The sequence below is a fragment of the Phormidium tenue FACHB-1050 genome (genome assembly GCF_014696925.1).
Lineage (GTDB): Bacteria > Cyanobacteriota > Cyanobacteriia > Pseudanabaenales > Pseudanabaenaceae > Pseudanabaena.
In genome coordinates this window covers 1-95,218 of the sequence record NZ_JACJQY010000017.1, presented here as the reverse complement: position 1 = coordinate 95,218, position 95,218 = coordinate 1, and the positions used below count along the sequence as shown (strand labels likewise).

Here is a 95,218-nt window from a genome sequence, read left to right as displayed (position 1 = left end):
GAAAATCTACCTATCATTTTTGATGAATATCTTCCTAAATGGAATTATAGAGCTATTCCTCAAAATAACTGAAATGCATAAGTTATTTATTTTTCATTCCTTAGGGCAAGAATCTCTAGGGGGGTTGCTATGAAAAGAGGTAGTGATCAAGAGGGAATGGTATAAAAAAGGAAGCAATTGAGCAGGGAAAACCGATGGAAACTGAGAGCATTATCGGGACGCACCCAAGAACTTTGATTTCCTCTTGATGAAGTGAATACCGTCCGACCTTCCCCTTGCTTCAGCGCTTCAACCACACCCTTCGGCAAAGCCGTAGCTAAAAAATCTGCTGGCAGATCGCCTTTAGCACTAGCCATCCCCTCCGCATGACAACTATCAACGATTACCCAGAGCCTCTTCGTCTCGATCTGTTTTAATCTCTCACTCAAATTTTGAGCAGAAAGCGCTGTCTTGGGAATATCTTCGCGATCGAAGTCATGCTGGAGCAAATAATAAGCACTGCTGGAAAGGTCAAACATTCCATGCCCAGAATACTAAATGATGATCGTCTATGCCCAAAAATTCACATCAGTCAGCACAGCTTTAAGCGCTTGAGCATCCTTAACCGTTACTGGAAGCGCCCAACGCGGATTAGCAGTATTATCAACTCCAATCAATAAGCGATCGCAATTATGTTAGCTGGCTCCATATTTACATCTCACGATTTAACCTGATTTTCTCATGATTATGGCTAATCGATTAAGCCGAAAGCCGATAATATAGCAAAACTTGCTTTGCTATAAGCCAAAGAAAGCAAAAGGCAAGGAAAAACTCGTATTGCCCCTGCCCCAATAATTCAGATTTTGTAGGGACTGCGCCACAGGGCAATCCCTAGACTTAGATGATTGCAGGAATTCCATCCACATAACATCAGTTCTTATTTTGAAGTAAGGATAAAATCTTGCGTGTTTCTTTAATCGGAAGAAACATCACGAATTCACCAAGGAAGATGAAGACAATAGCAACAAGATCGCTCATGCTCTTACAAACTTAGACAGACTCAAGTATGTAGGGTTTTCCAAGCAAGCGAGGTACAAAGGTTTGTTTCCCTGCCGAAGGCAGGGAAACAAACCTTCACTAGACTGATAAACGCTATACAGCAATGCAAAACTTGCATTGCTGATGTTACATAGAACGCGGATATACTTTATCTAGACTGAGTTAATCTTTGCAATAAATTTAACTAACGCACAGAAAACACATATGAATCTAAATCGCCGTAAGTTACTTTCTTGGGTTGGGTTAGGATGGCTAGCTAGCCTTCTGCCTTCGTCATTAGTTGGATGTAGTGAAGCTACTCCTCCTACAGCATCAACACCTGCATCAACATCTACAACTGTCGCTGCTGCACCTAGCGGTACTTTTCAGTTGATCGGTACAGTTGCTCAACTGAGTACAGATGGTTCTTTGATGTCCTCAGACAAGAAAATTGCTGTGGTACGCGATCCTAAAGATGAAACTAAGCTATTGGCTGTTAATCCAACCTGTCCACACAAAAGCTGCACTGTAAAATGGGAGAAGGCGAATAAAGAATTTGTTTGTCCTTGTCATGATGCCAAATTTGCGCCTGATGGTGCAGTTCGCCAAGGTCCCGCTGATAAACCACTACAACGTTATGCTTCTAAAATTGAGAACGGAGAAGTATTTGTTAGTGCATAACTAGTTAATAATATTGCTTTGCAAAACTTTTAACTAAAGGCGGCGTGAAGCGCCGCCTTTAGTTATTGCTATAGCTTTAATCACTTGCATTAAGACATAAAACCCACAAAGCGAGTGGCGGTGCTTTACACTGCCACTCGCTTTGTGGGTTTTATGTCTTAACAAGACTGACGATCGCTATAAATGCTTGAGGATTGCTATATATTGGTTAATGTGGCGATCGCAGAATAAAAGCATAATTGAAGGGAAACTATGTCAGGACATATCCTGCTTGTGGATGATGAACCAGGGCTGAGAGAGGCGGTACAGGCTTATCTTGAGGATAGTGGCTTTGCTGTGCAAGTTGCCAACAATGCAAGGGATGCATGGCAATTGCTTGAGCAGACCACACCCGATCTCGTGATTTCGGACATCATGATGCCGCAGGTGAGTGGGTATGAATTTCTGAAGCAAATGCGCGAAGATGTGCGGTTTTTAAATTTGCCTGTGGTGTTTTTGACGGCAAAGGGCATGACCAAGGATCGCATCGAGGGCTATAACGCGGGTTGTGATGCCTATTTGTCGAAGCCTTTTGATCCTGATGAGTTAGTGGCGATCGCCGAAAATTTGATTGCCCGTCGAGCGATCCAAGCGGTGACAGCAAATAGCAACACCTCAGAAATCACCGATCTAGCAGGTCAGCTTGCGGAAATTAAGGCGCTACTGAAACAAAAACCAGCGATCAATGTGACACCACCACCGATCAAGCTTGAGTTTACGCCAAGGGAGCAGAGCGTTTTGGAGCTTGTGGTTGAGGGCTTGATGAATAAAGAAATTGCTAAGCGGCTTGGCACAACCATTCGGAATGTGGAGAAATATGTCAGTCGGCTATTTAGTAAAACTGGTACAAGTAGCCGTACCGAACTGGTACGGTATGCATTGCAACATGGATTGATTGATGCCTATTCATAAAAGTAAAGCTAATTTAATATTTGTTGATAAATTTTTTATGTGTATGATTTAATTGGCAATAAACTTACGAGATTTAGCAATTATGAGGGCTAGAGTCAATGCAAAAGTTTACGCCAAAAAAAACTAATTCACTAGTTCCAATACCCTGCACTATTTTCTTAGAACTAGTATTAGCTGCTACTATCCTGAACTGCCCTCAATTTTTGCAATCAGTCCAAGCTCAACACTCTTCTCAGGCAAGTTCTACTCTGTTGTCTCAAGCAGGAAATGATACTTCTGTTTGGAATAAAAATGACCGTGAAAGCTTTAAGTTTGAGCAGTATCGACAAGCTTTTGAAGAACATGACAAAGCATCTCGAATTAAGCCTAATGATCCTGTTGTTTGGAAGAAACGTGGGGATGCTCTTCGCAATCTAGGGCGATATTTAGAGGCTGCTAATTCCTATGATAAAGCTACTCAACTTAAGCCTAACGATCCGATTATTTGGCAAAATTTAGGTCTTGCACTCTATAGACGTGGATATTATCAAGATGCGATTGATGCTTATAAAAAAGCAGTTGAGCTGAATCCTGATGCTGCTGATGCTTTGAATTGGCTTGGTAATTCTTTGCGAGAAGCAGGAAATTACCAGAAGGATTTAGGACGTAATCAAGAAGCATTAAAACTATATCAAGAGGCTGATTCTGCCTATAGCAAAGCAATTAAGTTACCTCGACAGTTTGGCAATTCTGAATATCTATACAACCGTAGTTTGGCTCTGCGGCAGCAAGGACTAGTCTTTGATAGGATGGGACAAAAAGAGGATGCGAAAAAGCTCTATACACAGGCTCTTGATTCTCTTAACAAGTCTATTCTTCGTCAACCAAATCCATTACGTTTATATCAGAGAGCGCGATTTCTAATTGATCTTGAAAGATATACAGAAGTTTTGTTAATCCTTGATAATGCTCTGAAACTGGCTTCTGGAGATATTCAGCTAAGAGTTAGTCCTTTTGATTTAAGTGAAGCAGATATTTCAACTGTTAGAATCTCTAGGGTTTGGCATCTTAAAGGTGTGACTCTTTTTAGGGATAGGAGATATTTAGAAGCTTTTGAGGCGTTTAACCAAGCAGTAAAACTCAATGCTTATTCTTTAGTAACTAGGGTTGATTTTGATTGGGTTAAGATCGACAAAGATTTGGATGCTCAGAACTCTTGGTTTGGGATAGGTGCGTCATTGGCAGAGTTAGGAAGAGATAAAGAAGCTCTTAATGCTTTGAATAAGGCAATTGAACTACAGTCAGACTATACAGAAGCTATCGAACTCCGAAATGAATTGTTGCGTAGCAAAAAGGAGTAAAAACCCTGTTAATGAAAGCTACTGGTTGCCTGTAGTTAGATCTTTGGGATTGGTTCTAGTTGTTTGATTTGTTTTTGGAGTTTCTATTACAGGTGGCTCTGTTACAGGTGGACTTGTTTTTGGAGTTTCTTTTACAGCTGGCTCTGTTACAGGTGGACTTGTTTTTGGAGTTTCTTTTACAGCTGGCTCTGTTACAGGTGTACTTATAACACCAGCCTGAGTACCAATTTTTTCCCAGTCTATTATTTGCCTCCGAAAAAAAGGTAACGTAACCTTATCTAATTCTGCGCTCGCTTCTTCCCATCGTCCTTGAGATAAAGCTATTTTTGCCAATTCTAAAGCCTTTCTCTCTTTTTCAAATTGCGTCTGCCATTGATTTGTAAGTAAAGGGATTTTTCTGCCTGTTGGAGTGTTCAAAGGAATTTCTTGTAGTAGGGTGATCGACTCTTTTAGCTTACCCTCTTCATACATTGTTGTAGCAATACCTAAAATTTGTTGTGACCATTGCTCAATTAAGTTCTGAGACTCTGGATACACCGAACTAGTGGGATTAATTTTGGTCGCGATCGCGATCGCTTCTTTGAACTTATTGTCTTTTGCAAAATTCTGAGCCTTTAGCAATTGCGCTTTTCCTTCAATCTCGCTTAATCCATTGAAGCATTCTTTTTGTAGTCCTTGTATGGTCAAAGAATCATTCACACTAGCGATCGCCTTGGCGCGATCAATACATTCTTGATATTTACCTTCAGCTTTTAATCTCCGAATTTTTTCTATTGCTTCAAGGCGCTTATTAGTTTCAGCTTGTTGCCAAAATAAATAACCTGAAATTGAGGCGATCGCCGTTATAACAACCACCCCAATTGCAACATAAGGATACTTTTTGCGTTGTGGCGATAGATTAATTGGTTCTACTAGATTTATTGCAGAAACGTCTTCTTCCTTTTCAGTTGGTAATACAACTGTCGAAGGTGTCTCTATAGATATAGGAGATATAGGTACTGAGGGAGAGATAGTGTCTAGATCGGCGCTGACTATAGTTGAATTTGGTTCATTGATAGAGGCGATCGCTTCTTCAGTTAATTGAATTGGAATAATGGTTGAGTCAAAAGCACTTGGTCTTTGCAGATTTTGTAAAGCAGCTAAAGCCTCAGTTCCATTTTGAAAACGCTGTGAAAAATGAGGACGAGTCATCTTATCCAAAAAGTCAGCAAGCTCAGAATTAATATTAGGAACAAGATCGCGCCAGATAATCTCCCCCGTTTTTTGATCTTCGGGCATTTGGCTAGGTGTCACACCAGTAAGTGCATGAATACACATCATTCCCGTTGCATAGATATCACTAGCAAACTTCGGTCTACCATTAGCTTGCTCATCAGGCATATAGCCAGGAGAGCCAATTGTGAGTGTAAAGCTTGTATATCCTTGATGACTAATTGTGTGGATGCTAGTTTCCTTAACTGCTCCAAAGTCAATCAGGACAACTTTTCCATCGGAAGCACGTTTAATCAAATTAGAAGGCTTAATATCGCGATGGATTACATTTTGTTGATGTACAAATTCTAAAGTTTGCAGTACTTCTTCTAATAGCCAAAAAGTGAAAGAGTCGCTTAATTTTTTACCAGGGATTATTTCTTGACTGAGTACAACTCCTTCAATCATTTCTTGTGCTAAATAAAATTCATTTTCTTCCTCAAAATGAGCTAAGAGTGCAGGAATTTGACTATGTTTGCCTAGTTTGTAAAGAGTCTGAGCTTCACGATCAAATAGCTTTCGGGCAGATTCTAAAACAAACGAACGAGTATCCTTAGGCTTGAGTTGCTTGATCACACATTTAGGATGACTAGGTAGGTGTATATCTTCAGCAATAAAGGTTTGCCCAAAACCACCACGTCCCAATTCTTCACAAATTTTGTAACGACTTACAAGAATCTTTCCTAGCATAGTTTTCATGCATAGTTTAACTTGAGAATATATAGCAATCTTAAATGGTTTGCAGAAGCGCACCCCGAAGGGGTGCGCTTCTGCAAACCCAAAAATCTACAAATGATTTAGGACTGCTATATTAAGTTACATAAACATAGCAAATATGGCGTTTCCTAGTCTAGTGAAGTAAAGGTTTGTTTCGATCACGAAGTTGGAGAAACAAACCTTTGTACCTTGATTGATTTCAAAGCGCTATAGCAGTTCTAGGAGAGCAAGCGCAAGACATGTATTTACTAAGTATTCGGTATATTTAGTGCCATATAGCAATAAGAATTAGCGGTACAACATACAGTATTTAATGCTTTGCGTCCTCGGTTTATAAAGATTTTTATATGCAATGGTTTAAATTTAATTGGCTGAGTATTAAGTCGAAACTGATCGTGATGCTGCTAACTGTGAGCAGTAGCTCGATCCTAGTGACAGCATATCTGGGTTATCAAAGCGGTAAGTCCAATTTGACCGATCGCGTGTTTAATCAATTAACCAGTGTGCGGGCTTCCAAGGCTTATCAAATCGAATCCTATTTCAAAACAATTAGTAATCATATTCAAACGCTGAGTATCGATCCTTCAGTGGGAACAGCGCTCTCCGAATTTACGAACGCATACCGACAGCTTGAAAATGTGCCATTACCAGCCGATGCTTTGCCCAAAATTAATGCTTATTATCAGAATGAATTTCTGCCCAAATTAGCGCAAACAGAGCAAGGTTCTCCTGTTCTGAATTCATTTTTACCAGAAGCGATCGCGAGTAATTATCTGCAATATCATTACATCGCCAATAATTCTAATCCCATTGGCAAAAAGCATCTTTTAGATAAAGCCAATGATAGTAGTGAATATAGTCGCCTCCATGGTCGCTATCATCCGATCTTTCGGAATATTATTGAGAAATTTGGTTACTATGATTTGTTCCTAATTGATCCTGATGGTCGAATAGTTTATACAGTTTACAAAGAGACAGATTTTGCTTCTAGTCTCACTGTTGGCGCTTACAACGAGAGTAATCTTGCCCGTCTATTTGCCTCAGTGCGACGTTCTAAAGAAAAAGACTATGCGCGGATTATCGATCTGGAGTCTTATGCTCCTTCCTATGGTGCTCCAGCCGCTTTTATTGCCGCTCCTATTTATAATCAAGATAAATTTATCGGCGTTCTCGCGATTCAAGTACCAGTTGATGAGATTAATAATGTGATGACTGGTAATCGCAAATGGGAAGCTGATGGCTTAGGCAAAAGTGGTGAAACTTATCTAGTTGGTCCAGATTACTTAATGAGATCGGTCTCGCGATTTTTGATTGAAACACCCGAAGAATACTTAAAAACTCTAGTTGCTTTAGGCGTAAATAACGAAACAATTAATCGGATTCGTCAATACAAGACCTCGGTTTTAGCTCAAGCTGTCAAGACTACCGCTGTAGAGGAAGCGATGACGGGTAAGCAAGACATTAAAATTATCCGTGATTATCGTGATATTCCTGTCCTGAGTTCTTACTCACTTTTACAAATAGAAGGATTGAAATGGGCGATTCTCTCAGAAATAGATTTAGCAGAAGCCTATGCTCCAATTTATGATTTTGAACGACAGTTAGTAATTTCGGCAACTTTACTAATGTTGTTAGTAATTTTATTGGCGATGATGATGGCTTCTTTGTTTGTGAAGCCGATTAATCAATTAATTACCAGCGCTCGTAAAGTAGCGGCGGGTCAACTGGATGCGATCGCAGTTTTAGAAACTGAAGATGAATTTGGAGAACTAGCGCAATCTTTTAATTTGATGGTGTCAAGTTTGCGCGATCAAACTGATTTGGTTGAAGAGAAAAATCGTGAGAATGAGCAGTTGTTGCTGAGCATCTTTCCTGCGGCGATCGCTAAACGTTTGAAACAAGGTGAAAAGAATATTGCCGAAAGTGCTTCTAATGTGACGGTGCTATTTTCGGACTTAACGGGCTTCTCAAAGTTGTCAGATTCGCTTACAGCTTATGAAATTGTGAGCATTCTCAATGATCTAGTCACCAGTTTTGATGAAACCGCTGATCGCTATGGTATGGAAAAAATCAAAACCATTGGTGACAGCTATATGGCGGTTTGTGGCTTGTCCGTTCCCTATCTCGACCACGATAAACGGGCGATCGATTTTGCGATAGAGATGCAAGCGATCGTGCGTCGTTTTAGTCAAGAGCGTGGTTTCCAATTAAACATTAGTTTGGGAATTAACTCAGGTGATATCGTGGCAGGCATCGTCGGCAGAAATAAATTTATCTACGATGTTTGGGGTGACACGATTAATATTGCTAGTGCCTTAAAGGCGGCTTGTCCTGAAGGCTCAATTTTAGTTTCCCACGAGATTTACCATCGCCTCTGCGACCTCTATGAGTTTGCGCCACTAGCCACCAAAGTGGAAGATGGCGCAAACTCGTTACAAGCATGGCAACTCAAAAGCACGATCAAAATTAAACCGAGTTAAAAAAATGGCTTCGCCATGTTTTTAACTCATTAGGAAATCCCAATATGCTGCAACCTAGTGCCAATTATCTGTTTATTTGGGCGATCGCTTTAATTGTCGGACTAGCTCTGTCGGTAATTATTCTCGGCGAAGTGATCTATCGCTTACAACATCGCCGCCGCCCCCTCGCCGCCACATTGCAAGTAGTGCGAAACTTGGTGCTGCCAATGCTCGCCTTCATGTTGTTTATCCAGTACGTGTTACAGCGTCCAGCCAGTGATGACATCGTGAAGAGTGTACAGACCCTCTTTTGGATTTGCGTACTCCATGCAGCGCTCTCTTTGCTAAATGCGGTGATTTTTGAGCAAGCAAAGGCTGATACTTGGCGAGCGCGAGTTCCTAAACTCTTAATCGATTTATTTCGCTTGTTTTTAGTACTCCTAGGCACTGCGATCGTCTTAGCTACAGTCTGGAATGCTGATCTGGCGGGATTAGTTACAGCTCTGGGAGTTAGCTCGATTGTGATTGGTTTAGCGTTGCAAGATACTCTCGGCAGTGTCATGTCAGGGATTGCCCTACTATTTGAGCGCCCCTTTTCGGTGGGGGATTGGCTGACAGTGGGCGGAGTGACGGGTCAGGTGATTGATATCAATTGGCGGGCTGTGCGTTTGCAAACCTTTGAGCGCGAGATGGTGATCATTCCCCACAAGCTGATCGGCAATGAAATTATTCGCAACTTTAGCCGCCCGATCGCCATTCATGCAGAACGGATTCGCCACGGATTCTCTTATAATGATCCGCCAAATTTAGCCAAGCATGTCCTGTTAACTACGGCTCTAGAGACTGAAGGTATCTTAAAAGACCCTGAGCCAGAAATTTTTACGATTTCCTATGATGACTTTGCGATTACCTATGAGGTGAAATTTTATATCAGTGATTACTGTGACATTGAAAGCATTCGCGATCGCTTTATGAGTCGGATCTGGTATGCCGCCCAACGCAATAGCCTGACGATTCCTTTCCCCATTCGCACGCTTTACCATTTTCATGGACCCACCTCACAGGCGCAAGGCACATCCAAAAAATTTACCGAAAGCCTCCAATCCTTACCTTCTTTTGTGCCATTACAAAATCCTGATTCTGCCGCTGATGGCATTGATTTACAACATTATGGCGCAGGTGAGAAAGTCATCTGGCAGGGAACTAGTAATAATGCGCTTTACATTGTGATTGCAGGTAAAGCAATGATGACCGTATGCGATCGCGATCATCTCGAACATGAATTGTTAACCATCAAAACTGGCGAATTTTTTGGGGAGATGACCCTTTTTTCTGGTGAACCTAGTCCGATATCGGTAACTGCGATCGCTGATCTAGAAGTAATGATGCTGTCGGCAAATGCTGTTAATCAAATGATCGATCGCCAGCCTAGTTTTGCCCGTGAAATCAGTCAGATCCTAGAAACTCGCCGTCGCGTTGTAAATACCATAGAGTAGCAACGCTTCACGTTGCTACTCTATAATTACCGATTTTAGTGTTTCCAGCGCCTTCGGCGCTGGAAACACTAAAATCGGTTTTTTGAAAGTCCGCCGTTGGCGGGCTTTCAAAAAACCGATTTTTACAATGAGCATTGCTGCTATAGCTCATCACTTGACTACCTCTTTGTATAGGTACAGCCAAATAGTCATCCATACCTTTAGCTAGATTCACATCTTGAAATACTTTGTTATATTTCTTTACATAAGGAATTCAAACAAAGGAAAAAGCAATGTCTAACAGCTATAGAGTCGATGACCGCGGTGTACTTAACAACTTCGCAATTGAGCCCAAGATGTATGTTGAAGAAACCACAAAGGCTGGCTTTACACCTTATGCTGAATTACTAAACGGTAGACTTGCCATGATTGGTTTTGTCTCTCTCCTTATTACAGAAGCTGCTACGGGGCATGGATTGATTTGGTTGCTGGGGAATCTATAAATTTTGATTGATTCTAATCAAAGTATTTAAAACAAATTAAAAAAGAACTTAAACAGAGGAAAAAACAATGACGAATAGCTATAGAGTTGATGATCGCGGTGTACTTAACAACTTCGCAATTGAACCCAAGATGTATGTTGAAGAAACCACAAAGGCTGGCTTTACACCTTACGCAGAGCTACTAAACGGTAGACTTGCCATGATTGGCTTCGTATCTCTCCTCATTACTGAAGCCGCTACAGGACATGGATTGATTTGGTTGCTAGGGAATCTATAAACCTTGACTGTTCCCGATCAAAATGTTTGAGACAAAGTAAAAACGATTATTCGACCCTACCGAAAGGTAGGGTTTTTTATTTAGATTTTCTGCCAAAGCTGGATTTCATAACACAGATGCTTATGAAAAAGATTAGAGGCTTGTAGCCCTTCAGCAATCAATTTTTTGATTGACTTGCCGAAGAAGTAGCGCAGAACTTTATAGATTGGTGGCACGGCGATCGCAATCAGATTACCAACATATTTCATCGTAGAAACCCCAAAAGTTTGGAAGCTCTGGACGCAGATATCTAGAGTTGGGGCAATATGTGCGGAAATGTCATCCGTCTTGATCAACTTAAATCCAGCCTTCTCCATTGACCTATGCAGATCGGCATTAATCAGACAGTTGGAAAACATCCCTTCCTTATATTCAGGATCTTTCCGCAACATATCAGCTAACAGGACATAACTGCCAGATTTCGTCACCGCAGCCGAACCTTCGGCAATCATTTCTGGTGACATATATTGAGTACTTTCGCTAAATAGAACTAGGTCATAGGTAAGCTGCGAAGAATACTTTTCAGGGGCTTTCACAAATTCTTGAAAAATATCAATATGAAATAAAGCTTTCCCTTTGGTGCGTTCTAGGAAGTTAGCTTGTTGCAGTGGATCAGGCGCTAATCCCTCAACTTGCAAACCCTTCTCAATCATCGCCACGGCATTATCACCATTGCCACAGCCGACATCTAAGACTGTATGAATATCGGTTGGCAGAAAAGATAGAAGATGTGTTGCGTAGGCTTCTTGGGCAGCACGCAGTTTGGTGACAGTCAACTCATCTGTGGGTGAAGGAATTGGTTCCCAATAACCATAGTGAAGATAGGAAGAGCCTGTCAGATCTCGGTAGTACTGGAGTGCAGCGTTTTGGTAGCGAATTACATTGTTCATAGATTAGTTAATATAGCAGTTTTCACAATAGGCATCTGGAACTTAATACTTAATAAATAACCCATTTTTGGTGAGGTTGGCTTAGCCAACCTCACCAAAAATGGGTTATTTAATGGCAGCTTTTTATGCTCATTTAATGTATGTTTCTAGGCAGGGCTGAAATTCTTCCCATCGGCGGCTGACTTGCTCGTAACAGTCGGGAGGAAAAATTTTCAGGTTTTGAAAGAGATTGATTTCGAGATGCTGCTCCATTTTCATCAATAGAACAATCTCTTTATTTGGGGCATAATTACCGACAGCTTGCACCAAAACAGTGATCAATTCTTGATCGAGGGAAAAAGCTTGAATTGAAGAGATTAATTCTTGTTCAGCAATAAACTGGGATTTGAATTGGGTGACTTCTAAACCTGTGTTACTGGGAGCGATCGCACTGCGATCGATATCACAAACTACTACTCCGCGACCATGTTGCAAAAAGCCTTGCCATGCCGAATAGCCGATCATCATTAAGTTGTTGTGAATAAAGCTTTTTTGCCAATAGCCAAAATTGCCTTGCCAGTCACTGTCTTTTAACTTCATCTATTACCTCGTAGATGTAGATTTATGGATTTTAAATAAGCTTCGGCGGGCGTTCTGACTTTTTCTGCTTACCAGCAGAAAATCACAGTTGCGGGACAGCGTTGGATTTACACCAATCTTTCCCCATTACTTTCAGTGACTGCTCCTCACTAAAACCGAAAGCTGAAGTCAAAGTATAACATTAGGACTTACATAGCCCTGCACTCAAGTGCGTGCTAAAAGCTCAAACCCGTTGAAACGGGTTAACTTAAATTATTCTGTAGTCCACTGAAGTACAAAATGGCTTTGCCATTTTGTACTTTTAAAACCTTACTGGGTTTGGTTTTTAATTCACAAAAGTGTTAGTCCACTTTCGTGAATTGGTATTACATCCGCTATATTAGGAAAGGCGGCACTTGATATGGCTCATCCTCATCCTAAAATCCGACTATGGATCTTGAACTTTCGCGATTTTATAAGGCTTGTAATCCCACGCATCCCCTTGATTCTAGTAACGAAGAGGATCGCAGCTATTATGTCGATCTCTCAACGGTACGTGGGGCAAGACTAATCGAGAGCATGGTACGCACGATCGCACGGATAGCTCCCGATGAGGCGACTTGCCAACTCTTTACAGGGCATATTGGCTGTGGCAAGTCAACGGAGCTTCTGCGGTTGAAATATTTGCTAGAACAGCAAAAGTTTCATGTAGTTTATTTTGAATGCGATCGCCAATTAGAACTAAGTGATGTTGATGTTAGTGATGTACTACTAGCGATCGCAGGACAAATCAGCAAAAGTCTTGAAGATCAAAACATCAACTTAGCAGTACCAGAATATTTCAAAAAATTATTTGGCGAACTCAAAGATGTGTTTAAAACTAATCTTGATCTGAGTGCCAACTTTAAGCTTTCTGTGGGGATTGCCGAAATTACTGCCCAAGCAAAAAATAGTCAGTCACTGCGGCGGCAAATGCGCGAGAAATTAGAATCACGGACAAGTAGCATTATCAATTCAATTAACAAAGAGATTTTGGCTCCTGCAAAGCAAAAGCTAAAGGCTAAGAATATGGCAGGCTTGGTGGTCATTGTAGACAACCTCGATCGCATCGAAAATCGGATCGATCCTAAGGAACAAGCTAAAGCTGGATATTTGTTTGTAGAGCGTGGCGATCAATTGCGTGGACTAGATTGCCATATGTTATATACAGTTCCATTGTTATTGACCTTTTCTAATGATGTGGCGATTGTTACTAGTCGATTTGGAACCGATATTAGAACTTTGCCGATGGTTCCTGTACTGTTAAAAGATGGGAATGTCTGCGATGTGGGAATAGCATTATTGCGTCAAATTGTGATGTCGAGAGCTTTCCCAACTGTAAATCCAGTGCAGCGTATTAGTTCTGAATATGTAAGCAAAGTATTTGATAAAGCAGAAACCCTCGATCGCCTATGTCAAGTTAGCGGTGGTCATGTTCGCAACTTATTTCGCTTACTCTACGCTTGTTTGCAACAGGATGATCCTCCAATCACAGCAGAGTTGTTAGAGGGTATCATCGCCAAGGAACGGAATGATGTAACCAAAACGATGACTGATGATGAATGGAAATTAATTAACGAGGTACAGCAAGATAAGAAGGTAAGCGGTGAATCGGAATATCAGACATTGATCAAGAGCAGATTTGTGTTTGAGTATGAGTATCAAAATGAAGGTTGGTTTGACATAAATCCCATTCTGATTGCGAAGTAAGTAAAGTAGAGCAATAAGTAGGCGAGAAAACTATGAGTGTTGCTGATGTTAATCAAAAGTCTTTGAGGCAGTTAACGCGCATTGTGCAGCTATCGCAAGGGTTTTCATTGTCGATCGCTTTATGTAACTATCGCGTATTGCAGGAGCGGGTATTGCAGGACTTGCGATCGCAACTTGCCGAGAATGGCTTACCTGAAACTGCGATCGCCATACTTGAACTAAAACCTGATGCAAAGACTTTACTTGCACCGATTCAGGAATTGATGGGCGAGGTGCATCAATTGCCAGCTGAGCAGAAGCCCAAGGTGTTGATGGTTTTGGGCTTGGATGCAGTTACAGAAATCGAAGCGGTTTTGAAATCGGCAAATCGGGTCAGGGAAGAATTTGCCAATTGTTTGGAATTTCCGATGGTGCTTTGGCTGAACGATTACACTCAGGATATTTTGACTCGCGAGGCAAGCGATCTGGCAAACTGGACTACGGCGGGGGCGATCGAGTTTCAGCTTGAGGCGATGGAATTACAGGAACTGGTGCAAGATTCGATTAGAGCGATGTTCGATCGCTATTTGCAGTCTCAAGGTTTGGGGGATTGGGATGCGAGTTTGCAGCAGTTTGAACTAATTACGGCGATCGCGGACTTAGAGGCTCAAGCCATTGAGATTAGTGATGAAATTAGCGCAGGTTTAGATTTTGCGTTTGGCTGTATGGCGATGACTGAGGGGGGAATTGGGAAAGCAAAAGCTTTATTTGAGAGGAGTTTAGCCTTTTGGCGACAATCGGGGAATCAACTTAAACAGGCTGTATGTCTATTGCAATTGGGATTAGGCGATCGCAGTTTGGCGATGCGTGAGCGCTATCAAAAGCAGCCTTTTTATGTAACTTCTCAGCAGTATTTAGCTGAAAGTATAGATATTTTGCGGAACCTGCAACGGGGGGAATTGATGGCTTTGTATATCAATTTCTTGACTGCAACATGGGAGGAGTTATTAGCCCTCAGCCCCACTGGGGCTGAGGGATTAGAATCTCTCGTCAATGAAGCATTATCTCTCCATCAAATCTATCCCAATCTCCTGCGCGAATCCCACGATCGCGGGATTCTTGCGTCAGTGAAATTGATGCAACAGGACTATCGGGCGGCGAAGGAAGCGGCGGAAGCGGCACTGGCGCTATATGTCCAAGGGGAAGCGCTACAATTGTCTAACCTTGCACCTTCGCGGCGCTATGGCTATGCCGAATATGAGCTTTGGTTGGCGAAAGCTTTGGAGGGATTGGGCGATCGCGAAGGGGCGATCGCGAGACTAGAGTGTGTGCGCGATCGCTGGCTTCGTGAGCAGCATCCCTATGACGCGCAGATCTATGTATCGGTTTTAGAGGAGTTGCGATCGCTTTACACTGCGTCGGGGCTATATTTGGAAGCTTTTGAGACTAAGCAACATCAGCGATCAGTGGAGCAGCAGTATGGGCTAAGGGCTTTCATCGGTGCGGGGACTTTGAATCCGAAACGGGAAAGAACTAATTTCGATATGTATGCGAATGTTGCGGAACAGTCCGACAAGATCGCGCAGGAAATTGAGGCTTCTGGTCGGATGCTGGATGTGGAGAAGTTGGTCGATCGCATTGGTCAGGCGCGATATCCTTTGACTGTGATTCATGGTGATTCGGGTGCGGGGAAAAGCTCGATTTTGATTGGTGGTTTGGTTCCCGCCTTACGTGCAAAGGGAACCATTGATGGGCGCAAGGTGTTAGTTTTTGCGATTAAAAATTACAAAGATTGGAGTGCAGAAGTTAAACACAAGTTACAAAAATATTTTGGTGATCGCCGTCCCGATCTCGACCCAATTCATCATTTCAAACGGAATATTGATGAGAATTATTTAACGGTTTTAATATTCGATCAGTTTGAGGATTTCTTTTTTAAGAAAGAAGATTTTCGCGATCGCTTGCCGTTTTACAAGTTCCTGAAGGCTTGTTTGCATACGGATTTTGTGCGGGTGGTGTTGTCGCTGCGGGAGGACTATCTGCATTATTTGTTGGAATGCGATCGGGCTGTGGATTTGGAAAAGGTGGAGAATGATATTCTCGGTAAGCAGGTGCGGTACTATTTGGGGGATTTTACTCAGGATCAGGCGCGACAGGTGATCGAGGCGTTGACTAGGCGATCGCAGTTACGTTTAGAGCCTGAGTTAATTGATCGCCTTGTGACGGATTTGAGTGGTGAGCAGTTGCGGATTTTGCCGATTGAGTTGCAGGTGGTGGGGGCACAGTTGGAGTCGGAGGTTCCGCCGATCGCGAATCTGCGTGAGTATCTTGCCTTGACGGGGGATACGCATCGTAAGCCGAGTGAGGTTTTGGTGGAGCGGTGGTTGGAAAATGTGGTGCGGGATTGTGGGGTGGGGAATCAGGTTTTGGCGGAGAGGGTGTTGTATGCGTTGACGGGGAATGAGGAGAAGCGTCCACAAAAGACGCAAGCGGAGCTTGCTAGTGAGTTGTTGGGGGTGGGATCTGGTGATGGTTTGGGGGTTCGATCCCCCCGCCCCCCCTTGCAAAGGGGGGCTTTGGATTCTTTAGGAAGTATAGATAAATCAGTCCCCCTTTCTAAGGGGGATGCCGAAGGCAGGGGGAGCGAACCTCTGAACGAAGCAGAAAATCTCTCGCTGGTGCTAGCGGTTCTCGTTGGTTCTGGGCTTGCTTTTCGGGTGAGTAGTTCACCTGATGACCGCTTTCAGTTGATTCATGATTATTTAGTTAGCTTTATTCGCAAGAAATATGTCTTCGGGATGGCGGAAGAGTTGCGGATGACCAAAGAATACTTGCGATCGGCTTTGGCTGAAAAAAAGAAGGAACTACAACGCGCCGAAATTGCCGAAATCGAAGCTTTGAGTATTTCCTGTGAGGCTTATTGGCTGGCGAATAAAGAGTTAGAAGCAATGATCGCAGGAGTAAAGGCTGTTAAGCGAATTTTAAAATCGGACATTAGCAACAAACTTTCCTACTATGTAAAAAACAAAGCTTTTGGAAGACTATGGGAAGTAATTTATGACATTCGAGAATTTAATTGTCTTGAAAAGCATAGCAGTGAGGTTAGAAGCTTAGCATTCTCTCCTGATGGTAAAACAATAGTCTCTGGTAGTTTTGATAATACTCTTAGACTATGGAATGTTGAGGGGAAAGAGTTGCTTACTATCAAAGGACACAGCAAGTGGGTAACTAGCGTAGCTTTCTCACCTGATGGCAAAATAATTGCCTCAGGTAGTTTTGATAATATGATAAAACTGTGGAGCTTGGAAGGTAAAGAATTAGCTACTTTTTATGGACATAGTGATGTAGTTTGGAGTGTAGCTTTCTCAAATGATGGTAAAACAATAGCCTCTGGAAGTGCTGACAACACGATCAAATTATGGAATCTAGAAGGTAAAAACCTTCATACTTTATCAAGTCACAGTAGTGTGGTAAGAAGCGTGAGTTTCTCTCCAGATGGCAAAATAATTGCTTCTGGTAGTTTTGACAACACGATCAAGTTATGGAATCTACAAGGAAAAAAGCTACGTACTTTTAAGGTGGATAGTGGTGTTAGAAGTGTGAGTTTTTCACCTGATGGCAAAATAATAGCTTCTGGGAATGCTGACAACACAATCAGATTATGGGATTTAGAAGGAAAAAAGCTGTTAACTTTAGCTGGTCACAGAAATAGAGTTAGAGTCGTGGCTTTTTCTCCCAAAAACGAAATGATTGCCTCTGGCAGTATTGATAACACTATTAAAGTTTGGAATTTAGATGGCAAAGAACTGCTTACTCTTACAGGACACGTTCAAGGTGTTAGTAGTGTGGTATTTTCCCCAGATGGCAAAATGATCGCTTCTGGCAGTGCTGATCACACAATCAAACTATGGAACTTGAAAGACAAAAATTTACGTGTTTTAGTAGAACACCATAACGTTAACAGTGTGGTATTTTCATCCTTGTGTGGAGATTCTCTAAATAATTATGGTACAACGCTTATTTCTGGTAGCGATAATTCAATCAAATTGTGGGATATAAAAGGGATAGAAATACTTGCTTTGACTGGACATAGCGAGGAAGTCAGGAGTGTAGCTTACTCACATAATAGTAAATTGATTGCCTCGGGAAGTGCCGATCAGACGATCAAATTGTGGAATCTTGATGGAGAGTTATCCACTATATCAGGACATAGCGGTGGTATTAGAGGTGTGGCTTTTTCTCCAGATGGAAAAATAATAGCTTCTTGTAGTTCTGACAAGACAATCAAATTGTGGGATCTACAAGGAAGAGAAATAGTAACTCTGTCTGGTCATAGCAAGTGGGTTAGGGGTGTGGCTTTTTCTCCAGATGGAAAAATAGTAGCTTCTTGTAGTTCTGACAAAACAATCAAATTGTGGAGTATAAATGGAGAAGAACTCCTTACAATAACAGGACACAGTAACGAAGTTTGGAGCCTATCATTTTCTCCAGATGGAAAAACAATTGCTTCTGGTAGTGATGACAACACAGTCAAGTTATGGAATCTAAAAGGTTTAGAACTGCGTACCTTAACTGGGCATCTTAAGAGGGTTATGAGTGTGGCTTTTTCCTCAGATGGGAAAATGATTGCCTCTGGCAGTTATGACAAAACAATCAAATTGTGGGATTTGCAAGGTAATGAACTATGTACACTCAAAGGACATAATAACTGGATAAATTGTGTAACATTTTCACCTGATAGCAAAGTTGTAGTCTCTTGTAGTAAGGACAACACAATCAGATTATGGGACATAGATCCAGAGTTAGCCGTTTCTAAAGCCTGTGATTGGCTACGTCCTTATCTCACGAATAACCCCAATGTTTCTGAAAGCGACAGACAGCTTTTGGGAAGTAAAAAGTAGAAAGTAAAAAGGAAAAAGTTTGATTTTGGTTAATTGTGAGGGGCGAGATCTCCGACTTTTTCTGTGTAATTACAGATCGCCTTTCTCCACGACCCAAAAAGTCGGAGATCTGTATCCTTATCAGGCAGACTCAATCCGCAAATGCTACGCCCTCTCCGCTTTCAGCGATCGCTTGTCCCTGCATTTCCCTCCCCACCTTCAGCGATCGCCTGTCCCTACGTTGCGAAGTTCTGAGCAAAGCATTAATGAAGCAAAAAAGGAATAAAAGCAAAGGCAGAAGGGATAATGATAGTCCCAACTAAAAACAGATCATCATCCCCAAATCTATTATGCCAACAATTGTTACAGAGAGTGAATTTCAAAAATTCCGAGGACAGATATACAGACATTTGCGGCGATCGCCATCGCAATGCCGAAAGTCTGGCGACCAAGGGAATCGTAAAATGAGTTCCATTTGCTTGTATCTAATTGCGCCTCAATTGTCATGCAAGATCTTCATATTCAAGAAGTTCTCACCTTCGATCAACACTTTGCCCAAGCAGGATGCCAGATCCTTTAGCGCGATCGCACTGTAGATGTATTGATAGGCGATTTAGAAAATATCCTCATAAATATCTGCCATCGTTAGCGCTAGATTTATCGAGTTTAAGACTAAAGTATCCTCACTTCCTAAAACTTCCATTGTCCAATCCCCTTGCAAATCTTGCCGATAAACTTCTAATTTAATTTTATCTTGAGAAACTAAAACATATTCCTGCAAACTAGCGATCGTTTGATAATTAACCAACTTTTCGCGGCGATCGCTTGCCTCCGTACTAGGTGACAACACCTCAAAAATAACACAAGGATAATTCACAAAATATTTATCTTTATCTTCAGGATTGCAAGTAATCAGCACATCGGGATAATAGAATATCGTCTTATTTTGATTAGCCGCCTTTAACCTGACCTTCATATCCGACATAAAAACATCGCAAGCGTTATACCAAAACACAAAATGGCTACGCCATTTTGTGTTTTTAAAACCCTTACTGGGTTTGGTTTTCAATTCACAAAAGTGTTGTCACACTTTCGTGAATTGGTATTACCCCGCAACAGAGAACGTAAACGACTAGCAATATTTAAAGTAATAATATTGTGAGCCTTACTCCTCCCAGCCATCGCAAACACCTGACCGCCTAAATACTCATGGCGTACTTCACTCTTACTCTCTGCTTCTAAATATTCCGCAACTGAGAAAATATGAATCGGCGATCGCATAATTTTTGCTACCAAATTGCCACAACATTATACAACTTTAGATTTTGTCATCGCGCTCCAAACATTTGAGGCAATTCGCCTACTCAGGCAAAAAGTCTTCATCACGCACTTGCTCAGAAGTAAAAGGGCAGATCTCAGGGAAATGAGCTAAAGGTAATCTTGTTTCAATTTTGGCTTGTTTCCTCGCATCAAGATAACATTCATCAAAAATTTCCTGAAAATAATTCCTTAAACTAGGACTACTCTTGAAAATCTTCCGAATCCGCCGCCGATGCTCAGCGATACTCTTTTCCCAGCTTCTTGTGCGTTTGTTCGGTTGATATTGCCATTTAAGCAAATGTAGTAAAACCACAACTAAATCACTACTTAAAGCATGTTTATCACTATTTCCCATCGATTCCACTTCTTCGATTAAATTCCCCACATCTAGTTCTGCTAATCTGCCCTCACGCAATAACTGGGCTGTCGCCTCAACCCACAGATTAAAGTCACATTCATAGAGCGAAGTAAGTGAATCAAGGGAATTATTAGCGATCGCTGGTTCGTGGATATCTTGTGTCTCTAAGTAAGCCTGTGTCATCAGCTTTTCCTCAAAGTTTTATTCGCTATTAATCCTGAGGGTAACATAAATGGATGAGACAGTCCTCAAAGCCGCCCAAATGAAAGCGATCGCATTTCAGCAAAGCGAGATCCAGTTGGCGGCTTACCAAAAAATAGCTGTCTGAAACCCAAAAAAAGAGAATGGTGGCGCGAAGCGCTGCCATTCTCTTTTTTTGAGGTAGAAAGCACAGCCCTAGGGCTGTGCTTTTTTACTATTTGCTGCTTTGACCTTCTTCACGGCTAGAGGTTTGGATATACAGCGTTAGCAAGAAGACGGTAGGTACAAATACGGCTAAGACAGTAGCGAGAAGACCAAGAAAATTAGTTTCCATAAATTTGAATTTGAGTGCTGATTTTTAAAGATTTTGATGACTGCTAATATTCTAAGTTCAAAATTGATTAGTCTTACGAAAAAATTAAAAAAGCCCAAAAGAAGGTGACGCAAAGCATCACCTTCTTTTGGGGAGATTAGGCTTCCCAGAGCTTACTGATATTCTTTTCGAGGCGTTCTTCGGCTTCCGCAAAGACTTGCGCTGAGTTATCCAGCATTTCACCCGCATGAAGCTCAAGGATCTTGGTGGACAGAGCAATGCGATCGCGTGACTCATCAATATCCACGACTACAGCCTTGATCATGTCATTGATCTGAAATACACGGGTGGGATCACTGACGGGCTTTTGGCTCATTTCCTTGACATGCAACAAGCCTGAAACCCCAGCAAACTCCACAAACGCCCCGAAAGGACGAATATTGGTAACTTTGCCACTGATAAGTTGCCCTTTGGCAAGTTGATTCATCGCTGCAAGTTTGGCAGCTTGACGGTTAGATAGCACCAACTTTTTGCGAGTCTCATCGGCATCTAGCACCATCACAGGAATAGTTTTGCCAACTAGTTTAGCGAGATCTGAGGTGTCAGAAAGGTGCGATCGCGGTACAAACCCACGTAAACCCACAGAATCAACGATCACACCACCGCTATTTGTGCCGATCACCTTAGTTTCAAAAACCTTGGACTCTGCTTGGTAATCACGGAGAGTCTGCCAAGCTTGCTTGAATAATAAACGGCGCACCGAAAGCTTTACTTCACCATCAGCATTCTGACTACTAATAATCAGAAATTCGTACTCATTACCCATGGGGAAAGCATCACTGTTGGAGCGCGAAGAACCACTGAGCGTGGCTTCTTCGATGGGGAGGAAACCTAAAGATTTAGCGCCAATATCGACATAAATGCCACTACTTTCGACTGACACTACCTTGCCCTTCACGGTTTGCCCAACGGCGAATTCGTAGTTATGCTCGGCGAGGGCATTGGCAAAATCATCGGCAGAAAATGGCTGAATATTTGTTGTGGCGTTCATGGATATGAATATGCGTAGCGTTGCTTGCGTGTATTTTAGTGTAATTGTCTCACAGCACCCATAAAGAATGTGAAGTAAATCTATCTTCTCCTAAAATTACTGCATTTTTTTAGAATTAGGAGCGATCGCCAAACTATAGCCGTAAAGTTGCTCCCCGCAGGGGAGCAACTTTACGGGGTTTTTGTAATTTATTTTGCACAAGTACTTAGCGATCGCCAATTAGTGGCGCAAATCGCTTATTCGGTCTTTTGTTGGCGATCGCCTAGCAGATACCCAACAAATAACCCAACTATTACCAAATCAATCGCCACAGCAACTCCTGCTTGCCCAAGATATTGGCGACCGTAAATCAACACTAAACTAACGAAGGTCAGCTTGCTCACAATTGAGATAAACACAATTAATGGACGGTTTGGAGAGTTAAACGCCCCATAGATTTGCATTGCGCCCACAAGAGTTATTAAAGCGCCCCAATTGCGGACTATGATTTCAGAAAGTTGACCTTCTAAAGAATCACCAAACAAAGAATTTAGGGCTGCTTGTGGTGCGATCGCAGCATAAAACAATGTACAAGTCAGTAAACCAGACACGAGCATGATCCACTTGATCTGAGCAGCAATCCAATTCATTGTTTTCTCTTATAGCGCTTTTCAAGCAAGCGGGGAAACAAACCTTTGTACCTCGCTTGCTTGAAAAGCGCTATATCTGAGTAGAAATATTTACCATTCTTGGAAAACAACACAAAGTGTCACCCTTATCTTTATGACAGCTTTTTTGCCAATGCACTAGACTAGTAGATAATTAAAGTCAACTGATTACCGCATCGACAGGGTTATAAGGAGCGACAGGCAGTGATGTCTTCTGGTAAAAAAATCTTTTTGGCAACCTTTTGGCGGCGCGTCAAAACGACGGTCGTAAGTTTAGCAATATTGCAAAGTGTAGCAATGGCAGTGCCAACGGCTGCTCGTGCTGATAGTGAAAATGCAGCAACGATGGGCTATACCGAGCTGCTTTCAAATGTGAAAGAAAATCGTGTTCAAAAAATTGATCTCGAAAGTAACGGCTTAGCTGCGGAAGCGGTTTTAAAAGATGGTCGCAAAGTCAGGGTTGACTTAATTGCCCGTGATGGCAATACCGAGTTGATGAAGGCTCTGAGGGAAAATAATGTCGATATCGCGGTAAAAGCCCCTCAGCAACCAACCTTAATTTGGCAACTTGCTAGTACATTTTTTGTACCGATGCTGTTGATTTTTATATTGTTAATGGTGTTACGTCGCCTTAGCAATGCTCCTGGGGGACCCGGACAAACTCTGAGCTTTGGTAAAACGAAAGCGAGATTCTCCCCCGAAGCCAAAACGGGAATCATGTTTGAAGATGTGGCTGGCATTGATACAGCGAAGGAAGAACTACAGGAAGTTGTTACATTTCTTAAACAGCCCGATCGCTTTACAGCCGTGGGCGCAAAAATCCCCAAGGGCGTGTTGTTGATTGGACCTCCTGGAACGGGGAAAACTCTACTAGCTAAGGCGATCGCAGGAGAGGCAGGGGTTCCTTTCTTCTCGCTTTCAGGCTCAGAATTTGTAGAAATGTTTGTGGGTGTGGGTGCTTCCCGCGTTCGCGATTTATTCCAAAAAGCTAAAGATAATGCTCCTTGTATCATTTTCATTGATGAAATTGATGCAGTCGGTCGACAACGTGGATCGGGCATCGGCGGCGGCAACGATGAACGTGAGCAAACCCTAAACCAGATGCTTACGGAAATGGACGGATTTCAAGGTAATTCGGGCGTGATTGTGGTTGCTGCAACTAATCGTCCTGATGTGTTGGATAGCGCTTTGCTAAGACCAGGTCGTTTTGATCGCCAAATTACAGTTGACTATCCCGACTATAAAGGTCGTCAAGAAATCCTCAAAGTCCATGCGCGTAATAAGAAACTAGAGGAAAGTGTTTCTCTCGAATCGGTGGCGCGTCTGACCCCCGGATTTGCAGGTGCGGATTTGGCAAACTTGCTCAATGAAGCTGCCATCCTAGCGGCACGACGCTATAAAGAAGCGATCGGAGAACTAGAAATTGCCGATGCGATCGATCGCATTACCATTGGGCTAAGTATGAAACCGATGCTCGATAGCTCCAAAAAACGTCTGGTTGCCTATCACGAAGTCGGTCATGCCCTAGTAATGACTTTGCTCAAAAATGCATCTTTGCTCGACAAGATTACGATCGTGCCGAGATCTGGCGGTATCGGTGGCTTTGCCAAGGGCGTTCCTGACGAGGAATATGGACTAGAGTCGCGATCGCAGATTCTCGACACGATTACGATGATGCTGGGTGGTCGTGCTGCCGAAGAAGTGGTCTTTGGTGATGCCGAAATCACTACGGGCGCATCGGGAGATTTCCAACAAGTCGCAAGGCTGACCCGCCTAATGGTGACTCAATTCGGGATGTCAGATTTAGGATTGGGCGCTCTAGAATCCGAAAGTGGCGAAGTATTCTTGGGGCGTAACTTTATGCCTCAGAGTGATTATTCTGTCAAATTAGGCGATCGCATTGATCGTCAAATTCGTCAGATTGCACAAACTTGTTACGACACAGCAAAACGTTTGATCGAAGAAAATCGCGACCTGTGCGATCGCCTAGTTGATATTCTGTTAGACGTGGAAACCCTAGATGGTGAAGAATTCCGCAAAATCGTCGCGGAATACACGCAACTCCCAGAAAAGAAAACTGCTTCAGTCAAATTCTAAGAAAAAAGGAGCGCTGAGCGCTCCTTTTTTCTTAAGGGAGCGCTCAGCGCTCCCTTTTTTATGTGACGGCTAATTTCTGTAGTTTGACCTCAAAGCGTTCCCAAGGTTTAGGCTCGATCACTTGGGTGGAAATATTATTTTCTGTAAATAGCGATCGCAGAGAATCCATCGATCCTTCAGCCTTCAAGATATTTAACAATACCCCACTATAGGTCAAGTCACCACCTGCGGCGGTAGGCAACATTACTTGAGGCTTGAGCCACTTTGCTACCTGTATAGCTCCTTGCTGCCCCTTGATTACCGTACCAACCAGTGGCAATTTCAAATCAATCATGGGTGTTATCACCACATCCACAGGCGCAAATTCTTGAATTGCGGCTGCATGGTAGCCATGAGGTTCGTAATAAATAGAAGTTCCTTCTACGAGATCTCGGAGAATATATCCATTCTCCAGAGTAGTGGGGCCAGTAGGTGAACCCAGCACGGCTCTGATTTCAAATAGGTTAGGAATACTAAATACTTCACCATGGGCAAGAGCCGTAACTTGGGTATAGCCAAGTTCGTTGACTAATTTGGCTGCACTTGGCGAACCAACTACAGGAATTTGGCGATCGAGTTTCTTAAGAGTAGGGGGATGGGCGTGATCTGGTAACCCCTGTGACAGCAAAATCAAATCAATATTTTGGGGGATCTCTCTCTGGGTAAGTCGCTCAGACTTAAAAAACCATGCAGCATTGCCAAACATCAACGCATCAACCAACCAAGGATCGAGCAAAATGCGTTTACCTGCAATCTCGATCAGCCATGAATTACTGTCTAGCCATGTTAAATACATAATTCTTAGAGGTGGTAGCTTTCTACATAGTATTGTAACGAATTGTTTACAAACAAAATCAGGAGATGTGCAAAGTATAGCTACAGTTTCACCCAAGGTAGCGGTGCGGCGCTTCGCGCCGCTAATCCTTGGAATCAAAACCCAAGAATTGTTTGGCGGCGCTTCGCGCCGCCAAACAATTCTTGGGTTTTATACTCCTGATTTTTGATATAAAAAACCCGCAGGAGGCATTCTTGCGGGGAGAAATTATGTAGATACGTCGCTAGTGACTAGAGTATCTTCCTTTTTTCTGGTTTAAGTAGTGACTCAACTCACAGAAAGAAGGCGATCTTGTAACAACTCTCTTGTGATAGTGATCACACGCATTCCTCAAAACCGCAGACTATAGCGTTTATCAGTCTAGTGAAGTACGGGTTTGTTTCCCCGCCGAAGGCGGGGAAACAAACCTTTGTACCTCGCTTGCTTGAAAAGCGCTATATATGTTGCATTTCCTAAAAGCTTGACTGTACTAATCGACACTTTTGTAGATCATCCTTTAAACGTATAAGAAATCAGGGCTAAACTTACGCCAATTTGCAATTTACAGCTTTCCTGCTATCTCTCAAAATAATCAGTGACAACTTACAGCAATTATTAACCAACGGAATCACAAGATATTTTTTAAAAGCGTTGGTTTGCATCACTTTAAAAAATATCTTGGTTTGGGTTTAAGCGCAAAGAATTGTAAACAAGGGGATAAGCGACGGATTAACACCAAAGCATAAAATCGCTTAGCAATTTTATGCTTTTAAAACCCTTGCTGGGTTTGATTTGCAACTCACAAAAGTGTCGTCATATTCTTGTGAGTTGATATAAATGCTCAACAATCCAAATAGCGGTGTATGGATCTAATCATGGCAAAAGTCACAACAAAAAGAAAGAATTATTTTGCGCGTTTTTTGGCGATCGCCATCGGAGCTGCGATATTTGCTGCATTTACACCAGCGATCGCCCATGCGGTTGAGACAGGCACACTAGAGTCTTTAACCAAAAACACAAGTGAGCTAAAGCTATCAGTTGACACAAGTTGGGTACTGATCACGGGGTTTTTAGTATTTTTTATGCAATGTGGATTTGCCATGCTAGAGGCTGGGCTGGTCAGACAGACGGGGGTAGTAAATACGCTTACCGAGAACTTCATTGATGCAGCAGTTACTCTTTTAGCTTGGTGGACTACTGGTTTCGCGATCGCCTTTGGCACAACTAGTAATGGATTTTTTGGAGTAGATGGCTTCTTTTTAAGTAATGCTTTTACTTTCAATAATGGGGCGATCGAGTATGCGATGGGTTCAGGAGGTTCTACTGCACCAGTCAACACATTGACTTTGTTCTTTTTTCAGTTCGCTTTTTCGGCAACAGCAAGTACGATCACTACGGGTGCAATGGCTGAGCGGACGGACTTTAAGGGCGATCTAATTTATGCTTTTATTATGGGTGCTGTTATGTATCCCATTGTTGTGCATTGGGTTTGGAACAATGGGGGCTGGCTCTATAAACTCAACTTTCATGATTTTGCTGGAGATGCTGCTGTACATACGGTTGGCGGATGGACAGCTCTAGTTGGAGCCTACCTACTTGGTCCTCGTCCTGATCGTGTATGGGGGCAGATTCCTCCAGCACATAACCTTGGCTATGCCACGATTGGCACAATGATTTTATGGTTTGGTTGGTATGGCTTTAATGCTGGTTCGACCTTGACTCTGAGTAATCCAGGTTTAGTTGGCTTAATTGTTGTGAATACAACAATAGCTGCTTCGACTGGTGCAATAGCAGCCTTTATCTACATCTACTTTCGCTTTCGTCAGTGGCACTTATTTTGTGGACTTAATGGTTCGCTAGCGGGTTTAGTGGGAGTTACCGCAGGTTGTGCTTATGTCATGCCTTGGGCATCAGCATTAATCGGAGCAGTTGCTGGTGTACTGGTGTTGGTCGTAGTAGACATCATTGAGTGGTTTGAAATTGACGATCCTGTGGGTGCATTTGCAGTACATGGTGCTTGCGGTATGTTGGGGATAATAGCTGTAGGACTATTTGGACATCCAGCCCTAACAACCAATAAAAAAGCTGGATTGTTCTTAGGTGGTGGTTTTGATTTGCTTGGAGTGCAACTCGGCGGTGAAGTTGCGATTATTATTTTTGTAGTTATATTCTCATTTTTGATGTTTGGCTCCATCAAAGCTTTGGGGCTGCTGCGAGTCAATCCTGAAGCCGATCGCATTGGTATTGATGTTTATGAGCATGGGGCATCGGCTTGGCCAGATGTTTATCCCATCGATGATCTGCAATTTGATGAAGAAGAAGAATAGAGTAAATGGCATCGTTTATCACTGCTATTTATCATCAATTCTCATTATAAAGATCAGTTTTTCGAGATTTTGCCAATATCGAAATCTCAAAAAACCGATTTTGGTGTTTCTATCGCCAAAGGTGATAGAAACACCAAAATCGGTTTAATAATGAGAATTGCTACATTTACTTTTTTAGTGTTTTTCTGAGGTGATTTTGCTAGTATTATTCGGATAGCTTGTGCTGCTAAGACTAAATTCCCAAGACTTTGTTTTATTTGTGCTGAGCAGGACATTATAAAGATATTGGCGACATCCATGACTCCTGATTTAGGCTGGCAACCAGACACATCTGAAGATATCTCCCCCTCAAATTGTCAGGTGTTATCCGAGCAATTGCGTTATTACAAATGCTTACTTGATGATCTGGTAACAATATCTTTATATTTGTCTAGCACCAATGACTTAAGAGCTTTTTTAGAATTAGTATTAGCGAAAACTCGGACAATGACAGCAAGTGATGCAGGCAGTATTTATTTAATCGATCGCTCTGCCCCAGTCCATACAGTCTGCTTTGAAGTTTCTCAAAATGATTCTCAACCTGATCGATCGCTAGTCAACTTTGCCGTGCCACTCAATCAAGATAGTATCGTCGGCTATGTTGCCATGACAGGTGAAACGCTCAATTTATCTGATGTGCACGATCTCCCAGATGGTGCTGTATATCGACATCACAAGACTTTTGATTATGATATTGAATATCACACCCGTTCGGTTTTAGCTGTTCCCATGTTTGATTCTCAAAAAAGGACGGTCGGCGTTTTTCAGTTAATAAATCGTAAGGTTAAAGATATTTCAATTACGTTAGATAATGTCAAAGAAATCACCCTTGCCTATTCAGATTTAGATGAGAAATTATTGAAGGCGATCGCTTCTCAAATATCTCTATACATAGAGCGATCGCAACTTTTGGGGCAAGTATTTCCTACTTAAAAGCTTTAGCAAAACTCCAGTTTTTGTGTCACTGCGAAGCCTTGCCACAAAAAAACTTAAACCCAAGAAGAGAAGAGTGGTGCTTCGCGCCACTCTTCTCTTCTTGGAGAATATCAAACCCAGTAAGGGTTTTAAAAGCCCAACATGGCTATATCTCAATTAAAGGCAACTCAAAGTATTATCTTTAATTTTTCCATTTAAGTATTTATACTCAAAAGCAAATAGCCAATCTTAAGGAATTATAAGGAATCCCCATCTTTTCCTATAAGATTTAACATAGGATAAATTCTTAGATATTTATACGGAGATTATTTATTTATGCTCACTTTAAAAATAGTGGTCTATATCACTGTCATATTCTTTATCAGTTTGTTTGTGTTTGGTTTCCTCAATAGCGATCCATCTCGCAACCCAGGTAACAGGGATCTCGAATAGTGATCAACCCCCCCACAGCTAGCTCTGCCAAATCTCAATCTTCAACTCGCAAAAGTAATGACTGGCGGTTGATGTTGAGCTTATTGCCTTACGCAAAGCAAAATTCCAAACAGCTTGTCATATCGCTGCTTTTACTTGTGCCTCTCTCGATCGCTAGTGCTGTCCAGCCAATTTTGGTACAGCAAGGCATTGATGGACCAATTAAAAACGGCGATTTGTTGGGTTTGCGGTGGATTTGCCTAGTCATACTACTGACGATCGCAGTGCGCCTTGCGTTTCAGTCTTGGCAGGGCTACTTGGTGCAAGAGGTCGGACAAAAAATCACCGCAGATATTCGCGCTGATTTATTCCGTCACGTCACCTCTTTATCAACTAGTTTTTTTGATCGCACGCCTGTTGGTAAACTCATCACCCGCTTAACTAGTGATGTCGAAGCCCTAGGTGATGTATTCGCAACTGGTGCTGTAGGCGTATTGAGCGACTTTGCAGCGATCGGGACAATCGCTATTTTCATGTTTTTGCTGCGCTGGGACTTAGCCCTGATGCTAGTGATCATGGTGCTACCCGTGACTGCATTAATCGTCTATTTCCAGCATGAATATCGCAAAGCAAATTTCAAAGCACGCGATCGCCTATCAGAACTTAATTCAATTCTGCAAGAAAATATTATTGGCGCAAATATCGTTCAGTTATTTCGCCGCGAAAAGTTTAACTCCGCCCAACATCTCAAAGTCAATAAGCAGTATGTAGATGAAGTAAATCGCACAGTTTTTCATGATTCTGCGGTTTCGGCGACACTGGAATGGATTGCACTGGTGGCGATCGCTGGCGTACTGTGGCTAGGCGGTGGACAAATTGTTCAAAAAAATCTCACTTTTGGTGAACTGTCAGCTTTTGTGTTATTTTCGCAGCGCCTGTTTGACCCAATTCGCCAACTCGCAGAAAAATTCACCACGATTCAAGCAGGATTTACAGCAGTTGAACGGATCAATGCCATCCTGCAAGAACCCATCGAAATTCGCGATCCTGAATCTCCCAAAACGCTCCCCCTTGATGGCACTGGCGAAATTTGTTTTGATCATGTGTGGTTCGGCTACAAACCCAATGAGTACGTCCTCAAAGATGTGAATTTCACCCTGAAAGCAGGTGAAAAAATTGCCCTTGTCGGCCCCACAGGAGCGGGTAAAAGCTCAATCATCCGACTGTTATCGCGTCTATACGAGCCAACCAAAGGCAGAATCCTTATCGACGGTATCGACATTCGCGAAATTACCCAAGCAGAGTTACGTCGATGTGTTGGCGTAATTTTGCAGGATGCTTTTTTGTTTTCTGGGGATATTAAGGACAACATTACACTCGGTGAAGACTATGCGTTCGAGCAGGTGGTTGAAGCCGCCGAGTTGATGAATGTCGATCGCTTTATTCAAGAACTGCCCGAAGCTTACGCAACTCAAGTCCGTGAGCGCGGTACAAATCTTTCGGGTGGACAAAAGCAGTTACTAGCCTTTGCCAGAGCTGCCATTCGCGATCCGCGAATTTTAATTTTGGATGAAGCAACCGCTAGTCTAGATGTCAGCACCGAGTTTTTGATTCAACAAGCCTTAGATCGATTGTTGATCGATCGCACTACGATCATCATTGCTCACCGCTTATCGACAATTCGCAACGTCGATCGCATTCTCGTTCTCAAACAAGGCGAAGTGATCGAGTCTGGCACTCACGATCAACTCATAACCAAACAAGGTGTGTATGCCAGCCTCTACGAACTAGAAATGATGGCAACCAATTAAAGAAGCACCGTTATACTGGATAAAATTTAGCATCAGCAGCTAGTTCCAGTGCGATCGCCTTCTGCTCTAGTTTATCAAGAGGAAATCCTTGAATATTTGCATGATTGGGATTTTTTGGTGTTGGGTCTTTCACTACCTGCAAAGACTCAACTTTACATTTAATTGCCTGAATGTCAGCCCTGCCGTAAAAAGTTTTATTTAGCTCTCTAGCTGTTTCCTCACCTAAAGCCAGTACTTCTTCAATGGTTGCATCGAGATATCGGGTTAAAGATAATTCCTGATAAGGATGTGGCATAAACAGTTCAGGCTTTGCAGTTTGATCGCTACTGCGAAAGTGGTTACTTTGCATTGCATATCGAGCTAAGATTTCATCCTCACTCACATCAGGTACATGATTAGCATCGATCATGCTCTTTAAACCGTTATTCCCTTAACTTCTTTGATCAATTCCAAGATAGGTTGGGGTATTTCTCCACAAAAATGATCTGATCCCCGCTCAGATCTAGTACCAAAAAGGGCGGCGTAATACAACATGCCTTCGGGACTAATGCTAACTGACAGTATCCAGCGAGGATTACTGTACCACTCTAGAGTTAAATGCCCATCTGGTTCAGCCCCAACAGAGGGCAAGGGGTAGCCTAGAGGTAGTGACTCAATAAACCAGTAAGCATTAAATAAAGTTTTTTCTTGAACTGCAAGGGCGTTATAACCATCCCAATCTGGTAATTGACATTCTTTCCAAAAAGCATATAGCTCGTTATAAGCTGATTGCTTCCCCAAAACAACAGACTGGTCAAAGTAACCTTTTTGCTTTTGGGTAGTTGCATCAATATAAGCAGCAGTTTCTGTATTTCCTCGTATTGCTGTGATCATGACTTAACTCCCAAATTTATTTAAGGCGGTATCAGTTATATTACTGAAAAATATTTTATTCTTAAGCCAACGCATTTCCGCGAGTTGTTGGTTTAAATCATCCCGAATACTAGAAACTTCATTTGTAAAGACATCAATATCTACAATCAACGCTTGCTCACTTGCTGAACCAGTTTGATTGGGTTGGATAGTACGAACTAAGTTAATTTGATAGGGATGGCCAGCAACTTGGTAAGTATCTTGGTAAAAAAACGATTTTGGAGAGATTTCTAATCCAGAAAGCCTATATGGTTCACTTTTGAGATAGGTTGAGATTGATTCATCTTGTTTTATAAGAATTCGGTTAATGAATCGAACCCCTAATCGGCGGATCGTCTTTGGCTCGGCTAATTCTACAAAAACACCCCAGACTCGCAAGGCTTCGTTCTTAAAGTTTTTCCAACTTTCATAGGATTGAACCCTACTAAAAGCAATTCCAGTATGCGTAAATTGGGCTACATAATTTTTTTGGTCATCTTCAAGCCTAAAGCCATTCCATTGTGTGTGCTGTGAGAATTGAGACGTGTCATCAGGCATACCCATTATTTTAGCTTCTGTGACATAGTGAGTCTGAATAGTGGGGTATTCAGGCAAATGTTTGGTTAGCGCTTCCTTTAATGATATTTGCTCTAAAGGTTTACTGGCAGGAGCCTCCCAATGAATTACAGCCTCTAGAATAGGTGAATTCGTTAAATTTTCTGGGAATTTTTCACTAAGATTGATAGCAAATTGAGGTGGAGCAGACATAATAACTTTTTAATTTTTAGAGATGCAATGTATCAATTTGATTTGGGTGAACAAGTCTACAGTATATTTTTTAAACTACCACAGGTTTTGTGAACAATCGCTAATTTACAAATCAGCACAAATAAACGAATATTTTTAAGTTTTAACGATTTTTCATGACCCTTTCAATATCACGTTTATCATCGCGTTTTTTCATATCATCGCGCTTGTCGTGGAGTTTCTTTTGGCGTACTAAGGCTAAATCAACCTTAATCCATCCATCTTTTTGATAGACCTTGAGTGGTACTAGCGTCAAACCCTTTTGCTGCACAGCCACAATCAACTTGCGGATTTCATCTTTATGTAACAGCAAGCGACGGGTGCGGGTTGGCTCATGGTTAAAATACACACTAGTTGTATGGTGTGGGGCAATATACATATTTAGCAGCATGATCTGCCCCTTCCGTACAATGCCATAGGCATCACGTAGATTTGCTTTCCCCCCTTTAATTGATTTAACTTCCGTGCCAAGTAGCTCGATCCCTGTTTCATGGGTTTCGAGAATTTCGTAATTAAATCTAGCTTGCCGATTTTCGGCGAGTACACGATAGTAATTTGCCATTTATTCCCATTAATACTGTCTAATATCCTGAAGTAACTTCTAATAGCTTCCATTCTGGACTGTCACAGAATGCTTTAGAAACACGATCAGAGATTCCATGACAGTAATTATTAATCCGCAGTGGCAGTTCGGCATTTTTGGTAACGCTAGTCAATTTTGCCTGATTGCCCTCAATCTCAGAACGATGGATCAAGACCTCTACCGTAACCATTTTGGCGAATGACGCATTAGTCTCGATTTCTTGGGCAATCACATAGTCATCAGTTTCATAGGTAATTACCAAGCTACAAGACTCCAACGTTTTGATAATCGTTGAATGTAGGTTTTCGGGAGCGATTTCAACTAAGAAATGTTGAGTGTATCTAGCCATAAATCATCAAAACAACTGGTTCGGCTAGCAGTTTACTAGTCCTTGTCTACGAAACTATCTCTAAAAGCTATATGTCCATTCTGCACTATGTCATTTTTTGACATTAGCACTTTAATTTTAGGTATTAGGGCTTACAGCTTATCCATCATAAACCAAGGTGTCGTTAAATCGTTTAATCCTAAAGCATGAGCAGCAACATTATCAAAAACCAAATAAATGAAGGTGGCGCGAAGCGCCGCCTTCATTTATTTAGTAAGTGAAACCTAAATATGGGAAGTGACGCTTTGTGTCACTTCCCATATTTGGGTTTTGTGTTTTACTTGTAAGGCGATCGCTATATATTTGTGACAAAAATGGTGTAATCGGATGATTGGTCAATTACTTGATGGACGCTACCGCATTGCTAGCAAGTTGGGTGAGGGTGGATTTGGTCATACTTATTTAGCCCATGATACGCGCATCCCGAATGAGCCGCTTTGTGTGGTCAAACATCTCAAACCTGCTAGTAGCGATCGCGAATATTTAAAGGTGGCGAGTCGTTTATTCACCAGTGAAGCGCAAACCCTTGCTCAATTAGGTAGTCACGATCGCATACCTCGTTTGCTGGCTTATTTTGAGCAGGCTGGGGAATTTTATTTGGTAGAAGAGTTTATCGAGGGACGATCGCTAGAACTAGAGTTGGTACGCGGCTATCGGCTCAGTGAAACCTTAGTTATGCAGATTCTTGATGATTTATTAAGCATTCTGGAATATACCCATAGTCATGGGGTAATTCATCGTGATATTAAGCCAGACAACATTATTCGCCGTAAATCCGATAGCAAATTAGTATTGATCGATTTTGGGGCGATCAAACAGGTTCAAAATCAGCTAAATCAAGAGGGAGCCACGATCGCCACCGTAGCGATCGGGACTTTGGGATATATGCCTAGTGAGCAAGCTCAAGGTAAACCCCGCCCTAACAGTGATTTGTATGCACTTGGAATGATCGGCATTCAAGCCCTGACAGGTTTACCACCCCGTGAATTGCAAGAAGATTATCAAACAGGAGAGTTAATCTGGCAGCATCTTGTACCCAATAAGTCGGGATTAGTGGATGTATTAACCAAGATGACGCGCTATCACTACAAAGATCGCTATGAATCAGCTTTAGAAATTCGTAAGGTTTTGGCAAACCTAGACGATCACCACTTGCCAACGCAACCAGTAAGTAACTCCGCTAATGGTCTTCAGTCCACGATTGTGGGTCTAAATAACAATCAAAACAACAATCATGATTTGCATACGGAAGTCTTACCCCAAGTAACTCCCACAGTCCCACCGACAGAAGTATATACGCCAGCGATCGCGCCGCCACTGATTCAACAACCACCAATCCAACCATTACCACCAGCTAATCAAACACCTACACCCATAAATCACGCTCCATCTCATGAACCATTGTCTCAGCAGACTGTACAGGTTTACGCCCCAATTCAAGCTGATCATAATGGTGGTAATGGTAGTAATAAAGGTTTATGGATTGCTTTATGGGGCGGAGCCTTTGCCATCGCGATCGCGATCGGCGCTTTGATGGCAACACGTTCATCCAATCCCACCACAAATACCGCCAATAACTCCACTCCTAATAAAGCTGCCGTTACCCAAAGTCCTAGCAAAACTCCCGTAGCTAGTCCTAGTCCATCCGCTTCTATCGAACCTACCGTTATTCCCACCCCAACTTCTGCACCCACGGCAGTCCCTAGTCCGACCCCAACTACTTCTCCCAAAATCCCAATTACACCTTTGTCTGAGACTGATGCTGTAGACATCGTAAATAATTTGGTAGCTAGCAAAAATCAAATGTTTGCCCCACCCTTTGACCGTAAGTTGCTGGCTGAAATAACTACAGGGGAAGCCTATGAGAAACGGAAGGGAGCGATCGACTGGTTAGAGCAGAATAATGCTTTTTATCGCTATGGTGAATTTACGGTGAGTCGGGTTGGTGCATTTGGTATTCAGGATAATCAAGCCAATGTGACCGTAGAGATTTTTGAAAGTCCCACCCTATATGTCAACGGCAAAATCGATCGCACTCAGTCGCAGCCATCAAGGGGGCGATATGTTTGCACCCTGAGTTTTGAAAATGGCAAATGGAAAATCGCCAATCTGACAAAAGTAGATTAAAGATGGGGCGGCTTCGCCGCCCCATCTTTAATCTACGGCGAAGCACTATAAATTAATTTCAGGGCAAATTGTGGGCATAGTAAGAATAGGGTATTAAGGCAAGTCGGCTTTCTGATATTTCTATTTAAATGATTGGGGCTTTGCTATGTTGTACAGATCAAACGTTTTAATGACTGTAAAAAGCGATCAAGAAGGTGGCTTTCTGGGGGCCCTTGAGCAGTCCACACTACCGCTGCAAAATACTGTCGGCGTGAGCCTACTTCTAGTCTTACTGTGGGGAGCGATCGGCGCAACAGCCTACCATTATTGGCAATTGCAAAAAAATCGTCAACAACTAAAGATCGAGAGACTGAAAACCCATGAACTCGCCAAAAAGCTAAAACTAGCTCTGCATACAATTGATGAGCATGAACGCAATCCTGATTTGATTCATTCCCGTGAGTTCAATCTAGATTATCTCAGCATGAGAATGGAAGAACCTCATTTTTGTGAAATTATCTTGGCGCAAATGAAGGTCAACCTCCGCCAAAAAGTTGCACCTGCACTAATGCCAACTGAAGAAGACAGTGGCACGGTTCGCAAGGTCGATGTGATTTTTGATGTGTCTTATCAGCCTGAACATCATGATGACTCACAAATTCGCACCCTATTTCGTATCCATGTCAAGCTAGCGAAAATCCCCACCCATGGTTCGCAGAGCATTCTCAAAGATTTGGCGACTGGGCTAGAAAGTTTTGTGGTTGCCTCAGATGTAAATCGGAATTGGCAACCTACGATTCAGGGACGGCTAGCGGTGATTAGTTGGGATCAAACGGCGAAACCAACACCGTTATTAGTGATCGAGCAAACTAATGAAGGTAAAAATGTGCTGATGCGAAACAAGCGTCTAGCCCAATCTAAAATATAAAAAATGAGGCGCAAAGCGCCTCATTTTTTATATTTTAGATTGCAAAGCGTTTTCTTTAGGTAATCGCATAACTACCAAGAATTTTAAGATTTTCAGTGACGGCTTGTAGTTCTTGTAGAGCTTCACTGAAGTTAGGATCATCGATGGGGGCTTCAATGTCGATGAAGAAAATATATTCACCCAGCGATCGCTTGGTCGGGCGTGACTCAATCCGACTCATGTTAATTTGGCGATCGGCTAATACTAATAAAGGTTTGACTAAAGCTCCAGGCATATTCCGTTTCAGGCTAAAGGCTAGGGAAGAATGTGTGCCTCTAGTGGTGGGTGAAGTGCGTCCTAAAACTAAAAAACGGGTGCAGTTATCAGGTTGATCATTAATTGGATATTGCAGAATTGGTAAATAGTAAATTTCGGCGGCTCGTTGTGAGGCGATCGCTGCCACGGTCACATCTTTAGCCACAATATGCAAACCATAGGTTGTAGAGTCACTGGCTATTTGTTGCACAGTGGGTAAATGATGATCCAGCCATTGCTGACATTGAGCTAAACCTTGAGGATGGGAATAGACAACTTTAATATCGTCAAGATTTTGGGCGCGGGTAATCAAAGCATGGGCGATCGGCATAACGATCGCCTGTTGGATTTGTAATGACTCCGATTGCCAGAGGCTATCGAGGGTCATTGTTACCCCACCTTGAATTGAATTCTCGACAGGGACAACGGCTACATCCACATGCCCCTGCTCGGCAGCATTAATCGCTTGGGGAATTGTAGGATAAGGACACATCCGCGAAGGATCATGCTCTAAGTCTGGATGGCTCAGCTGTAAATATTGCAAAGCTGCCATTTCTGAATATGTACCTGCGGGACCAAGGTAAGCAACCGTTGTCATGATTGGGGTTTTGCGATTGAATAAGGAACCAGATTTTTAGTGGCCCAGCGAAGCTGCGCCATTAAAAATCTGGTTCCTTATTTTACTGTCCCTTAGCACAGATAATCTTTTATGCCGAAGAGGAGAGGCTTTGCATCTCCTCTTGATATGCTTTCGATACCTCCGATGCAGGCAAATGAGGCTCACGATCAAGCAACATATAGGTATCCATTTCACCTCGCCCTTTGATAAATATTTTGCCACGATGCCAGAAAGAATATTTATCTTTGAGTAACTCATAGGTTGCTTGTGTCACCTGAATACCTCCCGCTAAACCGTGGGATTCCATCCGACTAGCGACATTTACCGCATCACCCCAAAGATCATAAATAAATTTGCGGATGCCGATTACACCAGCCACAACTGCTCCAGTATTAATTCCGATTCGTAACCGAAAAGCAGTACCGTCGTCACGTTTAAAATTAGAGATAGATTTTTGCATAGCTAGAGCCATCTCGGCGATCGCTTCAGCATGGTCAGGACGGGCTGTGGGCAATCCACCAACTACCATATAGGCATCCCCAATGGTCTTGATTTTTTCTAATCCCAACTGATCGGCTAGTAGATCAAAAGAAGAGAAAATGCCATTGAGCATGGTCACTAAGTCATTGGGTGAAACTTGGGTCGAGAGGGTCGTAAAGTCCACAATATCCGCAAACAAAATGGAGACATTATCTGACCTTGAGGCGATTACATTATTGTTAATCTTCAGTTGTTTGACGATCTCTTTGGGCAAGATATTCAGCAACAAATTTTCTGACTTTTCTTGCTCCGCTTTGAGGGCTTGTTCGGCAAGTTTCCGTTCCGTAATATCTTGAACCAGTCCCTCATAGGAAATAAAGTTACCTTCATGATCATAATTAGCTCTGGCATTAATCAAAATCCAAATGATCCTGCGATCGCTCTTATAGACCAAAGCTTCAAAACTAGCCACTGAGCCTTCGGTAGCTAGTTGATGCAAGAGTTCTTGATAACGTTTCGGTTCTGTAAATAGACGATATGGCTCTAACGCAACCGCCGTAAGTAGTTCCGTAGGAGTTTCATAGCCATAAATATTCGCAAGGGCAGGATTAGCATTGATATAACATCCATCGGGTTGGGCTTGAAAAATACCTTCGATCGCATGTTCAAAAATGCTGCGATACTTCTCTTCCGCTTGACGTAAAGATTCTTCAATTTGCTTTTGATGACTAATATCAATAATTACCCCATCCCAAACCGTATCGCCTTGGTCATTGCGATGGGGCTGAGAGATAATGCGTACCCACTTAACTTTCTCAAACAGACTAGAAACCCGATATTCATGCTCAAAGGTCATCAGTTCTTCGGCAGATCGGCGTACCATCTCATTGAGTTCCGCACGGTCTTCAGGATGTGCCATATCAAAAACCCATTCCAAATGCTCCGTAAACTCTTCGACAGATATGCCAAAGATTTCCAGAGTGCGGGGACTAATGTAAGGCATAGAGACAGCACCGTCAGGATGTAACACAGCCCGATAAACAACTCCAGGTACGTTATCAGCGATCGCCGAAAATCTCTGTTGACTTTCCCGTAATAGTATTTCTGCTTGCTGACGATCCGCTGCTTCGTTTTGTAAACGTTTAATTGTTTTCTGTAATTGCAGCGTACGTTGTTCAATACGCTGCTCTAATAATTCATTAGCATCCCGTAACGCTCCCTCTACATTTAACAAATCCGCCTGTGTCTTGAGCAACCTCTGGTTTGCTTTAAACATCTTCGACATCACAGCACGGGTGATTTCAGGAGCAAGTTGATTGCGTCCTTTACCTTGTCCTCTTCCTAATAGCTCCGCGATCGTGAATTCTAAGTCCTGAGCATCTTTTTCTAGTTGCCAACTTTGCTGAATACCTTGAGTAATATCCGCAAGTATTTCAATAACTACGGTTGATGTGTCTGGATTTAGTTCCTCTACCCCCAACCAAGGCATCGGTTTAATCGGATCGACTGTATATAGGATTTCAAACTTACCTGCGGAATTAATTTCTGCAACTCGACAAGCTGTCCAAATATGATGGTTGCGATCGCGGAGAATACGACCTGCTGGCGAAACAAAGCTTTGATCATAGGCTGCCCGACGCATGGGAAGCACTTCAAAGGTCTGAGCTGCTTCAACGGCTTGTTTCCATAAAAAAACCTGCGTGTACGCCGCTTGCATCACGACATTAACAGGTGGTGTTGGCGATCGCTCACCACCACACCAAATTGAGTATTTACGTAAAAAATCTTGATTGTGAGCCGTATCTAGGCTTTGGAAATAGTTAGAGCTAGCCAGATGTCCAGCGATCGCCGCAGGATTATCTAGACTTTCCCAGAGATACCTCAGTTCTAGATCAGTTAAGCGCAATGATAGAACGGGGATTTCTTTAGCCTGAATTCCCGCTTCGGCATACTGTTGTAAAAAAGCAACGGAGTTTTGTGGAGATAGGGTGCTAATTACCGCTGTAGGCGCAATATGCTTAATTTTGGCAATATTTTCGTGATAGTTAGATATATCACGGGGAATATAGTCTTCACACAGTAATAAGCCATTTTGTTGCTTAATTTGAGCGCGAATAATCTTATTAACTGTGCGTGAGTAAATACCATCTGTGCCAACTAAGTAAATGCGATCGCCTTTGTGTTGCAGCAACCAATTAATCGCTGGCTGGATGACTTGGTTGGGACAAGCACCTGTATAAAAGATATTGTCTGAGCATTCTAGTCCCTCGTAATAATAGGGATACCAAAGTTGGGCTTGATGCTTTTCAAGGATAGGAATTACCTGTTTCCGCACCGACGATAAACCACACCCAAATAAATTTTTAATATCCAGTTCATTCAATAAAGATCCTGCTTGCGAAGCAATACTGTGATCATTCGCCACAATATCAATCACAATGGGATCAATATTTTTTCCTAAGATGCCTCCTGATTGATTAATTTCCGCGATCGCCATTAAGGTTGCATCTTTAACCAGCACCTCACTATTGACCAAACCAACGCTCGGAAATTGCATCACTCCAACTTGCATGACTTCAGTCCTACTACCTGCAATATTTAAGGACTTAGCCTCTCGATTCATTGGTCGATACTCCTTCTACCTTAAGCTTAGGATCTTTAGCAAGATATGGGGCTTTTCACTTACTAATTTTGGTGTTCTCTAAAAAAGTTAGCGATAGATCTATCATCTTTATTTAAACAACTACTTTTAAACAATTATTAAACAAATTATCAAGAACTAAACAATACATCCTAAATCTAGCTTGATCGCTATCCAAATATGTTCGGCGAAATGGCTCAAAATATTGATATACTCCCTTCCCAGTGTACAACTAGACATTAAAAACCAAGAATTGCTGGATGCGGAACGAAGTGCCGCATCCAGCAATTCTTGTTGGGAAAGGAGTAATATTCTTAAATAGGGGATGAAAGGGAATTTACTATTTATAGCTGTCGCCAAGTGTATGAGGACAAAATCAAAAACCAAGAATCGAGTGGCGGCGCTTCGCGCCGCCACTCGATTCTTGGGTTGCATGTCCTAAGCAAAACTTGCTTTGCTATATAAGAAGCTAGTAAACATGGTTGCTAGTCGCGGTATTCGCAAAAGAGTTTGGCACAACGTAACATATCGCATTAGTAATTGACTGATGCAAAGCCAATAAAACTTCAGCTCTAGCTGTATCTAAATTATCTAAATCTAAACTCAGACAATCATGCAAACTCAGGTTTGCAAATCGATTTTGAAGCCAATTAATTTCGGCGATCGCTGACTTGGTAATGATCAAGATTGGTAAACTTGATAGCGTCTCTAATTCACTGATATCTTCTAGACACTTTAGCAAAACTTGATTATCACCATTCAGCAGAAATAGATCTGGCTGCCAAATTTTGGATAACACATCCGCTTGGGGCAAGTCTTCTGCTTCTAGTAAGCTATGACCAAGGTCGTGCAGTAATTCAATTACACCCTCTTCCAGATTTTGATTTAGGTATAAGAACTTGAGAGATTTGGGAATAGGTACATAGTTAGGCAGAAATGCACTCAATTCGGCAGCTTTGATCGGTTTAAGCAAGATACCGTCAGCTTGATGAAGATTAGTCTTAGGTTCGTCGGCTCGTTTCATCATCACCACACGAATATGCTGGGTTACCGAATCTCCCTTAAGCAAGGCTAACACATCCCAACCCGACAACATCGGCACATCTGGACTCAACAAAATTAGACAAGGTTGCAACCGCCTTGCTTTTTCTAGAGCCTCAGTTCCCGATCGCGCAATTACTACTTGATAATTGAAATCCGCCAGAGTATTTCTCAACCAATCTAAAGCCTCCGTGGAAGTTTCTACCACCAATACTAAGCGCCCATGACTAATATCCATCCGTCGATCAAGCTGCTCAAAGTGAACATGATCATGATTGGATCTAGTTTCAGGCGGCAACAAAATCGTAAACTGACTGCCCACATCGACCTGCGAAACAAAGGTAATATCACCACCGTGCAAACGCGCCAAGTGTCTGGTTAAGAGCAAACTCGATCCCGTACCTTCAAAGCGTCGAGTTAGGACATTTTCCACCTGTTGAAATTTTTGAAATACTAAACTTTGTTTCTCTTCAGGTATTCCAATTCCCTGATCCCAGACCGTAATGGCAAGCCATCCTTCCCACCACTTCACTGTCATCCCTATTTGTGGAGCAATAGATGGTAAATCATCAACCAGTTCCGATGGTGAAAAACTAAATTTAAAAGCATTGGAAAGCAGATTTACTAGCATTTGCTGCAACCTAGTTTCATCGGCATAAATTGTCTGTACCGTTGGATCGATGTCTAGGTGAATATCTAACTCCCAGCCTTCTTCAAAGTTATAGTTGCGAAAAATCGTGGAATCCTGTTGAACTAACTTCTTCGCTTGCTGGATGCTTTTTTGACAAATCTCTTTGACAGAAACAGTCTCCGCATATAGTTCTAATTGCCCCGACTCAGCTTTAGCAAGGTCAAAAATATTATCAATAATCGAAACTAATTGCCGACCACTTTGATGAATCATCTTCACGTAGCGACTCTGACGCTCATTGAGTTCGCCAAAGGTGTTGTTGCTCAATAAACTTGCAATCCCAATTACTGAGGTTAATGGCGTTTTCAGCTCATGATTAATACAGGTCAAAAATTCATCTTTGACCCGACTTAGCCCCGATAGCTCTTGAGCCAGATTTTTTTGGGCTGTAATGTCATAGGCGATCGCCAGATCTAGCCCTTGCAAACTGCCCTGCAAAGCCACACTAATCACTTGCCATGTAAACGATGCACCATCAGTAGTACAAAACTGGTGAGTTACAGGTAGCTTTGGTTCTAGTACGTGGGAACGCTCATTAACCTGTCCCTTTGTTGGAGATGATGTAGATGTATTTGAGATACTGCTACTAATCTCATCGACTGGCAATATATCAGCCACAGTATTGCTAGGTAAGCTTTCATACAGGCTATTGCGCCATGCGGCATTCATACCCACGATCGCTCCATCGCGATCGCTAACCATCACAGGCAGAGGCAACTGATAGATCAATGGCAATAACAATGAGGTGATGGAAGGGCTTTGATTTTTATCTTCTTGTACGAGCGATCGCAGTAAGCTTGAGACCTCCAAGAGAGCTGCAAATCTACCATTGCTATCTACTAAAGCCCAAGTTTCTGCTGAATGCCGATATTGAGAGATTCTTTGCAAAAAATCGGCGATCGTCATAGCGATCGAAATCGTAGGTAATGGCTCAAGATCAATATCTTCTAAAGCGATCGATGGCGCAGAAAATGTACAACCATCTACTGATTTTGATTGCCAATTTAATAAACATCGCGCATTAAACAAACCCTGTGGCAGATCATTTTGATCCACCACCACCACATGAGACCATCCTTTTTGGAGAAGGGCTATTGCTTCAGCAGTATCATTGGGTAGTCGACAAATTGCTACAATCGACTGTCCATATATCTCTAAAGACTGATTTAAGATGAGGGAGTCCATATGCTGAAACCCTTTCGGGTTATGTTTAATAAGTGGTGCTTGTCACTAACAGCCTATAAATTTTTATATATAGTACAATCTCCAATCTCACATAATTTCGCTATTTAAGTGCGAAAATAAAGATTAAGATAAAATTTAAGCCATTATCAACCACCAATAGCCAGTGCCTGTTCTGTCCAATCTACAAGTATGCTGTTTGGTGGCTGAAGCTAATGTCAGCCAAACCAAATCTACTCTTGCAAAATATTTGCCAGAGGATCGATACACCATTACGGTTGTTACCGAATTAGAAGCACTTGTAAGTTTATTAACAAAAACTCAAAATGCCCAAGATTGTCTAGTTATATTTGAAAATGTGATCCCTGATGTCGAGGCTGTCATCGATCATCTTGGTATGTTGAACATTTTCATACCTACCATATTAGTCCTAGAAGATCTTTATGAACAAAGTGACCCTCACTATGAACAAAGCGAATCAAAGGACTTTTATCGAGCCAGTATCAGTATTAATTTTGCTCAGATTCAAGATCTGCCCACAATTATCGATCAGGCGATCAACACTTTTATCAAGATTTCGCCACAAGTTAGACATCAAGTCTATGTCAATATTCCGCACAGTGCGGCTTCTGAGTCTTTAAGTGTCCAACAACAGCGATTAGCCAGAAAGCTTAATGAAAGATTGGGGTATTTGGGGGTGTATTACAAACGCGATTCACGATTATTTCTCCGTAACCTATCACCTGAAGATAGAAAAGAGTATCTTGAGCGCTTAAAAAACATTTATCGGTCGATTATCCTCGAGTACTTTCTCGAAAAAAGTGATGATTTAAATCAAAAAATTGATGAATTCGTTAATCTTTCTTTTTTTGCGGATATTTCTGTATCACAGGTTCTAGAAATTCATATGGAACTGATGGACGAATTTGCTAAGCAATTAAGACTAGAAGGTAGAAATGATGAAATTTTACTAGATTATCGAATTACGCTAATTGATATGATCGCGCATCTATGTGAGCTATATCGTCGATCTATTCCACGCTCCTAACAGGAACTTAAAAAGATCTTAAAGATCTAATCAAGCTTTTTTACAGAAATATCCACTAGATTAAATCCGCTTGGTCTACTTAAAATCTTGAAACTCTGCCTATATTGTGCCTAAACTTTAGTTTATGTCCCCCTCGCTCCATCGCCAATGCAAAGATTTATTTTCTAGAAGTTTAAGAGATACGTTATAAATAGCCGACGCAACCCAAATTAATGAAATGATTCGTAAAACCTACGTCCTAAAACTCTACGTCGCAGGCAACACGCCAAACTCTGTGCGGGCGCTGAAGATGCTCAACGATATCCTTGAGAAAGAGTTTCAAGGAGTTTATACATTGAAGGTCATTGATGTGCTTAAAAACCCACAACTAGCTGAAGAAGATAAAATCCTAGCTACTCCTACCTTAGCAAAGGTTTTACCACCACCAGTTAGAAAAATAATTGGCGATCTGTCTGATCGCGAAAAGGTATTAATCGGACTAGATTTACTATATGAGGAATTAATTGGCAATGACTAGCTCATCAACTGAAAAAAATAACGACAGTAACGATATAAAAAGACAAGAGCTAGGTGTCCAAAAGTTACGCACCATGATTGAGGGGTTGGATGATATCACTCATGGGGGGTTACCTAAAGGGCGCTCAACTCTTGTCAGTGGTACATCAGGTACTGGCAAGACTTTATTAGCAATGCAGTTTCTGTATAACGGCATTACAGGGCTAGACGAGCATGGTGTATTTGTTACCTTTGAAGAGTCCCCCTCTGACATTATCAAAAATGCTCATAGTTTTAATTGGGATCTCCAAGAGTTAATCGATCAAGGTAGATTGTTTATCCTCGACGCTTCTCCCGATCCTGAAGGTCAAGAAGTAGTTGGCGATTTTGATCTATCAGCCCTAATTGAACGCATTCAATACGCAATTATTAAATACAAAGCAAAACGGATCTCCATTGATTCGATGACTGCTATTTTTCAACAATACGACTCTCTAGGCTTAGTTCGCCGCGAAATTTTTCGGATTGTGGCGCGTCTCAAGTCTTTGGGTGTAACTACAGTCATGACCACCGAGCGCGAATTAGAGTATGGTCCCGTAGCAAGGTTTGGGGTAGAAGAATTTGTTTCTGATAATGTAATTATTTTAAGAAATGTCCTTGATGGGGAACGTCGCCATCGTACTGCCGAAATTCTAAAATTGCGTGGCACAACCCACATGAAGGGTGAATTTCCATTCACAATGACCACGAAAGGGATCAATATCTTTCCCTTGGGAGCCATGCGGCTTACCCAAAAATCTTCTAATACTAGAGTTTCGTCGGGCATCACGACTCTTGATGAAATGTGCGGCGGTGGCTATTTCAAAGATTCGATCATCCTTACCACTGGAGCGACGGGTACGGGTAAGACCTTGATGGTAAGTAAGTTTATTGAAAACGGTTGCGAAAACGGCGAACGGGCGATCTTGTTTGCCTATGAGGAGTCTCGCCAACAGCTTACGCGCAATGCTTCATCTTGGGGAACTGATTTCGACAAATGGGAAAGTTCTGGGTTACTAAAAATTATTTGTGTTTACCCTGAGTCATCGGGACTAGAAGATCATCTACAGGTGATTAAGTCTGAAATTGAGTCCTTTAAGCCATCTCGAATTGCGATCGATTCTCTTTCGGCTCTAGCTAGAGGTGTCAGCAACAATACCTTCCGTCAATTCGTGATTGGCTTAACGGGCTATGTTAAGCAAGAAGAAATTACGGGCTTATTTACGAATACAACCGATCAGTTCATGGGTTCTCATTCAATTACTGAGTCACATATTTCGACGATTACAGACACAATTATTCTGTTGCAATATGTTGAAATTCGTGGACAAATGTCGCGTGCGGTCAATGTATTCAAGATGCGGGGATCGCGCCATGACAGCCGTATTCGTGAGTATGTGATTACTGATGAAGGCGCACAAATCAAGGATTCATTCCAAGGATTTGAGCGAATTTTGAGTGGTTCACCAACGCGAGTATCGGTGGATGAAAAATCGGAACTGTCACGGATCATTCGAGGCGTATCCGTGGAACCTTTAGAGTAAGAAAAAGGAGCGCGTTGCGCTCCTTTTTTTATTAACAGCCTAGGGATTCGCGGGTATCTACGCCTGTTTTCGAGTTTGTGCCAGAGGCGTTAAGACAAAGTTTCTTTAATTGCTGCACATCGATCAATGCATTGGTGAAGTCAGTACCTGTGACATTCACCCCATCAAAGGTCGATCGCAACATATTGGTATCAGCTAAGATTGCGTCACTCAGATCAACATTCTTAAATCTAGTGACGTAAGCTATTCCTGAGCTAAAATCACTCCCATGTAAATTCGCACCATCTAATAAAACGCCGTTGAAAAGTGCGCCGCGCAAATCCGCATTAGTAAAATTCGCATTTTTTAAAGTTACACTCGTAAATTCGGCTCTAATTAAGTTTTTACCAGAGAAATCCTCACCTTCAGCTTTATTGAGTATGGAACCAGTAACACTAGAGGAGCTAGCAGCCTGTACTGGCAAAGGGCTTAAAAATAAGACGGTTGCTAGGATGAAGCTGGTGATAAATCGCCAATATTTCATAATTTATTGAGAATAAGTTAGGATAGTTTATTTTTTGTTACTAACTATTAAATCTCAATTATAGTCAGCCTTGTTAACTGTTCCTGCACAAAACGCAAAAGGAGGCGCTTTGCGCCTCCTTTTGCGTTTGAGCGCAATCAAAGCGCTGTAATTCGAGCATTGCTATAGCAACACAAAACCCAATAAGTGAGGTGCGGCGCTTCGCGCCGCACCTCACTTATTGGGTTTTGGTTTGTACTATCTAACTCTTTTTTTGCTATATGAATTAAAAAGGCTTCCAGTCGGGCGATCGCAGCATCTTGAAATGTTCGAGACGATAGTGGAAGTAACTGTCATCGAGTTTGCTGTGATTATGCACGATCGCCGACTTGACACTGATTGCCCATGACCAGATCTGCGCGACTTGCATTAAGGGTTGCATACATTTCAACTCAATGTCCTCAAGGGGCTGGGCTGATTGATAGCCATGTAAAAAAGCTTTGCGGACACTCGGACTGATACCTGCTTGCAAAGTGACTTGTAGAAACTTGGCAATGTCAAACGATCGCCAGCCATAACCACATTGATCGAAATCAAATAGGGTAATCTCATTGGTTTCCGTAAAATGCACATTACCACTGTGCGGATCACCCCAGCAGACGCTCCAAATGGGAAATTCTTTAGGTAAATGGTGGATTTGTTCTTTGATTTGGGCGATCGCATCATTCATATAGGATCTGGCTGAACCACGCAAAAACGGTGACAGATCTCGTAATGAGTCATCTAGTAAATATTCGATCGTCAAATGGGGACGATCAACATGACAATGAAAATTTTGGGCTGTATTGTGCAGCTTTGCTAAAGTTTCCCCTAATCTTTGAGCCTGTACTTTATTTAGATCCCCAACAGCAACTTGACCTGTGGCATAGGTAAATAATGAAGCATAGCGTTTGCCTTCAAGGGCGGGAATTTCGATCGCTAGTTGTCCATCATTGGTGGTGAGAGGATAGGCTACAGGAATATAATTTTTGTGCAGAAACGCTAATAATTCTAGTTCAAATTCGATTTCGGCTTTAGAACGCCAATGGGCATGGGAAACTCGCAATACATAGCGGCGATCGCCTGCTTCCACTAGATAGATATCGCTCAGCCCCCGCATCCAAAATACACAACTGGTAATTTCACCCACAGCATAGCGAGATAAAACACGATCTACCAAGGCTTGCGGTGCAAGGGTGGAATAGGTAATCGGAAAATGCTGGTCAGACATACTAGGGAAATGCTTTAGAGACCAATCCGCGACAGGCATAGCGATCAATAATTAGGAGGATTTTTAGCACTATTCCAGATATATCGCAGAGCTGAGATCAAAAGTGTTTGTCAAAAACCAAAAGTCGTTTTTTGTCGGTTGTTTTGGCATGATTGAAAATGCGGCGCTTCGCGCCACGTTTTCGATCTGCGGTATTCTTAAATACTATGCAAAACTCCTCAACTCCCCAACCCAAAACATCCCCAACCGAAATCATTGTCAACGTTAGCAATGAAAATGTTTCGCGACGGGCGCGTGTGCGTGAACATGTTAATCCATTAGCCAAAAAATACAGCGTGGCGATCGCGCCACCAGTTTGGACAGAAATTTATGCTGATTGGTCAAAGCCGTTAAGTCTAGATATCGGTTCGGCGCGGGGACGTTACATTTTGCAAATGGCGCAACTTAAGCCCGATTGGAATTTTTTGGGTTTAGAAATTCGGGAGCCACTAGTCGATCGCTGTAATGAAGTGCGTGATGAACTAGATTTAAAGAATCTGCATTACATTTTTTGCAATGCCAATGTGTCGCTAGCGGGACTATTAACTAAAGACTCCTTGCATGAAGTCACGATTCAATTTCCCGATCCTTGGTTTAAGCGCCGCCAACAAAAACGCCGCGCCGTTCAACCTGAGTTAGTGGCAACTTTAGCGGAGTTACTTGTACCTAATGCCAATGTATTTTTGCAATCCGATGTGTTGGAAGTAGCTGAAGATATGCGCCAACATTTCGATGCTAATGATAATTTCATTAATCTTGCTGGGGCTGGAAATTTTGCCGATGATTCGATTTTTCCTGAGCATATTCCCACCGAGCGCGAAAGTTCAGTAATTTCGCAAGGTTTGCCCGTTTATCGCGCTTATCTAAAGCGTAGGTAAGTACTGATTTGCTAAATCCAGAAATAAATTTGCTCTTTCTATTTGTTCGGTTGCTTCAAGTTTGCTGGTGTTGAAACTAGCATCGTAATCCGATCTAATTCGTGATTGCTCTGCTTCAATTAAATAGCGATGAAACGGAGGAGGAACTCGGTTTGTTCTGGCAAAGTATTATCCAAATTTACCAATCACTGCTGAATGTTTAGAAAAAGATAAACCCTCACTAATTAAAAATGCTTCTGCGATATAAAACATAGCGTAATAAGCACGAGATACCGAGAAATCATATAGACCTTCGTCAGCTAATAATTGAGCAGCTTTGATGCTGTTTTTAGATTTAGTAATTAACTGTTGCTGCTCAGTTGTCATAGAGCTATGCCCTCACGCTTTATATTTCGTAAAAGGGCTGTGCTTTGTTCGGTAAATTGTTGGGCAGAGACAAATATATTGCTGATAAGAATACTATTTTCTAAACACAATTGAGCAATAAACTCTCCTGTGCGCTTGATTTCCGTCCACGAATCAACATCATCTTTTAGCACAACTAAAACATCAATATCAGAGTCTAAATCAGCATCACCTCTAGCTTGAGAACCAAATAAAATCAAGCTATGCAATCTTTCCGCATAAATTTCTCGCATATAGAAATTTAGCTTTTGTAAAATTTCTAATAATTGCTGATTCATTATAAAAGTACTTGTAGTTATATTTAATTAAATTGAAATTCACTGCAAATTCTAGAATAGACAACTCCAAGATTTGTTTGCAACAAAGTGGTCAGAAAGCACATCTTCAAATGAGTTATTACATTTTTGTAAATAAACACTTTCTAACCATTATTTTTTTCAATAGTTTGACGCTCCCACTTAGTTAGACAGATTCCCGTTAACACTACATATAGTGCCACGCCGACAGGACCTGCGATGAAAACTGAGAATAAGCCAATTGTGGAAGCTAGCACCCACAAGATTTTCTTTTCAAAACTCTGATGAATGCACAGGTATTGCATACATCCAACGGGAAGAGTAGCAAAAATCATAAGAAGGCGATTCTCAGTAGTAAAAATTATCCAACCGAGGATTGCGCCTCCAACAGATGCTACTATCCACCATCTTAATCCAGTAAAAAATCTTCTTAGTACTAGCCACTGAGCAAATGCAACACTTGAAGCTGGCAGTACAGAAACAAATCGAAAGACATTAGAGTAAGGATTACTACTAGAATAAAGCGCCCAAGATACACTTATACTCAATACCGCGAATATCATACCCAAGACAAATCCAAAAGTATTTGTTAGTATCCATAGTCCTAATATATTTCGTTTAGAATTTGACATTATTTTGGTGAGTAAATAAGTTTTCTGATAGTTTCTGAACTCTATATTTAGTCTGGATTTAAAATGATTTTGAATGTGGTTTGGCAAACTTAAAACGGCGGCAAATAACCCATTGCATCTTTGACTGCATTTAGGGTTTTAAAAGCAGTTTCGGCAGCTTTTTCACGACCTTCTTTTAATACGCGATCAAGATAGCCTGACTCTTTGACCACTTCATCATACTTAGTTTGAATCGGCTCAAGATGCGCGATCGCTGCATCAGTCAACACAGTTTTAAAATCACCCCAACCGCGCCATGTTGCCGCCTCAGCTTGAACCTGTTCCTTAGTTTTATTGGCAAAAATCGCGTAGAGTCCGAGTAAATTATTTGCTTCAGGGCGATCGCTATCATCAAAAGCTAACTCGCGTACCGCATCAGTCTTACATTTCTTGATTTTCTTGGTAATTTCATCAGGCTTATCGAGCAAATGAATCCGACTCATTTCTGAAGGATCGGACTTCGACATTTTTTTTGTGCCATCGGTGAGGCTCATCACCCGCGCCCCTTCTTTACGAATTAAGGGATTCGGCACTTTCAAAACTGGCGCAAACTGATCGTTAAATCTTCCCGCAATATCTCGTGTCAGTTCTAAATGCTGCTTCTGATCTTCACCAACAGGAACTAGATCCGCTTGATACAGCAGAATATCTGCTGCCATCAGTACGGGATAGTCCAGCAGACCCACACCCACATTTTCGCCTTGCTTGATTGCTTTTTCTTTAAATTGGATCATTCGCTCTAACCAGTTAAGCGGCGTGATGCAGTTGAGTAGCCATGTGAGTTCGGCATGTGCCGAAACATGGGACTGCACAAAAATTGTAGAAATGCTGGGATCAATGCCACAGGCAATATACAGTGCGGCAATGTCGCGAGTATTACTAGCTAAAGTTTTCGGATCATGGGGAACCGTAATCGCGTGCAGATCGACAACACAAAAGAAATTTTCGTAATCAGCCTGAGTCTCTACCCAGTTGCGAATTGCCCCCAAATAATTGCCGATGTGCAGATTGCCAGTCGGTTGTACACCAGATAGAACTCGTTTTTGCATGGAAAGTGATTTATCAATAAATTTAGCAACAAGGGGCTTAAGTCCCTTGTCTGTTATATATAGAGAGATTTCTATATATTCAGGTTACAGGTCGATAGGGTATTTACAGGAACAGGTGAGGGAAAAACGATCGCTCGACAAAAAGGCAAGCTGACTTTCCCCAGATCCTGTTCAAAAGCTCTTGGTATTGTACCAATTAGCGTTTCGACTATACTCTTGCGCGGATCGGATGGCGCGACTTGATAGATGACACTCAATACATCATCAGGAAACCAAGCCCTAACTAAATTTAACAACTCTGATGTCGTCAGAGGGCGATCGCGATTATCGGGAGTTAATCTAATCCCCACCAAGCGATCGCGCTCAAAATAAATATTTGCCGTAAAGCCTCTGACATAAACGAGTTTGCGATCAGGCAAGGCATATAAGCCCTCGCCTCCTGGTTGCAACTTGTGAACGGTATAGTCATCCCGATGAATCGTCGCGATTGCCGCCCAATTATTATCCTGAGCATATTTAAGAAACTGCGTCTCTAACATGCCTACATGTAAAGTATCAGGCTGTAAAGGTGGACGCGCTCTCGTTTGGAGACTGGGCAAAGTTCTTACTGTGCCTAACTTTTCATTAGCATTAGCTGAATCATCTGATCGCACCGCAGGAGTATAGGCGATCGCACTGAAGAATGTTGCTGCGATCGTCATACCAATACATACACAAGAGTTAACTCTTCTCGCCATACACTCACCTATACGGCATTACTGAAAGGCTTTAATTTTTCTGCTTATACCTTAGCAAAAATTCTTGTTTATTGTGCCGAAAAGCAACAAAATGAATTATGGCTATAGCTAATCAAGAGAGAGTTACGGCGCTTTGCGCCGTAACTCTCTCTTGGGTTTTAGTTCAGGCTGTGTAGCGGTTTCATGCTATAGGTAGTAACTAATAGTTTCTTGGCAATCTTGTTAGCTTATGTCCCTTAACCCAGAGTCAGAGTCCGATCGTGGGAAAAATAAAGCTTCCTCTAAAAGTTTTGAGGCAATGCGAAAGTTTTCCGAAAAATACGCAAAAAATACAGGCACATTTTTTTGTGTTGATCCTAGCGTTACTAACGCCGTTATTGAAGGCTTAGCTAAGCATAAGGAAGAGTTAGGCTCTCCCCTCTGTCCCTGTCGCTATTATGAAGACAAGGAAGCTGAAGTCAAAGACACCTACTGGAACTGTCCTTGTGTACCGATGCGCGAGCGCAAAGAATGTCACTGTATGTTGTTTCTAACTGAGGACAATCCCTTTGTTGGCACAAAACAAGAACTAGAAGTAGTTGAAATTGTCTACGATGCCTAAACAATATGCTTTGGCATAAGCCCTAAATGGGTTTGGGTTTTAATTTCCAAAAGTGTGGCTACACTTTTGGAAATTAATATTCAACACAATAAAGGTGGTGCAAAGCACCACCTTTATTGTTTAAGCGCACCATGAGGCGATCGCTCCCAACAAACTCTTCCAGATTTTGCAAGCTCTAGCGATTTTGAGATGGCTTTACTGAGATTTTGCCACTTTACTTGCTGATTAAGCAGTAATTTACTAACTTTAGCCAGAGACTGCTCTCTTTCATAACGAATTTTAGAGAACATCAAAGGATCAATTCTTTGATAACTCGCATTGCGAACTTCTAACATCGCCTCATGCACCATAATCGCCACTTCTGAACCAATATTCATTTGAGCGTAATGCCGCAAATGAGCAAGCCCCTTTGCGGATGTGGCATACAGTGGTGGTAGCTGATTTAATGTTTTGCTCAACACATCTTCGAGACGAATAAACCGCAGATCAGATTGGGGAAAACTTTGCGCTCGGTTTTGCGCCATTCTAATGATCAATCGCTCCAGAGAATGAATAAGATATCTGGATTCGAGGAGATAAATTTCATATTCTTTTTGCTTAGATTCATGGGCAACACTATATTTTGGCGTAGACTTCCCTAGATACATTTGAGTGTTAACTGTTCTTCTTCCCAAAGCTCCATATTTACTGACACGCGGCGATAGGTTGCCAGAATTATATCTAGCGATCGCACTTTCTAGATTTTCTTCTAAAGCCTTGGGCAAATCGCACCACATAAGATTCTTCCAACCGAGGCTATCTTGAGCTTCTAACAAAGCATAGGGAGCATTAGCCAACTCCACATCTTCCAGTGGTTGAGGCTCTCGTAACGGATCGCGACGCACTCCTAACAATGCTTGACGAGTTACCTTAGTAATATCAGCTTGCAGAGCCATACATTCCTGTCTCTTTATCTGCAAACCAACATCTGTAGAGGCAAACATCGGCGGTAACCGATTTAAGGCGAAGGCAATTACCTCGTCAATATTAAATTTATGCCTAATCCCACTACCTAAACCCTGAATTTGGGTATTGGCTTCTCTATAGACAAATTCAAGTAATACGTTACGGCAAGATTCCATGGGATTGACTGAATATCAATATATCAGAGCGTGTTTGAGAAGCTTTGACCCCCTCTAACTCCCCCTTGCAAAGCGGGAGAATCTGAGTTTCCCCCTTTGCAAGGGGGGATTAAGGGGGGGAAGAGCAGAAATTTACGCTAAATTAAGAGATTTCTCAAACACTCCAAATCATTTCTGGGTTTGTGGAAAATTAGCCCGAAGGGCTAATTTTCCACAAACCATTTAAGAATGTAGAATTGTTGATCTCATAATACTTTCGGCTTTCAATAGATAAGAAATTTCTTCTTTTTCATTAATGTAACCTTTAAAATATGGTCTAAGTGTTGCAGGGACAGAATTAATATTTTGCTCAAGGTGATTGCTATGAATATCTACAACACCCCAGATTTTAGGCACAACTAAGGCGAGAGATAGTTCCTGTGCAGATATCAGAATTACTTCATAAAGTCTAATATTTTGATCGAGCGGTTGCAATCCCAATAACATCGCTAAATCGATCGCCCAATACACACGGCGACGACGGCTTAATATCCCTAAGATACAAGACGGTTTATTTGGCACAGGGATAATGTGAGAAGCTTTAATCGTTAAAACTTCTTGGGTGAATTCACTCTCAAGTAAGCCAATTGTTTGGGGATCGATCACGAATTTCAGATAGGTATTTACATCTGCATCTAGCTTTGCACCTATCTTGGAGTCTGGGAAACGATCGACACTCTCAAAAAGTGTTTGCATGGACATATGTCAACTTTAGTAAACATTAATACCAATTTACAAAGGTGGGAGAACACTTTCGTAAATTAAAAAACAAACCCAGCAGGGGTTTGCCCAACAGAAAACAACGTATGCATTTTCTATTTTGGTATAACCATGTATAGCGAGCATTAAGCCCCTTTGTATACAGCATTATGGCTGCTTACATCCCCATTTTTTTTGCGCCCAGCAATTCGCCTATCAGCACAGCTACAATGCGATCGCTTCAAAGGATTCGGAATCCTGCTTGGGCAAAATGTTGATCGAAGGTGAGAACTTCTTGAATATGACGATCTTGCATGATGATAAATGAGACGCAATCTACTAAACCCCATTCTTTATCTGGGCGGGTTTTGTATAGCTCAAAGGCACGGTCAAATATTTCAGGGGTGAGGCGGATAACTTCTACATCTTCTGAATCAAGAAATTGTTCGATTACTTCTATTGCTTCATTTTTATATCTACGGGCTAGGGAGTTGGCGATTTCGAGAAGGACTGCATCGGTGATGGCTACAGGTTGCTCAATGTAGAGATCGCTTAAATCTAGGGCTTGGGTGTGATATTGATCGCGTTCGTTGATGAGGGCAATGATGAATGAAGTATCAATGAATATTGTCAAGGTTCTTTTCTCCACTCATGTACAGGTCAACGTTAGTGGCAAAGTCAACTGGGGCTTGAATTTTAATGCGTTTGAGTTTGTTTAAGATGCCTGTTTTGGGTTTGGCTGCGGATTTGGTATTTGCAAATTGCTTGACAAATTGGTATAGCTCATCAAGGTTATCTTCTTCGATTTTGTTGATTTCGGCGTAGATTAGTTCTTTAAGAGTCATGATGATTTATGTTATTTGCATTTTTATGAAAGAGATAAATTTTTAATCAGGTTCCATAATTTACTAAACCTAATGCGATTTTAATTGATTATCGCTCATACCAATCGCCTGTCAGTGAATCTACAATGCGATCGCTCAAACAATGTCTTCTACCCAGAATATATCAACGAAAAGTTTATGCTATGTAATTCTCGGCTAATACTGCAAAGTTAATATTTTTTAGTTGAATATAGCCGTCCATAAAGGTTTCTCCCTCTTCTATTAAGTTAGGATCATCGGGTCGGTAGCTGGGCAACCAGAAACTACTGCGAATAGGCAAATCACTAAATTTATCTTTTCTTTGGTCTAAATATTTCTGAAGCAAGTATTCATAAACAAATTGTTTGCGAACGCTTCTACTTTTAATTTCTTCAATTTTAGTAGAATCTTTGAAGTAATCTGAATTCATATATTTAATGTCAATAATGTCAAAATTAAACATGCTGTTGAAACGATTGGATATTAGCTTTATAAAGCTAGTAAATTTTTCTTTTAACTCTTGGGGAGTCAAGTTTCGGAAAAATGAATCAGTAAAAACATTACATTCAAAACTTTTATGAAAGTAGGAAGAATAGTCATCGCAAGAGATATTTAAGGGCTGAAGAATTTCTTGAACGAAATCATCCCATATACTAATATGTTTTTCTAAAGCTATATAGAATAAATGATTAAAGTTATGCATTTTTACAAGATCATAATTACTGATATCATTAGTGATATGCCAGAAAGAGTAAAAGTTTAAAGGCAATCGTCTGTTAATTCTTATTGTTTGCCTTCTCTCATCAAACGGATAAAATTCTCTTAACTTCTCAATACTATAAATACCAGTAGGTTGTCCAATATAGGCGATGTTACAGGCTATATCTCCCTCAATAGAAGTTTTGTAACCATAGTCATCCCATGAGGAACTATTTATTTTATAGTCGATTTTATCAACTCTTATTTGATTGATAACAGATGAAAAAATAACTGCATCGGGATTTAAAAAACTATCATTAACCTTAAATGTGTTGTGTAAGATTATGTTTTTAGTAGATGCCTGAATTATTTCTACTATGATATTACTTACATATTTACAATCTAAATGTAAAACATCTGATGAATCCGTGTTTTGAGCAATGTATATCAAGCACATTGATTCCCAAACACTATGAAAATTTGAAACTCCCCATATCTCACCATCTTCTTCCTTGTTTAGATCGCCATATAGAAATAATTCAATAGCTTCGTAATACTCCCAATAGTCAGCATCTTTAATTGGAGTATTATGATTGATAGTTTCTAAAGCATCTTTAAGAATATCTAAGACATGTTCATAGCTCTGTTCTTCAAAAAGACTATCACTACTTCTTAAATATTTTTCACGAAATCTCTCAGATAATGATGTAATCTCTGTACTTACACTTTCTTTAAGTTGTTGCTTAACTTCACAAAATAGATAGCAATAAATTGAGACAATATCTGTTGATTCAAATTGCAATACCTTTTTAGGCAAAAGCATTTGATCGACATAAGCAGCATTATTTGGTAGATATACAGCTTGATGTAAATACTTATGAATCTGACTAACATCAAATTTGTCACTTCTTCCTAATCGATAAGCAAGAGACAAAATTTTAGGTTCGTCATATACATCTAACAAACTGCCGATAATATCTAACTTAGAGTAAAAAATATTTTCTGAGTCATCACCATCATCTTCAGTTCCAGAACCTCTAATAGATTTGATTACCCCATCACGATCTTTTTTAGCAAATTCATCAACTTTGTCTAAATATCCTTTCTCCGCACAGATTTTTCTGAACACATCGAAAATTTTATAGAATAAAAAAAAGAGATCACGTTTCTTGCTAAATCCACTTAATTCATCAATATTTTCACTAAAACCTTTAGGCAAATAAAAGCAAAGTATTCCTTCTTTTTTTTCAATACCAACAAAAGAATATTTATTGATTGCAGTAAGTTTTATGGATTTAAAATCAATCATAATGATTAAGAAATTACATCAGAAATAATCATCTATATAATTAGCATATCCAATTTTATAGATTTTTTCCATAAAATCATCTATTAAATCTAAAAAATCTGAATATTGAGTTAATTTGATCGATTTACTCTCAGTAGACAAAAGACTTTCCAGAGGTTTTTTATCTCTTGCAAATACACTATCCCAAAGATAAAACATTAACTTATCTCTGACTTGTTGGATTTCTACTTTCCCATCTTCAGGTTTAATAAACCACCAACCAATTTGCTTATCTTCAATTCTTCTAATCGATTGATAATTAGATTTTATAAACTCATTAATACCAATAATATAGTATGCCCATTTCACTTTTTGCTGATCGTTAATTGTCAAATAAACTGATTCAAAATCAGGATGAATAACTTTGAATCCCGATTTCCCTGAATATAAATTAATATATTCCCAATCCCATCGCCTCTTAAAAGCACTATCAAGATAATAAATTGATTCATCTGATGTGTTAATTGTGGCAATGATAGATAAGTTACTTGGGATATTAATTCGGCGATTCTTTAGAAGATTAAAGACTCTGGCTCCATAAAATTTTTCCCTTTTTAACGCATCTGCAGCCTGATTTTCAAAAAAATCTTCTAAAGTACTAGTATTGCTTTTTGTAAGATTAGGCTTGATTAAAAAATTTTCGTCTTGAATAACTGGGTTGAAATGCATTTCTTTAAGTAACCCAAATAATTCCATATCCGAAATATCTACTTCATAGCTCGACCATCCATCACTTTCGCGATCAAGCAATTGAAATACAGTTCCAAAAATAGCAGCAGCATTCCCCCGATTCAACTCATCAATTACCAACAAGAAATTTTCATTACTACCATCGATTAACGCCTTATAAGCCATTCCCAAAATGCGAAGAAAATGCCCTGAATAAAACTTGTAGATAATTGAGCCACTTTGAGTTAACGGCAACAACTTCCCCATAAAATCCGCATAGGTATACTCTGGGTGAAATACAGTCTTAATTGTATTTCTCAGCGTTTTCGTATCTTCATCGAACGGAATAAGCAATTCATTCTTAGCTATTTCACGGACTTGATAGCTTTTACCAGTACCAGGGCTACCAAAAAGAATCTTTTGAATTGGCTTGACTTGTTCAGACATTGAAAAAGACGAAATACTAAACTATTTGCTATTATCTCACGAAATTATTAGGTTGTGTCATGATTTGCGTAAATTAAAGCAGGGATAGTCTGGATAACCTGTAATTTGATGAAAAATAAACTAGCGATCGCCCATCTTCAAACAAAAAGTAAAAACGCTAATATTGCTAAGTCGCTGCTTTTGAATAATCTTAAAATGCAACAACTTAGCGATACACATCTCGACGATGACCAACTTTAACCACAGTAACTATCAACTTACGATCCTGTATTTCGTAAACGACACGATAATTACCAAGGACGCGAATTCTGTATAAATTGATTTCCCCTTTTAGCTTTTTACAACCATCTGGGCGAGGGTTATCTGCAAGTAACTCGATTTCCGAAATAATGCCTTGTCGAGTAGACTCATCCAGTTTACGAATCTCTCTTAAAGCAGATGGCTTAAAGCCAATTTCGTATGACATCTAACTAAGCCCTAACTCCCTTTTAACATCAGCCAAAGGGATAAATCCATCTTCCTGTAAAGCCATTTCAGCATCGGCAACATCTTCAGCATCTTCCATCTCCTCCAAAATCAGCCAATCTCGTCTCAGCGTCAAGACCTTGAGAATATAATCCGACAAAGACACATTAAGCCTTGAAGCTTCTATAGATAGCTCATACTCTAACGGACTTGGCAAATCTAGCTTGATATTCATAGGTAAAAATCTAGCAGTTAGTTAAGACTCAGAATAACCTAAAATCTCTCTGAAATTCAAATTGTCACTCTCAATGCAGCAGGTGACAAAACAGCGATCGCAATTATGTAAGCTGGCTCCATATTCACACCTCACGATTTAACCTGATTTTCTCATGATTATGGCTAATCAATTAAGCCGAAAGCCGATAATATAACCTGTCTGCTAGGTATGGAAATATAGACAGTCATTCTGGATTAGAGCTACTAGTCTTTGAGGAGTTTATAGCAGCATAAGCTCTCACTTTCATCATGGTCATGAGGCTATCAAGTTGCTCGTAAAGATTTAGTTCTGCTACTTCTGACGAAATAAGGTTTAGATCACGATTTTTTTGAAGTAATTCGCGCAACCGTGCTTGCGATCGCTCAGAAACTTTGAAGTTGGCAATCTGTTCTGATGTGGGGCGATTGACTAAAAAATCAATAATCTCTAAATAAGTTGGTAATTCTGTGGGTGAGGGAGTGCCTGATACATCAAGTTTCTCTGTGGACTTTTCGAGGAGTGATGATGTATTGACTAGATTAGCGAAAATTTCTGAGATTTGATTTTTGTATGGGGCTAGCCTTTGGGCTAATTCGTCGGGAATTTCAATGGTTAGCTGAGCCATTTTTTTGTGACATTTTGAACTGCTCTTTTTAAACTATAACAAGAAAAAAAAGGAGCGCGTAACGCGCTCCTTTTTGATTAAGGTGCTAAAGCATTGCCTCTCAGCAAACTACCGAGGGTTTTGAGCGTAATCTTCAACTGAGTGAAAGGATTAGCAGGCACAACGGTTTTGTAGAGATAGCTGTCAAAAGTGAGCTTTTGTACATCCTTATCGGCGCACATTTCTACAAAGGCTTCGCGAGTGGCGTTGGTGGCATAAAACACATTCTGGAGAATGTCGAGAACCTTGTAGGTCAAACCATACTGCTTATCCCAACGCTTAATGTAAACCTTGAGATCAGCTTCAGTAGGAATGCGTTTACCTGCTTCCGCAAACTCCACGATCGCTTCGGCACACATGCGACCCGACTTAGCAGCAAAGTAAATACCTTCGCCACTGGACTTGGTGACATAGCCCGCCGCATCACCTACGAGCGCAATCCGACCAACCACACGACGAGGACGGGGATGCTCAGGAATTGGGTGAGCTTCGACCTTAATCACTTCGCCGCCTTCGATGCGAGGCAACGCACGGGCGCGAATACCAGCTTGCAATTGCTTGATCAGGCGTTGGTTTTTGTGCATTGTGCCAGTACCAACCGCAACGTGATCGTATTTGGGGAATACCCATGCGTAGAAATCAGGCGAAACATCGTCGCCCACATACATTTCTGCAAGATCTTTGTAATATTCCATCTTGTCTGGCGAAATCCTGATGCGCTCTTGGAAGGCGATCGCATAGTTATAGTCACCAGCATCCATCGCCTTAGCAACTACGGAGTTAGCGCCATCAGCACCGACGATTAAGTCAATTTCAAGAGTACGCATTACACCTTCGTTACCACCTTCAGAGAAATCTGAATAGGTAATTACATAGGGCTTTTTACCGTTTTCGGTAATTTTAATATCAAGGACGCGAGCATTAATCAGCTTAGCTCCAAGGCTAGCAGCGCGATCGCGTAAAAATGCATCTAAAACTTCGCGGCGACACATACCGATATATTCATCGGGATTGTCGAGTTTAATGTCTACTTCCACATTGCTGGGAGAGATCATTTTCATGTTGCGGACGCGGCGATCGATGATTTCGTCGGGCAAATCAAATTCGGAAACCATACATAGAGGAATTGCTCCACCGCAGGGTTTGGCGTTGTCCAGTTTACGCTCAAATATATAGGTCTCAATTCCTGCTTTGGCAAGTGTTTCAGCCGCACAAGAACCCGCAGGCCCGCCGCCTACAACAGCAACTCGTAATGTCAAAATACGCTCCTAAAGCTTTATTTAATCGGGGTTTAACTATTTTGGATGTTAGCATTGCCACCAGAGTGATTGGGGCAAAATTGATGAATATTAACATTTGTATTGTTTTATGTATCGTGAAGGTTTTATTTAGGGACTAAAACCCAAAAGGTAAGTGGCGGCGCGAAGCGCCGCCACTTACCTTTTGGGTTTTAATTTGTGAATGTTGTGTTAGCTTCTAGGGGAGATCTCCAGATAAAGCTACATATGATGAAATATCTCACAGCCTCGATCGCCAATATTTCTCGCCGATTGATTAGCCGATCTGCCACTTTAATATTTTTGCTTAGTGCAATTAGTGGAGCGGCGATCGCAAAGCCTAGTGAAGCTGCTGAAACTGTCAATTTCCGATTTAATATTTTTGAAGTTTCAGTATCTGTGGATGACTTGGAAGAGTTTTCTAAAACGGGGGAGCTGCGCGGCGCACTTGATATGGCTTCGCGATATATTTCTGCAACAGATATGGCAACTTTTCGGCGCATTTTGACAGAGCGAGCCGATATTCCTATATCTTTACTATCAAGATTTCTCTACACATCTCAAGGAGAAAGAGCGTTAGATATCTTAGGTGAGTTTATTAAAACTGGCCCGATGCTATCGGGTAATCGCGCTATCCGTGCCTCGGCTGTGTTGGCAACAGCCGACAAGCAGCATGGTTTATCTTTGCTCAATTTCCTCCGAAAATTCCCCACATCAGATATTTATTTTGATATTCAAGAAGGTTTGCAAACCGTTGGCGAATTGAGCGACCTACTGCAAGATACGCAAAAAGTTGTGCAGATGGTCAACGATGAGGCTATCAAACAAGCTGGGCAATCAGGAGCAACACCAACGCCTTCCCCAATACAGTTAGCTGATTTGCGAAATAAAGGTGCATTAACATGGGATCGATATAGTCTCAATGCACCAGCCATAGATAATCGGTATGAAATCCCCTTTTATCTGTTTGTTCCAAAGCTTGCCAGTGCTAAATCTGCGTCCATACCTGCGATCGTCATCTATCCAGGACTGATCTCTAATCGCGAACCATTACTCTATCTTGCTGAACACCTAGCATCCTATGGATTTGCAGTGGTGCTGACCGTCTCCCCCAATAGCAGCGAGGAGCAGTTAGATAAATTAATTATTGGGGCTGCTAGCGAGATTGCACCACCACAGAGCTTCATTGAGCGACCCAATGACATTACGGCGGTGCTGAATTATCTAGAAAAGTCACCACAGACAGGTAATCCTAATAGCGCCAATATCAACTGGCAAAATGTGGGCATGATTGGACATTCCTTTGGTGGTTATGCAGCTTTGGCGTTAGTGAGTGATGCTCAGATCCAGTTTGCGGATTTGACAGAAGCCTGTCAGGGTAAATATAAGTGGAATGCCTCACTGTTATTGCAATGCGTAGCTCTCGGATTGCCAAACCAAACCTATAAATTGGGTGATGCGCGTATTAAATCAGCGATCGCGGTTAATCCTGTAACCAGTCATGTTTTGGGTAAACCTGCACTGAGCAAAATTACTGCGCCGATCGCGATCGTTGGCAGTTCTGATGATACCTTTGCGCCTGCGGTCGCTGAGCAGATTGTGCCATTTACATGGTTGACCTCACCCAATCGCTATTTAGTCCTGCTCAATCGAGCAGGACATACGGCGGTCACAGCAATTACTTCTAGCGATCGCCTTAGTCCTGAGATCAGCAGTGTTCTGGCAGGTTCCAGTGCGATCGCCTCGCAAGAGTATCTCAAGTTGCTAAGTGTGGCTTTTTTCAAAACCCATCTGTTGCAAGAAGCTGGTTATGCTGAATACCTGACTACCGCCTATTTTGCAAATATTTCCACGCCATTGGCTCAGGTGAGTCTGTTGCGATCGCTGAGTATGGAACAAATTGATGCGGCGATACAGTGATGTTGTATAGCAGATAGCTAGAACAACTGAAAACCAAAAAGATGAGTGGCGGCGCTTCGCGCCGCCACTCATCTTTTTGGTTTTCAGATCGCGATAATATCTTATTCGTGCCCTCAAAGCCCTATAAACACAAACTTGTAGGGTTTGAGCATTTGCGCCACTATTTTTATACTCCCCACAATTATCTTGAAATGCAAATGCTCAACCCTTTGTGCTTTCATCGATAACTTGTCCCTGCGTTGCGAGGTTTGGGCAAAGCATTGCCAAATCAAAATTATCTGAAAATTTATAGGTTTTCGTGGCAATGCTTTGCCCCTACAGAAGGATCGCCTGATGGAATGATCGCTCCACGTAACATCAGTTATTCTCCTAAGTCCTCCTGAATTTTTGCTAGGAGTTCTTCGCAGTCTTTGACTAAAGGAATGCCAAACAATCTCAAAATCATTTTGTCAAAAGAACCAGATTTTTGTGGCGCGGCGGAGCCGCGCCACAAAAATCTGGTTCTTTATTTTACTGTGCGTCCCTAGGGCTTCGACAATAAGCTACTTATATGTCTAGTTCACTACTTTTTAAAAATAGAAAGATAGCTAAGTTTGTATATAGCGTTTACCAACATAGTGAAGTACAGGTTTGTTTCCCCGCCGAAGGCGGGGAAACAAACCTATGTACCTCGCTTGCTTGAAAAGCGCTATATAGCTATTTTGTGACTATTCATGCTCACAGCAAATCAGACCTACTACACAGTCGATAACCTAACGTCTGAAGCAGCCTTACAAAAACTGAAGGAAGGCAACGATCGCTATGTTCTCGATCATGTCGAGCATCCTCACGAAGGCTCTCAACGCCGAGTCGATCTATCGATCGCTCAACATCCCTTTGCTATCATCTTAGGCTGTGCAGATTCTCGCGTTGTTCCCGAATTGATTTTCGATCAAGGTGTTGGTGATTTATTTGTGCTGAGAGTTGCAGGAAATATTGCTGATGATGCCGTAATCGCTAGCATTGAGTTTGCTGTCGAACATCTAGGTACAAGGCTGGTTGTAGTAATGGGACATGAAAGATGTGGTGCAGTAATGGCAGCCATCAATCATGCATTTTCGGAGGGAAAGCTAACTTCACTAATCAACTATATTGAACCTGCAATCAAGGCTGGACAGCAAATAAAAGGCGATTGTGTTGTCAGTGATACAGTCAAAGCTCATGCAAATCTGATGGTAGAGATGATTCAATCTACTGCACCAATTTTGTCCCATGAAGTAGAGAATGGAAAACTGAAGGTTGTACCTGCCTATTACAGATTGGCAACTGGCAAAGTGGAATTTCTAGACATGCCTTACAGCGCTTTGCGCTCAAGCCCGAACCAAGAAAATTTTTGAAAGAGTTGCTTCGCAACTCTTTCAAAAATTTTCTTGTGGTTCGTTTGAGTTGCGATCGCACAAGGATTTTTCTGACATAATTTTGAGCCATAAATACCAAAAACGCTCATAGCTGAAGTAGGTTTGGAAAGTTTCCTTTAACCACATTTTTTGTGCTATACAGGAGATGGCTTACAAGGTTTTCACAGCTAAATTGCACGAATGTTTTAGGAAAATCATGGTGGCGAAATACTTTTATTTAGAAGTGAAAAATGTATTTGATACAGCCTTTGAAGAAGGTGAAAAGGTCGGTATTGAGAAGGGTATTGAGAAAGTCGCCAAAGCATTGAAAGAGCAAAATGTAGCAATAGAAATCATTGCCGAATCAACTGGGTTATCATACGAAGTTATTAGTAGGATTTAAGCCAAGCCTTTTTAGGTTCTCTTTCATAGCCATATCTTCATTCGCGATCGCACAAAGATTTTTCTGACATAATTTTGAGGTGTAAAGGGATATAGTATTGACTTTTAGCGAATATTAGGATAGATTAAAAGATGTATCTAGCTAGATAATGATCGTAGTAGAGATCAAAAAAGACGACTTACTCAGCCGTGTGCCTAGTAAGAGTCGTGATTACCCAGAGGGAAAAAGCCCTGGTTGACGGTCACTATAGTCTCTTATTTTATAAAGAATCTTAAGTAAGGGTTGCCAATTGGTAGCCCTTATCTCATTTTATATGAATGCCATAATCCCTCTTTAGTTGTTCGGCATTTAGATCTTTATTAATAATGAATTTACGAGAGTAAGCCACTATATCAGCAATCTGAAGCATCCGTGATGCAGCAGAATCAATTCTAGCAAGGTGATTAACTGGAGAGAATTCTCTATCCTTAGACTTTTCTTTGGATATTTCATTCTCAAAATCAGGGTGACTATTGTGGTGATTGATGTCGGTAATAACTTCTACATTGTTAATATGCGAACTTTTCAGCACTTCTTTTCTAAAAAGCTTTAAACCAACTTTTACTGTCTCGATTAAACCTTGGGCATACATTACTGGGGCAGCGCCCTCTCGAATACTCACACTACGATTAATCAAAATAAAATTCTCTTGAGATACAGTCTGCTTGAAGCGCATCATAAGATCCTTGAGATATTCATCGCTCATAGTAACGGCATGAATTTCTTTAGCGTTTGTTTCTAACTGATCACTAAAACACTTATCTAAACGTCCAGTATCTTTTGCTAAAGCAATAACTCCTCCAAAATATAAATCTCCTACCCCCGCAGTCCCGAATTCATCGATAAAGAACAGGATTTTCTTGTTATAGCCTTTAGCCATAGATAGCAAGTAGAGATTACATTTGATTCAAAAGATATGATACGTCTATTCTCCTAAGTCATCCTGAATTTTTGCTAGGAGTTCTTCGCAGTCTTTGACTAAAGGAATGCCAAGTTCTTGGGAGAGAGTGAGGGCGTTTTGGCAATGGCTGAGGGCGAGTTGGGGTTGATTGGTTTGATGGGCGATCGCTGCAAGGGCTTTGAAACTATGGGCGGTTAAAGGTTTAAAGTTAATCTCTTGGGAAATAACTAAAGATTCTTGAATTTTGGTTTCTGCTTCACTGTAGTTTTCAAGTTTGAGCAATGCCTCCCCCATATTATGTAAAGAAATTGCCACCCCTTGCCGATTGTCGATTTCTTCACTAATGTTGTGAAATTTCTGGTGATAGATGATCGCTTTTTCATACTGCGCCAATAAATAATAACAATTGCCTAAATTTCCTAGAGAAATTGCCACCCCTTGCCGAAAGCCGATTTCTTCACTGATGTCGTGATATCGCTGGTGATAGGTGATCGCTGTTTCATATTGCCCCAAGTTTTTATAACAAACACCTAAATTCCCTAGAGACTTAGCCACCCCTTGTCGCTCGCCGAGTTTTTCACTAATGTCGTGATATTGCTGTTGGTGGGTGATCGCTTTTTCATACTGTCCCAAGGATGCGTAACAATTGCCTAAATTACCTAGAGAATTTGCCATCCCTTGCTGATAGCCGATTTCTCCACTGATTTCGAGACATTGCTGTTGGTGGGTGATCGCTTTTTCATATTGCCCCAAGGATTCATAACAATTGCCTAAACCACCTAGAGAAATTGCCACGCCTTGTTGATCGCCGATTTCTTCACTGATGTCGTGATATTGCTGGCAGTGGGTGATCGCTTTTTCATACTGCCCAAAAGAATAATAACAAAGTCCCAAATGGTTTAACGATTTGCCATAACAATCTTGTTCTCGTTGACTCCCCGCGATTACCTGCTCATATAACTGTGTTTGCTGACGATAAAACCCTTGCAAATTCAAAAATTGATCAACCGATTTATTTTTCCCTTCTCCTCCTCGCTCCTCATTCAAAATATCAAAAGCTAACTGCCATTCTCCCAATTCCCCTGCATGGTAAAACGCCTCCAAATACGCTGTCAAATCCTCCAACGATTCCCAATGTGGCGCGGGTAAATGTGCCAAAAAATAATCCAACGCAGCCTGATGCGCCGATCGCAATAGCTCAGAATCCGCTTGCTGTTGCACCACCATCGAAATTAAAGTCAAAAACTGAAACCGTCGCGGTTTTCCCTTGAGCGGTTCGGGGGGAAACTCCTGCAACAACGACAAACGGGCTAAATACCGTAACTCCGCATCCGTTACCTCGGCAGTTAACCCCTGAGCTAACCCTAGATCGAAAATCCCTCGCAATACCGATAACCGCTTTAAAATATCCCCTAACCTTGCCGATAATCGCGCCAAACTCGCCGCTACCACTTCCTTAACACAGGTTTCCGTATCACGGTGATACCCCTCCACCGTAAACAAATCTAAACCCAAATTTTCCGCCTCTGTCACACCAACCCCTTCCCCCAACTCCTCCCGCATCCAACTCGATACCAGTTGCATCAAGAGGGGATGCCGATCCATGCGGTTCACAAAATTGACTAATTCCTTCTGCGTTCCCGTTAATCCATAGTCTTCCGTCACCAAACGCATCGCATCGGCTTCCGCTAACCCCTTTAGGGCTAACCAATAACAACGCGGTTGCAAATTGTCGCTAAACTTTGGCTTTTCCCGACTGGTGAGCAGTAGCTTACTGTTACTCCCATTCCCTAACCATTGGCTCAAAAACTGACCATAAACCGACTTCCCTTCTGCTGGTATCACCGTTTCCATATTGTCCAACACCAACAAACAAGGCTCAGCGATTAACCCTTCAACGATCTGCCCAATTAACGTCTCCTCATCCCATTTTTCATCATAAACTCGTCCCAACTGCTCCAATAACCATCGCCCAAATTGAGCCAAAGGATAAGGCTGGATAAAACTCACCCACAACACCCGCCAATTAGAGGTTAACTGTTCCTTGAACTTCACCGCTAAAGCCGATTTACCATAACCTCCTGCGGCGGTCATCCCGATTAAACGTATTTTCTCATTGCTTAGGGCAATTTGTAGTTCCTTGATTTCATCCTGTCGTCCCTGCCATTCATCCACAGGCGGCGGTGTCGTATTTAGGGTTGCAGCGATCGCAACGGGTTGAGCAGAAACCACTTGATGAATAGTGACATTTTGATGAATAGTGGCATTAATATTGCCGCCAGCCGTCACGTTTTTTAAGGCAGTTTGCTCAATAGATGGGTTGTCTTGAGATTGCGGAGATGTCATTGTTGTTTCTTATCGCCTTCACGCAACTTTACTCAAAGAACCAGACTCAGGCGCGATCGCCACATTAATATGATGCTCCACTTGCGAACCATCTTCGCGCTCCTGAATTTTGGCATGATAAGAAGGACTCAACACCCCAGATAGGCGATCGCATCGCAACACTTCCCATACTTCAGGCACTTCGCTCACCAACATTTCCAAAATAATTTCTGAATAGGGCTGATCGCCCATATCTTGACGTTCGATTAGACGATTGCGTCCATAATTCCAAAAGCTCTCCGTGATTAGACGCTCTTGCTTAGTTGATTTGTCATATAAATGCAACTTTGTCGCGATCGCCGACTCTTTTTGAATTTCCAAATCTTGAACAAGATACTCAATTGCATGATCGTAAAATGGTATTGAGTCTAAACTCACAAGCTCGTCTGACTCTATATCAAAATAGCTTTCAGGTTCTAAATCAATAGTCTTCCATTCCTTACTATCAACTAACTTATAGCCTAGTTCAATCTGGATCGTTGATGAGTTAATCATTTTCTTTTGCCTCTTTTTCCTAGATCTCGACCTTCAAAAGCCTTCATAATCTGCTTATAAGTTTTTGCCTCAATTTCGCCAAGCCGAAGTAATTTCTCCAGTTGCGTAGGCGTTTGTTGAAGCAAGAAATTAATATCAGCACCCTTTAGATTTGGATTAGTGCGTAAATCTCGTAACTGCCCCAATCCCGCTAGTTGTGTCTGTATGGGTATATTCGGGTCAATCTCCATTTACTTAACACTAAATTTATACTTGAATTATACAATCTCCTCTCATTACGAGTAGCAGGATGCGCCGAAATGATCCGCGATCGCCTAACCCAATAAAGCATTAAGTTCTTGGTCTTTCTCTTCCATCTCCTTTTCAATATTCGCAATTTGCCGCTTCAATCGAACTCGATCTAACTCACTTGAAGTGTAATCCAACTGACTGTAAACAGCTTGATAGTCTTCTTGGAGACTCCGAATATTTTTTTGCAGCATTTCTATCCGTAACTGTTTCACGCTATTCGAGATTGGTTTGTTTTCTCCAAAAGGCTTATCTCGTCTCTCTGCGCGATCGCCTATATTCTGATTGATCTGCACATTGATATTTCCACCAGCCGAAACATTTTCCAATGCTTTCTGAATAATCCTTGGATTATTTTCTTCAGATTTTTTGTTTTTTATGGCATCTTGAGGATCTTGTGTCAAAACTCGTCTCTCCCAAAACTCAATAATTTTATTCGGTGTGCGATAAAACTGTGGCATTTGTGGATATTGTAAACTTTGCAAATTTTCCCGAACCGCATCCTCGATCGCCGCACAAGTAATCCGCCGCGCCGTCGCACTAGATCGCGCCAAAGCTTCTACTAATACCCTTGTAAATACACCCATCTCCCCCGCAATCTCTTGATAAGCAGGATCTTGGCTGCGCGAAGCCGTAATGATAAATCTGGTTTTGCCATCATTGCGATCGCATATTTCCCGAAAATCAGCCAGATCGCAGCCATAACAACAATCCAACCAAACAATCTGCTCCCTCGCAGGACAATCTCGCAATAGCTGCTTGAGTAGATCTATCTCAATGGATTTGCGATAACCATCATCTAAGACTTCACTCTCAGAGGTTGCCAAATATGTCTTGGGGTAAGGCTGTCTGCCCCGCACACCATGCCCCGAAAAATAAAACAACACCGTATCCAGATCCGTCGCCTTAAATAAATCGCTGATTTCATTTTGTAAGCGATCGCAAGGCATACTACCTTTGCCCACACATACGCGATCGCCATCTATAGCTTCAGGCAACCGCTTCACCTTAAAAGTTGGCTCCAAAATATCGGCGATCGCATTGGCATTATTAGCAAAGCTAGCGTAGTTACCCAAAGAAACCTTGTTATATTGACTGACCCCAACCACAAGCGCCCGACGTTGCATAACTTAAAATTTTTGGGAAATGTGTTTGCTATCCTATAGCAATTATCACATAAAATTCATCATGACAAGTTTAACGCCCCTCCAAATTGATGACAATACAATCATCTATATTGAAGCCAGCGAAGCCGTTGACGTTCCTGACACTTCAGGCGATCGAGGGCTTGTTAGTTATGGTGACACCGTAGCCAATGTTGAAAAGATCAAGGAAAACTTTGATCGCCTGAAATCTACTCTTACCCATTACACCCTCAGCACCATTGACGCTTTCAAGAAAGCCAACAATACCGACATCGCCAACATCGACAAAGTAACCCTCAAATTTGGTGTCAAAATTGCAGGCGAAGCAGGTATCCCTTACATCACCAAAGGTACAGCCGAAGCTAATCTTGAAATTACTGTCGAATGCTCTTTTCCTAAGAAATGAACTATTAACACAAATCAAAACCCAAGAATTGGGGTGCAGCGCTCCGCGCTGCACCCCAATTCTTGGGTTTTGATTTTTTTGCTTAACGCTTCTTAACAAGCAAGCCTTATTTCTAGATATAACTACCCATAAACTAGATACTAGTCGTAAAATAGGCAGTCAGATAGGTATTTAAACTGCAATTTATCCCCACCTTTATTCAGCATTTAAGAAACAGAGAATATGGTAGCTACCCCTTCTAAACCCGATGTAAGCCAGTCAAACCAACAAAAGGTTAACGGGACTGGCCGACGCGAATCGATCCTGACCCCACGCTTCTACACTACTGACTTTGAAGCGATGGCAAATATGGATATCTTCGATCTAACGCCAGATTATGAAGCTATTCTCGAAGAATTTAAATTTGACTATAACCGTCGTCACTTTGTCCGCACTGCTGATTTTAATCAAGATTGGAGTCAAATCGACCCCACGGTGAGGGAACATTTCCGTGTCTTTCTTGAAGGATCTTGCACCTCTGAGTTTTCAGGATTTTTGCTGTACAAGGAAATTGCTGTCAAAATTAAGGACAAGAATCCTTTGATGGCTGAAATTTTTAGCTTGATGAGCCGTGATGAAGCCCGTCACGCTGGTTTCTTGAATAAGGCGATGCCCGACTTTGATCTGCAACTTGATCTTTCGACCCTATCCAAAACCAAGAAATACGTTTACTTCGCACCGAAGTTTATTTTCTACGCCACTTATCTATCGGAAAAGATCGGTTACTGGCGCTACATCAAGATTCATCAACATTTCCTTGCTCATCCTGAATATCGCATCTACCCGATCTTCAATTTCTTTGAAAATTGGTGCCAAGATGAGAGCCGTCACGGTGATTTCTGTAGCTTGCTTCTCCGCAGTGAGCAAAATAATATCAAGGGCATCAGAGCTAATCTTTGGAGTAAGTTCTTCTTGCTATCAGTATTTGCCACCATGTATCTAAATGATATTTGTGTTCGCAATGAGTTCTACGAATCTATCGGCATGGATACTAGAAAGTATGTCGATGAAGTTCTTCGCGAAACCAATCGTGATGCTGCGAAGGCTTTCCCTGTAATTATGGATTTAGAAAATCCTAAGTTCTGGGCTTGCCTGAAGAAGTGCGAAGAGAACAATGCCAAGCTGGTAAAGATCGACGAATCTAATGCTCCTGAATGGATGAAGAAGATTCAGAAACTTCCTTACCTTGCGAATAATGGTTTGCAGTTCCTGACCATGTATTTACAACCTTCTATTCCTGCTCCCAAGGGCGTAGTTCTCTAATCACTAAAAGAGGAAGAGCGATCGCTCTTCCTCTTTTTCGACACAGCTAGCAATAAACCCCATAAAGACTTTTGAAAGCCTCACGACGCTTTCAAAAGTCTTTATGCACTACTCATATATCCAAAAAAATTTAGAGGTGCGTCGCTAAGCGACGCACCTCTAAATTTTGATAATGGGTGACCTGGGATTCGAACCCAGGGCCAGCGGATTAAGAGTCCGATGCGCTACCACTGCGCCAGTCACCCTAAATTTGCTCGTTTGCTCAAAGAGAGATTTCTATACTAGCAAATGTTTGCACAAATACATCACAAAAGTCGAAATTAAAACAGGCGATCGCTATAAAAACAGTAAGGAGACGCAAAGCGCCTCCTTACTGTTTTTATATGCGACATATTGCTTAATCCCCTTGTATTCGCTGATCTAAGCCTTATAATGACCTTAAATTTCCGATCGCCATCTAGAAAACAAGTAGATAAAATGTGCTAGACACCATACTTAGAGGACATTACAAAATTATTAGTCACCTTGGTGGTGGAGGCTTCGGGCAGACATATCTGGCTGAAGATATTGATTTGCCAACGCATCCTACCTGTGTGGTGAAGCAGCTTAAGCCTTTATCCCATGAGCCTTTTGTGTTGGAAACTGCTAAGCGTCTCTTCGATCAAGAAGCCGAGATGCTTTATTCTCTAGGCTCACACGATCGCATTCCACGTTTACTTGCCCACTTTCAGGAAGGCGAGGAATTTTATCTAGTCCAAGAATTTGCTGATGGTACAGATCTTACGCAGGAGATTGGTAATGGCAAGCGATCGCCTGAAGCGGTGGCGATCGCCTTGCTCAAAGAGGTTTTAGAAATACTGGTATATGTGCATGAGCGCAATGTTGTCCATCGTGATATCAAGCCAGCCAACTTAATTCGTCGTACCAGCGATCGCAAAATTGTTTTGATCGACTTTGGAGCAGTTAAAGAAATTGGTGGTTTGGCAGTTGATCCGCAAGGGAATACAAATCTGACGATCGCGATCGGTTCCCCTGGGTATATGCCGATTGAGCAACTCAATGGCAAGCCGCGCTTTAGTAGCGACATTTATGCGGTAGGGATGATGGCAATCCAAGCAATTACGGGCGCAGAGCCACGCCTATTCGCTGAACATCCTGAAACTGCGGAACTGGTTTGGCGCGATCGTTTACAGGGTAATTACTCACCGCAATTTCTAGATATTCTCGACAAAATGGTGCGTTACGATTTCCGCCAACGCTATCAGACGGCTTCAGAAGTGTTAATGGCGATCGCCTCTATGCCTAATATTACCGAGCATGATTTGCCTACCGTCGTTAGCGCCAGCAATATGACCAACAATGCCGCAACTATCATCACGTCGTCGCAGGATGCTACGCAAGCAGCAGGTTCTCAAGGGGATTCTTCTTATCGAAACCCTCACACTATCGCCTTCCAAGAGTCATCGTCGCGCAAATCATTTCCTATTTGGGTTTGGGTCACTGGAGGATTTGCTTTGCTGCTGGTAGTAATCATGGCAATCATCAGCAAAACTGCCAAGAATGCACCTGAAGTTGTTAATAACCCTGTAGCTCCCAACTTACCGAGTACAACTGCGAGTCCAACTGTGAGTCCAACGGCTACTCCTCCAAAAGTTACGCCTTCACCGACCACAGCCCCAACGCCCTTATCCGTTGAAGAACTTCTTGCCCAAGCGTTGATCCTTAATCGCAATAACAAACCTCAGGAAGCTTTAGCAAAAGTAGAAGAAGCCATCAAGTTAGATCCCACTAATGCCGATGCTTGGGGAGCAAAGGGATTATTACTAAGAAGTATGGGGCGTGAGAATGAGGCGATCGCATCTTTTTCTAAAGCGCTGGAACTCAGACCTGATGAGCGATTAATTCCACCCTCGAAACGCGAACTTCCTTCAAAAAAAGGTGGTAAGAAAAAGGATGATGATTGATATGGATAGAACTGATGCTATGAGATGTAGGGGTATTTTAGGAACACAAACACGTTCTTTGGCAGACTGGAAAATCTCTATATATTAATTGCTATAGCTATAGCCATCTGTATCACGACAAATCAAAACCCAAATAGTGTGAGGCGGCGCGAAGCGCCGCCTCACACTATTTGGGTTTTATGTCCTAACAAGAATGGTGACAGCTATATATAGCAAAGCAAGTTTTGCTTAGGACATAAAACCCAAGAATCGAGTGGCGGCGCTTCGCGCCGCCACTCGATTCTTGGGTTAGCTAATACCAATTCCCGAAAGTGTGGCTACACTTTTGGGAATTAAAAACCAAGCCCAATAAGGGTTTCAAAATCACAAAATGGCGTAGCCATTTTGTGATTTGGTATAACTCTTTTTTTGCTATAGCTGTCCTAAATCCTTTGTAGATTTTTGGGTTTGTGGAAGAGCGCTCCGAAGGAGCGCTCTTCCACAAACCCTTTAGGATTGCTATATGATTGGAAAGACTTTACAAACAGTGATCATGAGTGATTTGCCGATTATCCAACGTCCCGATGGTAGAGCTTGGGATCAACTGCGCCCAGTGCTTTTGCAGCAGCCATTTACCAAAGCACCTGCGGGTTCAGTGTTGGCAAAATTTGGCGATACCCAATTGATCTGTACAGTTTCCATCGAAGAAGGTGTACCGAAATTCCTGACTGGGAGTAATCAAGGTTGGCTAACAGCCGAATATCGGATGATGCCTGCATCTACAATTCCGCGTCAACAACGGGAATTTATGAAACTATCAGGACGTACTCAAGAAATCCAAAGATTAATTGGGCGTAGTTTGAGAGCTGGGTTAGATATGACCGCGATCGCTAATTACACTTTTACCGTTGATATTGACGTGCTACAAGCCGATGGTGGTACACGCACGGGTGGAATTACAGGGGGATTTGTGGCTCTGAAAGCAGCCTGCGATCGCTTACTCTCTGAAGGCAAAATCACGCGATCGCCAATTCGTAATGCTGTTGCGGCTGTGTCTGTAGGTTTACTGGATGGTGTCCCAATTTTGGACTTAAATTACAAAGAAGATGTCGCTGTAAGTGTTGATCTCAATGTGGTTATGGACAGCAGTGGCAAGCTGATCGAGGTGCAAGGCACTGGCGAATCGGATACATTCTCGCGATCGCAACTTAATCAAATGCTCGATGTTGCGGAAAAAGGAATTGGAGAACTGCTCCAAAGTCAACTATAAAAAGAGCGGCGCATCGCGCCGCTCTTTTTATAGTTGCTTGAGATAACTCAACAAATCTGCCATATCTTGAGGACTTGGTTGAAACTGTGGCATTGGTGGAGTTTCACCACTGACGACTTGTTGGACTAGACGCGCATCGGACTTGCGATCGGATACACCATGCAAGCTGGGTCCAACTTTGCCATTAGCCCATTGCCCATGACAAGCCACACAATTCATCACAAAAATTGAGCGTCCCTGTACAGGATCGCCTGAAAGATTTAAAACCGACTGTGTATATTGATCGAGCGGTGGACTGAATATCCAGAAAAAGATGGAGAGCGCCATGATCGCAAAAGTAACTGCGATCGCCACGATTGGTTTTAGGGGCGAACCTGCCTCAATTTCTTTCAATGCTGGAGATGATGTCGTATCTGCCACCACATCAGTACCCTTTGTCAAATTTGCCCCTTCGTTAGTCACAGTTTTTAAACCTAGCTATTGGTTAGCCAAAACTTTTACTTAGTTTGTACTTCGTAAAGTATTCATAGCTTAAGTATTAATAACATATCTTAAAGAAAGTATAAGTAATCGAATTGTAATTAGCAATTAAATAAAGCCTAAGTTTGATCATTGCCTGATGCCCCATTCTGAGATACGGTGCGGCGATCAACCTTTGTACGATGGCAAACTAACGACTTAGCCAAGCAGGCAAAGCTTTAGCGTCTGGTACTTGACGTTCTATAATTCAAAAGCACAATTATAAAAAAGTTTTAAAACACAGGAAAGAGTTGATTATGGGAGGAAATGATCGCTTGCTAAGGGCAGCAAGAGGTGAAGTACTGGATCGTCCACCAGTATGGATGATGCGTCAAGCAGGAAGATACATGAAGGTGTATCGTGATTTGCGCGACAAATATCCAACATTTAGAGAGCGATCGGAAATCCCTGAACTCGCCGCCGAAATTTCTTTGCAACCATTTCGCGCTTTTCAACCCGATGGCGTGATTATGTTCTCCGATATCCTCACTCCACTTACAGGTATCGGCATTAACTTTGACATCATCGAAAGCCGTGGTCCAATTATCGAGTCGCCAATTCGGACTCAAGCTCAAGTAGACGCTCTCACCGAATTTGAGCCCGACACCGCCGTTCCCTTTATTCGCAAGATTTTAAGTGCGATCAAAGAAGAAGTTAAAGATCAAGCAACTATTCTTGGCTTCGTGGGTGCACCTTGGACATTAGCCGCCTATTCAGTTGAAGGTAAAGGCTCTAAGGATTATTCTGTAATCAAAGCTTTGGCATATAAAGAACCCGCAATCATCCATAGCTTTTTGACTAAAATTGCCGAAATGGTCGGTACTTATGTGATCCACCAGATCGAGTGTGGGACTCAAGTCGTTCAAATGTTCGACTCTTGGGCAGGACATCTTTGCCCAACTGACTATAAAACTTTTGCACTGCCTTACCAAAAGATGGTTGTCGATAAGGTCAAGGCTAAGTATCCTGATACCCCATTGATCCTTTACATTAGTGGTAGTGCGGGTGTCCTAGATCTAATGCCTAAGTCTGGTGTGGATATTGTCAGTGTTGACTGGACAGTTGATATGGCTGACGCACGCGATCGCATTGGTCATCATGTTCCTGTTCAAGGCAACCTCGATCCTTGTGTGCTTTTTGCTGAGCAAAGCTACATTCGTGATCGCATTTTGGAAGTTGTTCAAAAAGCTGGCAACAAGGGTCATATCATGAACCTCGGACATGGCATTTTACCCAACACACCCGAAGATAACGCCAGATTTTTCTTTGAGACAGTTAAAGGGCTTGGCTCTTAAGAAACCTTCTGCAAAAGCTATAAAAAAGCCTCGCATTGCGAGGCTTTTTTATAGCTTTTGATAACCCTAAAACTCATCCTTAAATATATGTTGCAAAATCCTACGATTTTCAACTTGCAAGCCTTTAACTTCAGATTGCATCTCTCTAACATCTGCCTGCATCTGCCTAATGTCAGCTTGTGTACTTGCCATAGTTTCTCCTAACTGCATCATGAATCTTGTCAGATTGGAAATTGCTTCAGTATTAGTTTGTTGCTGTGTAGCTACTTGATCGACCGTACGATCAATGCGTTCATATTGCCTTGCAAGGGTAAACATGATCTCTTTGACTGTATCTAAATCGTTTGCTACACCATCAAGTGTTAAAGGTTGTGTCATTTTGATATTGCTCCTTAATACCAATTCAAAAAATGATAACGCCATTTTTTGAATCTCAACATTTTACTGGGCTTGTTTTTAAGTGAATTAGTATTACTAGGTGATGAAATTAGAGATACTTTTGCAAAATCACTTTTAAGCGATCACGGCTAGCATCAGATACCTTACTTAAATCCGTCAAGATCGAAGTCTTCAGAGCATGATGAGCTTCAGATTTAGGCGGATTCACGGCAATTTTTGCCACGGCGTTTTGAATTACGGCTTGAGCATTCAGGGCATTTTTTTGTAAATTTTGGATGATCATTTCCACGGTCACACTCTCATGATCATCATGCCAGCAGTCATAATCGGTGACCAAGGCGATCGTGGCATAGGCGATTTCCGCTTCACGGGCTAGCTTTGCTTCAGTGAGATTGGTCATACCAATTACCTTTGCGCCCCAACTGCGATAGAGCAGAGACTCAGCTTTAGTCGAAAAGGCTGGCCCCTCCATGCAGAGATAAATTCCGCCTTTATGGACTTTGTTCCGTCCTAAATCAACCCCTTCCGCCGATGATGCGACGACTGATAGTAGTGATTTGCAAATTGGCTCGCCGAAAGCAACGTGAGCAACAATACCCTCACCAAAAAATGTTGAGGTACGGCTAATGGTGCGATCGATAAATTGATCGGGTAGCACGATATCAAGGGGACGGGCATATTCCTGTAACGAGCCAACGGCTGAAGCCGAGATGATATATTCCACGCCCAGACTTTTGAGCGCATAGATATTGGCTCGATAGGGGACTTCCGATGGGAGCAAATGGTGCGATCGCCCATGTCTAGCCAGAAATAACACAGGAGTTCCTGACAATTTGCCATAGATAAATGCATCTGACGTTTTGCCAAAGGGAGTATCAATGTTAATTTCTTGAATATCAGTCAGGGCAGACATTTTGTAGAGTCCACTGCCACCAATAATGCCAATTTGTGCGTTAACTGTCATATTTTTTAGGAATTATGCAAATTTATCGAGAAGCGTCTAGAAGTGAAGTTACCATAAAGCCTAACTAATACCAATTCACGAAAGTGTGACAACACTTTTGTGAATAAAAAACTAACCCAGTAAGGTTCTTAAAACTTAAAATGGCGTAGACATTTTGAGTTTTGGTATAACAAGAAGTCTTGCTGCGCGAGACTTCTTGTTGGTTAGGCTTTTGCTACCTGTAAATCTGCAAGTAAATTATTTAACTGCTCAGTACTGGCGTGATACACCTCACCACAGAAATGGCAAGTTGCTTCTGCGCCCTTGTCCTCAGCGATCATCGATCGCAAATCTTCTTCGCCAAACATTTTCATCGCCGCTAACATGCGATCGAGGGAGCAAGGGCAATGAAATTTGACATCTTTAGTCATCGGCAAAATATCTAGATGCATATCAGCAAAGATTTCTGTCATTACCTCCTCGATCGCTTTGTCTTGAAGTAGCAAATCCATGAAGTTTTGCGGATCACTTTTTGCTTCTAGTTGGATCAGTAAATCTTCCTGTGAGAGGTTCGCGGTCTTCGCCGCTCGCAGGGTCGCCATGGGCATGATTTGCAGTAAAATTCCTGCGGCTACTTTGACAGGAGCCTCGCTATTATCTTGATCGATTACTTCCGTCAGCATGAGCTTGGAATAAGTTTGCTCAGAGGAAGCCAAGTACCAAGCCACATCATTGGCGATATCACCTGCAATTAACTCCACGGTACTGCTATAGGGTTCGCCATAGCCAACGTCACGCATAACTTTAAAAAAACCTGTTTGCCCAACACCTTGACTGACATTTTGTTGCCCATCGGCAAGGGGGGGCAATGTAAATTGAGGATTGGTGACAAAGCCGCGCACTGTCCCATCAAATCCAGCATCAGCGTAGACTAACCCTAATCCGCCATCTCCAGCCACTCTGACATTTACTCTGGCTTGAGGTTGCTTCATATTTGAAGCAAGCAGTAAGCTTGCTCCCATAGCTCGACCGAGTGAGGCGGTAGCGACTGCTGATAAATGATGGCGACGATGAGCTTCATTAAGGGATTGGGTAATATTCACGCCAATGACACGGACGCGGCCGTCGGCGGTGAGGGCGCGAATTAAGCGATCGTTCATGAAATTTTTGTAAGATTTTATTGTTCAATAAAGTAACGCAGGTAGAACCTGCGCTAGATCTCTATGTTATAGCAGTCCCAAAACCAAAGGCGAATTGCGGCGCTTTGCGCCGCAATTCGCCTTTGGTTTTTATGTTTTACAGCGCCTTATCGCCAAGCGTGCCAACACTCTTATGATTAGAGGTCAGCAATTTTCATTATGAACCCGATTTTAGTGTTTTCAGCGCCTTCGGCGCTGAAAACACTAAAATCGGTTTTTTGAAAGCCCGCCAACGGTGGGCTTTCAAAAACCTGATTTTTATAAATGAGAATCGCTGATTATCCCAATTCACGAAAGTGTGGCAACTCTTTTGGGGATTAAAAACCAAGCCCAGCAAGGGTTTTCAACGTACAAAATGGCTGCGCCATTTTGTACGTTGGTATTAGAGGTAGTGCTTAGCGCCGCCTCTAATCTTTTTTGGTATGATTAGTTTGAGTATTCGGTCAAATGGGAGAACCATGCAATACACTGGAAACGCTTGGGATAAAGACGCTCTAAAAAATCCAGAGACAGAATATCAGACTCTATTGGGTTTACTCAGAAACAAGCAAGATTTTGGAATGCTGTTTGTGCGTTGTTCGCCTGCGGAGGGAGAGCAAATAATTAAAAGGGTACGGGCTGATGCAGAGAGCCAAACAATTCGTGTTTTAAGGCTTGATCGCCCGATCGCTGATTTTTATGAAATGTTTGTTGATGAGCCAGATTTACATGCAGCAAATCTATTGTTTATCACAGGTATCGAAGAGTTCTTAGAAAATAAAGTTGATGACTTAGATGATCATGCCTTGGGTGATAAGCTCACCCATCTTCCGCGTCCCCTTGCCCATCTGATCCTATTGCAAGCTAAGCTCAAAGAGAATTTTCCGATTTGTTTTGTATTTTTACTGCCCTTATTTGCGCTGAAGTTTTTTATCGATAGCTATCCTGAATTTTTTGATGAAACTGTTGAGGTATTTGAGTTTCCCACTGACATGGAGTTGATGCGGCAAGAGGCTTTTCGCTGGGTCAGTGACGATCGCTATGAAGCCTATGCTCAAATTAGTGAGGAAGAACGCGATCTCAAATATGATGATCTGCAAAAGCTAATTGCGGCTCAGCCCTTAATTTCGGAACGCCGTATTGAGCTACTACTAGAGCAAGGTGGTTTATTAGTTGCAGGTAATCGTTGTCAAGAGGCGATCGCCAATTGCGATCTCGCGTTACAGATTCGAGCCGATAATCATTTGGCTTGGTATAACCGTGCAGTTGCGTTAGATCTATCTGGTCATCATGAAGAGGCTGTGCAGAATTACCGTCAAGCGATCACCTATAAAGAAGATTTTTATGCTGCGTGGCACAATCTTGGCACTTCCCTAAGTATGTTAGGTCGTTACGAAGAAGCGATTGATAGTTACAATCTCGCTCTTAAACACAAACCTGATTATTACTATTCCTACGGTGGCAAAGGCCTAGTTTGCAGTGTGCTTGGCAAATATGAAGAAGCGATCAATCATTGTGAAAAAGCCCTAGCACTTAGACCCGACTATGTACAGGGGTGGTTTAGTCGCGCCTATGCTTTGGAAAGTATCGGCAAATATGGGGAGGCGGTGGCAAGTTATGATCGCGCTCTGGAGTATAAGCCTCGTGATCATCAAATCTGGTATAGCCGCGCCAAAGCTCTAGAACAATGGGGAAATTACACAGAAGCGATCGCCAGTTACGATAAAGCTTTAGAAATTCGTCCCGATGATTATTATGCATGGAACAATCGTGGTCTGGTACTGAGTAAACTAGAACTCTATGAAGAAGCGATCGCTAGTCATGACCGTGCACTAGAGATCAATCCTGATGACCATTTTGCTTGGTATAACCGTGGCAACGCGCTCAGTGGGCTAGGAATGCTCGAAGAAGCGATCGCAGCCTATGATAAAGCAATCCAAATATCACCGCAAGAACCGCAGGTTTGGCAAAACCGTAAAATTGCTTTGAGAAGACTTGGTTTTGATTAAAGCTTAGGAATATTGCAGAACATAAAGCCCATGACCAAACAGATCAATCCTCTATCTACTAAAGTAATCAGCACTGCGACAACAGGATTCATTCCTACGCAAACCAATCGTTGCGAATGTAAAGGCTGGAGAATCCCTTTAAGCTTATTAATTACATTGCCATTTTTGTTAAACACCTTTGGTATTGTCGGATTGATTGGATGGTTATCTTTTCGGAATGGACATCAGGCTATTCTTCTTCTTGCCAATCAGTTCCACCGTAAAGTTACGGAGCAAGTTCAAGATCGCTTACATTCCTATTTAGAACTTCCCTATACGCTCAATCAACTTAATGCCAATAGCATTGAGTTATCCCAACTCGATCCCAGTGATGAATCGAAAGTCCAAAATCACTTTTGGAAACAGCTACAAAGCTTTCCCCGTATCAGTAATATTTATGTGGCTACGGCTTCTGGTGAATACTTTGGCGCAAGAAGAATTAAAGATGGATTTGCGCTAGAAAATTCTAATTTGACTTTTATGACTGATAATTTTGGACGATCTCAAATAGTTTTGATGCCCAAAAATAGATTTAATTTGAGAGATCGCCCTTGGTATCAAACTATAGTTGAGACTCGAAAAAGTATTTGGACTGAAGTATATACAGATTCGATTGCTGAAAAACCTGCGATCACTGCGATTAAGCCGATCTTTCAAAATGGTTCACTACAGGGGGTTCTGGGTGTGTCAATGCTGTTGGGCGATATCAATCAGTTTTTACAGGAAACAAAAGTTAGTGAAAATGGGCAAACATTAATTATTGAACCTTCAGGGAAATTGGTAGCAACTTCTAATTTGGATGTAGAAACTTCGGCATTAGGTAATAAATCAGAGCGTATTTTAGCAACCCAAAGCCAAAATAAATTAACTCGTGCCGTAGCAGAATGGCTCAAATCACAGCCTGTAACGAATAGCGATGAGATTCAACAGTCAATGATCAAGTTTGAGGGTGAGCAATACTTTATTCAAGTTGGGAAATTGCAGGATGACTCTGGTTTAAGTGGATTGAATTGGCGGATTGTTGTGGCTGTACCTGCATCTGACTTTATGTCGCAGATTAAAGAAAATACAATATCTACAGTGATGCTATGTCTCATTGCCCTTGGATTGAATGCCATCTTGGGAATTATTGCTGCTCGTCGCATCAGTCGTCCCATTGCTCAACTTAGTCAGGCTAGTCAATCGATCGCCAATGGCAATCTCGATCAAAAGGTGGAAGATTCCTGCGTAATTAAGGAATTAGCAATATTGGCAAATTCCTTTAATCAGATGAGCCGCCAGATGAAAAGGTCTCATACCAGACTCGAGGAATATTCACAGCTTCTAATGGAAAAAGTTGATGAACGTACCTATGCATTACAGCAGGAAATTTTGGAACATGAAATCACTGAAGCAGCTTTGAGAGAGTCCGAAGAGAAATTTGCTAAAGCATTTCGTTCTAGTCCTGATGGTATGGCTTTGCTCTCCAATGAAACCTACAAACATGTTGATGTCAATAATAAATGGACTGAGATCACAGGCTATACCCGTGAAGAAGCGATTGGTGCTGCTCCTTCTGATTTAAATCTTTGGGTTAATTTAGAAGAACGCGATCGCATGTTGGCGATTTTAGAAGTTGAAGGGAGAGTATTTAACTACGAAGCGAATTTTGTAACCAAGAGTGGTAAAAGATTTACGGGACTGATCTCTTCGGAAACCATTGAGTTTGGGGGCAAGGTTTTTGCGATTTATGCAGTTAAAGATATTAGCGATCGCAAGATTATCGAAGAAAATATCAAACAGAGTGAAAAGAAATATCGCGATCTCGTGGAATCAGCCAACTGTATTATTCTCCGATGGGATACGCAGGGTCGGATTTGTTTCTTAAATGATTATGGATTGAAGTTTTTTGGCTATCGATTAGAAGAAATTATCGGTACATATATATTAGATACATTTGTCTCTGCTAGAGATGTATCAGGCGAAGATCTGCGAAACATGATTTCAGAAATATGTTGTGCTCCTGAGAAATATCAACTCAACGAGAATGAGAATATTTGTAAAGATGGGCGGCGGGTTTGGGTAACTTGGTCGAATAAGCCGATCTATAACGATCAAGGACAGTTAATTGAAATTTTATCGGTAGGAACGGATATTACCGATCGCAAACAAGCTGAAGAAGAACTACAATCTGCTAAAGAAGTTGCCGATATGGCAAATCGGGCTAAGAGTGAATTTCTAGCGAATATGAGTCATGAATTACGCACTCCCCTAAATGGAATTCTCGGCTATGCTCAAATTCTCAAACGTAGTTACGATCCTGATAAACATAAAGCTGGTTTAGAGATCATTCAACGTAGTGGAGAGCATTTACTGACTTTACTTAATGACATTCTCGATCTTTCTAAAATTGAAGCTAAAAAGCTCGAACTAAATCCGAGTGAATTTGATCTTCCGAAGTTGCTGCAAAGTATTACAGATATGTTCCAGCTACAAGTAGGGGCTAAGGATGTTCAGTTAATCTATCAACCACTGACAGCATTGCCGACTACGATGTATGGTGATGAAAAGCGATTGCGTCAAGTGTTAATTAATCTATTTGGGAATGCCGTTAAATTTACCGATCACGGTAATGTATCGCTGACCGTCAGTACTCAGCCCTGTGAATCTAGTCATAAATATAAAGTCCATTTTGCGATCGCTGATACGGGTGTGGGCATTGATCCTGATAAGTTAGACGACATCTTTTTGCCATTTCAGCAAGTTGGCGATCGCGCTCGGCGATACTCTGGCACTGGTTTAGGTTTACCGATTTGTCAGAAACTTGTGGAGATGATGGGGGGACAACTGCATGTGGAGAGTAGCTTAAATGAGGGTAGTACTTTCTGGTTTGAAATAGAGTTAACCGAAGTTCCTAATCACGTTCCCCATGTAATGCTCGATAGCCGTTCTATTACGGGCTACTTAGGAGACCGCCGCAAGATTTTGATTGTCGATGATAAGACTGAAAATCGGATGGTATTAAGTGATTTATTAACGCCCCTTGGATTTATTGTGGCTGAAGCAGTTGATGGTTATGACTGCATTACTCAAGCGCAGATATTTGAGCCAGATTTAATTTTGTTGGACATGGTGATGCCACAACTGGACGGGCATGAAACCACAAAGCAGTTGCGTCAGTTGCCAATGTTTCAAAAAACTGCGATCGTCATGGTTTCGGCGAGTGCCTTCAATCAAGATCGCAATCTTAGTATTGAGGTTGGGTGCAATGATTTCATTGCGAAGCCCGTTGACCCAGATGCCTTGTTCTATACGATGCGATCGCTACTCAATTTGGAATGGCAATACGAAAATGCACATACGTCTGATCCTAATGCCATACATATTAGTAATGACAAGCCTGAGGCGATCGCGCAACCTCTAATTCCACCCCCCAACTTGACGATTGAGAAATTATTGCAACTGGCTCGCATGGGTGATGTTCTGGCAATTCAGGATGAAGTCACACTTTTACAAGCAAATGATGCCACGTTTACTCCCTTTGCCAATCAAGTATTAGACTATGCCCGTGATTTTCAAATTAAACGCATTCGTGAATTTTTAGAATTACAAATTCATGAATAAATTAGAAGGGGGCGCTTTGCGCCCCCTTCTAATCGTTAAGACATTGCTTGAATGATGTAGTCAAAGTAAGGCTCAGTGGTAGCAGCATCATCTTTGCTCAGTAAAGCTAGAGATGCATTTTTGAGGCAGCGCACTGCATCAGCCATGCCGACTAAAGGAACACCGAGGGAGTTGTACATTTCACGGACACCGATGATGCCGATTTTTTCGATCGGATCTTTATCACCTGCCAAGACCCCATAGGTGGTGAGGCGGATGTACCATGTGAAGTCTCTCAGGCACTGGTTACGTTGCTTTTGACCATAGGCATTACCACCAGGGGAGATGTAATCAGGATGAATTCTAAATAGTTCTTCGGTGGCTTTCTTGACGATTTTGTCTTCGCTTTCTGCCAAGGTTGTGGCAATGCGTACCCTTTGAGCGCCCGTGGCGAGAAAGTTCTGCACACTTTGTAACTCAGAAATGCTGGGATAACGGAGTTCTTCGTCGGCTCTTTCTAAAACTTGACTAACTACACTCATAATTAAAATAAAAAATTTAATATATTCGCCATCTAGTCTACCAAAAGCGGTGAATGCGCCAAGAATTTGTAATAAAATCACAAATCTTCACAATCAAAACCCAAAAGTAGAGTTGCGGCGCGAAGCGCCGCAACTCTACTTTTGGGTCATATTTTGGCTTTTAGCTGCTTGAGCAGCATTTTTAATTCTGCGGCTAAGTTATAGCCGATCGCCTGATTGCCATAACGCCAATCTTGATAGATCTGCGTAATTTTAGCGATCGCATCGGCTTGTTTCTCAGAGACGCGATCGCTGAGGCTAGCCACATACTCTTGAGGAGTTTGGTAAGACAATTTTGGTTTGCCCTGCTCTGATAGCCATTGCAACATTTGTTGATAAGTACGCTGCGGGATCGGCATTTTTTGCAAGCGTTGCCTTTGCCACCACCAGATCGCAAATTGCCACAACGCCCAGCCACCAATACCAATACCAAAGGCGATCGCTAAACCAAAGGCAAATCCAATCCAGCCCATCTCAATTAGCCAATTGAACACTCCACCCAAAAACTTACCGATATTGTCAAATAGGGCTGAAAAAAAGTTGGTCACTGAACTAGGCAGAAATTGGGCGATCCAACTCCAAAAGGTTTGGATTACGCCAAAGGTACGATTGTTTTCTAGCGATGGCGGAAACAGGGGGCGATTTGGTATGGGATCAAAGGAAATCCAACCATAGACAGGGAAGTAAACTTCGACCAAGGATTGAGTATCAATGTTCTGCACCTCATACAGCCCTGTAAATGGGTTGAATTTTCCGGGGGCAAAGCCAACTACATAGCGAGTCGGAATTCCTAGCGATCGCAACATGACTGCCATTGTTGAGACAAAATGGCTTTCCTCGCCCCCACCCTGCTCAATAAACTGAGATACGAGATCGCCCTTAGACTCATCAAATTTTAGAGGTTTAATTGCGTAGTTTTGCTTGACGCTTTGAGCAATCTGTACCACGACATCGTAGGGATTATCCAAAGCGATCAGTTTGCCATCATTATCTTTGGCGTTAGCAATCATACTGAGAGCCTGATTACGCACGTTAGGAGATAAATTAGCGGGAACTTGTAGGTAATAATTGCGAATTGAGCGCGGATATTCGTTGGGTAGTTGGCGCAATTGTTGAGCATCTCGGGCTACCACATTAGAAATTACCGTATAGGTAAGATCTTCTGGCAAAGGACCCGGTCCCCGAATCATCCCCTCTGGATCAATATCTAGCTCTTCACTAGGAAAAAATACCTGTTTCGGCACAGAAGCCGCAGGTACAAGGTTAGGAAAATTTGGTGATGTAATGGTATAGGTTTGGACTACATCTTGGCTAGCTACGGGTTGGAGTGGTTTTTTGATGCCAATGGATGCATGGGGCTGTTGAGCTACAAAAAACTCGTAATTGAAGGGATTACGTCTCACTGTGCGAATTTGGGTGGGATCATTGCGCGAAATCCGCCAGCCCTTACCTGTAAATTCGTCATAGGCCATCACGCGCCAGAATAGCTCGGCTTGCGATCGCACCCGCATCACTAATTCAGGTTGACGCTGTTTACTTTGCTGAGAACCAGAAACTGTGTCAATTTCAGGTGCAAATAATGGCGGCAAGGTTTCTAAATCATTATTGTTCCCTGTTCCTCCAGTGCCATTGGGGCTAGTGCCATTGCCAGACTGTTGCTGGTTTTGTTGTTGTCTCGTTAAAATGTCGCCTCTAGGCACATCTCTTTGGACGGAAAGATTGACACTTACAGGAAAGTTGCGTAGCTGAAAACCTGGAAGACGAGGTAAAAAGGCAAAAATTGTTAAGCCTAACACCAACACGATCGCGAGTAGTCCTGATAAAGGCAATAGAGAAATCCCCATTTTCTCTGGCTGAAAACTTTTGGTGGGAACGCCTAAACGCGATCGGTGATCAAGCAATAAAATTGGAATCCCTAACAATAAAAAAGCAATTAACCATAGTGCAAACACCATTGTTTGACTGAGGGTGGCGGCTAAAGCCATTAGGATTAATCCGATCACAATCGAATAGCCCAAGTCTTTGCGGCGGGGTAGGTCAAAGCTATGCAAAACCTGCAACTGGATTAATAATCGCGCTAGCAATAGTCTAGTTTCGTCTGTATTCCTTACCAGATCTCGCAAAAATACAACTAACATTGCAATCATGGCGATCGCAATGAATAATTTCACGATCACGTTACGTTTGCGCCTTGCGTACCATGCCCAGACTCCTGCGATCGCGCTGAGAGGGATTGCCCAAGCACTATTCCCTGAACTCGCTACGGAGTCCATTGCGCCAATACTAATAAATACAAAGATTTGGACTAGTACCCGCAACGGAATCGAATCTTCAACTCCCGCGATCGTAAATTCTGAAGCCTTTCGCAGTTTGTCAAATGCACCGATCTTGGATCGGGGTTGCTGAATCGTATCCATATGGCTCTGAAGTTAGGGATTATTTGCTTCTAATAACTAGTATAAAACTAGTGTAATCAGTACTATGCTAGATCTATAGCAATCCTAAATGGTTTGTGGAAGGACACCCCATCGGGATGTCCTTCCACAAACCAAAAAAATCCACAAATAATATAGGACTGCTATATGACTGCAAATATCATCACAACCAAGGTTTCCCCAGCCGAAATCAAATCTGAGGGCTTAACCCTTGTTGAATATCAGATGATTTGCGATCGCCTAAATAGTGAACCCAACAAAGTAAAATTTTGAGTGTTTTAAGAAGAGCGTGGTTTGTCTGGGATGTTTATGCCATAAAGAAACATATGCAGAATTTCTAGAGGTGACATTGGTGGGCTGTGGATCATAATATCGTCATTGCTAGGATGGAGATGAAAACGTATATTTCGCTCATCGTTGTTATGATCTGGCAGATTGAGATCAATTCTTAGAAAAGGAACTTTAGTCTCTCCTTCTTTTTGAGGAAACCTTATTTCAAAATCAAATCCTATAATTTGAGCAGGTTTGCCAGTTTCATCGATAGTGATTGCAAAATCAAACCAGCAACCATTGTGAAGTTTAAAATGAGGAATGTCTTGAATACGATTGAAATTTTTTCCTCCACCCATAATTTCCGAATAGCCTTTTTTGTTGATTTGAGATGATGCACCTTTTTTAAGCAATTTACGAATTTCATCTTGCTTTGCTTTCAAAATCTTTTCATCACTGGCAGTTGTTAAACATTTTAAAATTTCTGCCCATAAAGAAGTGGCGTTTTTCACTTCAAGATATGTATTGCCTAAAGAGCGTTCTTGAATCTCAGCACAGATTGTTTGCCAATTATTTTTGTCGCTCAAGCAAGTCACCTCGATTAAGTAAAATTAGCCACTCTCCATATTCTGGATCGGTTGGTAGTTGACGATTCTCAGCTAAAGCAATCACTTCATCATTAGTTTTGCCCGTCCATTCTTGTAGTGCAGCTAGACGGCGATCGCATTCTTCATCACTAAGTATTTCTGCATCTTTTTGTAAATAATATATTCTTGCCCCTAACCAACTAACAAAGTTAGGAGCGTTATGTATCATAAAACCATTAGCTAGCTCAGAAAGTACAATTAATCCTCCTTTATTACCTTTATCTAATCGACTTCTTAAAGCATCGAAAATTTTCCATTCATTATTATCCCAAGTATCTAATTCCCATAGTAAAAAATATTCTTCTGATGCTTCACTAATCTGGTTAATTAAAGCTCTTGCTCCGAATTTACCAGATATAGTACCCGTAATACATTCACTAAAAATCTCAATAGTATCTTTTAAGTCTGCAACTATTGCTTCTATATCATTAATATCAACAACAAGAACCATCCAGATATTGCTATCTATTAATCCTCCATTTCTTTGTAGAAATTCATCTAAAGAAAATCGGTTATCCATTAGTCACACTTACAACCATACTTTCAATAATTGGAGCTAATATAGGGTGAACAACAAACCTTTGTTGTGGATATCTATACTCCAAGATATGTCCTGTCAGTAACAGTTCAAAATCTTCACTTGTACGCGGGAAGAAATATTTTTCAGTCATGACTTGACGAAGAATACTTATATTAGATTCAGTTAGTCCAATTATTTTTGAACGCGCTAGAGATAAAGCTGCTTGCTTTGCGTGTTGTTTTATAATCCTATCTGATCCATCCATGTATGCCTCCTCAATTGAAGCTTGGCAAAGAGACATCAAATCTCTTAGGACTCCTCCAGATTTGAAAGTCAGAAATTCTCTTACTTCTGGACTAATAAGATTTTCACCATCTCTCGCTGTTATGACATCTGCAAAAAAATTCTGTGCTTCACCACTTTCAAAAATATCAAGATAGGGCAAATAGTAGGATGAACTATCGAAACTTGTTATATTTTCTCTCTTCTTATAAATCGTTACAACAGATCCAACTAAAACTGAACCAATCCCAGCATTTTTAATTTCAACTATGTCATTTAAGGCAGAGTCAATAAAAACTTGCGAGTCACTCAATCTATCTAAACCGTCAAAAAGGAAAACTATTTCTCTTTCTATTTTTTCTCGAGCAGCCTTATGCAATTCAGAAAAAGCTTGTAAAACTTGATCTTTATTTTCCTGCTTTTCAGGAGAGAGTAATCCTTTATGATTTGTAACTATTTCTCTTGGCGACATCGATTGGATTATAGATAGAGAGGTATTAAGGCTTTCGCTCAAAGATGAAATAACTTTCGTCTCTTTGTAACCATAAGCCACATTTTCAATTATCTTTTTGCAGCTTTTCAATTTACTATCATCGATATAACCTAAGATTGTTATCAATTCAATTCCAGCGATCGCTATTAAAGCCCCAGATTGAAGATCAGAAATGTCGGCAACAAGACTAACATCAACATAAATAGCTTTGATATCTTCTAATTCATTTAAAGCTTGTTGTGTTAACAGTAACTGCGTTGTTTTCCCCGATCCAATACCACCAAATAATAAATGTACCGAAGAGGGACGGAGCGCAATTTTAGCAGTAATCACTGACACAGGATTATTTGGCAGATTGACATAAAATCCTCGCTCGACAGCACGCTGAGGATTAGAAGTACCTTCAAAAGCTGACATCAGCCTGCGGAAAAATTTCAGGCGATCGGACATGATATTTTTCAACTTAATTGCGAGTTAGTGTTTCCATCTTAACGGATGAACCAAAATCTGCAAAGAAGCCGACTATCGCACTACAGCAAAAAATAGGGTGTTGCGATAAGATGATTATTGCAAGTAAATGATTGTCCCAGATCTAACCATGACCGCCAGTACCACACCAAAATTTTCCGCAGCCGAAATTAAATCTGAGGGCTTGACTCTTGATGAATATCAAATGATTTGCGATCGCCTTGGTCGTGAACCTAACAAAGCCGAATTAGGGATGTTTGGTGTGATGTGGTCAGAGCATTGCTGCTACAAAAATTCGCGTCCGTTACTCAAGCAATTTCCCACCACAGGCGATCGTATTCTCGTTGGACCTGGAGAAAATGCAGGTGTGGTCAAAATTACCGATGATATTGCCATCAGTTTTAAGATTGAAAGCCATAACCGCCCTTCGGCTGTGGAGCCATACCAAGGTGCGGCAACAGGTGTCGGCGGTATTTTGCGTGATATTTTTACGATGGGAGCACGTCCCGTCGCTATTTTGAATTCACTGCGATTTGGTGAACTCTCTGATCCTTGGGTGCGTAGTCGCGTCAATGGCATCGTCAATGGCATTGCTGGTTACGGCAACTGTATCGGCGTTCCTACTGTGGGCGGTGAAGTCTATTTTGATAAGGCATATAACCGTAATCCCCTCGTCAATGCGATGGCGATCGGGATTATGGAAACCAAGGAGATTGTCAAATCGGGTGCGGCGGGAGTGGGTAATCCTGTGGTTTATGTGGGTTCGACTACGGGGCGCGATGGCATCAAGGGAGCGAGTTTTGCTAGTACGGAGATTTCTGGCAAATCAGAACAGAACCGAGCAGCGGTACAAGTGGGCGATCCTTTTTTAGAAAAATCCCTAGTAGAAGCTTGTTTGGAAGCTTTTAAAACAGGTGCAGTTGTTGCTGCACAGGATATGGGAGCAGCGGGTTTGACTTGCTCTACTTCCGAAATGTCTGCTAAAGGCGGTGTTGGTGTAGTTCTCGATCTAGACAAAATTCCTGCTAGAGAAACGGGCATGACTCCCTATGAATATCTGCTTTCTGAATCACAGGAACGGATGCTGTTTGTGGCGCATAAGGGAAGGGAACAAGAACTAATTGATATTTTTGAGCGTTGGGGACTTCATGCGGTAGTTGCTGGAGAAGTTTTAGCGGAACCAATTGTGCGGATTCTCTGGCATGGGGAAGTTGCTGCGGAAATTCCTGCCACAGCCCTCGCTGACAATACGCCCATCTATCATCGTCAGCTAGCGGATACTCCTGACTATGCTAAGAAAGCTTGGGCTTGGGAAGAGAAAACTGCGATCGCCGCCTTTAAATCCATTGCCCCGAATGATGCACTTTTACAATTACTTGATACTCCTGTGATTGCCTCTAAATCATGGGTCTATCGTCAATACGATCACCAAGTTCAAAATAATACGGTGATCTTTCCAGGGGGAGCCGATGCAGCGGTGATTCGTTTACGTAGTCAAGGCTTTGGAGTTGGCGAATTGGGATCATCCCAAGCTCAAATCGATTCTCTTGTCGGTGTCGCCGCTACGGTTGACTGCAATGCTCGTTATGTTTATCTCGATCCTTACGAAGGTGCAAAACTAGCAGTTGCCGAAGCCGCACGTAATCTCTCCTGCGTTGGCTCTGAACCGCTATCTGTCACCGATAATTTGAACTTTGGCAGTCCTGAAAATGCGATCGGTTATTGGCAACTTCACGAAGCTTGTCGGGGAATTGCCGATGCTTGTCGCGAGTTGTCAACGCCTGTGACTGGTGGCAATGTCTCCCTCTACAATGAAACCATTGACTCCGAAGGCAACGCTCAACCGATTTATCCGACTCCTGTAATTGGGATGGTTGGCTTAGTCGAGGATGTCACCAAGGTTTGCGGTCAGGGTTGGCAATCCGTGGGCGATGCGATTTATCTACTCGGTAGCGATCGCACTAGTTTGGCTGGTTCAGAATATCTTGCTTCAGTCATTGGGGAAGTGACAGGTCGCCCACAATCCGTTGATTTTGACCTAGAACGTAAAGTGCAATTCGCTTGTCGTCAAGGTATCACCCAAGGATTAGTAAAGTCGGCTCATGATTGTGCTGAAGGTGGGCTAGCCGTGGCGATCGCCGAATCAAGCATCTCTGGAAAACTAACGGCACAAATTCAACTCGCTAATCCTGAAAGTCAACATCTCACTCAAGTTCTCTTTGGTGAAGGTGCGAGTCGAATTGTCGTTTCTGTCAAAGATAGCGATCGCAATGCATGGGAAACCTATCTCACTAATCAGTTAGGCAATAATTGGCAACATATCGGCAATGTAAGTGATGCAGATCAGAATTTAGAGATCGTGGTGGGGAAAGAGAAGGCGATCGCTGTATCCCTAGCGCAAATTACTAAAAACTTTAATGAGGCAATTCCTAAGCGCATGGGACATACTTTGTAGTTTGATTGAAAATTGCTGTATGGCAGTTTTCAAATGCCCCATGCACAAAAAAACATAGAAGGTGTAGGGGCAATTCATGAATTGCCCCTACACCTTCTATGTCACATTCAACTGACAACCAATGTAATGATCAAGGCGATCGCGATTGGAACAAAATAAATTACAGTTAGTCATATCTAGATAGAACTCTATTGGCATCCCCAAGAGGCATTTATGAGCGCTAAACATATTTCAAAATTAGCAGCCATTTCATCTGTCAGCATGTTAATTAGCGTAGCTGCAACTTCCTTATTGATGGCAAGTCCAAGCTCTGCGGCTCCTCGTTATCGATCGCAAGCTAGATATCAATCACAGGTCGCCCAACCTCGATTTGCTAATCCTCAACCTTCACAAACCAAATCTCCTAATCAAGTTGCTCAAGTGTTTCGCTCGACCTTGAGTTTACCTGCTGGTCAAACAATCGCCACTAAAATCAATCGCCAAGACACTCTCTATATCAACAAGGGAGAAACTGTTAATGCAAGTCTGCTAGTTGCCCAAGACATAGCAGTAAACAATGGGACGGTCTTGATTCCTGCGGGGGCAGTGATCGAGGGACAGTTTGTACCTGCCGAGGGAGGTTCTAGGTTTATTGCCCAAAGGTTTACTAGTCGAGGTTCAACTGTAAGACTTCAGGGTGAATCAGCGTTGATTAATGACATGAAAGATCCGCGCGAAACTGGTGCGGGTGCAATTTTGACCGATGCTGGAATTGGTGGAGCCGCAGGTGCGGTTCTTGGTGGCGTGTTGCGTGGCAATGTGCAGATCATCGATATTCTTGGTGGTGCGGCTGCTTCGGTGCTAGTTGGTAATGTGACAGCACCGCAGGTGACAGTGATTGAACCAAGTACAGTTATTAATGTCGTGACCAAACAAACGATTACGTTTGCAGTGAGGGATGATTACTAATACCAAAACAAAAAACGGCTAAGCCATTTTTTTGTTTTTAAACCCTTACTGGGTTTGGTTTTTAGTTCACAAAAGTGTTGTCACACTTTCATGAATTGATATAGCAAAAAAAAGAGTTAGCTAGTACAAACCAAAACCCAAGAATCGAGTGGCGGCGCAAAGCGCCGCCACTCGATTCTTGGGTTTTATGTCCTAAGCAAAACTTGCGTTGCTATATTAGGCAAAGAGAAAGGCGGTGCGAAGCACCGCCTTTCTCTTTGCTTGGTAATTGTTTTAAAACCTAGATTCAGCAGGTTAAATTTGAAATAAGGTATTTTTAATAAAGAGCAATCAAAATAGCCAAATGCCAGAGATAGACGTACAAGACATAGACCATCTGG

General features: G+C 41.9%; 89 protein-coding genes, 1 tRNA gene and 1 riboswitch. Of the genes, 36 read left to right on the top strand and 54 right to left on the bottom strand.

The window, feature by feature from the left end; all coding sequences use genetic code 11:
- Nucleotides 1–146: 146 nt before the first annotated feature.
- Entirely contained in the window at nt 147–518 is a 372-nt protein-coding gene (locus H6G05_RS12340) for a hypothetical protein (protein ID WP_190578458.1), read from the bottom strand.
- Nucleotides 519–1,242: 724 nt separating this feature from the next.
- Between H6G05_RS12340 and H6G05_RS12335 the strand changes: the two genes are divergently transcribed.
- The 3 genes from H6G05_RS12335 to H6G05_RS12325 all read left to right on the top strand — a co-directional run bounded on the left by H6G05_RS12335 (nt 1,243) and on the right by H6G05_RS12325 (nt 3,989).
- Nucleotides 1,243–1,698 carry a QcrA and Rieske domain-containing protein gene (locus tag H6G05_RS12335; RefSeq protein ID WP_190578457.1) on the top strand — a complete coding sequence of 152 codons (456 nt, stop codon included), beginning with the start codon at nt 1,243–1,245 and terminating at the stop codon, nt 1,696–1,698.
- A gap of 252 nt (nt 1,699–1,950) precedes the next feature.
- Nucleotides 1,951–2,649, top strand: coding sequence for a response regulator transcription factor (locus H6G05_RS12330; protein WP_094534589.1), 699 nt, complete (start codon nt 1,951–1,953; stop codon nt 2,647–2,649).
- A 98-nt stretch (nt 2,650–2,747) separates the two neighbouring features.
- Nucleotides 2,748–3,989, top strand: coding sequence for a tetratricopeptide repeat protein (locus H6G05_RS12325; RefSeq protein ID WP_190578456.1), 1,242 nt, complete (start codon nt 2,748–2,750; stop codon nt 3,987–3,989).
- A gap of 18 nt (nt 3,990–4,007) precedes the next feature.
- On the opposite strand, the gene H6G05_RS12320 is transcribed toward H6G05_RS12325, so the two are convergent.
- Complete coding sequence (locus tag H6G05_RS12320) at nt 4,008–5,930, bottom strand: protein kinase domain-containing protein (RefSeq protein WP_190578455.1); 1,923 nt, start codon at nt 5,928–5,930, stop codon at nt 4,008–4,010.
- Between the two features lie 374 nt (nt 5,931–6,304).
- On the opposite strand from H6G05_RS12320, the gene H6G05_RS12315 reads away from it, so the two are divergent.
- The 4 genes from H6G05_RS12315 to H6G05_RS12300 all read left to right on the top strand — a co-directional run bounded on the left by H6G05_RS12315 (nt 6,305) and on the right by H6G05_RS12300 (nt 10,671).
- Nucleotides 6,305–8,437, top strand: a complete 2,133-nt coding sequence (locus H6G05_RS12315) for an adenylate/guanylate cyclase domain-containing protein (protein ID WP_190578454.1) — start codon at nt 6,305–6,307, stop codon at nt 8,435–8,437.
- Between the two features lie 44 nt (nt 8,438–8,481).
- Nucleotides 8,482–9,912, top strand: coding sequence for a mechanosensitive ion channel domain-containing protein (locus H6G05_RS12310; RefSeq protein ID WP_190578453.1), 1,431 nt, complete (start codon nt 8,482–8,484; stop codon nt 9,910–9,912).
- A gap of 335 nt (nt 9,913–10,247) precedes the next feature.
- Nucleotides 10,248–10,394: a chlorophyll a/b-binding protein gene (locus H6G05_RS12305; protein WP_456356024.1), complete on the top strand. Its 147-nt coding sequence runs from the start codon at nt 10,248–10,250 to the stop codon at nt 10,392–10,394.
- A gap of 67 nt (nt 10,395–10,461) precedes the next feature.
- Entirely contained in the window at nt 10,462–10,671 is a 210-nt protein-coding gene (locus H6G05_RS12300; RefSeq protein ID WP_190578451.1) for a chlorophyll a/b-binding protein, read from the top strand.
- An 80-nt stretch (nt 10,672–10,751) separates the two neighbouring features.
- On the opposite strand, the gene H6G05_RS12295 is transcribed toward H6G05_RS12300, so the two are convergent.
- The gene (locus H6G05_RS12295) at nt 10,752–11,600 is read right to left on the bottom strand and encodes a class I SAM-dependent methyltransferase (protein WP_190578450.1); all 849 of its coding nucleotides are present in this window, start codon (nt 11,598–11,600) and stop codon (nt 10,752–10,754) included.
- A gap of 129 nt (nt 11,601–11,729) precedes the next feature.
- Nucleotides 11,730–12,179 carry a hypothetical protein gene (locus H6G05_RS12290; RefSeq protein WP_190578449.1) on the bottom strand — a complete coding sequence of 150 codons (450 nt, stop codon included), beginning with the start codon at nt 12,177–12,179 and terminating at the stop codon, nt 11,730–11,732.
- A gap of 27 nt (nt 12,180–12,206) precedes the next feature.
- Nucleotides 12,207–12,354, bottom strand: a riboswitch (cobalamin riboswitch).
- A 254-nt stretch (nt 12,355–12,608) separates the two neighbouring features.
- Between H6G05_RS12290 and H6G05_RS12285 the strand changes: the two genes are divergently transcribed.
- The 3 genes from H6G05_RS12285 to H6G05_RS12275 are packed head-to-tail and all read left to right on the top strand — an operon-like array spanning nt 12,609 to nt 19,052.
- Complete coding sequence (locus H6G05_RS12285) at nt 12,609–13,907, top strand: ATP-binding protein (protein ID WP_190578448.1); 1,299 nt, start codon at nt 12,609–12,611, stop codon at nt 13,905–13,907.
- Between the two features lie 32 nt (nt 13,908–13,939).
- Nucleotides 13,940–18,787 carry a WD40 repeat domain-containing protein gene (locus H6G05_RS12280; protein WP_190578447.1) on the top strand — a complete coding sequence of 1,616 codons (4,848 nt, stop codon included), beginning with the start codon at nt 13,940–13,942 and terminating at the stop codon, nt 18,785–18,787.
- Nucleotides 18,788–18,806: 19 nt separating this feature from the next.
- Entirely contained in the window at nt 18,807–19,052 is a 246-nt protein-coding gene (locus tag H6G05_RS12275) for a hypothetical protein (protein ID WP_190578446.1), read from the top strand.
- A 77-nt stretch (nt 19,053–19,129) separates the two neighbouring features.
- On the opposite strand, the gene H6G05_RS12270 is transcribed toward H6G05_RS12275, so the two are convergent.
- The 7 genes from H6G05_RS12270 to H6G05_RS12240 form a co-directional block, all read right to left on the bottom strand.
- The gene (locus H6G05_RS12270) at nt 19,130–19,273 is read right to left on the bottom strand and encodes a hypothetical protein (protein ID WP_190578445.1); all 144 of its coding nucleotides are present in this window, start codon (nt 19,271–19,273) and stop codon (nt 19,130–19,132) included.
- Nucleotides 19,274–19,379: 106 nt separating this feature from the next.
- The gene (locus tag H6G05_RS12265) at nt 19,380–19,751 is read right to left on the bottom strand and encodes a Uma2 family endonuclease (RefSeq protein ID WP_408962474.1); all 372 of its coding nucleotides are present in this window, start codon (nt 19,749–19,751) and stop codon (nt 19,380–19,382) included.
- 80 nt (nt 19,752–19,831) lie between these two features.
- On the bottom strand, nt 19,832–20,062 hold the full coding sequence (locus H6G05_RS25630; RefSeq protein WP_277874760.1) for a Uma2 family endonuclease: 231 nt from the start codon (nt 20,060–20,062) through the stop codon (nt 19,832–19,834).
- A gap of 64 nt (nt 20,063–20,126) precedes the next feature.
- On the bottom strand, nt 20,127–20,627 hold the full coding sequence (locus H6G05_RS12255; RefSeq protein WP_190578443.1) for a DUF29 domain-containing protein: 501 nt from the start codon (nt 20,625–20,627) through the stop codon (nt 20,127–20,129).
- A 232-nt stretch (nt 20,628–20,859) separates the two neighbouring features.
- Nucleotides 20,860–20,979, bottom strand: coding sequence for a photosystem II reaction center protein PsbM (gene psbM / locus H6G05_RS12250; RefSeq protein WP_009625880.1), 120 nt, complete (start codon nt 20,977–20,979; stop codon nt 20,860–20,862).
- Between the two features lie 136 nt (nt 20,980–21,115).
- Nucleotides 21,116–22,009, bottom strand: coding sequence for a S1 RNA-binding domain-containing protein (locus H6G05_RS12245; RefSeq protein ID WP_190578442.1), 894 nt, complete (start codon nt 22,007–22,009; stop codon nt 21,116–21,118).
- A gap of 236 nt (nt 22,010–22,245) precedes the next feature.
- Entirely contained in the window at nt 22,246–22,638 is a 393-nt protein-coding gene (locus tag H6G05_RS12240; protein WP_190578441.1) for a hypothetical protein, read from the bottom strand.
- A gap of 225 nt (nt 22,639–22,863) precedes the next feature.
- On the opposite strand from H6G05_RS12240, the gene ftsH reads away from it, so the two are divergent.
- Nucleotides 22,864–24,753, top strand: coding sequence for an ATP-dependent zinc metalloprotease FtsH (ftsH, locus tag H6G05_RS12235; RefSeq protein WP_190578440.1), 1,890 nt, complete (start codon nt 22,864–22,866; stop codon nt 24,751–24,753).
- A gap of 58 nt (nt 24,754–24,811) precedes the next feature.
- On the opposite strand, the gene H6G05_RS12230 is transcribed toward ftsH, so the two are convergent.
- On the bottom strand, nt 24,812–25,588 hold the full coding sequence (locus H6G05_RS12230; protein WP_190578439.1) for an MBL fold metallo-hydrolase: 777 nt from the start codon (nt 25,586–25,588) through the stop codon (nt 24,812–24,814).
- Between the two features lie 893 nt (nt 25,589–26,481).
- On the opposite strand from H6G05_RS12230, the gene H6G05_RS12225 reads away from it, so the two are divergent.
- The gene (locus H6G05_RS12225) at nt 26,482–27,933 is read left to right on the top strand and encodes an ammonium transporter (protein WP_190578438.1); all 1,452 of its coding nucleotides are present in this window, start codon (nt 26,482–26,484) and stop codon (nt 27,931–27,933) included.
- Between the two features lie 86 nt (nt 27,934–28,019).
- Here H6G05_RS12225 and H6G05_RS12220 read toward each other — a convergent pair whose 3' ends face one another.
- Complete coding sequence (locus H6G05_RS12220) at nt 28,020–28,232, bottom strand: hypothetical protein (protein ID WP_190578437.1); 213 nt, start codon at nt 28,230–28,232, stop codon at nt 28,020–28,022.
- Between H6G05_RS12220 and H6G05_RS12215 the strand changes: the two genes are divergently transcribed.
- From H6G05_RS12215 to H6G05_RS12205, 3 genes are all read left to right on the top strand, one after another.
- The gene (locus tag H6G05_RS12215; protein ID WP_190578436.1) at nt 28,231–28,905 is read left to right on the top strand and encodes a GAF domain-containing protein; all 675 of its coding nucleotides are present in this window, start codon (nt 28,231–28,233) and stop codon (nt 28,903–28,905) included. The genes H6G05_RS12220 and H6G05_RS12215 overlap by 2 nt on opposite strands.
- 318 nt (nt 28,906–29,223) lie before the next feature.
- Nucleotides 29,224–29,340, top strand: coding sequence for a photosystem II reaction center protein I (locus H6G05_RS12210; RefSeq protein WP_071590106.1), 117 nt, complete (start codon nt 29,224–29,226; stop codon nt 29,338–29,340).
- Nucleotides 29,341–29,411: 71 nt separating this feature from the next.
- Nucleotides 29,412–31,130 carry an ABC transporter ATP-binding protein gene (locus H6G05_RS12205; RefSeq protein ID WP_190578463.1) on the top strand — a complete coding sequence of 573 codons (1,719 nt, stop codon included), beginning with the start codon at nt 29,412–29,414 and terminating at the stop codon, nt 31,128–31,130.
- Nucleotides 31,131–31,140: 10 nt separating this feature from the next.
- Here H6G05_RS12205 and H6G05_RS12200 read toward each other — a convergent pair whose 3' ends face one another.
- The 5 genes from H6G05_RS12200 to H6G05_RS12180 all read right to left on the bottom strand — a co-directional run bounded on the left by H6G05_RS12200 (nt 31,141) and on the right by H6G05_RS12180 (nt 33,760).
- Nucleotides 31,141–31,539 carry a hypothetical protein gene (locus H6G05_RS12200; RefSeq protein ID WP_094534645.1) on the bottom strand — a complete coding sequence of 133 codons (399 nt, stop codon included), beginning with the start codon at nt 31,537–31,539 and terminating at the stop codon, nt 31,141–31,143.
- Nucleotides 31,540–31,544: 5 nt separating this feature from the next.
- Nucleotides 31,545–32,003: a hypothetical protein gene (locus H6G05_RS12195; RefSeq protein ID WP_094534643.1), complete on the bottom strand. Its 459-nt coding sequence runs from the start codon at nt 32,001–32,003 to the stop codon at nt 31,545–31,547.
- 3 nt (nt 32,004–32,006) lie between these two features.
- A complete protein-coding gene (locus H6G05_RS12190; protein ID WP_190578435.1) occupies nt 32,007–32,789 on the bottom strand; it encodes a TIGR04255 family protein in 783 nt (260 codons plus the stop codon).
- A 142-nt stretch (nt 32,790–32,931) separates the two neighbouring features.
- Entirely contained in the window at nt 32,932–33,390 is a 459-nt protein-coding gene (gene smpB / locus H6G05_RS12185) for an SsrA-binding protein SmpB (RefSeq protein WP_094534639.1), read from the bottom strand.
- A 19-nt stretch (nt 33,391–33,409) separates the two neighbouring features.
- Nucleotides 33,410–33,760: a hypothetical protein gene (locus tag H6G05_RS12180; RefSeq protein WP_094534637.1), complete on the bottom strand. Its 351-nt coding sequence runs from the start codon at nt 33,758–33,760 to the stop codon at nt 33,410–33,412.
- Nucleotides 33,761–34,126: 366 nt separating this feature from the next.
- On the opposite strand from H6G05_RS12180, the gene H6G05_RS12175 reads away from it, so the two are divergent.
- Both H6G05_RS12175 and H6G05_RS12170 read left to right on the top strand, forming a co-directional pair.
- Nucleotides 34,127–35,926 carry a protein kinase domain-containing protein gene (locus tag H6G05_RS12175; RefSeq protein WP_190578434.1) on the top strand — a complete coding sequence of 600 codons (1,800 nt, stop codon included), beginning with the start codon at nt 34,127–34,129 and terminating at the stop codon, nt 35,924–35,926.
- Between the two features lie 145 nt (nt 35,927–36,071).
- Nucleotides 36,072–36,833 (top strand): hypothetical protein, encoded by a 762-nt coding sequence (locus H6G05_RS12170; protein WP_094534633.1) that lies wholly within the window; start codon nt 36,072–36,074, stop codon nt 36,831–36,833.
- 55 nt (nt 36,834–36,888) lie between these two features.
- On the opposite strand, the gene pheA is transcribed toward H6G05_RS12170, so the two are convergent.
- The 3 genes from pheA to H6G05_RS12155 all read right to left on the bottom strand — a co-directional run bounded on the left by pheA (nt 36,889) and on the right by H6G05_RS12155 (nt 43,784).
- The gene (gene pheA, locus H6G05_RS12165) at nt 36,889–37,728 is read right to left on the bottom strand and encodes a prephenate dehydratase (RefSeq protein ID WP_322096357.1); all 840 of its coding nucleotides are present in this window, start codon (nt 37,726–37,728) and stop codon (nt 36,889–36,891) included.
- Between the two features lie 106 nt (nt 37,729–37,834).
- Nucleotides 37,835–40,849: a transporter substrate-binding protein gene (locus H6G05_RS12160; protein ID WP_190578432.1), complete on the bottom strand. Its 3,015-nt coding sequence runs from the start codon at nt 40,847–40,849 to the stop codon at nt 37,835–37,837.
- Nucleotides 40,850–41,336: 487 nt separating this feature from the next.
- Nucleotides 41,337–43,784 (bottom strand): hybrid sensor histidine kinase/response regulator, encoded by a 2,448-nt coding sequence (locus tag H6G05_RS12155; RefSeq protein ID WP_190578431.1) that lies wholly within the window; start codon nt 43,782–43,784, stop codon nt 41,337–41,339.
- A gap of 163 nt (nt 43,785–43,947) precedes the next feature.
- On the opposite strand from H6G05_RS12155, the gene H6G05_RS12150 reads away from it, so the two are divergent.
- The 3 genes from H6G05_RS12150 to kaiC all read left to right on the top strand — a co-directional run bounded on the left by H6G05_RS12150 (nt 43,948) and on the right by kaiC (nt 46,907).
- Nucleotides 43,948–44,829, top strand: a complete 882-nt coding sequence (locus tag H6G05_RS12150) for a circadian clock protein KaiA (RefSeq protein WP_190578430.1) — start codon at nt 43,948–43,950, stop codon at nt 44,827–44,829.
- 217 nt (nt 44,830–45,046) lie between these two features.
- Nucleotides 45,047–45,346 (top strand): circadian clock protein KaiB, encoded by a 300-nt coding sequence (gene kaiB / locus H6G05_RS12145; protein ID WP_009626105.1) that lies wholly within the window; start codon nt 45,047–45,049, stop codon nt 45,344–45,346.
- On the top strand, nt 45,339–46,907 hold the full coding sequence (gene kaiC, locus H6G05_RS12140; RefSeq protein ID WP_190578429.1) for a circadian clock protein KaiC: 1,569 nt from the start codon (nt 45,339–45,341) through the stop codon (nt 46,905–46,907). The genes kaiB and kaiC overlap by 8 nt, the downstream gene beginning before the upstream one ends.
- A gap of 31 nt (nt 46,908–46,938) precedes the next feature.
- Here the strand turns inward: kaiC and H6G05_RS12135 are convergent, their stop codons facing one another.
- Nucleotides 46,939–47,430 carry a pentapeptide repeat-containing protein gene (locus tag H6G05_RS12135; protein WP_190578428.1) on the bottom strand — a complete coding sequence of 164 codons (492 nt, stop codon included), beginning with the start codon at nt 47,428–47,430 and terminating at the stop codon, nt 46,939–46,941.
- Nucleotides 47,431–47,695: 265 nt separating this feature from the next.
- Nucleotides 47,696–48,679, bottom strand: a complete 984-nt coding sequence (locus H6G05_RS12130; protein ID WP_190578427.1) for a homoserine kinase — start codon at nt 48,677–48,679, stop codon at nt 47,696–47,698.
- 206 nt (nt 48,680–48,885) lie between these two features.
- On the opposite strand from H6G05_RS12130, the gene trmB reads away from it, so the two are divergent.
- Nucleotides 48,886–49,596 carry a tRNA (guanosine(46)-N7)-methyltransferase TrmB gene (gene trmB, locus H6G05_RS12125; protein WP_190578426.1) on the top strand — a complete coding sequence of 237 codons (711 nt, stop codon included), beginning with the start codon at nt 48,886–48,888 and terminating at the stop codon, nt 49,594–49,596.
- Between the two features lie 168 nt (nt 49,597–49,764).
- Here trmB and H6G05_RS25365 read toward each other — a convergent pair whose 3' ends face one another.
- The 5 genes from H6G05_RS25365 to H6G05_RS12100 all read right to left on the bottom strand — a co-directional run bounded on the left by H6G05_RS25365 (nt 49,765) and on the right by H6G05_RS12100 (nt 52,754).
- Nucleotides 49,765–49,962, bottom strand: coding sequence for a HEPN domain-containing protein (locus H6G05_RS25365; RefSeq protein WP_242025455.1), 198 nt, complete (start codon nt 49,960–49,962; stop codon nt 49,765–49,767).
- Complete coding sequence (locus tag H6G05_RS12115) at nt 49,959–50,279, bottom strand: nucleotidyltransferase domain-containing protein (RefSeq protein WP_199310489.1); 321 nt, start codon at nt 50,277–50,279, stop codon at nt 49,959–49,961. Before H6G05_RS12115 ends, H6G05_RS25365 begins: the two co-directional genes overlap by 4 nt.
- A 143-nt stretch (nt 50,280–50,422) precedes the next feature.
- Complete coding sequence (locus H6G05_RS12110) at nt 50,423–50,929, bottom strand: hypothetical protein (protein WP_190578425.1); 507 nt, start codon at nt 50,927–50,929, stop codon at nt 50,423–50,425.
- 89 nt (nt 50,930–51,018) lie between these two features.
- On the bottom strand, nt 51,019–52,017 hold the full coding sequence (trpS, locus tag H6G05_RS12105; protein ID WP_190578424.1) for a tryptophan--tRNA ligase: 999 nt from the start codon (nt 52,015–52,017) through the stop codon (nt 51,019–51,021).
- Between the two features lie 71 nt (nt 52,018–52,088).
- Entirely contained in the window at nt 52,089–52,754 is a 666-nt protein-coding gene (locus H6G05_RS12100; protein WP_190578423.1) for a hypothetical protein, read from the bottom strand.
- Nucleotides 52,755–52,983: 229 nt separating this feature from the next.
- Between H6G05_RS12100 and H6G05_RS12095 the strand changes: the two genes are divergently transcribed.
- Entirely contained in the window at nt 52,984–53,355 is a 372-nt protein-coding gene (locus tag H6G05_RS12095) for a ferredoxin-thioredoxin reductase catalytic domain-containing protein (protein WP_094534602.1), read from the top strand.
- Nucleotides 53,356–53,468: 113 nt separating this feature from the next.
- Here the strand turns inward: H6G05_RS12095 and H6G05_RS12090 are convergent, their stop codons facing one another.
- The 10 genes from H6G05_RS12090 to chlP form a co-directional block, all read right to left on the bottom strand.
- Entirely contained in the window at nt 53,469–54,476 is a 1,008-nt protein-coding gene (locus tag H6G05_RS12090) for a late competence development ComFB family protein (protein ID WP_190578422.1), read from the bottom strand.
- A gap of 222 nt (nt 54,477–54,698) precedes the next feature.
- The gene (locus H6G05_RS12085) at nt 54,699–55,217 is read right to left on the bottom strand and encodes a chemotaxis protein CheW (protein WP_190578421.1); all 519 of its coding nucleotides are present in this window, start codon (nt 55,215–55,217) and stop codon (nt 54,699–54,701) included.
- Nucleotides 55,218–55,455: 238 nt separating this feature from the next.
- On the bottom strand, nt 55,456–55,848 hold the full coding sequence (locus tag H6G05_RS12080) for a type II toxin-antitoxin system VapC family toxin (RefSeq protein WP_199310487.1): 393 nt from the start codon (nt 55,846–55,848) through the stop codon (nt 55,456–55,458).
- Nucleotides 55,832–56,059, bottom strand: a complete 228-nt coding sequence (locus H6G05_RS12075) for a hypothetical protein (protein WP_190578419.1) — start codon at nt 56,057–56,059, stop codon at nt 55,832–55,834. Before H6G05_RS12075 ends, H6G05_RS12080 begins: the two co-directional genes overlap by 17 nt.
- A gap of 175 nt (nt 56,060–56,234) precedes the next feature.
- The gene (locus tag H6G05_RS12070; protein WP_190578418.1) at nt 56,235–58,085 is read right to left on the bottom strand and encodes a hypothetical protein; all 1,851 of its coding nucleotides are present in this window, start codon (nt 58,083–58,085) and stop codon (nt 56,235–56,237) included.
- Nucleotides 58,086–58,103: 18 nt separating this feature from the next.
- Entirely contained in the window at nt 58,104–59,240 is a 1,137-nt protein-coding gene (locus H6G05_RS12065) for a 5-methylcytosine-specific restriction endonuclease subunit McrB (protein WP_190578417.1), read from the bottom strand.
- 205 nt (nt 59,241–59,445) lie between these two features.
- The gene (locus H6G05_RS12060; RefSeq protein WP_190578416.1) at nt 59,446–59,706 is read right to left on the bottom strand and encodes a type II toxin-antitoxin system RelE family toxin; all 261 of its coding nucleotides are present in this window, start codon (nt 59,704–59,706) and stop codon (nt 59,446–59,448) included.
- Nucleotides 59,707–59,940: a hypothetical protein gene (locus H6G05_RS12055; RefSeq protein ID WP_190578415.1), complete on the bottom strand. Its 234-nt coding sequence runs from the start codon at nt 59,938–59,940 to the stop codon at nt 59,707–59,709.
- A gap of 226 nt (nt 59,941–60,166) precedes the next feature.
- Nucleotides 60,167–60,586 (bottom strand): hypothetical protein, encoded by a 420-nt coding sequence (locus tag H6G05_RS12050; protein WP_190578414.1) that lies wholly within the window; start codon nt 60,584–60,586, stop codon nt 60,167–60,169.
- Between the two features lie 77 nt (nt 60,587–60,663).
- Entirely contained in the window at nt 60,664–61,884 is a 1,221-nt protein-coding gene (gene chlP / locus H6G05_RS12045) for a geranylgeranyl reductase (protein ID WP_190578413.1), read from the bottom strand.
- 246 nt (nt 61,885–62,130) lie between these two features.
- Here chlP and H6G05_RS12040 point away from each other — a divergent pair, with 246 nt between their 5' ends.
- The 3 genes from H6G05_RS12040 to H6G05_RS12030 all read left to right on the top strand — a co-directional run bounded on the left by H6G05_RS12040 (nt 62,131) and on the right by H6G05_RS12030 (nt 65,601).
- Nucleotides 62,131–63,822 (top strand): alpha/beta hydrolase, encoded by a 1,692-nt coding sequence (locus H6G05_RS12040; RefSeq protein WP_190578412.1) that lies wholly within the window; start codon nt 62,131–62,133, stop codon nt 63,820–63,822.
- Between the two features lie 713 nt (nt 63,823–64,535).
- Nucleotides 64,536–65,198, top strand: a complete 663-nt coding sequence (locus H6G05_RS12035) for a carbonic anhydrase (RefSeq protein WP_190578411.1) — start codon at nt 64,536–64,538, stop codon at nt 65,196–65,198.
- A gap of 166 nt (nt 65,199–65,364) precedes the next feature.
- The gene (locus H6G05_RS12030) at nt 65,365–65,601 is read left to right on the top strand and encodes a hypothetical protein (protein WP_199310485.1); all 237 of its coding nucleotides are present in this window, start codon (nt 65,365–65,367) and stop codon (nt 65,599–65,601) included.
- 304 nt (nt 65,602–65,905) lie between these two features.
- Here H6G05_RS12030 and H6G05_RS12025 read toward each other — a convergent pair whose 3' ends face one another.
- From H6G05_RS12025 to H6G05_RS12005, 5 genes are all read right to left on the bottom strand, one after another.
- Nucleotides 65,906–66,520, bottom strand: coding sequence for a DUF3800 domain-containing protein (locus H6G05_RS12025; RefSeq protein ID WP_190578410.1), 615 nt, complete (start codon nt 66,518–66,520; stop codon nt 65,906–65,908).
- Between the two features lie 45 nt (nt 66,521–66,565).
- Complete coding sequence (locus H6G05_RS12020; RefSeq protein WP_190578409.1) at nt 66,566–68,887, bottom strand: tetratricopeptide repeat protein; 2,322 nt, start codon at nt 68,885–68,887, stop codon at nt 66,566–66,568.
- Nucleotides 68,888–68,905: 18 nt separating this feature from the next.
- Nucleotides 68,906–69,421 carry a hypothetical protein gene (locus tag H6G05_RS12015; RefSeq protein WP_190578408.1) on the bottom strand — a complete coding sequence of 172 codons (516 nt, stop codon included), beginning with the start codon at nt 69,419–69,421 and terminating at the stop codon, nt 68,906–68,908.
- Nucleotides 69,418–69,651, bottom strand: coding sequence for a hypothetical protein (locus tag H6G05_RS12010; RefSeq protein ID WP_190578407.1), 234 nt, complete (start codon nt 69,649–69,651; stop codon nt 69,418–69,420). The genes H6G05_RS12015 and H6G05_RS12010 overlap by 4 nt, the downstream gene beginning before the upstream one ends.
- Before the next feature lie 84 nt (nt 69,652–69,735).
- Complete coding sequence (locus H6G05_RS12005) at nt 69,736–70,836, bottom strand: caspase family protein (protein ID WP_190578406.1); 1,101 nt, start codon at nt 70,834–70,836, stop codon at nt 69,736–69,738.
- A gap of 61 nt (nt 70,837–70,897) precedes the next feature.
- Here H6G05_RS12005 and H6G05_RS12000 point away from each other — a divergent pair, with 61 nt between their 5' ends.
- Both H6G05_RS12000 and acsF read left to right on the top strand, forming a co-directional pair.
- On the top strand, nt 70,898–71,260 hold the full coding sequence (locus H6G05_RS12000; RefSeq protein ID WP_190578405.1) for a CU044_2847 family protein: 363 nt from the start codon (nt 70,898–70,900) through the stop codon (nt 71,258–71,260).
- Nucleotides 71,261–71,482: 222 nt separating this feature from the next.
- Nucleotides 71,483–72,562 (top strand): magnesium-protoporphyrin IX monomethyl ester (oxidative) cyclase, encoded by a 1,080-nt coding sequence (gene acsF, locus H6G05_RS11995; RefSeq protein WP_190578404.1) that lies wholly within the window; start codon nt 71,483–71,485, stop codon nt 72,560–72,562.
- A gap of 173 nt (nt 72,563–72,735) precedes the next feature.
- Here the strand turns inward: acsF and H6G05_RS11990 are convergent.
- Nucleotides 72,736–72,807, bottom strand: a tRNA-Lys gene (locus H6G05_RS11990).
- 234 nt (nt 72,808–73,041) lie between these two features.
- On the opposite strand from H6G05_RS11990, the gene H6G05_RS25845 reads away from it, so the two are divergent.
- Both H6G05_RS25845 and rph read left to right on the top strand, forming a co-directional pair.
- Entirely contained in the window at nt 73,042–74,526 is a 1,485-nt protein-coding gene (locus H6G05_RS25845) for a protein kinase domain-containing protein (RefSeq protein ID WP_190578403.1), read from the top strand.
- 502 nt (nt 74,527–75,028) lie between these two features.
- A complete protein-coding gene (gene rph / locus H6G05_RS11980; protein WP_277874759.1) occupies nt 75,029–75,775 on the top strand; it encodes a ribonuclease PH in 747 nt (248 codons plus the stop codon).
- 27 nt (nt 75,776–75,802) lie between these two features.
- On the opposite strand, the gene H6G05_RS11975 is transcribed toward rph, so the two are convergent.
- Nucleotides 75,803–76,237, bottom strand: coding sequence for a cytochrome c (locus H6G05_RS11975; protein ID WP_322096354.1), 435 nt, complete (start codon nt 76,235–76,237; stop codon nt 75,803–75,805).
- Nucleotides 76,238–76,551: 314 nt separating this feature from the next.
- Here H6G05_RS11975 and hemE point away from each other — a divergent pair, with 314 nt between their 5' ends.
- Nucleotides 76,552–77,589, top strand: a complete 1,038-nt coding sequence (gene hemE / locus H6G05_RS11970) for a uroporphyrinogen decarboxylase (RefSeq protein WP_190578402.1) — start codon at nt 76,552–76,554, stop codon at nt 77,587–77,589.
- Nucleotides 77,590–77,655: 66 nt separating this feature from the next.
- Here hemE and H6G05_RS11965 read toward each other — a convergent pair whose 3' ends face one another.
- From H6G05_RS11965 to hslO, 3 genes are all read right to left on the bottom strand, one after another.
- Nucleotides 77,656–77,967, bottom strand: coding sequence for a hypothetical protein (locus H6G05_RS11965; protein ID WP_190578401.1), 312 nt, complete (start codon nt 77,965–77,967; stop codon nt 77,656–77,658).
- 109 nt (nt 77,968–78,076) lie between these two features.
- Entirely contained in the window at nt 78,077–78,952 is an 876-nt protein-coding gene (locus H6G05_RS11960) for an S-methyl-5'-thioadenosine phosphorylase (protein WP_094530472.1), read from the bottom strand.
- A 203-nt stretch (nt 78,953–79,155) separates the two neighbouring features.
- Entirely contained in the window at nt 79,156–80,091 is a 936-nt protein-coding gene (hslO, locus tag H6G05_RS11955; protein ID WP_190578400.1) for an Hsp33 family molecular chaperone HslO, read from the bottom strand.
- A gap of 497 nt (nt 80,092–80,588) precedes the next feature.
- On the opposite strand from hslO, the gene H6G05_RS11950 reads away from it, so the two are divergent.
- A complete protein-coding gene (locus H6G05_RS11950; RefSeq protein ID WP_190578399.1) occupies nt 80,589–82,118 on the top strand; it encodes a tetratricopeptide repeat protein in 1,530 nt (509 codons plus the stop codon).
- A 30-nt stretch (nt 82,119–82,148) separates the two neighbouring features.
- A complete protein-coding gene (locus tag H6G05_RS11945) occupies nt 82,149–85,760 on the top strand; it encodes a PAS domain S-box protein (protein ID WP_190578398.1) in 3,612 nt (1,203 codons plus the stop codon).
- A 35-nt stretch (nt 85,761–85,795) separates the two neighbouring features.
- Here H6G05_RS11945 and apcD read toward each other — a convergent pair whose 3' ends face one another.
- Together apcD and H6G05_RS11935 are read right to left on the bottom strand one after the other, a co-directional pair.
- Nucleotides 85,796–86,281: an allophycocyanin subunit alpha-B gene (gene apcD, locus H6G05_RS11940; RefSeq protein ID WP_094530501.1), complete on the bottom strand. Its 486-nt coding sequence runs from the start codon at nt 86,279–86,281 to the stop codon at nt 85,796–85,798.
- A gap of 146 nt (nt 86,282–86,427) precedes the next feature.
- Nucleotides 86,428–88,737, bottom strand: a complete 2,310-nt coding sequence (locus tag H6G05_RS11935; protein WP_190578397.1) for a transglutaminase TgpA family protein — start codon at nt 88,735–88,737, stop codon at nt 86,428–86,430.
- A gap of 165 nt (nt 88,738–88,902) precedes the next feature.
- Between H6G05_RS11935 and H6G05_RS25615 the strand changes: the two genes are divergently transcribed.
- Nucleotides 88,903–89,028 (top strand): hypothetical protein, encoded by a 126-nt coding sequence (locus H6G05_RS25615; protein ID WP_277874758.1) that lies wholly within the window; start codon nt 88,903–88,905, stop codon nt 89,026–89,028.
- 5 nt (nt 89,029–89,033) lie between these two features.
- Here H6G05_RS25615 and H6G05_RS11930 read toward each other — a convergent pair whose 3' ends face one another.
- Genes H6G05_RS11930 through H6G05_RS11920 form a run of 3 tightly spaced genes read right to left on the bottom strand, consistent with a single transcriptional unit; the run spans nt 89,034 to nt 91,417 of the window.
- Nucleotides 89,034–89,612, bottom strand: coding sequence for a hypothetical protein (locus H6G05_RS11930; protein ID WP_190578396.1), 579 nt, complete (start codon nt 89,610–89,612; stop codon nt 89,034–89,036).
- Entirely contained in the window at nt 89,596–90,192 is a 597-nt protein-coding gene (locus H6G05_RS11925) for an ABC transporter permease (protein WP_190578395.1), read from the bottom strand. The genes H6G05_RS11930 and H6G05_RS11925 overlap by 17 nt, the downstream gene beginning before the upstream one ends.
- Complete coding sequence (locus tag H6G05_RS11920; RefSeq protein ID WP_190578394.1) at nt 90,185–91,417, bottom strand: hypothetical protein; 1,233 nt, start codon at nt 91,415–91,417, stop codon at nt 90,185–90,187. The genes H6G05_RS11925 and H6G05_RS11920 overlap by 8 nt, the downstream gene beginning before the upstream one ends.
- A gap of 148 nt (nt 91,418–91,565) precedes the next feature.
- Here H6G05_RS11920 and purL point away from each other — a divergent pair, with 148 nt between their 5' ends.
- Genes purL through H6G05_RS11910 form a run of 3 tightly spaced genes read left to right on the top strand, consistent with a single transcriptional unit; the run spans nt 91,566 to nt 94,838 of the window.
- Complete coding sequence (gene purL, locus H6G05_RS11915) at nt 91,566–93,890, top strand: phosphoribosylformylglycinamidine synthase subunit PurL (protein ID WP_190578459.1); 2,325 nt, start codon at nt 91,566–91,568, stop codon at nt 93,888–93,890.
- 33 nt (nt 93,891–93,923) lie between these two features.
- Nucleotides 93,924–94,049 carry a hypothetical protein gene (locus H6G05_RS25610; RefSeq protein WP_277874757.1) on the top strand — a complete coding sequence of 42 codons (126 nt, stop codon included), beginning with the start codon at nt 93,924–93,926 and terminating at the stop codon, nt 94,047–94,049.
- A 54-nt stretch (nt 94,050–94,103) separates the two neighbouring features.
- Nucleotides 94,104–94,838 carry a hypothetical protein gene (locus tag H6G05_RS11910; protein ID WP_190578393.1) on the top strand — a complete coding sequence of 245 codons (735 nt, stop codon included), beginning with the start codon at nt 94,104–94,106 and terminating at the stop codon, nt 94,836–94,838.
- A gap of 185 nt (nt 94,839–95,023) precedes the next feature.
- On the opposite strand, the gene H6G05_RS25175 is transcribed toward H6G05_RS11910, so the two are convergent.
- Nucleotides 95,024–95,218, bottom strand: a 195-nt coding sequence (locus H6G05_RS25175; RefSeq protein ID WP_206756216.1) for a hypothetical protein, incomplete at its 5' end; no start/stop codon positions are given.

Bases quoted from the DNA above. Each gene is read 5' to 3' on its own strand.
- H6G05_RS12340 (WP_190578458.1), bottom strand. From the start codon at position 518: ATGTTTGACCTTTCCAGCAGTGCTTATTATTTGCTCCAGCATGACTTC.
- H6G05_RS12335 (WP_190578457.1), top strand. From the start codon at position 1,243: ATGAATCTAAATCGCCGTAAGTTACTTTCTTGGGTTGGGTTAGGATGG.
- H6G05_RS12330 (WP_094534589.1), top strand. From the start codon at position 1,951: ATGTCAGGACATATCCTGCTTGTGGATGATGAACCAGGGCTGAGAGAG.
- H6G05_RS12325 (WP_190578456.1), top strand. From the start codon at position 2,748: ATGCAAAAGTTTACGCCAAAAAAAACTAATTCACTAGTTCCAATACCC.
- H6G05_RS12320 (WP_190578455.1), bottom strand. From the start codon at position 5,930: ATGCTAGGAAAGATTCTTGTAAGTCGTTACAAAATTTGTGAAGAATTG.
- H6G05_RS12315 (WP_190578454.1), top strand. From the start codon at position 6,305: ATGCAATGGTTTAAATTTAATTGGCTGAGTATTAAGTCGAAACTGATC.
- H6G05_RS12310 (WP_190578453.1), top strand. From the start codon at position 8,482: ATGCTGCAACCTAGTGCCAATTATCTGTTTATTTGGGCGATCGCTTTA.
- H6G05_RS12305 (WP_456356024.1), top strand. From the start codon at position 10,248: ATGTATGTTGAAGAAACCACAAAGGCTGGCTTTACACCTTATGCTGAA.
- H6G05_RS12300 (WP_190578451.1), top strand. From the start codon at position 10,462: ATGACGAATAGCTATAGAGTTGATGATCGCGGTGTACTTAACAACTTC.
- H6G05_RS12295 (WP_190578450.1), bottom strand. From the start codon at position 11,600: ATGAACAATGTAATTCGCTACCAAAACGCTGCACTCCAGTACTACCGA.
- H6G05_RS12290 (WP_190578449.1), bottom strand. From the start codon at position 12,179: ATGAAGTTAAAAGACAGTGACTGGCAAGGCAATTTTGGCTATTGGCAA.
- H6G05_RS12285 (WP_190578448.1), top strand. From the start codon at position 12,609: ATGGATCTTGAACTTTCGCGATTTTATAAGGCTTGTAATCCCACGCAT.
- H6G05_RS12280 (WP_190578447.1), top strand. From the start codon at position 13,940: ATGAGTGTTGCTGATGTTAATCAAAAGTCTTTGAGGCAGTTAACGCGC.
- H6G05_RS12270 (WP_190578445.1), bottom strand. From the start codon at position 19,273: ATGACAATTGAGGCGCAATTAGATACAAGCAAATGGAACTCATTTTAC.
- H6G05_RS12265 (WP_408962474.1), bottom strand. From the start codon at position 19,751: ATGTCGGATATGAAGGTCAGGTTAAAGGCGGCTAATCAAAATAAGACG.
- H6G05_RS12255 (WP_190578443.1), bottom strand. From the start codon at position 20,627: ATGACACAGGCTTACTTAGAGACACAAGATATCCACGAACCAGCGATC.
- psbM (WP_009625880.1), bottom strand. From the start codon at position 20,979: ATGGAAACTAATTTTCTTGGTCTTCTCGCTACTGTCTTAGCCGTATTT.
- H6G05_RS12245 (WP_190578442.1), bottom strand. From the start codon at position 22,009: ATGAACGCCACAACAAATATTCAGCCATTTTCTGCCGATGATTTTGCC.
- H6G05_RS12240 (WP_190578441.1), bottom strand. From the start codon at position 22,638: ATGAATTGGATTGCTGCTCAGATCAAGTGGATCATGCTCGTGTCTGGT.
- ftsH (WP_190578440.1), top strand. From the start codon at position 22,864: ATGTCTTCTGGTAAAAAAATCTTTTTGGCAACCTTTTGGCGGCGCGTC.
- H6G05_RS12230 (WP_190578439.1), bottom strand. From the start codon at position 25,588: ATGTATTTAACATGGCTAGACAGTAATTCATGGCTGATCGAGATTGCA.
- H6G05_RS12225 (WP_190578438.1), top strand. From the start codon at position 26,482: ATGGCAAAAGTCACAACAAAAAGAAAGAATTATTTTGCGCGTTTTTTG.
- H6G05_RS12215 (WP_190578436.1), top strand. From the start codon at position 28,231: ATGACTCCTGATTTAGGCTGGCAACCAGACACATCTGAAGATATCTCC.
- H6G05_RS12220 (WP_190578437.1), bottom strand. From the start codon at position 28,232: ATGGATGTCGCCAATATCTTTATAATGTCCTGCTCAGCACAAATAAAA.
- H6G05_RS12210 (WP_071590106.1), top strand. From the start codon at position 29,224: ATGCTCACTTTAAAAATAGTGGTCTATATCACTGTCATATTCTTTATC.
- H6G05_RS12205 (WP_190578463.1), top strand. From the start codon at position 29,412: ATGTTGAGCTTATTGCCTTACGCAAAGCAAAATTCCAAACAGCTTGTC.
- H6G05_RS12200 (WP_094534645.1), bottom strand. From the start codon at position 31,539: ATGATCGATGCTAATCATGTACCTGATGTGAGTGAGGATGAAATCTTA.
- H6G05_RS12195 (WP_094534643.1), bottom strand. From the start codon at position 32,003: ATGATCACAGCAATACGAGGAAATACAGAAACTGCTGCTTATATTGAT.
- H6G05_RS12190 (WP_190578435.1), bottom strand. From the start codon at position 32,789: ATGTCTGCTCCACCTCAATTTGCTATCAATCTTAGTGAAAAATTCCCA.
- smpB (WP_094534639.1), bottom strand. From the start codon at position 33,390: ATGGCAAATTACTATCGTGTACTCGCCGAAAATCGGCAAGCTAGATTT.
- H6G05_RS12180 (WP_094534637.1), bottom strand. From the start codon at position 33,760: ATGGCTAGATACACTCAACATTTCTTAGTTGAAATCGCTCCCGAAAAC.
- H6G05_RS12175 (WP_190578434.1), top strand. From the start codon at position 34,127: ATGATTGGTCAATTACTTGATGGACGCTACCGCATTGCTAGCAAGTTG.
- H6G05_RS12170 (WP_094534633.1), top strand. From the start codon at position 36,072: ATGTTGTACAGATCAAACGTTTTAATGACTGTAAAAAGCGATCAAGAA.
- H6G05_RS12160 (WP_190578432.1), bottom strand. From the start codon at position 40,849: ATGAATCGAGAGGCTAAGTCCTTAAATATTGCAGGTAGTAGGACTGAA.
- H6G05_RS12155 (WP_190578431.1), bottom strand. From the start codon at position 43,784: ATGGACTCCCTCATCTTAAATCAGTCTTTAGAGATATATGGACAGTCG.
- kaiB (WP_009626105.1), top strand. From the start codon at position 45,047: ATGATTCGTAAAACCTACGTCCTAAAACTCTACGTCGCAGGCAACACG.
- kaiC (WP_190578429.1), top strand. From the start codon at position 45,339: ATGACTAGCTCATCAACTGAAAAAAATAACGACAGTAACGATATAAAA.
- H6G05_RS12135 (WP_190578428.1), bottom strand. From the start codon at position 47,430: ATGAAATATTGGCGATTTATCACCAGCTTCATCCTAGCAACCGTCTTA.
- H6G05_RS12130 (WP_190578427.1), bottom strand. From the start codon at position 48,679: ATGTCTGACCAGCATTTTCCGATTACCTATTCCACCCTTGCACCGCAA.
- trmB (WP_190578426.1), top strand. From the start codon at position 48,886: ATGCAAAACTCCTCAACTCCCCAACCCAAAACATCCCCAACCGAAATC.
- H6G05_RS25365 (WP_242025455.1), bottom strand. From the start codon at position 49,962: ATGACAACTGAGCAGCAACAGTTAATTACTAAATCTAAAAACAGCATC.
- H6G05_RS12115 (WP_199310489.1), bottom strand. From the start codon at position 50,279: ATGAATCAGCAATTATTAGAAATTTTACAAAAGCTAAATTTCTATATG.
- H6G05_RS12110 (WP_190578425.1), bottom strand. From the start codon at position 50,929: ATGTCAAATTCTAAACGAAATATATTAGGACTATGGATACTAACAAAT.
- trpS (WP_190578424.1), bottom strand. From the start codon at position 52,017: ATGCAAAAACGAGTTCTATCTGGTGTACAACCGACTGGCAATCTGCAC.
- H6G05_RS12100 (WP_190578423.1), bottom strand. From the start codon at position 52,754: ATGGCGAGAAGAGTTAACTCTTGTGTATGTATTGGTATGACGATCGCA.
- H6G05_RS12095 (WP_094534602.1), top strand. From the start codon at position 52,984: ATGTCCCTTAACCCAGAGTCAGAGTCCGATCGTGGGAAAAATAAAGCT.
- H6G05_RS12090 (WP_190578422.1), bottom strand. From the start codon at position 54,476: ATGGAATCTTGCCGTAACGTATTACTTGAATTTGTCTATAGAGAAGCC.
- H6G05_RS12085 (WP_190578421.1), bottom strand. From the start codon at position 55,217: ATGTCCATGCAAACACTTTTTGAGAGTGTCGATCGTTTCCCAGACTCC.
- H6G05_RS12075 (WP_190578419.1), bottom strand. From the start codon at position 56,059: ATGACTCTTAAAGAACTAATCTACGCCGAAATCAACAAAATCGAAGAA.
- H6G05_RS12070 (WP_190578418.1), bottom strand. From the start codon at position 58,085: ATGATTGATTTTAAATCCATAAAACTTACTGCAATCAATAAATATTCT.
- H6G05_RS12065 (WP_190578417.1), bottom strand. From the start codon at position 59,240: ATGTCTGAACAAGTCAAGCCAATTCAAAAGATTCTTTTTGGTAGCCCT.
- H6G05_RS12060 (WP_190578416.1), bottom strand. From the start codon at position 59,706: ATGTCATACGAAATTGGCTTTAAGCCATCTGCTTTAAGAGAGATTCGT.
- H6G05_RS12055 (WP_190578415.1), bottom strand. From the start codon at position 59,940: ATGAATATCAAGCTAGATTTGCCAAGTCCGTTAGAGTATGAGCTATCT.
- H6G05_RS12050 (WP_190578414.1), bottom strand. From the start codon at position 60,586: ATGGCTCAGCTAACCATTGAAATTCCCGACGAATTAGCCCAAAGGCTA.
- H6G05_RS12040 (WP_190578412.1), top strand. From the start codon at position 62,131: ATGATGAAATATCTCACAGCCTCGATCGCCAATATTTCTCGCCGATTG.
- H6G05_RS12035 (WP_190578411.1), top strand. From the start codon at position 64,536: ATGCTCACAGCAAATCAGACCTACTACACAGTCGATAACCTAACGTCT.
- H6G05_RS12030 (WP_199310485.1), top strand. From the start codon at position 65,365: ATGGCTTACAAGGTTTTCACAGCTAAATTGCACGAATGTTTTAGGAAA.
- H6G05_RS12025 (WP_190578410.1), bottom strand. From the start codon at position 66,520: ATGGCTAAAGGCTATAACAAGAAAATCCTGTTCTTTATCGATGAATTC.
- H6G05_RS12020 (WP_190578409.1), bottom strand. From the start codon at position 68,887: ATGACATCTCCGCAATCTCAAGACAACCCATCTATTGAGCAAACTGCC.
- H6G05_RS12015 (WP_190578408.1), bottom strand. From the start codon at position 69,421: ATGATTAACTCATCAACGATCCAGATTGAACTAGGCTATAAGTTAGTT.
- H6G05_RS12010 (WP_190578407.1), bottom strand. From the start codon at position 69,651: ATGGAGATTGACCCGAATATACCCATACAGACACAACTAGCGGGATTG.
- H6G05_RS12005 (WP_190578406.1), bottom strand. From the start codon at position 70,836: ATGCAACGTCGGGCGCTTGTGGTTGGGGTCAGTCAATATAACAAGGTT.
- H6G05_RS12000 (WP_190578405.1), top strand. From the start codon at position 70,898: ATGACAAGTTTAACGCCCCTCCAAATTGATGACAATACAATCATCTAT.
- acsF (WP_190578404.1), top strand. From the start codon at position 71,483: ATGGTAGCTACCCCTTCTAAACCCGATGTAAGCCAGTCAAACCAACAA.
- rph (WP_277874759.1), top strand. From the start codon at position 75,029: ATGATTGGAAAGACTTTACAAACAGTGATCATGAGTGATTTGCCGATT.
- hemE (WP_190578402.1), top strand. From the start codon at position 76,552: ATGGGAGGAAATGATCGCTTGCTAAGGGCAGCAAGAGGTGAAGTACTG.
- H6G05_RS11965 (WP_190578401.1), bottom strand. From the start codon at position 77,967: ATGACACAACCTTTAACACTTGATGGTGTAGCAAACGATTTAGATACA.
- H6G05_RS11960 (WP_094530472.1), bottom strand. From the start codon at position 78,952: ATGACAGTTAACGCACAAATTGGCATTATTGGTGGCAGTGGACTCTAC.
- hslO (WP_190578400.1), bottom strand. From the start codon at position 80,091: ATGAACGATCGCTTAATTCGCGCCCTCACCGCCGACGGCCGCGTCCGT.
- H6G05_RS11950 (WP_190578399.1), top strand. From the start codon at position 80,589: ATGCAATACACTGGAAACGCTTGGGATAAAGACGCTCTAAAAAATCCA.
- H6G05_RS11945 (WP_190578398.1), top strand. From the start codon at position 82,149: ATGACCAAACAGATCAATCCTCTATCTACTAAAGTAATCAGCACTGCG.
- apcD (WP_094530501.1), bottom strand. From the start codon at position 86,281: ATGAGTGTAGTTAGTCAAGTTTTAGAAAGAGCCGACGAAGAACTCCGT.
- H6G05_RS11935 (WP_190578397.1), bottom strand. From the start codon at position 88,737: ATGGATACGATTCAGCAACCCCGATCCAAGATCGGTGCATTTGACAAA.
- H6G05_RS25615 (WP_277874758.1), top strand. From the start codon at position 88,903: ATGACTGCAAATATCATCACAACCAAGGTTTCCCCAGCCGAAATCAAA.
- H6G05_RS11925 (WP_190578395.1), bottom strand. From the start codon at position 90,192: ATGGATAACCGATTTTCTTTAGATGAATTTCTACAAAGAAATGGAGGA.
- H6G05_RS11920 (WP_190578394.1), bottom strand. From the start codon at position 91,417: ATGTCCGATCGCCTGAAATTTTTCCGCAGGCTGATGTCAGCTTTTGAA.
- purL (WP_190578459.1), top strand. From the start codon at position 91,566: ATGACCGCCAGTACCACACCAAAATTTTCCGCAGCCGAAATTAAATCT.
- H6G05_RS25610 (WP_277874757.1), top strand. From the start codon at position 93,924: ATGCCCCATGCACAAAAAAACATAGAAGGTGTAGGGGCAATTCATGAA.
- H6G05_RS11910 (WP_190578393.1), top strand. From the start codon at position 94,104: ATGAGCGCTAAACATATTTCAAAATTAGCAGCCATTTCATCTGTCAGC.